Annotated in this window: 91 protein-coding genes, 6 pseudogenes and 1 CRISPR repeat array (2 of these 98 cut by a window edge); of the genes and pseudogenes, 38 read left to right on the top strand and 59 right to left on the bottom strand. The window is 39.0% G+C overall.

Annotated features, from left to right (window positions below; all coding sequences use genetic code 11):
• Window positions 1-162: pseudogene (tnpC, locus tag ACZ5A8_RS08895) on the top strand (IS66 family transposase); it begins 1,296 nt to the left of the window's first position.
• A 410-nt stretch (window positions 163-572) separates the two neighbouring features.
• Here the strand turns inward: tnpC and ACZ5A8_RS08900 are convergent.
• The 5 genes and pseudogenes from ACZ5A8_RS08900 to ACZ5A8_RS08920 all read right to left on the bottom strand — a co-directional run bounded on the left by ACZ5A8_RS08900 (window position 573) and on the right by ACZ5A8_RS08920 (window position 6,191).
• Window positions 573-1,798, bottom strand: a pseudogene (locus ACZ5A8_RS08900) (ABC transporter permease).
• A 35-nt stretch (window positions 1,799-1,833) separates the two neighbouring features.
• A complete protein-coding gene (locus tag ACZ5A8_RS08905; RefSeq protein ID WP_464533418.1) occupies window positions 1,834-3,216 on the bottom strand; it encodes a COG1361 S-layer family protein in 1,383 nt (460 codons plus the stop codon).
• A gap of 2 nt (window positions 3,217-3,218) precedes the next feature.
• Window positions 3,219-4,141 (bottom strand): annotated as a pseudogene (locus tag ACZ5A8_RS08910) (ABC transporter ATP-binding protein).
• Window positions 4,142-4,296: 155 nt separating this feature from the next.
• Window positions 4,297-5,703 (bottom strand): MATE family efflux transporter, encoded by a 1,407-nt coding sequence (locus ACZ5A8_RS08915; protein ID WP_464533419.1) that lies wholly within the window; start codon window positions 5,701-5,703, stop codon window positions 4,297-4,299.
• A 23-nt stretch (window positions 5,704-5,726) separates the two neighbouring features.
• Entirely contained in the window at window positions 5,727-6,191 is a 465-nt protein-coding gene (locus ACZ5A8_RS08920) for a MarR family winged helix-turn-helix transcriptional regulator (RefSeq protein ID WP_464533421.1), read from the bottom strand.
• A 1,187-nt stretch (window positions 6,192-7,378) separates the two neighbouring features.
• Between ACZ5A8_RS08920 and ACZ5A8_RS08925 the strand changes: the two genes are divergently transcribed.
• The 3 genes from ACZ5A8_RS08925 to ACZ5A8_RS08935 all read left to right on the top strand — a co-directional run bounded on the left by ACZ5A8_RS08925 (window position 7,379) and on the right by ACZ5A8_RS08935 (window position 9,833).
• Window positions 7,379-7,645, top strand: coding sequence for a PKD domain-containing protein (locus tag ACZ5A8_RS08925; RefSeq protein WP_464533422.1), 267 nt, complete (start codon window positions 7,379-7,381; stop codon window positions 7,643-7,645).
• Between the two features lie 209 nt (window positions 7,646-7,854).
• Window positions 7,855-8,280, top strand: a complete 426-nt coding sequence (locus ACZ5A8_RS08930) for a VOC family protein (RefSeq protein ID WP_464533424.1) — start codon at window positions 7,855-7,857, stop codon at window positions 8,278-8,280.
• A gap of 332 nt (window positions 8,281-8,612) precedes the next feature.
• On the top strand, window positions 8,613-9,833 hold the full coding sequence (locus tag ACZ5A8_RS08935; RefSeq protein WP_464533425.1) for a PKD domain-containing protein: 1,221 nt from the start codon (window positions 8,613-8,615) through the stop codon (window positions 9,831-9,833).
• Window positions 9,834-9,930: 97 nt separating this feature from the next.
• On the opposite strand, the gene ACZ5A8_RS08940 is transcribed toward ACZ5A8_RS08935, so the two are convergent.
• Window positions 9,931-10,455 (bottom strand): YIP1 family protein, encoded by a 525-nt coding sequence (locus tag ACZ5A8_RS08940; protein ID WP_464533427.1) that lies wholly within the window; start codon window positions 10,453-10,455, stop codon window positions 9,931-9,933.
• Window positions 10,456-10,836: 381 nt separating this feature from the next.
• Here ACZ5A8_RS08940 and ACZ5A8_RS08945 point away from each other — a divergent pair, with 381 nt between their 5' ends.
• A complete protein-coding gene (locus ACZ5A8_RS08945) occupies window positions 10,837-11,058 on the top strand; it encodes a hypothetical protein (RefSeq protein WP_461650506.1) in 222 nt (73 codons plus the stop codon).
• Between the two features lie 416 nt (window positions 11,059-11,474).
• Here ACZ5A8_RS08945 and ACZ5A8_RS08950 read toward each other — a convergent pair whose 3' ends face one another.
• Window positions 11,475-12,293, bottom strand: a complete 819-nt coding sequence (locus ACZ5A8_RS08950; RefSeq protein WP_464533428.1) for a restriction endonuclease — start codon at window positions 12,291-12,293, stop codon at window positions 11,475-11,477.
• A 29-nt stretch (window positions 12,294-12,322) separates the two neighbouring features.
• On the opposite strand from ACZ5A8_RS08950, the gene ACZ5A8_RS08955 reads away from it, so the two are divergent.
• Window positions 12,323-13,951 carry an IS1634 family transposase gene (locus ACZ5A8_RS08955; protein WP_464529695.1) on the top strand — a complete coding sequence of 543 codons (1,629 nt, stop codon included), beginning with the start codon at window positions 12,323-12,325 and terminating at the stop codon, window positions 13,949-13,951.
• 318 nt (window positions 13,952-14,269) lie between these two features.
• Here the strand turns inward: ACZ5A8_RS08955 and ACZ5A8_RS08960 are convergent, their stop codons facing one another.
• The 6 genes from ACZ5A8_RS08960 to ACZ5A8_RS08985 form a co-directional block, all read right to left on the bottom strand.
• Window positions 14,270-14,884, bottom strand: a complete 615-nt coding sequence (locus ACZ5A8_RS08960) for an ABC transporter ATP-binding protein (RefSeq protein WP_464533430.1) — start codon at window positions 14,882-14,884, stop codon at window positions 14,270-14,272.
• Window positions 14,874-15,851, bottom strand: a complete 978-nt coding sequence (locus tag ACZ5A8_RS08965; protein WP_464533431.1) for an oligopeptide/dipeptide ABC transporter ATP-binding protein — start codon at window positions 15,849-15,851, stop codon at window positions 14,874-14,876. The genes ACZ5A8_RS08960 and ACZ5A8_RS08965 overlap by 11 nt, the downstream gene beginning before the upstream one ends.
• A gap of 190 nt (window positions 15,852-16,041) precedes the next feature.
• Entirely contained in the window at window positions 16,042-16,899 is an 858-nt protein-coding gene (locus ACZ5A8_RS08970) for an ABC transporter permease (protein WP_464533433.1), read from the bottom strand.
• Window positions 16,896-17,888: an ABC transporter permease gene (locus ACZ5A8_RS08975; RefSeq protein WP_464533434.1), complete on the bottom strand. Its 993-nt coding sequence runs from the start codon at window positions 17,886-17,888 to the stop codon at window positions 16,896-16,898. The genes ACZ5A8_RS08970 and ACZ5A8_RS08975 overlap by 4 nt, the downstream gene beginning before the upstream one ends.
• A gap of 270 nt (window positions 17,889-18,158) precedes the next feature.
• Window positions 18,159-19,838 (bottom strand): ABC transporter substrate-binding protein, encoded by a 1,680-nt coding sequence (locus tag ACZ5A8_RS08980; protein ID WP_464534074.1) that lies wholly within the window; start codon window positions 19,836-19,838, stop codon window positions 18,159-18,161.
• Between the two features lie 503 nt (window positions 19,839-20,341).
• Window positions 20,342-21,946: an ABC transporter substrate-binding protein gene (locus ACZ5A8_RS08985; RefSeq protein WP_464534075.1), complete on the bottom strand. Its 1,605-nt coding sequence runs from the start codon at window positions 21,944-21,946 to the stop codon at window positions 20,342-20,344.
• A 659-nt stretch (window positions 21,947-22,605) separates the two neighbouring features.
• Between ACZ5A8_RS08985 and ACZ5A8_RS08990 the strand changes: the two genes are divergently transcribed.
• Window positions 22,606-23,382: a YoaP domain-containing protein gene (locus tag ACZ5A8_RS08990; protein WP_464533436.1), complete on the top strand. Its 777-nt coding sequence runs from the start codon at window positions 22,606-22,608 to the stop codon at window positions 23,380-23,382.
• 114 nt (window positions 23,383-23,496) lie between these two features.
• Complete coding sequence (locus ACZ5A8_RS08995) at window positions 23,497-24,120, top strand: class I SAM-dependent methyltransferase (RefSeq protein WP_464533437.1); 624 nt, start codon at window positions 23,497-23,499, stop codon at window positions 24,118-24,120.
• 437 nt (window positions 24,121-24,557) lie between these two features.
• Window positions 24,558-27,137: direct repeats of the CRISPR family, unit length 37 nt; unit sequence ATTCGCGAGCAAGATCCACTAAAACAAGGATTGAAAC.
• Window positions 27,138-27,298: 161 nt separating this feature from the next.
• Here the strand turns inward: ACZ5A8_RS08995 and ACZ5A8_RS09000 are convergent.
• Complete coding sequence (locus ACZ5A8_RS09000; protein ID WP_464533439.1) at window positions 27,299-27,748, bottom strand: stage III sporulation protein AH; 450 nt, start codon at window positions 27,746-27,748, stop codon at window positions 27,299-27,301.
• 426 nt (window positions 27,749-28,174) lie between these two features.
• On the opposite strand from ACZ5A8_RS09000, the gene ACZ5A8_RS09005 reads away from it, so the two are divergent.
• Window positions 28,175-28,654, top strand: coding sequence for a hydrolase (locus tag ACZ5A8_RS09005; protein WP_464533441.1), 480 nt, complete (start codon window positions 28,175-28,177; stop codon window positions 28,652-28,654).
• A 238-nt stretch (window positions 28,655-28,892) separates the two neighbouring features.
• On the opposite strand, the gene ACZ5A8_RS09010 is transcribed toward ACZ5A8_RS09005, so the two are convergent.
• Window positions 28,893-29,087, bottom strand: coding sequence for a hypothetical protein (locus ACZ5A8_RS09010; RefSeq protein ID WP_464533443.1), 195 nt, complete (start codon window positions 29,085-29,087; stop codon window positions 28,893-28,895).
• Between the two features lie 1,030 nt (window positions 29,088-30,117).
• Window positions 30,118-31,377 (bottom strand): tetratricopeptide repeat protein, encoded by a 1,260-nt coding sequence (locus ACZ5A8_RS09015; RefSeq protein WP_464533444.1) that lies wholly within the window; start codon window positions 31,375-31,377, stop codon window positions 30,118-30,120.
• A gap of 599 nt (window positions 31,378-31,976) precedes the next feature.
• Here ACZ5A8_RS09015 and ACZ5A8_RS09020 point away from each other — a divergent pair.
• Together ACZ5A8_RS09020 and ACZ5A8_RS09025 are read left to right on the top strand one after the other, a co-directional pair.
• Window positions 31,977-32,720 carry a class I SAM-dependent methyltransferase gene (locus ACZ5A8_RS09020; protein ID WP_464533446.1) on the top strand — a complete coding sequence of 248 codons (744 nt, stop codon included), beginning with the start codon at window positions 31,977-31,979 and terminating at the stop codon, window positions 32,718-32,720.
• Window positions 32,721-32,932: 212 nt separating this feature from the next.
• Window positions 32,933-33,895, top strand: coding sequence for an MBL fold metallo-hydrolase (locus ACZ5A8_RS09025; RefSeq protein WP_464533448.1), 963 nt, complete (start codon window positions 32,933-32,935; stop codon window positions 33,893-33,895).
• Window positions 33,896-34,669: 774 nt separating this feature from the next.
• On the opposite strand, the gene ACZ5A8_RS09030 is transcribed toward ACZ5A8_RS09025, so the two are convergent.
• The 5 genes from ACZ5A8_RS09030 to ACZ5A8_RS09050 all read right to left on the bottom strand — a co-directional run bounded on the left by ACZ5A8_RS09030 (window position 34,670) and on the right by ACZ5A8_RS09050 (window position 38,607).
• Window positions 34,670-34,897: a hypothetical protein gene (locus tag ACZ5A8_RS09030; protein ID WP_464533450.1), complete on the bottom strand. Its 228-nt coding sequence runs from the start codon at window positions 34,895-34,897 to the stop codon at window positions 34,670-34,672.
• 165 nt (window positions 34,898-35,062) lie between these two features.
• Window positions 35,063-35,698 carry a DUF2284 domain-containing protein gene (locus tag ACZ5A8_RS09035; RefSeq protein ID WP_464533452.1) on the bottom strand — a complete coding sequence of 212 codons (636 nt, stop codon included), beginning with the start codon at window positions 35,696-35,698 and terminating at the stop codon, window positions 35,063-35,065.
• 709 nt (window positions 35,699-36,407) lie between these two features.
• Complete coding sequence (locus tag ACZ5A8_RS09040; RefSeq protein WP_464533454.1) at window positions 36,408-36,905, bottom strand: small multi-drug export protein; 498 nt, start codon at window positions 36,903-36,905, stop codon at window positions 36,408-36,410.
• 430 nt (window positions 36,906-37,335) lie between these two features.
• On the bottom strand, window positions 37,336-37,458 hold the full coding sequence (locus ACZ5A8_RS09045; RefSeq protein WP_464533455.1) for a hypothetical protein: 123 nt from the start codon (window positions 37,456-37,458) through the stop codon (window positions 37,336-37,338).
• Window positions 37,459-37,677: 219 nt separating this feature from the next.
• On the bottom strand, window positions 37,678-38,607 hold the full coding sequence (locus tag ACZ5A8_RS09050) for a formylglycine-generating enzyme family protein (RefSeq protein WP_464533457.1): 930 nt from the start codon (window positions 38,605-38,607) through the stop codon (window positions 37,678-37,680).
• 397 nt (window positions 38,608-39,004) lie between these two features.
• On the opposite strand from ACZ5A8_RS09050, the gene ACZ5A8_RS09055 reads away from it, so the two are divergent.
• Window positions 39,005-39,799, top strand: a complete 795-nt coding sequence (locus ACZ5A8_RS09055; protein ID WP_464533458.1) for a helix-turn-helix transcriptional regulator — start codon at window positions 39,005-39,007, stop codon at window positions 39,797-39,799.
• An 18-nt stretch (window positions 39,800-39,817) separates the two neighbouring features.
• On the opposite strand, the gene ACZ5A8_RS09060 is transcribed toward ACZ5A8_RS09055, so the two are convergent.
• Window positions 39,818-40,663 (bottom strand): DUF429 domain-containing protein, encoded by an 846-nt coding sequence (locus ACZ5A8_RS09060; RefSeq protein ID WP_464533460.1) that lies wholly within the window; start codon window positions 40,661-40,663, stop codon window positions 39,818-39,820.
• A 194-nt stretch (window positions 40,664-40,857) separates the two neighbouring features.
• Here ACZ5A8_RS09060 and ACZ5A8_RS09065 point away from each other — a divergent pair, with 194 nt between their 5' ends.
• Window positions 40,858-41,484: a restriction endonuclease gene (locus ACZ5A8_RS09065; RefSeq protein ID WP_464533461.1), complete on the top strand. Its 627-nt coding sequence runs from the start codon at window positions 40,858-40,860 to the stop codon at window positions 41,482-41,484.
• A gap of 67 nt (window positions 41,485-41,551) precedes the next feature.
• Here the strand turns inward: ACZ5A8_RS09065 and pheT are convergent, their stop codons facing one another.
• On the bottom strand, window positions 41,552-43,180 hold the full coding sequence (gene pheT / locus ACZ5A8_RS09070) for a phenylalanine--tRNA ligase subunit beta (protein ID WP_464533463.1): 1,629 nt from the start codon (window positions 43,178-43,180) through the stop codon (window positions 41,552-41,554).
• A 227-nt stretch (window positions 43,181-43,407) separates the two neighbouring features.
• Here pheT and rnhB point away from each other — a divergent pair, with 227 nt between their 5' ends.
• Window positions 43,408-44,070 carry a ribonuclease HII gene (rnhB, locus tag ACZ5A8_RS09075; protein WP_464534077.1) on the top strand — a complete coding sequence of 221 codons (663 nt, stop codon included), beginning with the start codon at window positions 43,408-43,410 and terminating at the stop codon, window positions 44,068-44,070.
• A 230-nt stretch (window positions 44,071-44,300) separates the two neighbouring features.
• On the opposite strand, the gene ACZ5A8_RS09080 is transcribed toward rnhB, so the two are convergent.
• The gene (locus ACZ5A8_RS09080; RefSeq protein ID WP_464533464.1) at window positions 44,301-45,068 is read right to left on the bottom strand and encodes an MBL fold metallo-hydrolase; all 768 of its coding nucleotides are present in this window, start codon (window positions 45,066-45,068) and stop codon (window positions 44,301-44,303) included.
• Window positions 45,069-45,655: 587 nt separating this feature from the next.
• On the opposite strand from ACZ5A8_RS09080, the gene ACZ5A8_RS09085 reads away from it, so the two are divergent.
• Entirely contained in the window at window positions 45,656-47,284 is a 1,629-nt protein-coding gene (locus tag ACZ5A8_RS09085; RefSeq protein ID WP_464529695.1) for an IS1634 family transposase, read from the top strand.
• 57 nt (window positions 47,285-47,341) lie between these two features.
• On the opposite strand, the gene ACZ5A8_RS09090 is transcribed toward ACZ5A8_RS09085, so the two are convergent.
• Window positions 47,342-48,421, bottom strand: a complete 1,080-nt coding sequence (locus tag ACZ5A8_RS09090) for a right-handed parallel beta-helix repeat-containing protein (protein WP_464533466.1) — start codon at window positions 48,419-48,421, stop codon at window positions 47,342-47,344.
• A 369-nt stretch (window positions 48,422-48,790) separates the two neighbouring features.
• Between ACZ5A8_RS09090 and ACZ5A8_RS09095 the strand changes: the two genes are divergently transcribed.
• Window positions 48,791-48,937, top strand: coding sequence for a hypothetical protein (locus ACZ5A8_RS09095; protein WP_464533468.1), 147 nt, complete (start codon window positions 48,791-48,793; stop codon window positions 48,935-48,937).
• Between the two features lie 99 nt (window positions 48,938-49,036).
• Here ACZ5A8_RS09095 and purQ read toward each other — a convergent pair whose 3' ends face one another.
• Both purQ and purS read right to left on the bottom strand, forming a co-directional pair.
• The gene (purQ, locus tag ACZ5A8_RS09100) at window positions 49,037-49,735 is read right to left on the bottom strand and encodes a phosphoribosylformylglycinamidine synthase subunit PurQ (RefSeq protein ID WP_322225067.1); all 699 of its coding nucleotides are present in this window, start codon (window positions 49,733-49,735) and stop codon (window positions 49,037-49,039) included.
• 88 nt (window positions 49,736-49,823) lie between these two features.
• Window positions 49,824-50,075 carry a phosphoribosylformylglycinamidine synthase subunit PurS gene (purS, locus tag ACZ5A8_RS09105; RefSeq protein ID WP_229389750.1) on the bottom strand — a complete coding sequence of 84 codons (252 nt, stop codon included), beginning with the start codon at window positions 50,073-50,075 and terminating at the stop codon, window positions 49,824-49,826.
• A gap of 1,252 nt (window positions 50,076-51,327) precedes the next feature.
• Here purS and ACZ5A8_RS09110 point away from each other — a divergent pair.
• Together ACZ5A8_RS09110 and ACZ5A8_RS09115 are read left to right on the top strand one after the other, a co-directional pair.
• Entirely contained in the window at window positions 51,328-52,848 is a 1,521-nt protein-coding gene (locus ACZ5A8_RS09110; protein ID WP_464533470.1) for an asparagine synthase-related protein, read from the top strand.
• Window positions 52,849-52,941: 93 nt separating this feature from the next.
• Window positions 52,942-53,730 carry an ATP-binding protein gene (locus ACZ5A8_RS09115; protein ID WP_464534078.1) on the top strand — a complete coding sequence of 263 codons (789 nt, stop codon included), beginning with the start codon at window positions 52,942-52,944 and terminating at the stop codon, window positions 53,728-53,730.
• Window positions 53,731-54,130: 400 nt separating this feature from the next.
• On the opposite strand, the gene ACZ5A8_RS09120 is transcribed toward ACZ5A8_RS09115, so the two are convergent.
• From ACZ5A8_RS09120 to ACZ5A8_RS09135, 4 genes are all read right to left on the bottom strand, one after another.
• Window positions 54,131-55,417 carry a transposase gene (locus ACZ5A8_RS09120; protein ID WP_464529292.1) on the bottom strand — a complete coding sequence of 429 codons (1,287 nt, stop codon included), beginning with the start codon at window positions 55,415-55,417 and terminating at the stop codon, window positions 54,131-54,133.
• A gap of 162 nt (window positions 55,418-55,579) precedes the next feature.
• The gene (locus tag ACZ5A8_RS09125; protein ID WP_464533472.1) at window positions 55,580-56,155 is read right to left on the bottom strand and encodes a tetratricopeptide repeat protein; all 576 of its coding nucleotides are present in this window, start codon (window positions 56,153-56,155) and stop codon (window positions 55,580-55,582) included.
• A 209-nt stretch (window positions 56,156-56,364) separates the two neighbouring features.
• Window positions 56,365-57,660, bottom strand: a complete 1,296-nt coding sequence (locus ACZ5A8_RS09130) for a tetratricopeptide repeat protein (RefSeq protein ID WP_464533474.1) — start codon at window positions 57,658-57,660, stop codon at window positions 56,365-56,367.
• Between the two features lie 24 nt (window positions 57,661-57,684).
• Window positions 57,685-58,188: a PASTA domain-containing protein gene (locus tag ACZ5A8_RS09135; RefSeq protein ID WP_464533476.1), complete on the bottom strand. Its 504-nt coding sequence runs from the start codon at window positions 58,186-58,188 to the stop codon at window positions 57,685-57,687.
• Window positions 58,189-58,701: 513 nt separating this feature from the next.
• Between ACZ5A8_RS09135 and ACZ5A8_RS09140 the strand changes: the two genes are divergently transcribed.
• Complete coding sequence (locus ACZ5A8_RS09140; protein ID WP_464533477.1) at window positions 58,702-59,421, top strand: DUF169 domain-containing protein; 720 nt, start codon at window positions 58,702-58,704, stop codon at window positions 59,419-59,421.
• Between the two features lie 163 nt (window positions 59,422-59,584).
• On the opposite strand, the gene ACZ5A8_RS09145 is transcribed toward ACZ5A8_RS09140, so the two are convergent.
• From ACZ5A8_RS09145 to ACZ5A8_RS09155, 3 genes are all read right to left on the bottom strand, one after another.
• Window positions 59,585-60,973: a tripartite tricarboxylate transporter permease gene (locus ACZ5A8_RS09145; protein ID WP_464533479.1), complete on the bottom strand. Its 1,389-nt coding sequence runs from the start codon at window positions 60,971-60,973 to the stop codon at window positions 59,585-59,587.
• A 1,074-nt stretch (window positions 60,974-62,047) separates the two neighbouring features.
• A complete protein-coding gene (locus ACZ5A8_RS09150; RefSeq protein WP_464533480.1) occupies window positions 62,048-62,434 on the bottom strand; it encodes a hypothetical protein in 387 nt (128 codons plus the stop codon).
• Between the two features lie 187 nt (window positions 62,435-62,621).
• Entirely contained in the window at window positions 62,622-63,356 is a 735-nt protein-coding gene (locus tag ACZ5A8_RS09155) for a pirin family protein (RefSeq protein ID WP_464533482.1), read from the bottom strand.
• Between the two features lie 486 nt (window positions 63,357-63,842).
• On the opposite strand from ACZ5A8_RS09155, the gene ACZ5A8_RS09160 reads away from it, so the two are divergent.
• On the top strand, window positions 63,843-64,751 hold the full coding sequence (locus ACZ5A8_RS09160) for a TIGR00269 family protein (protein WP_464533483.1): 909 nt from the start codon (window positions 63,843-63,845) through the stop codon (window positions 64,749-64,751).
• A gap of 150 nt (window positions 64,752-64,901) precedes the next feature.
• Here ACZ5A8_RS09160 and ACZ5A8_RS09165 read toward each other — a convergent pair whose 3' ends face one another.
• Window positions 64,902-65,678 carry a DUF7847 domain-containing protein gene (locus ACZ5A8_RS09165; RefSeq protein ID WP_464533485.1) on the bottom strand — a complete coding sequence of 259 codons (777 nt, stop codon included), beginning with the start codon at window positions 65,676-65,678 and terminating at the stop codon, window positions 64,902-64,904.
• Window positions 65,679-65,986: 308 nt separating this feature from the next.
• On the opposite strand from ACZ5A8_RS09165, the gene ACZ5A8_RS09170 reads away from it, so the two are divergent.
• On the top strand, window positions 65,987-66,571 hold the full coding sequence (locus ACZ5A8_RS09170) for a hypothetical protein (protein ID WP_464533487.1): 585 nt from the start codon (window positions 65,987-65,989) through the stop codon (window positions 66,569-66,571).
• Window positions 66,572-66,600: 29 nt separating this feature from the next.
• Here the strand turns inward: ACZ5A8_RS09170 and ACZ5A8_RS09175 are convergent, their stop codons facing one another.
• Together ACZ5A8_RS09175 and ACZ5A8_RS09180 are read right to left on the bottom strand one after the other, a co-directional pair.
• The gene (locus ACZ5A8_RS09175) at window positions 66,601-67,308 is read right to left on the bottom strand and encodes a hypothetical protein (protein ID WP_464533489.1); all 708 of its coding nucleotides are present in this window, start codon (window positions 67,306-67,308) and stop codon (window positions 66,601-66,603) included.
• Between the two features lie 19 nt (window positions 67,309-67,327).
• Window positions 67,328-68,770 carry an AAA family ATPase gene (locus ACZ5A8_RS09180; RefSeq protein ID WP_464533490.1) on the bottom strand — a complete coding sequence of 481 codons (1,443 nt, stop codon included), beginning with the start codon at window positions 68,768-68,770 and terminating at the stop codon, window positions 67,328-67,330.
• 272 nt (window positions 68,771-69,042) lie between these two features.
• On the opposite strand from ACZ5A8_RS09180, the gene ACZ5A8_RS09185 reads away from it, so the two are divergent.
• Both ACZ5A8_RS09185 and ACZ5A8_RS09190 read left to right on the top strand, forming a co-directional pair.
• Window positions 69,043-70,329, top strand: coding sequence for a transposase (locus ACZ5A8_RS09185; protein ID WP_464529292.1), 1,287 nt, complete (start codon window positions 69,043-69,045; stop codon window positions 70,327-70,329).
• A 404-nt stretch (window positions 70,330-70,733) separates the two neighbouring features.
• Window positions 70,734-71,416, top strand: a protein-coding gene (locus ACZ5A8_RS09190) for an IS1 family transposase (RefSeq protein ID WP_464533492.1) whose coding sequence is annotated in 2 segments (ribosomal slippage) — window positions 70,734-71,061 and window positions 71,061-71,416 — 684 coding nt in all. Because the reading frame shifts where the segments join, the coding sequence is not laid out codon by codon here.
• 12 nt (window positions 71,417-71,428) lie between these two features.
• Here ACZ5A8_RS09190 and ACZ5A8_RS09195 read toward each other — a convergent pair.
• Entirely contained in the window at window positions 71,429-72,766 is a 1,338-nt protein-coding gene (locus tag ACZ5A8_RS09195; RefSeq protein WP_464533494.1) for a PKD domain-containing protein, read from the bottom strand.
• Between the two features lie 217 nt (window positions 72,767-72,983).
• Window positions 72,984-73,431, bottom strand: a pseudogene (gene tnpA, locus ACZ5A8_RS09200) (IS200/IS605 family transposase).
• 1,458 nt (window positions 73,432-74,889) lie between these two features.
• Between tnpA (ACZ5A8_RS09200) and ACZ5A8_RS09205 the strand changes: the two are divergent.
• The 5 genes from ACZ5A8_RS09205 (at window position 74,890) to ACZ5A8_RS09225 (ending at window position 80,289) form a co-directional block, all read left to right on the top strand.
• Window positions 74,890-75,696, top strand: a complete 807-nt coding sequence (locus ACZ5A8_RS09205) for a hypothetical protein (RefSeq protein ID WP_464533496.1) — start codon at window positions 74,890-74,892, stop codon at window positions 75,694-75,696.
• 206 nt (window positions 75,697-75,902) lie between these two features.
• Entirely contained in the window at window positions 75,903-76,136 is a 234-nt protein-coding gene (locus ACZ5A8_RS09210) for a type II toxin-antitoxin system HicA family toxin (protein ID WP_464534080.1), read from the top strand.
• Between the two features lie 481 nt (window positions 76,137-76,617).
• Complete coding sequence (locus ACZ5A8_RS09215; protein WP_464533498.1) at window positions 76,618-78,801, top strand: amylo-alpha-1,6-glucosidase; 2,184 nt, start codon at window positions 76,618-76,620, stop codon at window positions 78,799-78,801.
• 85 nt (window positions 78,802-78,886) lie between these two features.
• Window positions 78,887-79,165 carry a glutaredoxin family protein gene (locus ACZ5A8_RS09220; protein WP_464533499.1) on the top strand — a complete coding sequence of 93 codons (279 nt, stop codon included), beginning with the start codon at window positions 78,887-78,889 and terminating at the stop codon, window positions 79,163-79,165.
• Window positions 79,166-79,179: 14 nt separating this feature from the next.
• Window positions 79,180-80,289 carry an alkene reductase gene (locus tag ACZ5A8_RS09225; RefSeq protein WP_464533501.1) on the top strand — a complete coding sequence of 370 codons (1,110 nt, stop codon included), beginning with the start codon at window positions 79,180-79,182 and terminating at the stop codon, window positions 80,287-80,289.
• A gap of 286 nt (window positions 80,290-80,575) precedes the next feature.
• Here ACZ5A8_RS09225 and gnd read toward each other — a convergent pair whose 3' ends face one another.
• Window positions 80,576-81,511: a phosphogluconate dehydrogenase (NAD(+)-dependent, decarboxylating) gene (gnd, locus tag ACZ5A8_RS09230; protein WP_464533503.1), complete on the bottom strand. Its 936-nt coding sequence runs from the start codon at window positions 81,509-81,511 to the stop codon at window positions 80,576-80,578.
• Between the two features lie 404 nt (window positions 81,512-81,915).
• On the opposite strand from gnd, the gene ACZ5A8_RS09235 reads away from it, so the two are divergent.
• The 3 genes from ACZ5A8_RS09235 (at window position 81,916) to ACZ5A8_RS09245 (ending at window position 83,163) form a co-directional block, all read left to right on the top strand.
• Complete coding sequence (locus ACZ5A8_RS09235; RefSeq protein WP_464533505.1) at window positions 81,916-82,062, top strand: hypothetical protein; 147 nt, start codon at window positions 81,916-81,918, stop codon at window positions 82,060-82,062.
• Between the two features lie 2 nt (window positions 82,063-82,064).
• On the top strand, window positions 82,065-82,604 hold the full coding sequence (locus tag ACZ5A8_RS09240) for a GNAT family N-acetyltransferase (RefSeq protein WP_464533507.1): 540 nt from the start codon (window positions 82,065-82,067) through the stop codon (window positions 82,602-82,604).
• Between the two features lie 433 nt (window positions 82,605-83,037).
• Window positions 83,038-83,163 carry a hypothetical protein gene (locus ACZ5A8_RS09245; RefSeq protein ID WP_464533509.1) on the top strand — a complete coding sequence of 42 codons (126 nt, stop codon included), beginning with the start codon at window positions 83,038-83,040 and terminating at the stop codon, window positions 83,161-83,163.
• A 41-nt stretch (window positions 83,164-83,204) separates the two neighbouring features.
• Here the strand turns inward: ACZ5A8_RS09245 and ACZ5A8_RS09250 are convergent, their stop codons facing one another.
• The 9 genes from ACZ5A8_RS09250 to ACZ5A8_RS09290 form a co-directional block, all read right to left on the bottom strand.
• Window positions 83,205-84,707 carry a DUF2254 family protein gene (locus ACZ5A8_RS09250; protein ID WP_464533511.1) on the bottom strand — a complete coding sequence of 501 codons (1,503 nt, stop codon included), beginning with the start codon at window positions 84,705-84,707 and terminating at the stop codon, window positions 83,205-83,207.
• Window positions 84,708-85,300: 593 nt separating this feature from the next.
• A complete protein-coding gene (locus tag ACZ5A8_RS09255) occupies window positions 85,301-86,704 on the bottom strand; it encodes a GTP-binding protein (RefSeq protein WP_464533513.1) in 1,404 nt (467 codons plus the stop codon).
• 13 nt (window positions 86,705-86,717) lie between these two features.
• Window positions 86,718-87,749, bottom strand: a complete 1,032-nt coding sequence (locus ACZ5A8_RS09260; RefSeq protein ID WP_464533515.1) for a serine O-acetyltransferase — start codon at window positions 87,747-87,749, stop codon at window positions 86,718-86,720.
• A gap of 1,595 nt (window positions 87,750-89,344) precedes the next feature.
• Entirely contained in the window at window positions 89,345-89,791 is a 447-nt protein-coding gene (tnpA, locus tag ACZ5A8_RS09265) for an IS200/IS605 family transposase (RefSeq protein ID WP_464533516.1), read from the bottom strand.
• Between the two features lie 920 nt (window positions 89,792-90,711).
• The gene (locus tag ACZ5A8_RS09270; RefSeq protein ID WP_464533517.1) at window positions 90,712-90,900 is read right to left on the bottom strand and encodes a hypothetical protein; all 189 of its coding nucleotides are present in this window, start codon (window positions 90,898-90,900) and stop codon (window positions 90,712-90,714) included.
• Between the two features lie 259 nt (window positions 90,901-91,159).
• Complete coding sequence (locus tag ACZ5A8_RS09275; RefSeq protein ID WP_464529292.1) at window positions 91,160-92,446, bottom strand: transposase; 1,287 nt, start codon at window positions 92,444-92,446, stop codon at window positions 91,160-91,162.
• A 91-nt stretch (window positions 92,447-92,537) separates the two neighbouring features.
• Window positions 92,538-94,265, bottom strand: coding sequence for a tetratricopeptide repeat protein (locus ACZ5A8_RS09280; protein ID WP_464529480.1), 1,728 nt, complete (start codon window positions 94,263-94,265; stop codon window positions 92,538-92,540).
• Complete coding sequence (locus ACZ5A8_RS09285) at window positions 94,265-94,690, bottom strand: hypothetical protein (protein WP_464529479.1); 426 nt, start codon at window positions 94,688-94,690, stop codon at window positions 94,265-94,267. Before ACZ5A8_RS09285 ends, ACZ5A8_RS09280 begins: the two co-directional genes overlap by 1 nt.
• Window positions 94,691-94,735: 45 nt before the next feature.
• Window positions 94,736-95,185, bottom strand: a complete 450-nt coding sequence (locus ACZ5A8_RS09290) for a hypothetical protein (protein WP_464529478.1) — start codon at window positions 95,183-95,185, stop codon at window positions 94,736-94,738.
• Between the two features lie 244 nt (window positions 95,186-95,429).
• Here ACZ5A8_RS09290 and ACZ5A8_RS09295 point away from each other — a divergent pair.
• A pseudogene (locus tag ACZ5A8_RS09295) lies at window positions 95,430-96,474 on the top strand (ISAzo13 family transposase).
• Between the two features lie 9 nt (window positions 96,475-96,483).
• Here ACZ5A8_RS09295 and ACZ5A8_RS09300 read toward each other — a convergent pair.
• The 8 genes from ACZ5A8_RS09300 to ACZ5A8_RS09335 form a co-directional block, all read right to left on the bottom strand.
• The gene (locus ACZ5A8_RS09300; RefSeq protein ID WP_464533519.1) at window positions 96,484-96,987 is read right to left on the bottom strand and encodes an NB-ARC domain-containing protein; all 504 of its coding nucleotides are present in this window, start codon (window positions 96,985-96,987) and stop codon (window positions 96,484-96,486) included.
• A gap of 41 nt (window positions 96,988-97,028) precedes the next feature.
• The gene (locus ACZ5A8_RS09305; protein ID WP_464533520.1) at window positions 97,029-97,439 is read right to left on the bottom strand and encodes a hypothetical protein; all 411 of its coding nucleotides are present in this window, start codon (window positions 97,437-97,439) and stop codon (window positions 97,029-97,031) included.
• A gap of 131 nt (window positions 97,440-97,570) precedes the next feature.
• Entirely contained in the window at window positions 97,571-98,563 is a 993-nt protein-coding gene (locus ACZ5A8_RS09310) for an IS701 family transposase (RefSeq protein WP_464531437.1), read from the bottom strand.
• A gap of 447 nt (window positions 98,564-99,010) precedes the next feature.
• Window positions 99,011-99,418: an ester cyclase gene (locus ACZ5A8_RS09315; RefSeq protein ID WP_464533521.1), complete on the bottom strand. Its 408-nt coding sequence runs from the start codon at window positions 99,416-99,418 to the stop codon at window positions 99,011-99,013.
• A gap of 72 nt (window positions 99,419-99,490) precedes the next feature.
• The gene (locus ACZ5A8_RS09320; protein WP_464533522.1) at window positions 99,491-99,835 is read right to left on the bottom strand and encodes a CGGC domain-containing protein; all 345 of its coding nucleotides are present in this window, start codon (window positions 99,833-99,835) and stop codon (window positions 99,491-99,493) included.
• Window positions 99,836-99,865: 30 nt separating this feature from the next.
• Entirely contained in the window at window positions 99,866-100,204 is a 339-nt protein-coding gene (locus tag ACZ5A8_RS09325; RefSeq protein WP_464533524.1) for a cupin domain-containing protein, read from the bottom strand.
• A gap of 1,928 nt (window positions 100,205-102,132) precedes the next feature.
• Window positions 102,133-102,777 carry a tyrosine-type recombinase/integrase gene (locus tag ACZ5A8_RS09330; protein WP_464533525.1) on the bottom strand — a complete coding sequence of 215 codons (645 nt, stop codon included), beginning with the start codon at window positions 102,775-102,777 and terminating at the stop codon, window positions 102,133-102,135.
• Window positions 102,778-103,114: 337 nt separating this feature from the next.
• Entirely contained in the window at window positions 103,115-103,339 is a 225-nt protein-coding gene (locus ACZ5A8_RS09335) for a hypothetical protein (RefSeq protein ID WP_464533526.1), read from the bottom strand.
• 995 nt (window positions 103,340-104,334) lie between these two features.
• Between ACZ5A8_RS09335 and ACZ5A8_RS09340 the strand changes: the two genes are divergently transcribed.
• The 6 genes from ACZ5A8_RS09340 (at window position 104,335) to ACZ5A8_RS09365 (ending at window position 114,836) form a co-directional block, all read left to right on the top strand.
• A complete protein-coding gene (locus tag ACZ5A8_RS09340; protein WP_464533528.1) occupies window positions 104,335-105,063 on the top strand; it encodes an MEDS domain-containing protein in 729 nt (242 codons plus the stop codon).
• Between the two features lie 461 nt (window positions 105,064-105,524).
• Window positions 105,525-106,955: an IS1634 family transposase gene (locus ACZ5A8_RS09345; RefSeq protein WP_464533529.1), complete on the top strand. Its 1,431-nt coding sequence runs from the start codon at window positions 105,525-105,527 to the stop codon at window positions 106,953-106,955.
• Window positions 106,956-107,989: 1,034 nt separating this feature from the next.
• Entirely contained in the window at window positions 107,990-108,142 is a 153-nt protein-coding gene (locus tag ACZ5A8_RS09350) for a hypothetical protein (RefSeq protein WP_464533530.1), read from the top strand.
• A gap of 1,560 nt (window positions 108,143-109,702) precedes the next feature.
• Window positions 109,703-110,101 (top strand): transcriptional regulator protein, encoded by a 399-nt coding sequence (locus ACZ5A8_RS09355; RefSeq protein ID WP_229390650.1) that lies wholly within the window; start codon window positions 109,703-109,705, stop codon window positions 110,099-110,101.
• 809 nt (window positions 110,102-110,910) lie between these two features.
• Window positions 110,911-112,044, top strand: a complete 1,134-nt coding sequence (locus ACZ5A8_RS09360; protein ID WP_464533532.1) for a serine/threonine-protein kinase RIO2 — start codon at window positions 110,911-110,913, stop codon at window positions 112,042-112,044.
• 800 nt (window positions 112,045-112,844) lie between these two features.
• Window positions 112,845-114,836: a DUF460 domain-containing protein gene (locus ACZ5A8_RS09365; RefSeq protein ID WP_464533533.1), complete on the top strand. Its 1,992-nt coding sequence runs from the start codon at window positions 112,845-112,847 to the stop codon at window positions 114,834-114,836.
• A 79-nt stretch (window positions 114,837-114,915) separates the two neighbouring features.
• Here ACZ5A8_RS09365 and ACZ5A8_RS09370 read toward each other — a convergent pair.
• Together ACZ5A8_RS09370 and ACZ5A8_RS09375 are read right to left on the bottom strand one after the other, a co-directional pair.
• Window positions 114,916-115,086: pseudogene (locus ACZ5A8_RS09370) on the bottom strand (tautomerase family protein); the annotation flags it as partial.
• A gap of 227 nt (window positions 115,087-115,313) precedes the next feature.
• Window positions 115,314-115,343, bottom strand: the end of a protein-coding gene (locus tag ACZ5A8_RS09375) for a DUF2148 domain-containing protein (RefSeq protein WP_464534081.1). It continues 45 nt past the right edge of the window; the window shows 30 of its 75 coding nt (coding positions 46-75); the start codon falls outside the window, past its right edge; the stop codon is at window positions 115,314-115,316.

Genomic DNA, 115,343 nt, shown 5'->3' on the forward strand with positions numbered 1-115,343 from the left:
ATGAAATTACAGCAGAAAATATCAGGAACTTTCAGAACTATACAAGGAGCGGAAGCTTTCTGCAGAATTAGAGCTTATATTTCGACCATTAAAAAGAACGATTTACCTGTTATAGAAGGTATTCTCGCGGCGCTCAGCGGAGCACCGCTAACTATACCCTGAGTAGTTACGAATTAATATTAAAAACAAATAATGTATTATATATAAAATCAAAAGGCAGAGGTTCACATTGCAGAACCAATCTTGATAAATACGGCTTCCCTAGAGGATATTTAGCCAGACGAAAATCATTTTTCGGTTTTCAAACCGGAGATGTTATTAAAGCAACAATTCCAAAAGGAAAATACAAGGGTGTTCATATTGGTGCAGTTGCCTGTAGAAAAACAGGGTATTTTGATATAAAAAATAAAGAAGGTGTTAGAATAGCACAAGGAATCAGTCATAAATATTGCAATATTTTGAGTAGAGTTGATGGATATGAATATACCTTAAATGGTCTGGAAGTTGACGGAATTCCTCTCACGCTAAAGCTGTGAGCTTCCTTCCTTATGGATTCGTGATTCCTTCCTAATTCATTCATATCTTAATGCATCTACTGGCTTTAACTTCGAGGCCCTGTACGCAGGTACCACTCCAGAGATCACACCTATCAGAATGCCAGGGCAAGTCCTTCAACCATCAGGTAAGGGCTTACACCTCCTGAAGTCATATCACTTCCCATCATAGATTGGAGACCAGCTGAAACAATCCATCCCAGCATAACTCCAAGAACACCGCCAACAAAACCCACCATTGCAGAGTTAAAAAGGAAAATCATAAGGATATCCCTGTTTTTCGCTCCAATGGCTTTCATAGTTCCTATCTCCTTGGTCTTTTCAAGGACTGAGGTAAACATAGTGTTTGCAATACCCACAGCTCCTACAAGGAGGGAGACGGCTGCGATAGCTCCAAGGAAGAGGGTCATTGAACTCGTCATTTCGGTAACTGATTCTGCCATGGATTTTGAAGCTGTTACGGAAAAGTCTCTGTCATCCTCCCGGATAATGTGCCTTGAAACCATGAGCTTATCCTCGATGTCTTCCATAAGTCCGTTAACAAGATCTTCACTCCTGGCTTTCACAATGATGCCATCATAAACATCTTTTTCTGCGTCATCAATAAGTTCTACTGCCCCATCTATTGGCATGTAGATTTTTGAGTCATCTCCTGCCCCTTTTTCTTCCAAAATTCCAACAACTCTGACTGCTTTACCGTTGATTGTTATTACCTGGTTAATTCCTACATTCCGGTCATAAATTCCACTGGCAATGTCGCTTCCTATGACTGCAACATACTTATCAGCTGGTTCAAGCAATCTCCCGGATTGCGTCTTAAGTGTCGTCGTATATTTCCAGACCTGGGGATCCACACCCGTAATTGAGAGGGTTGCGGTTTCTCCTGCATATTTTGCCTCTTCACTACCGGAAATCTGACCGGTTATGTATTGTATACTGTCCAGACCCTGAAGGGCATCAATATCATCATCTGTCAATTCGGAATCTGTCGATACATCCCCTGCCATCCAGGAAGGACCACGCATGCTGGATGACGCCCTGGCATACCCCGGAGATATGGTTATTTTTGTCAGGTCCATCTCCGCAAGCCTGCTCTGTATGTCTGCCTGCATGGCATCCCCTAAAGAGACAATGCCAATTACAGATCCGACTCCTATAACTATCCCGATAATGGTCAGCCAGCTCCGGAGCTTGCTGTGTACAAGCATGTTCAGGCCCATTTTCAGGTAGGTTGAATTTCTCATTTTGTATCCTTCCGTTCCCTACGGGTGTTGATTTTTCAGTCTCTGGGCGTCTTAAGGCTGTATTTCTGTTCTTCAGGCTTTTTGTCTCCGGACTGTTTTCCGTTTCCTGACTGTTTTTTTCTGCGGTATATGAAAACACCTGCTCCTGCGACTATTATTACCACGAGGTAAGGCAGGTAGGAACCCTGGCTGTTGCTATCTGCTCCGGGCCTGTCTCCAGTGGCCATTGCGGCTGAAGTCATCTCGATTTCGACATCTTTATCAACAGTGATTCTTTCTCCTTTCGCATCCGTATATTCAATCTGAACTTTCAATGGAGAGGTGGCTCCGGATGCGGAGGGCACATTGTCTCCTGAACTGGTTTTTGCTGTACCGGACCCTGATTTTCCACTCTCGCCAGCAGCCTGTGTACTTGCGACATTAAAGGAAGTGATTGTGTAGTCTCCTTTCTCAAGGTTTCCAACGATACTTGAAGAGCTTCCGGTTACCTTGAAATTATTCTGTTTCGGAACCGATACTTTCACGGAATATGCAATGTTGTTGCCGACATTTGCAACTGATAGAGAGATCTCTCCTGCATCACTTTCCGAGAAGGATACATCAAAATCTGTTTCTCCGCCTACGAAAAGCCCTGCTGTGGTTTTGATTGTTTTTTCATTGGACTCAAAGTCTTCGTAACTGAGGGTTAAATTCAGAGTATAGAGTCCCGGATCAGCATTCACATCCGCCATTACCGAGTAAATAATGTCTATAGAGTCTCCGGCTGCCAGGTATTTAATATACTTTGTATTGTCCGAATAAACAGGTAAAATTACGCCTTCAGGGTCTTCCCAGGAGATGACCATGTTTTTCAGAGGGGAGTTTCCGGTGTTTGTGATTATAAATTTAAGAGGCTCTTCTTTTGCAAGGTCAATGTTTGCTTTATCTATGGTCACAATCTGGGCGTATTCTTTGCCTCTTACATCGAGATATATGGTGTTTGTAGTGGTCATCGTGCTTGAGGAGGAACCTGATCCGCTTTTTGAAGTGGTTGTGACTTTCATTTTATACGTGCCTTCGGAAGCATTGGAATCGGTCAGCAGCTTGAACTTCAGGACGCCTGCATCATCATCGTCCTGCCGTGCATTCAGGTAAGACATCGATTTTTCAAGGGATTCCCCTGAAAGCTTTGAGAAAGGATACTCAGGTTCAACTGAAACAGTGATGTCTTTCAGGTCATTTTTTCCTACATTCTGCACGCTGAATGTAAGCTCTACGGCTTCTCCGGGCCGGGCAGCATCAGGGTTCTGGTTGGTCAGGTTTACCTGCACGGATGCGGAATTTATGTTTCCGTTTGATGCGCCAAGGGCTGTTCCAGTCCCAAGGCATATGAATGCTGAAACCAGCAGTAATAACGCGAGTAAAGAAAACTTCTTCATTTTTATTCCACCTTTTCGTTTTTCTTGTGCTCCTCAATTTTCTCGATTTCCCCATCCCTGATGTATACAACCCTTGTTGCATATTTTACCAGTTCCAGGTCATGGGTTACTATAATGATCGTCTTACCTTCTTTTTTGTTCAGTCCGTCCAGAAAGTCCAAGATATAGTCTCCGGTCTTGGTGTCCAGGTTTCCTGTGGGCTCGTCTGCAAGGATTATAGGCGGGTTCACAGCCAGGGGGATCGCGCTATAGCAACCCTTTGCCTCTGTCCGCCTGACAGTTGAGAAGGAAGATTTTTTCTCTTGTCCGAAAGTCCGACTATATCAAGCAGGTATGCTGCTTTTTTCCGGGCTGTCTGTATATCTTCCTCCTGGAATTCCAGAGGCAGTAGTACGTTTTCTTCCGTGCTCAATGTGGGTATGAGGTTGAAACTCTGGAAAATAAAGCCGATCATCTGTCCCCGGATGCGGGCAAGCTCGGATTCAGCAAGTTCTGAGATATCTTCTGAGTTCAGGTAAACAGTGCCTTCCGAGGGTATGTCCAGACAGCCCAGCAGGTTCATAAGTGTGCTTTTACCACTTCCGCTAGGACCCAGCACAACCAGAAACTCACCTTCATAGATCTCCAGATCTATTCCTTTGAGAGCTGCAAACTCGACTTCCCCCATCTGGTAAATTTTCCAGACATCAGTCAGTTTGATGAGCGGCTCTTTATTGTTCAGGGCGATTCCGGTCGCTTCAAAGCCTTTGACAGAACCGGTAGCTGAACTGCTGTACGGGTTTCTTTTTAGATCCTCCTCTGAATCACTTCCCCCGGAACTATTACCTGATTTATCGTAGAAACTCGCTGTTTTTTCGAGTGAATCCATAATTTTTGAAGGATTTAACTTCGTTTTAAATGTCTCTATAATTTCGGTAAGTGCCATAAATTACCTCTAAAAAGCTAATCATATCTGAACTGAATATCTCAGGCTGAAATGAACTTTTTAAGATAGCTTGAGTTTGAGCTTTTTTGGTTCATAGTTTCCTTCTTTTCCATAAACGGTTTTGTGATATGGTTTGAAGATTCCTGAATGAGCTGTCAGATATGTAACACCTTATCTGCCATTTCTGATTCCGCGGTGATTTTTGAGAAACTTTTACGTTCTTTAAAAGTCCTGTATACCCTGAAAAGCATCAGTCCGGAAAGCAAAGATGCCAGAAAATCTGAGGCCGGATAAGCTGCCCAGACTCCATCCAGGCCATAGAAACCGGGAAGAATGACGACAAGCGGGATCAGGAAAAGAATCTGCCTGCTGAGGGAAAGAATGAAAGAGGGCCTTGCTTTCCCCAGGGCCTGGAAAAGTGTCATTGCGACCACGTTCAGACCTATCAAAGGCATTCCCAAGAGCATAATCATTACAGCCTCTTTCCCAACAGCCAGGTATTCCGGGTCGGCACTGAAAAGCCCTAGAATCTGTTCTGTGAAGAGATTTACGACAATAAAGCCAATGAGCCCGAAGGCTGTTGTTGCTATAAGAGCCAGTTTTACGGCTTCGGCTATCCTTCCGAATTGCTTTGCCCCGTAATTGTACCCTACAATTGGCTGCAGGCCAAAGGCCATACCCAGGAGAGGCAGGAAGATGAAGGAATTAATCTTTATTACAGTACCAAAAACAGCAATTGCGACATCTCCTCCATAGCTTGCAAGGGCATTATATACAAAGATCATCATAAGGCTGCTCGAAGCTTGCATAACAAAAGACCCGAACCCTATAGCTCCTATTTCTTTTATGACGCCCAGGTCTGGTCTCAGGTTTCCGGACTTAAAGTGCACAGCTCCTTTTCCTTTAAGGCAGTACTGCAGAAGCCAGCCTGAACTCACTGCCTGGGACATCAAGGTTGCTATTGCAGCTCCCTTCACACCCATCCCGAAGCCGAAGATAAAAAGTGGGTCAAGGAGGATGTTAAGGCCTGCTCCTATCAGCATTGCATTCATGGCAAGGCGGGCATTCCCTTCGGCTCTGACGATGTGCTGGACCGAGACTCCGAAGACAAAGAAAAGCCCTCCTGCAATTATGTATTCAAGATATTCCCTGGCATAGGGCAGGATTCCGGGAGTGGCACCGAAAGTTTCCAGAATAACATCCAGATAAAGAAGGCAGGGGACGGCAATAAGTACGCTGAGTATCAGACTCAGGGAAAAAACATTTCCGAGAGTTCTCTCGGCCTTTTCGATTTCTCTAGCTCCAAGGGCGCGTGAAATAATGGAAGACCCTCCTGTCCCGAGAACAATTCCAAAAGCCATGATTATCATCTGGATTGGAAAAGCTATCGAAAGCCCGCCTATAGCCTGGACACTTTCTACCCCATATGCCCTTCCTACAAAAAGGGTGTCCACAACATTATAGAGAGCCTGCACCAGCATTCCAATGATCACAGGGGTTGAAAGTTTGAACAGGAGCTTTCTTATGCTCTCTTTTCCCAGAAAATCACTTTTTTCTCCCATACACTATACTTCCGTCTCGTTTTTTACTGCACGTCATCCGGCCTGTGACATAGAGGCTTGAATTCAGGATCAAAGAGTTTAAGTGAAGCCTTACGGATTAGTAGCCTGAAAATTTCATTTTCTTCCGGTGTAAAATCCGAAAAAAGGGTGTCAATAAAAGAAACCAGCTTTTCAAGAATCACAACTCTCATTTCCATCCCTTTTTCAGTCAGGTAAACCCTGTAAGCCCGGAGGTCATTTTCGTCCTTTTGCCTGTGCACATAACCTTCTTTTTCCAGGCTCTGGATCGCCCTTGTGCTTGTTGCTTTGCTTACTTTCAGTATTTTCGCAAGAGTTTCTTGAGAGATGCCATCTCTATGGTATAAAATAAATAAAAACTCAAATTGTCCGCTTCCGATCCGGTAAGCTTCGAGTTCCTTTGTCATATATGCCAGGTGACTCCGGTAGATGTGGGCGATCGGGCCGAGAATTTCTCTTGGGTCTTCCATAATTTTTACCTTGCGTTGCATATAAGCTGGGAGGCTTTTTTAAATAAAGCCCATTTGCAAAATAATTGCACGTGAAACTAATCTATACCACATTCCATACAATTATGATGTATATAATAGTTACGCAGGAAACTAAATTAGAGCAGCAATTACCAGGTATCTACTTCCGATTTGGTAGGTTTCAGGTCTTTTAATACACATATGAGGCTTTGGAAGTATAAGAGGTTGGGAAGCATAGTTCGGCTTTCATAATTAGACCCTCATATTTATGAAGCCATGAAGTTTGTTCTAAATAAGAGCTATTTATAGAATAATTGCAGATGAAACTAATATAATAGCAATCTGCAAGAGATATATCCATAAAAAGAGTACGTATGAAACCTAATTCGAATAACAAAGAGCAAGTTTTCATCCGAAACACAAATTATTGAATTGATATATCTAAAAAATACACCGAGCCGATCAATAATAATAATGTTGTAATTAGATCTTGAATGCCTGACAGAGGAATTCAATAAACCATGACATTCAAAGTTTTCAGAAAAAACTGTAAGAAAAAGCCTGAAAAATAGGCTATGTGGAGAGAGTAAGGGGAGGAAGATTTGAGAATTTCTCAGAAAACTCCTGATTAAGAAGATTATTTTATTCTAATATTTCACAATTCACTCTGGAGATAAAACTTTTCCCAAAAACCGTTTTTATACTGATTGGTTTATATTTTTTAGCTGCCTTCATATTATAAATGGAGCTGTGACGAGCAGATCATTGTGTCTGATAATAGATACTTCATAGCTTTTATTAATTTCGAATAGTTTCATTATAACGAGAGTGGAGGCTCGAATATAGCCAGTTACTTGCAGCGACGTAACTGTAACTTTAGTTTGGGGGGAGTAAATGAGAAGTAAATTATTTGTTATATCGATAGCTTTTGCGTTTTTGATTATTATCTGGATAGTTGCATCAGCCTGACGGAAAACACGGCTCACGCAGTCTACCTCAAAGGAAATTTAAATAACAAGCAATGAATCAGGTGAGCCGTGGCCTGCAATATACGGGACAGGATAGTATAGAAGCGTTGGAACCTTAGTGACAGAGTTAAAATTATATTTATACGTGCGTAGCCCACGTTAAAGCCCTGTAGCCTCTTCACTGCAAATGTGACTCCGATTCATATCCACTGGACGGTATTGTTCATAGATACAAGTACAAAAGGAACGCCAGCAAACCGGTACTGGGACTTTGGAGACGGAACCAACTCGACCCGGCAGAATCCGGAGCACACCTACGCTGCTGCAGGATATTACAGGGTAACGCTTACAGTAAACAATGAATATGGAACGGACATGAAGAAGAGTGAAATAAATGTACAAAGTGACTCCCAAACGACCCCCTGCAGATTCAATTTTTTGATTCTTGTGATGATGTTGCTGTATCTCTTTAAAAAGTCAACCTAAAACCGGTGCCGACACGGATATATCTTATACGCTGGAAAAATCCACATTTCCAATAAAGATCCGGCACACTAATATGAGGGATGGCGCGAATAGACATTGTTTGCAGCAAGGTGGTAGCGTATAAACACCGTCGGTTAAGGCAGGGTACGCCAGCGCAGTTTTGACCTGCGAAATTATCTAGCTATAACAATTTTTCAAAAGGTGAGTTCATGCGACAAAAATTAACATTGGTTACTTTAGGAGTAAAGGATTTAAATACTTCTCTTAAGTTTTATCGAGATGGTTTGGGCTGGAAACCTTCTGATGCGAGTCAGGATAGTATTGTTTTCTTCGACTTAGGCGGTGTCGGTTTATCGCTGTATCCTAGAAATTTACTAGCAAAGGATGTAACTACAAGTCCTGAAGGAACAGGTTTTTCAGGTATTACTTTAGCGCATAATGCAAAGAGTATTGAGGAAGTAGATATGGTTCTCCATCAGGCTGAACAAGCAGGTGCACAGATTATTAAGAAAGCTCAGAAGGTCTTTTGGGGTGGTTATAGTGGTTATTTTGCCGATCCGGATGGTTATCTGTGGGAAGTTGCCTGGAATCCTTTTCTGGACTTCGATAAAAAGGATGCTTTAATATTTCCGTAATCATATCGAATAACAGATAGCCTTATGTAAGTTATCAGGCACTATGGACTTGCCCAATGCCTTTAATCTCTTTTTTCAGCCGAATACCCTGCAGCTTGTTGCAGGGATGAAAACTTCCCCCAAAAACTATTTTTATATGGATTGGTTTATATTTTTAGCTGCCTTTGTACTATAAGCGGAACTATGACAAGCAAATCATTGTGTCTGAGAATAGATACTTTATGGCTTTTATTGATTTTGAATAGTTTCATTATAACGGGAGTGGGGGCTCGATATATAATATAGCTTGTTGCTTGCAGCGGGCAGTTATAACTTTAGTTTGGGGGGAATAAATGAGAAGTAAATTCTTTTTGATAGCGTTATTTTTTCAATTTTTAATTATGATCTCCATAGTTGCATCAGCCGGACAGGAAACCCGTCTTGGAATTGGAGTTGGTCCTGATATTTATGGCGACAAAGTTGTGTGGTCGTCAAATGGTACTATTCATCTTTATGATATAACCAATAGAACTGACACCGAACTCAATTCGTCTTCTGCAAGCTATCCTGCTATCTATGGTGATAAAATCGTGTGGCTTGATAATAGCAGTGGAAATCCCAATCTTTGTGTTTATAATATATCAACCGATGGAAAATTCCTGATTACCGAAAATGTGACCGGTGGTGATACCTATATTCGCGGGAGTCAACCAGCTATTTACGGTAATATAATAGTGTGGCAAGAATTTATAGACAACGAAAATCCAGAGAACAGAACGTACAATGTCTATATGTATGACCTGTCTACATTCACCCAGACCCAAATCAGTAACTACGGATGCAGTTATGGGAGTCCTGATATCTACGAGGATAGAATAGTGTGGGCCAACGATAGCGGATTTTTCGGGGAAAGTGGTCCTATCTGGATGTATAATGTTTCCACTGGCAACAAGACAGAAATTGAAGCATGGTACTCATATGGCTGTGTGATATATGGAGACAAATTAGTATCTCATGAATATTGCGCTAATTATTACTGCATTATTGTATATGACCTCTCCACTAACGAAGGAAGTGGTGTTAACTCTCCGTCAGATCCTTTTGATCCTGATATCTATGGTGACAGGGTCGTGTGGCGGGATGAACGCAATTGCATGAGCGATATTTACATGTGCAACCTGTCCACTACCAATGAAACTCGCATTTCCACTAGCGGAAGGGCGTCTGTGCCCGCGATCTATGGGGACAGGATAGTATGGCAGGATAGGCGCACCAATCAAAGTGCTATTCACATGTACGACCTCTCAGCCGAACCCATAAAACCCAATGCATTCTTCACTGCAAACGTAACTTCCGGCGCATCCCCACTAACGGTACTGTTCACTGATACCAGCACAGGAGGAACACCAACAAACTGGTACTGGGACTTTGGAGATGGCATTAATTCAAAACACGCTCAAAATGCAACCCATACATTCCGGAAGGCAGGGGAATATACCGTCAGCTTAACGGTAACGAACGCTGCTGGGAGTGATATCAGAAGCGTGAAAGGGTGTATCACAGTATCAAAATGAAACAAAAAGAGATCAAGCCAAAGGGATTTCGAAACCTGAAGGATTCGAAAATACTGCCGGAAAAGATAAAAGAGCCAGTAACAGCGCAGCAACGGAATTAAACAAAGCCGCTTAAAGAAACCAGCATTACAAAGACAATAACCAGTAAAATGGACAGAAATAGAGCCAGGGCAGACCGCTCCATGCTTATGTCGTGTACAAACCTGCCGCCCACAACATAGAGATATAGCTGGTAAACTCCGAAAATCCCACCTGCAAAAGGAATCCAGAGAAGGGATGAAGCAGCAGAGGCATAGAGCACGAACCTTACAGTACCTTCATAAGTTCCTTTTCCCCCAAGCGTTTTTTGGATAATATGGAATAGCGTTGCGTCGAAAAATAGAGCGATAACGCCTGCTACCGGTGCCATAAGTGCAACTGCAAATACCATCAAAGAACTAAATCCGCTGACATTATAAACTCCGGGATTAAAAAGCAGGTAAAAAAGCGAGTATATGGCAACGTTGACTGCTGCAAAAATGATAGGATCAGTGTATCCTCCGGTCTTTGGCATTTCCCTGTAAAAATGAGATGGGCTTTTCATAACCTCTTTCCAGGTTCCGAGATAATCAAAAGATGCCATAATAAATAATCTTGTAAAGTATTATTTATATTTGACCTGTCAGAGTGTAAACATACCGGGAAATGGAATGACCTTCTCTGAGAAGTTATTGTGGATAGCGGTAGAAAAACTGTAACTTATCTTGATTCATTTTAAATATCCGGACGTCCGGGGGAAATTACAAACAAAATATAGGATCATCAGTACATCTTTTGCCATTCTTCCCTTTTCAAGCTCTATTTCCATTTATTATTTGTTTCTTAATTCTATTTCTCTAGTTATTATATGTCAGAAATAATAATCTCTTTATGATGCTAGGGGACTATTTACCGGTTTCTGGGGTTTCGATTGATGATGGCAGATGCCAGTGAAGTCAGTTCTAAAGAAAAGGGGTAATTAAACATGGGCGAAGAAATGTCAGGGAAAACTCAAATGCATCACGGCTCGATGTCCGAGATCTGGGAACTTCTGACCGAAGAGCAGAAAAGAGAAGTTGCATTAATGAAAATGGACATGAAAATACAATGGCTGGAAATGAAAATAAATAAAATGGAAAAAAAGATCGAGCTAAAGAAAAAATCCATAGACAATATTAAAAAGGTCCAGGGAATGATCAAAAAATAAGAATCAAGGAACCGAGAGCTGTATATTTTCAAAAAGACAGATAATCATCAAAATTTGTAAGCTCTCGATTCCCGGTCCTGATTTTGACTCCAAATTTCTATTCTGAGTGGAATACAGTTGATAGGAATATTTTGGGATTTGTCCGGCGAAATTTTACAAAATATCAACGCAGACAATAGCAGGCCAGCACCCTTTCATTAACGGAAATAAAAGAACTCGAATAGCTACCAGGATAGTGATTTTAAGAAATGAAGGATACGGGCTGACAGTTAATGATAAAACCCTTTTATAGCAGCTGTGGCAATGCCGGAGAGAAATATCTTGCTTGAACAGATCGTGGATTGGGTGAGAGAGAATTCTGTTTTATAAATATTTCTCGAGGCGGTGATTAATAGTATTTATTTCGCAATGAACTCTTAGTCTAATTTTTTGATGAATCCTTTTATAGTCTCGTCACTTCGATAGAGTGAAAATGTATAATTATCTTCTCCAATTTTAAAATTTTCAGAACTTACTCCTTCCACAAAGATTCTACTCTCATCACTATAACGTATTAGTTTTGAAAATGGTATTTTTTTATACTCTATCCATAACTCAAAATCTACAATAAAGCTTTCTAAGTAGTATACTTTGGAGTTCGGTGCTTTAATGCTATATTTATTTGGAATCTTGAATTTTATTTTCTTTATTTTTTTTGGTCCGTTTATTTCAATATCTTCATAAAGCTCAGGTTTTTTATTAATTACCTCTTCACGAAAGATTTCTTCAAAACTATAGCTTTCATCTTTGAATGAGAATATTTTTTCTTTTGACTCCATCTTAAAATTAGTTTCTTCATAGTTTGCGAGTCCCAGACTCGCATTGATAATACAAAAAAGATTGTTACAGATCTCTAAAGAATTTGCCATAAACCATGATTTCACATCATCCTTAGTTATCTCGCTTAAAACACGGGTTTCAATTCCGTAGTGTTCTGCTGATTTTTTAGCGGGCTCTGTAAAATCATTGGATGAAACTGCAATAACCTTATTAACTTTTATATTTGCGCATTTTAACACTAACTGCTCTATCCACGTAACATCTTCTTTAGAATCGCGATCTCGACACTCTACTATTATTGTAAGTGGTAAGTATCCTATATCAACTTTAATGGAGATATCTACTTCACGCCTTTGACCTGTAATTTTGTCTATAAAATCCTGCTTTCGGCAGGTAAACCTATAAATTAATATCATTAATTTTATATCTCTTTCTTGGTTATCCCATGGCAGAGAAAAACAGTAGTAGAAGAGTTGAATCCTCCTTAAAACGTACACGGTTCTTAGGTCACCTAGGTCTTATGGCTGGAGTTTTCCGAGAACTTGAAGTTGACAAACTGATCGATGAGAAACTTCCCAAAGAACGGAATCATAATGTTCCTCACTCAGTCTGCATCCTTGCCATGGTACTCAATGGTCTAGGTTTCATAGGGCAACGTCTGTACCTGTTTCCTGATTTTTTCAAAAACATTTCTACTGAAAGGCTTTTTGGAGACGGTATAACAAAAGAAGACCTGAATCAATATGCTATCGGAGAGACTCTTGACAAAATCGTAAAATATGGCCCTACAAAACTGTTTACGGAAATTACCCTTCACATTATGGCTCGTCTACCTATTCCTGTTCACTGTTTACACTCTGACACTACAAGTGTCAGCGTTTATGGTGATTATGAAGACGAAGAAACTGAGTCTATTGATATTACTTTTGGAATTCCCAAAAACGGAAGATGGGACCTCAAACAATTTGTACTGAGCTTGATTGTTAATCAGCATGGAATACCTCTTTTCATGAACACACATTCAGGAAATGCTTCCGACAAAAACACAATTCTGGATGCAATAACGTCTCTCAAATCAGTTTTAAGACCTGAAAGCAAAGTGTACTATGTCGCTGATAGTTCCTTTTACACAGACAATAATATCCAGAATATCGGAAAATCATTCTGGATCAGTCGTGTTCCTGCAACAATTTCCGAGGCAAAGGAACTGCTAACTGCAAATCTGAACCTGAAAACGCTAAAAAGTGATGAGAGGTACTCTTTTTATCAAACCTTTGTGGAATATGGCGGAGTCAAACAAAAGTGGGTTTTGCTGCTTTCTCACAAGATGAAGGAGAAGAAAGAGAAAACTCTCAGGACGAAACTTGACAAAGAGGTTGAAAAAGCAGAGAAGGCTTTTAAAAAGCTGAAAGGAGAGGACTTCTTCTGCGAAGAGGATGCATCAAAAGCTGCAGAGAAATGGATTAAAGAATTCCCTTCTATTGTTTTTGAAAAAGTTGATTTGAAATCCATTAAAAAACGTGAATCAGGTAAAAGAGGCAGACCTTCTAAAGATGAGGAATTAAAGACTTATTTCAGGATTGATGGAAGCATAAAGGTTAATGATGCTTTTGTTTTGAATGAAATGGAGAAAATGGGACTTTTCATTCTTGCGAGTAATGATATCACTCTTTCTCCGGGAGAGATGCTGAAGTATTACAAAGGACAGGACAATGTAGAAAAAGGATTCCGATTCTTGAAAAGTGATACATTTAGCATATCGAAAGTCTACCTAAAGAATAAAAGCAGAATTGAAGCACTGGCTATGACAATGGTTCTCTGCTTAATGATTTATTCAATTGCAGAATGGAAATTAAGGACAAAATTAGAGGAAGAAAATGAAACGGTTCCAGATCAAAAAGGAAAGCCAACAAAAAGACCTACGATGAGATGGATATTTGTCAATTTCCAGGGAATTACAGAACTTATTTCTCAGAAAGAAGGTGAAGTAAATTCAGAAATACTGAATATGGAGGATCTTCACTGGAAGATATTGGGTCTCATGGGAGAGAAATATGAAAATATCTATCTCTAATTACGTTAACCTGCCGAATGTAGGATAAACTTCTACTTTTCATATTTCTTTTAACTCCTACGTTTCTTTTTTAAAGAGCGTGATTGGACAGAGATCAAAACTCCTGACAACAGATAAATTTATTTTCTAAACTGAAATTAGATGAAATTTACATGACGAGTTTACATAGTACTCCGTGCCAGGCGGTTTTTAAAGAATAAATGTTTAAAATCATGAAGAAATAAAAAAATATTAATATTATCTCACAAAGGAGAAATATTGTAGAATGACAGCTAATCGGTTAACACTATTTATAGCGTCTAAATGAATGACAGCTAATCAGTTAGCACTATTTATAGCATCTAAATAAACGACATTATCGCATAACTTATTAATTAAGTTTTTTTCGTGGCTTACAACCAGTACTCCAATATTCAGTTCTTTGACTATATCCAGGACTATATTCCAGATCTGAGCCTGAGTAATAGCATCTACCATTGTTGTTATTTCGTCAGCTATCAAAAATTTAGTTTCAGGGCTTAAAGATCTTGCAAGGGCAAACCTTTGAAGCTCACCTCCGGAAAGTTCATTGGGCCACCTGTTAAGCCAGCTCTTTTTTATTCCGAACGAATCTAGAATGTCCTGTGGAACAATATGTCCTTCATTTAAAATATCTTTCATTTTCCATTTAGGGTTTACAGCTTTTTCCGGGTGTTGGAAGACAAGCTGGACTGGGTTATATCCCTTCGAAGGAACTTTTTTTCCGTCAATAATTACATTTCCTTTATGGTTATTTTCGTAACCAGCTAGTATTTTACATAAGGTTGATTTGCCACTTCCGCTATCTCCAATCAGCCCCAATACCTCTCCGCGGTCTACGGATATATTCACATTATTTAAAATCAAATTGTTTCTTTTATATCCGAAACTGATATTCTCGCCTTTAAGACACATTATTGCACCTCACCACTCCTCCGTTGACATCTTTAAATTGAGGAATACCTTTAGAGCAAAGGACATTCTTTTTAGAGCACCTTTCGTAAAAGATACATCCGTCAGTAACTTCGTCCTGCATTGGTTGATGGCCTTTGATTGCCTGGAATTTGTTCTGAGGGAGTGCGTTCCAGAGTGCCCGGGTGTATGGGTGCCTTAAATTTTCACCGTTATTTTTAAAATCTTCAACGTTAGCTACTTCTAAAACCGTGCCTGCATAGAAGACTGCGATTTTATCTGATATTTTTAATGCAGCTTCTATATCATGAGTTATAATTATCACTGCACAGCCTTTATTTGCCATATCTTTGAAGTAGCTCAAGGTTTCATTCAAAGTTTTTTCATCCAATCCCGGAGTCGGTTCATCTGCAATTACGAGCTTTGCAGAGCTTATTACGGCGGTTGAAACCAGGACTCTTCTGGTCATCCCTCCTGAGAGCTCATGAGGGAACATCCTTTCAACTTCGGGTTTCAGGCTGTACCTCTGGAAGATTTCCCTCTGGAGCTTCTTCATCAAGCCTTTATTTTCCTCTTCAACGCATCCTATTACCTGGTTGGAAACCCTCATTAAAGGGTCCAGATAGGTAATGGATTGAGGGACCAGGGCTATTTCTTTGCCCCTTATCTCCTCTTTTCTTCCCTGAGTAAGTTCCTTACCGTCATATTCAATCCTACCATTAAGTATTGCATTGGAAGGTAAAATTCCTAATATTGCATGTGCAAGAAGACTTTTTCCAGACCCGCTCGATCCAACGACAGCCAGAATCTTTCCACTATAGGCTTCTATGCTCAGATCAGAGATCACTTTTAACTCGGTTTGCCTGAGCCCTGAAGCATATTGAATGAACGATAATGAGAGGTCTTTTACTTTTAACAGGGCTTCAGTTTTCTTATTTTCTTCAGTGCAGATTTTAGCTTTACTTCTCATATTCCCACCTTTATTTTTTCAGCTCTATTTTCATACTCCCATTTTTTAAATCAGAATTCTAAAACGAAATTCTACTTATGGAATCGAAACATTACATATCCCTGAGCCAATTTCTACTGCAGCATCATGGTTGTCAAGCAAGAATTTTCTTCAACGAACCCATCATAGAATGAGTGAAGTTGAGTATAACTCACTCATGAGCTTTTTTTGGATCTATCAATTTTCCCAGGTTATCTCCTATCATGTCAAACGCCAGGACTACAATTAACAGCGATAGTCCAGGGAAGAACGCAAGCCACCAGTATCCGGCTGAGAGGTACTTCATGGACTCAGATAGGATTATACCGATTGCCGGCTCGTGAGGGGAAAGCCCGAAACCAAGGAATGTTACCGAAGCTTCATGCAGGATAGCGTGCGGGAACATTAGAATCGTGCCAAGCAGTATCTGGGGGATAAGGTGAGGAAAGATGTGTTTTGTTGCTATCCACCATCTGGACTTGCCAAGGTTTCTGGAGATATGAATATATTCCTGAGTTTTTATCTGTTTAATCTCCACTCTTACGACTCTAGTCAGGCCTGTCCAGTGCGAGAATGCAACTCCAATAATTACCCCTGTTGCTCCTCCTCCCATTCCTATGGAAATAAGGATGATTAAAAGGAGGTGAGGGATTGAAAGAAACAGGTCTACTATCCAGGAGACAAAAGAGTCTGCAGTCTTTCCAGCACTTGAGAGCAGGCCCAAAATTACGGCAAGTATAGTGCTAATTGCAGAAGCAAAAGCTCCTATCATTATGCTTAAACCGAGCCCCTTCACGGTTCTTATAAACATATCCCTTCCCATCCAGTCAGTCCCGAAAGGGTGTTCCGTTGAAGGGCTGAGGTTTTTCGAGCTGAAATCGGTCTGTAAGGATTCTTCTCCCAGAGATACGCTGGAAACAACTATTGTAAGCAATAGAAGTGATGTGAGGCCTATCATCAGAAGCGTCTTCTGTCTCAGGTTCAGCCCTCTGAAAACTCCTCTGTTAACCGTTACAACAGCAGTACTCATAATGTTGCCTTCTGCTGCTTTATTCTGGGATCGACAAATTCATAGATAATATCAGCAATCAGGTTTCCGAAAAAGACAAACAGGGCACTGATAATAACTATACCTAAAAGCAGAGGCACATCAGACCTTAGCCCTGCTGCCACTGCAGCCTGTCCTATTCCGGGGTAGGAAAATACCTGTTCGACCAGGACTGCACCTCCAAACAGTTCGCTGAACCCTAAAAATTGCAGGGTGATGGCAGGAAGTGCAACATTTCTTATTCCGTGCCTTAAGACCAGGTCCAGCTCTTTTTCACCCCTTGCCTTTGCAAATAATACATAATCGCTTGACATGACTTCTATTAATTTTTCCCGGGTAAACATTGCAATCTGTGCTACTCCGAGCAAACTCAGGGTAACTGCAGGGAGAATTAAATGCCGTACCTTATCAAATAAAGTCACATTCCCAGCCGTAACCCCTATGGGAACACCCAGACCTATAGGGAACCACCCAAGGTACACTGAAAATACCATTAGCAGGACTAACGCCAGCCAGAATGTCGGAGTAGCGGCCAGAGTATAACAGTAAGTCTTTATTGCTCTATCAATCCATGTTCCTTTCTTTATTCCGGCTATTATCCCCAGAGTGAAACCCAGAATTCCTGAAATCAGCCATGAAACTGCCATAAGGGTAAAAGAAGCTGCAGACCTTTCTTTAATCACGTCAATAACAGGAATCCTGTAAATTAGAGAAACTCCAAAGTCTCCTTTGAGAATATTTCCTGCCCAGTTCAGGAATTTTTCCTGCGGCGGCGTATTAACTCCCCAATATTCTTCGAGTATAGCTTTGTGCTCTGCACTCACTGTCATTTCTCCGATGTAAGCCCTAACAGGATCTATAGGCGAGTACTGAATGAGCATGAAGCTTACAAAACAAACTACAAGCAGAAGACTTACCAACCTGAGTAGTTTTTTCCCTGCAAAGCCCACTATTTTTTCATTGTCCAGCACGTTATTCCCTCACATACAGCTATTATATAACAACTCTATTTCATCTCGAACGTAAATGTTATGAATAATATGATAAATTTTCATACTCAATGATCGAAATAAACTCCTACAGCATATTTTCCAATTATCTCCCAACAAATCCCGGTCCCAGATTAAAAAATAAAATGAGTGATATTTCCAATATCATCTTATTATGATAGTAATATCCCTCACCTTAAGCCGGTCACTGTTTGAAATTAGATCATCCATTTTGAAGTAGGATTATTCACTTTAAGTCGAGCCGGACGCATCTATCCTTGTCCACTCGTAGATATTTCCTAAAATATCTGATCCGGCATTCTTTTCCGGAGTTCCCATATCCACAGTTTCATCCACTGCGTAGACGTAATCCATTGTTACAAGCCACAGCCATGTTGCATCCCCTGCAGGCCCAAAACCGGTATTTCCATCATATGCAGCTAACTGCCAGTTTTTGGTAGCCTGATCCTGGTCTGAAGTTCTCAAAGCTGTTTCCAGATACCCGTCTACAACAGGATTGCTGTAAAGGCCCGGGTTTCTGTATGTATCATCGGCTTCTTTAGTATGGTATTGCAGGTACAGATTAAAAGTATCTATACTGCTGTAGGCGTATAAAACGGCTGAACTGTACTGGTTTGCGTATATTTCATCCCAGTTTGTACCGACAAGATTTATTTTTATACCTAACTTTTTGGCCTGCTCACTTACGGCTACTGAAAGAGCCTGCCTTGTCTGGTCAGATGAAGAGTAATACAGTTTAAATTCTGCTCTGGTCCCATCTTTTTCCCGGATTCCGTCGCCATCTGTGTCCTTCCAGCCTGCATCTTCAAGTATTTTTTTAGCTTCTTCAAGGTTCGAATCATTGATCCTGGCTTCCGGGTTTCCAAAGACTCTCTGATCCACACCTGTATACTCTACATCTCCCTTTCCGTATATTACCCCGTCAAGTATTGCTTTTCTGTCAATTCCCGTGTTTAATGCTTTTCTAATTGCTATGTCTGCTGTTACGTCATTACCTATAGGGTCTCCTGAAAGGCTTTTTTTGCCGGTATCTTTCTGCATGGGGAAAGAAATCCCGAATGCTCTTGATGAAGGAAGTGATGTTAAATCATAACCATTTATGGTTTGATTTGCGTGGGTAATATCGATTTCAGCTATATCTACATCTCCAGACTTTGCAGCTGCAAACGCAGTATCCTTATCCAGGAATAACATGGTTATTTTTTTGAAGTACGGCTTCTGTCCATAGTAATTGTCATTGAGTTCAAATATTGCCTGTTGCCCTTTGTTCCACTGTACCAGTTTATACGGACCTGACCCTATTGGGCTGGCTCCATAGGTTTCTTTTTTATAGGCATGTTCCGGCACAATTCCGACATATCTGAGCCTCCATATGAAACTGGACTGGGGCTCTTTTAATTTGAATTCAACTGCCGTCTCGTTTATTGCCCTGGCGTTTTCAAGGTTGCTCATGTCGAGCTCCGAATTACTTCCTATTGCCGTATTGAATGTAAATGCTACGTCTTCAGCTGTTAACTTCTCTCCGTCTGTGAATTCGACATCATCTCTTACATTTACAGTCCACGTCTTCCCATCAGGACTGACAGAGTAACCTGTAGCAAGGTCATTTATTATATTGTTATCATCAGCTGATTTGAAAAGAGTACTCTGTATTAACGGCTCAAAATTCACATGACCGCATCCCCATCCCAGAAGAGGGTCAAATCCTGTTTCCGGTTCTCCTGTATGTGAATATACATTTACTACCAGTTCGTCGGAAGCCTGGGAAGTCGAGCTGGCTGATGCAGAGCCTGACTCTGAGCCTGGTGCAGAACCAATCTCAGAACTATGCGTCGAACTGGATACGCAACCGGATATAGAAGTGATAATACCAATAACTGCTATAATTACTATTAATGTCCCCACATACATATGTTGCTGGTTTTTCTTGATCGGAATTCCTCCTGATTTATAAGTGACCTGAATACTCTCCACTTAAGTTCGTAGCGATATTCAATGAATCTGTGTTGAAAGAACGGGAGTTTTTTGAATAATAATTTTAATGGAAATCTGTATACGTGTTACTTTTCCTCAGAATAATGTTAAATGATTAAAACCAATTTTTCTATAAGTACTTTGCTATAAATGCGTAATATTTAATCTAAATTTTAGAAAATTTAGTAACACTAAATCTAAATTTCTAATTCTTGCTGAGTTTTTATAGAAGTATTCTATGGATGAAAAATATAATTTTTTGTTATCAAAAATAGGGAGTATTAACAGTCTCCATTTTCAGCTCAATATTAAACGATTTTGATTCTAGTCTACTGGATAAAAAGAGTCTCCCTGAGTGTATCTAATAAATAAAAGGATTTGAGATGTTCACTCAAATCCCTGTTTGGTCTCATTTGCTATTTGGTCTCATCTGTTTGGTCTCATGAATGCTTCCATTCCAGAATATTGCCAAAGATATTTGCACCATGAGGCTGTATTCTGGGAGTTCCGATATCCAGATCTTCGTCCATTATGTAGACGTAATTGATGGTTGCCATCCACATCCAGGGGGCGTCCCCTTTTTCTGAAAATCCCGTTGTCCCATCCCAGGCAGCCAGCTGCCAGTTCTTAATAGCCGTATCCTGATCAGAACTGGTTATGGCTGTTCTCAGGTAGTTGTCCACAACAGAATTATTGTACATTATTACGTTGTTATGGGTTGAAGGATCGTAGCTTTTACTGTAGTATCTTAAGTATATGTCAGTCGGATCCAGCGAACCATAACCCCAGACATTTGGAGTTGAATAGCAAAGGGTGTAAATTTCATCCCAGCTTTTACCCTCGACTTTAATATTTATACCCAGTTTTTTAGCTTCCTCTCCCACCGAAACTGCTAATGCCTGTCTTTCCTGTGCACTGGCAGGATATGTTAACGTAAACTCGGCTTTTAAGCCATTTTTCTCAACAATACCGTCGCCGTCAGTATCTGTCCATCCGCCTTCGGCTAAGATTTTCTTTGCTTCCTCTATATCTCCGTCTTCGAAAATAGCTTCTTTATTGCCCCAGGGTAATTTATCTACACCTGTAAACTCTTCTTTTCCCTGTCCGTTTAAGGCTCCATCGATTAATGCCTGCCTGTCTATTCCGATATTCAGGGCTTTTCTTATTGCAGGGTCAGAAGTTACGTTGTTTCCAATTGTATAGCCGTTTTCAGTTTTCTCGCCATTATTCGGATTCATCGGGAAACTAATTCCACGGGCATCAATAGAATCAAGAGAAACTATTTTCATTCCATCAACTTTCTGTTTGGCGTAAGAAGCCGGAATTTCAGCCAGGTCGACCTGTCCTGCTTTTGCTGCTGCAAAAGCAGAGTCTGATCCCATAAAGAGCATTGTTAACTTTTTGAAGTACGGCTTCTGTCCGTAATAATCCGGATTTGCTTCAAAGATTACCTGCTGCCCTTTATCCCACTGCACAAACTTATATGGGCCCGAGCCTATCGGATTGGATCCGTAGGTTTCAGCATTGTAAGCATGTTCCGGGACAATGCCAACTGCTGTGAGTTTATTGACAAAAGTAGCCTGTGGATCATTTAGCTCGAATTCAACCGTGTAATCATCGGTTGCAATAGCCTCTTCAAGCAAGGATAAATCAGTTCCACCACTGGCGTTTGCTGCCGTATTGAACGTGAAGGCTACATCCTTAGCTGTTAAAGGTGTTCCATCGTGAAATTTAACATCGTTCCTTATTTTGACAGTCCACCTAAGTCCATCATCACTAATTGCATAATCCGTAGCCAGATCATTGATCAGATTTGCCTTACTGTCCCTTTTGAAAAGAGTGCTCTGAACCAGGGGTTCACTGCTTTTGCCCCAGCCTGTAATTGGATTAAAGCCGGCTTCGGGCTCCCCTCCATGAGTCCCTACGGCTGCAACCAGTTCGTCAGATGCGAGGGAATTCAGTTCTTCAGAACCCTGAGATCCCGTTTCTCCGGCAATCTGGGAAGCCTGTTCAACGGATTTGGAATCTGCAGCAGGGCTGGACATAGAGCTGACAACAATGGCAGCTGCTATAATTACGATTAGTGACCCTATGAGCAAATATTGCTGATTTTTCTTAATCAAAACTCCTCCAAAGTTTTTATCCAAATCTGGATTATTTTTACGATGTTTTTTCTTGACTGTAAAGGGTCTGAATATTACTTTTCAATCAAATAATTATAATTAAGTATTACTTTTTGAACTATATTTAAGATAAACTGAAATGAAACATTTTTGTATAAATACTTTCCTAAATGAATGTATTACTGAAATGTATATTTTGGTTATATATGTAACATTAAATGTGAATTTTCGCTCATATGTGTGTTTTTATTGGCTACAGTAATAAACTATTGAAAATGAGCCAAAAATTCGAGAACATTAGACAACCTCAGTATTCACAGATTCAGTACTCACAGATTCAGTACTCACAGATTCAATATTCATAGAGCTCAGGACTCAAAGATCCAAATTTCAGGATTTAAGGGCTTAAAAATGTAAGATTAAAAATCTGAGGACTTGGGATACCAAAATTAAGAATTTCAAACTTAATGTACCAAAATATCAGAAAATGTTAGTTATAGAACAGTATTATATCTTCATATTAGATAGAAAAAGAAATATAGAAAAAAACTACAAAGTTATTAAATCTCTTATGAGGTAACATGACTGATATAGAAATAATAGACCTTGATCCGGAGAATATTGCTGACTATGGGGTTTGTGGATACAAAGATGTGAAAAAGCATATCGAGTTAAGGAGAAAAATAGATTGGTTTAAAGAGTATTACCCGAGAGGACTGAGAATAAAAGTAGTCTTCTCAAGAGAAGGCGGTTACCAGGGCATGATTGAATATATCCCCGGAAAATACGCGCACCGCCCGGTAGATACAGAAGAATATATGTTTATTCATTGCATTTTCGTCGGATTCAAAAACGAGTTTAAAGGAAAAGGCTATGCTTCTTCTTTGATTGAAGAGTGCATTAAAGATGCAAAAGAAGCAAACATGCAAGGTGTTGCAGTTGTTACAAGAAGCGGCTCATTTATGGCCAAAAAAGATATTTTCTTAAAAAAAGGTTTTGTTCTGGTTGATGAGGCTAAACCTGATTTTGAATTACTGGTTTTAAAATTCAACCAGAGAACCGCTGATCCGAAATTTAAAAACATGTCTGTGGACATGAATAAATATGCAGAAGGCTTGACAGTCATCCGTTCAGCCCAGTGCCCATACTCGGTAAAAAATGTGGATGCTATTTTAGGAACTGCAAAGGACAAATTGAAAATAAAGGCTAACCTGATTGACATTAAGAACGCAGATGAAGCTCAACAAACCCCATGTGCTTTCGGGACCTTCTGTATTATTTATAATGGCAAGGTTATCAGTCATCATCCGATCAGTAACACAAGGTTTGAAAATATTATGAAGAAGATGATGAAATAAATAGATGGATATCTGGTGAATACTTGGTAAAATACATCGATGATTGAGACTGAAAAGCAGGCTAACTAGCAAAATATGAAAACATTTTTCGTTTCGTAAAGTACTTTATGGAACATGAAATTCTCTATCATTGAAGCGCATGACAGATCTGCTGATGTCTATGACGACATGAGTGTACTGGTAGAATACCACGGGCATGAAGTGCTTTTTGGTCTGGCTTATGAATATTTATCTCCTGGGGATACTGTCCTTGATATTGGTATTGGCACCGGGCTCAGTTCATACCTGTTTCATAAGGCTGGTCTCAGGGTATACGGGATTGACGGCTCGGAAATAATGCTTGATCTGTGCAGGAAAAAAGGGTTCGCTACGGAACTCAGGTTGTTCGACCTGGCAGCCGAGTGCTGGCCCTATGAAGATGCAAAATTCGATAATGCAATAGCATGTGGAATATTCCATTTTTTTGATAAACTTGACATATTCTTTAAAGAAACAGGCCGAGTTATGAAAAAAGGTGGAACCTTCAGCTTTACCGTCATGGTATCGGAAGAAGATCTTTCACATTATACAGATGCCGGATCAGGTCTCTCAATATATTTTCATAACGATCCCCAGGTTATTGAAATACTAAATAAATACGGCTTCTGTTTGTTGAAATGCATTACATTTTTTATATATAAAGAACCAGACAGAAAGGAAAAGTTAATGTTTAGAGGATATCTCACAAAAAAGGTTTGATCATCCTTTTTAATAATTCCTTCCACAAAAACAGGAAAATCACCCTGCAAGCTCCTGGAAGCCTTTTGCCTGCGTTTACTTCATTTCTTTCATAATTAAGCAGTTTTTGCCGGAAGAAATAGGCCAAACCCAAACCCAAAAACAACCCCGGACTCTGATGCCTTCCTGAAGAATAATCTTCCCGCTATGCCTCCCTACTACCAGGACCAGGATAAAATCTACTTCGCTGTAGATTAAAAAAGAATATGCACAAAAACACCAATCAAAAACAAAAGTTTAATAAAAAGAAAAGCATATGTCCAAATGTTTATAAATTACTAAAAACCCTGTTTTTCTTGTATTTATAAAGGGTTTGATAATTTTCCAGCAAGAATTTTAGCCCCGAAAAAGGGCTTATTTCAGGCATTTTCTGGCCAAATAACGGAAATTTTTGCCCTATTCGCGAGCAAGATCCACTAAAACAAGGATTGAAACTAATCTAATCTATGCTTTTCCTACTTCTTTTTCTCATTCGCGAGCAAGATCCACTAAAACAAGGATTGAAACTAATTTTTCTTTGCATTTTCGGAATGCCACTTCCTATTCGCGAGCAAGATCCACTAAAACAAGGATTGAAACTGATTATGTCTTATGCTTCGGTGCAAATCTTTCGGATTCGCGAGCAAGATCCACTAAAACAAGGATTGAAACAACCAAAGGCTGAAACGTCAAAACCTAAGCCTCTAATTCGCGAGCAAGATCCACTAAAACAAGGATTGAAACTTTGGATCGTTTGTCTTATGCGGTCCTGCTTTATATTCGGTATTCGCGAGCAAGATCCACTAAAACAAGGATTGAAACAAAGCATTAGACGAATGCCTAAAAAGACCATATGTATTCGCGAGCAAGATCCACTAAAACAAGGATTGAAACCTCTCCTGCAATGTGGGATCCGTAGCAGACTCAAAATTCGCGAGCAAGATCCACTAAAACAAGGATTGAAACTTTTGTCTGGGTTGTCCCAGAAGCCGCCAACCGGATTCGCGAGCAAGATCCACTAAAACAAGGATTGAAACGAGTTGAATAATACCCTCCAAGTGTCGGACTATTCATTCGCGAGCAAGATCCACTAAAACAAGGATTGAAACCTATATACTAAGTTACAAGGAAGGCGCAACAAAATGTATTCGCGAGCAAGATCCACTAAAACAAGGATTGAAACTACAGAAAGGCTTTCCTACTGCTGCTTTCACCTGTATTCGCGAGCAAGATCCACTAAAACAAGGATTGAAACTCCACCACTTCCCACCGCCATAAGCGTTTTCGGGGTGATTCGCGAGCAAGATCCACTAAAACAAGGATTGAAACTCTTAATCACGTTTCCGTTTGCTATACTATAGTATATTCGCGAGCAAGATCCACTAAAACAAGGATTGAAACCACTCTACAAGAAAATATAAGAGTTTATCGGGGAGAATTCGCGAGCAAGATCCACTAAAACAAGGATTGAAACCCGATCCTTCCACGACCGAAGGTTTCCAGAGTTCGAATTCGCGAGCAAGATCCACTAAAACAAGGATTGAAACTCCGCTATTTTGATAGAAGAGATATGATAATTTTCTTGATTCGCGAGCAAGATCCACTAAAACAAGGATTGAAACAGGACTCCTGCTCTTTTGTCCTGGTCCTTGTGGTTTATTCGCGAGCAAGATCCACTAAAACAAGGATTGAAACTTTTTGTTTCTTTGGTATCTGTTGGGTGTGCGTCTTATTCGCGAGCAAGATCCACTAAAACAAGGATTGAAACGTGGACTTCCCAAAATGTTCTTTCCGGAGGGAAGCATTCGCGAGCAAGATCCACTAAAACAAGGATTGAAACTTTCAACACTGAGATTTTCTAGCTGCTTTTGTAATTTATTCGCGAGCAAGATCCACTAAAACAAGGATTGAAACTAATCTTTTCCATGAACACCTTCTAACGCTTCTTGTTATTCGCGAGCAAGATCCACTAAAACAAGGATTGAAACCCCCAATAAAATACAACAGAAATTATTAGAACAAATTCGCGAGCAAGATCCACTAAAACAAGGATTGAAACATCGGAAGGGCGGTTGAAACTTCCTCACCCATTCCGGATTCGCGAGCAAGATCCACTAAAACAAGGATTGAAACTATCCTCGTCTCGCAAGTACTTATCTGTTCTAAAATTCGCGAGCAAGATCCACTAAAACAAGGATTGAAACATAAATATCCAAATGTGATAAGAGTGAGGACTACCAATTCGCGAGCAAGATCCACTAAAACAAGGATTGAAACATTTGACTGTTGCGGATTGTGGTGGCGAGGATTTATTCGCGAGCAAGATCCACTAAAACAAGGATTGAAACCAGTTACATCCTGATCTTCTGTAATACATTCAGTATTCGCGAGCAAGATCCACTAAAACAAGGATTGAAACAACGTTTTGTAACAGTGTAACAAATGGTGAAAAGAATTCGCGAGCAAGATCCACTAAAACAAGGATTGAAACGTACTCCCTTGCTCTCTGTAGCTCTCTACTCATGATTCGCGAGCAAGATCCACTAAAACAAGGATTGAAACGATATCCTACACAGATTGGATCTTGCATTCCACGATCTATTCGCGAGCAAGATCCACTAAAACAAGGATTGAAACATCATAGTCACAGGGAAATTCCCCGCAAGTTTCCTCATTCGCGAGCAAGATCCACTAAAACAAGGATTGAAACTCCCTTCTTTTGGATCTTTCCCATTTATTTCGAGTATTCGCGAGCAAGATCCACTAAAACAAGGATTGAAACATTTCTTGCAGGATCTTTTCAGCTTCGACGGGGGTATTCGCGAGCAAGATCCACTAAAACAAGGATTGAAACCATCTACTCTTCTGCGGATCCCGCGGTCCCTGCTCCAATTCGCGAGCAAGATCCACTAAAACAAGGATTGAAACATTTTTTCTGGTATTTTGTAGATATTGCGCGAAAATTCATGAGCAAGATCCACTAAAACAAGGATTGAAACCCCTTCTTTTATTTCTGGGGAATCGTATCTATCAAGTCGAGAAGTAGCTTCCACCAAAACAAGGATTGAATTTAAAGTTCGTCTTCCCCATCGCTCGGAGGCAAAATTCGAAAGCAAGATCTCCGGCGGTAATTCTCAGTAATTTCAAATGGCGATGAGGTCTATTTTATACTTATCTCAAGACCTTTTATGTTCACAATTCTGTCTATTTCAGACATGTCTTCACTAAGAATATGGCTTATTCTTTCATGGGCTATATTTACCAGCCATGGTTTGTCATTTTTATAAAAGCTTAAATCCTCGGGAAAATCATGCTGTACCCATCCATATAATGAATTTAAAACCTTTTTTATTATTTCCCTGGCTTCCGGGTTAGTATGGTAATGATAAACATATGCAGTACTTCCGCACTCCAGTTCTGTACCTGCCCATTTCGATTGCTCTTTCATTTCTTCTAAATGTGGCTTTAGCTTTTCCAATACGGATTTAACGTTACCGTTTAGTTTAATTTCTTTGCGTACAACGAGAATAAATTCGTCACATAAATCAAAAGCAAGGTCTACCAAACTCCTGTAAACATCATTTTTGGGCTCGGAATCAATAATAATCATTAAGTTTCCCCTCCGTATAAATTCATTTATAACATCATACTATGCAAATATGATGAAATCATTAATTATTCAAAAAAGTTTTTTAAATATACAGGGATATTTTGGCAAAAGACAACATCTCTATATAAAATTATTTGGTTATTAAGTACTTAGAGCCTACCCGAAAAGTGGTTACGTGCTGTAACTTTTACATTAGGTAATATGCAAAACCGCAACTGGTACTCTGATATCATAAACCTATTATGGCTTTCCAGCATGCATTACTGACTTTTCGGATAGGCACTTAATTGTTAAGTACTTAACTCTTTATCTTTTATATTTATTTTTGCTCGTTCTTATATTGTATCAAAAAGAAATTCCTCGCTAAAAATCAAAACCAAAACCTAAAATAATCCAAGAGTTAATTATTTGACAGGGTGAAAAATTATGACCAGCGAAATCGAAACTTCGGAATGTTGTCCCAGATTTGATCCCACGCCCTGGGATGGAAAAATCTTTGAATGGAGCAATAAAAAGTTCATCAAGGATGCGGTTACTACACAAATTTACATGCCTCTAAACTTTGGAGAGGTAATAATGAGGATGAACGAGAAAGTGGCCAGGGCTGGTGCGGAAATGCCTGACTGGCTCTGTCTGTCGGACCATACTTCAGAAAGCAATATGGACCTTTATCTGGCTGTTGATAGAGAAGTGGCTGGCGCTGAAAACGTAACATTGAATGGAAAGTTCCTGACCAGAGCCTACGAGGGAAATTTCGAAAACACAGGAGAATGGTGCAAGGACTTTGAAGTCTACGCAAAAGGCCAGGGTTTGGAAATTAAGAAATGGTATATGTGGTACACCACCTGTCCCGCATGTGCTGAAAAGTATGGGAAAAATTACGTTGTTATCGTTGCCGAAGTCTAAAAAAATAGAATGATAATACCGATATTGAGAGTTGTAAGAAATAAGTTGCGGAAAGATTCTTTGCCTGGCAGGTGAGAAACTGCCTTATTGAAAGGGTTCAAAAGACAGAGAATCCTTTCAACTCCCTATAAAAATAGAACTGATTCCCTCCTTAGGAGTCGTCACAGAACAAACTATGCACAGGTTTTAATTGGGTGCCTTGATTTTCAAAATCAATAACACCAATTGAAATTTAACTCTATAAAAAATCTGCCTGGTCTATTTTGTGATAGTTACTTAGTATACTTCTCCTATACCAGTCGAACTCGACAGGTTCTTTGACCAGCATCAAAACTGCCAGCATCAAAACTGCCAGCATCAAAACTGCCAGCATCAAAACTGCCAGCGTCAAAAAAGAAAAAAATCTACTTCCGGAACCTCCTTCATTTTTCACACCCTGCAGCCCCGGGCTTCAAGCTAGACTGAATACTCTGAACCTGCAAAGGGCTATCTCAACACCCCCTGAACCGGAAACAAAAAGGTAAAATTCTTTTTCACTCCCATCTGGTATATTTTGGATACGAAAATCCGGATTGCAAGCTTTCAGGAGTTATTCGATTTATACCGGATCAAACCAGCTATCGAATGTAGCAGAACTCCGGTAAAAGCCATAAAAATCCCTATGAAAATCAGCAGCAACATCAAAATAGCAGACTGGAGATTAAAGTTTCCATCAGGATAAGAAGTTTGTACCTGATTAAAGTGTACATACAACCCACCTGCCACAAGAATAAAACCTGGCAGAGTAAAATAATACAGAGGACTATTGAATTCCATATCGTTAAAAATATTTGACAAAACATTCGGACTATGCCTTAGAGGAATTTCCGCCGAGCGGTTCACTTCATACACTTGAGTAACGTTTTGAAGCGTAAGATCACCTTCCAGTCATTAAATATATTATTTTAAACACATAATATAAACTAATTTTCTGGAACGAACATACTTCAAAATATAAAAATCCATCCAATGAAAATATATATGGATAAAAATTTAATGTATGAGTAAAGACTTAATGTGCGAGTAAAGATTTAAAATGTAAATAGAAATGTGTAATTTGGGGAAGTGTAATTTGGGGGAGATAGAGGAAGATAGAGAACCTTTGTGAACTATCCCCACCTTCTCCCTTCAGAGGCTAGAAAGGAGTATTCTCGCTTTATGAGACAAATATGGGAAAATTTTCCCCTGAAGAAGAGGGATTGTTTTTTAGTTTTGGAAAATAGGGTCGCCACAATAGAAACATGTGATTAAGCATTGACCAGTTAGTCATAAACTAATGGTTAAGCGTCTAACAGTGGTTTATATATACATGGTTAAGAATCTAACCAGTCACTCAAAAACAGATTATAGAAATGGTTAAGAATCCAACCAGTGATTTATATACACATAGTCAGGCATTTAACCAGCTATACAAAATGTGAAAATCACTTCTGCTTTTCTCGTCCTTTCCCAACTTTTTTATCATTCCCCTCTCTTTGGGGTTCTTTCCTTGTCCACTCGTTCTTTTTAGGCCCTTCCTCTCTTTGCTGTTCTTCCTGACCCCACTTTTTCTCAGCCCTTTCTCCTTCTGACTCTTTCCTTGTCCATTCATTCCTCCTGGCTCCCTCTCCTCTCTGTTCTCTCCCCTGCCCCTGGTTTTTCTTCATTATCTCGCTTGTTGGCTCTCTCCTTGTCCATACGCTTCTCCTTACCTCCGGTTTTTCTGCTTTCATTTCTTTGTCTTCTTCATCTTCATAAAGGTCGATTCCGAGTTTGGAGCTTACGGCGTTTCTGGCTTTTCTGGCTTCGACATATTCCGGATTGATCCTTAGGGCTCTTTCAAGAACTTCGAGGGATTCTTCATCCTTACCTAACCCTGAGAGAGCCAGACCTTTGCAGTACCAGGCGTCGGCAGAATCGGGCTTTATTGAGATAGCTTTATTGCAGGGCTCGAGCGCTTTTTTATATTTGCCAAGTTTGACGTGGACCATTGCTTTTCCGATCCAGGTCTTTGCGTTGTCAGGGTTTATTTTAAGGGCGGCATCATAGGCTATCATGGCTTCCACAGATCTGTCCAGGCTATAGAGAGCAAAAGCTTTGCCTTCCCAGGCACGGGCGAGGTTGGGGTTTATTTTGAGGGCGGCTTCGTAGGCCTGTATGGCTTCTTCGTATCTGCCAAGGTCAGCAAGGACAGAGCCTTTTGCGTGCCAGGCGCCTGCAAGCTTCGGATTGGCTGCAAGGGATTTCTCAGAGGCTGTAAGGGCTTTTTCGTGCTGCCCGAGCCTGCAAAGGACTGAGGTTTTAAGGTTCCATGCCTTGTCGCTTTTCGGTTTTATTTCAAGCAGCCTGTCAAAAGCCTGCAGTGCGTCTTCATCCCGGTTTAGCTGAAGGAGTACAAAGCCCCTTTCGTAAAGGTAACCGGGATTTTCAGGCTCGATTTCAAGGGCTTTTTCAATAGCTTTAAGAGAGTCCTTATACATCCTGTGCCTTAGATAGACTGCGGCTTTTCCTGCCCAGGCGGCTGAGTCGTCAGGGTTCTTATTAAGGGTTTTCTCATAGGGCGCAAGTGCTTTATTCAGACGGTCATAGGCTGTGTCACCGGCATTATCAATCCTGCCCGCTCCTGTTCTACCTGTCTTGCCAGTCTTACCCGTTTTACCTGCTCTCTCTGGCCTGCCTGTCTTTTTTTTAAAATTATTTGCCATAGTATCAATCTCGTGTAATTAGGTTTAGAGTGATCTTTTGTAGTGATTTTTTGTAGTGATTTTTTGCAATGAGAATTCGTTACATACCCAACCTCCCCTGGTGGGCGGCAAATTCTCCGAGAGATCTTGTTTCAAACTCCGTTCTCTTATTTCAAACTGATCCTGTTAATCTATTTTAAGTAGTAGGGCACAAAAGTGTTCACCGAAAGGAACAATTCGCCTTCAATGTATAGATTTGACTTTCTCATATCTGCTTTTGTTTAGTTTAAATAGTGTTCATTATAATGATAATATTTGTTGATGAGATGATCATTAAAAGTTAATCGCAGGAATAAATTGAATCCATACCTCAAGGAAAAGCTGAATCGGAGCCCTGCCAGGATATAAAACAGGTAAATTGTTTTTAATGATATCTTACATAAACTGTTATTTTGTCTGTTAGTTTTGTTTCACCCTATTAGTTTTATATGTAGGACTTCAATTAATGTTCTTAAAATGCTCCGCGACCTTTTTTCCTCTTCTATTCCCATGCCTCAAAACCTCCTCTTTTCGAACCAGGCGAGCCCCGTTTCTGGGACGATTCATACATCTCAAAGAGCATGCTCGAAGCCCACCTTGACCAGACACATGACGGAGCAAGCCGGAGAACTGCCGAAATTGAAAAGACGGTTAGCCACCTGACCATTTCAGGCTTCCTGAAAACAGGAGACCGGGTGCTCGATCTTGGCTGCGGGCCAGGCCTGTACAGCAGCAAACTATGCCTGGAAGGTATGAAGGTAACCGGTATTGATCTGTCCCGAAAATCTGTAAATTACGCCCGCACTCAGGCTGAAAAAGAGCAGCTAGATGTTGATTATATCTGCACCGATTTTTTCGATATCAAGTATGAGGGGTCCTTTGATGCTGTGCTTCAGGTCTATGGGGAAATCTGCACGTTTTCTGATGAAAAAAGGGACTTGCTCCTTAATCTTGTCCATAGGGCACTTAAAGACAATGGGATTTTTATCTTTGATGTGTCCACAAGAGCGCTACGCATGCGGGAAGGGCTCAAAAACAGGTGGTACGTTTCCGAAGGTGGGTTCTGGAGACCGGGAAGGCACCTTGTACTGGAAGAAGGATTCGATTACCAGGAAAATGATACCTGGATGAACCAGTATATCGTTGTAGAGGAAAATGGGATGGTAAAGGTTTACAGGCTCTGGATACACGATTATTCTCTCGATACAATAAACCGGGCGCTTGAGCAGAGTGGGTTTAAAGTTGAGCAGGCATGGAACAGCCTTTCTGGAGAGCCTTACACGGAAGACGGAGACTGGATAGCTGTGGCAGCAAGGAAAGTGTAGACGAATTATAAGAAAGGTAAATTAAGAAATATCGGGTTGCTTGAAATAATACAGATATCGGTATAGTACAAACATAGATACAAACAGTACTGATACAAATAATCTCCAGATAATTTTGAAAAACTTATAAAGATTCCCACCCTACAGTCCTGCACAAACCTGTATATAAATAACTAAAAACGGCCAGAAAGACAGAATTGCTGGGTGTATATATGAATGAACTGAATATTCGGGAAGCCGACCGGCTGGAAATAACGGTCCTTATGGATAACTACACGGACATATTTCTGATAGAAAGCACTGATGTATGCAGACGACCTCAGATACCTTTTTTCCCGCAAATGCTTTTTGCCGAACACGGATTTTCGTGCCTGATCAAAGTCCGGGCCGAGAATGAGGAGCACACTGTGTTGATGGATGCAGCAGTTACTCCAGCTTGCCTTTTTAACAACGCAGAGCTTTTGAAGGCTGACCTTGGCAAAATAGAAGCTGTTGCGCTTAGTCATGGGCATCCTGACCACTTTCTCGGGCTTGCAGAGCTTTTGAAATTCGTAAGTAAAGAGCAGAATAAAGAAGTCCCACTTATTCTTCATCCCGATGCCTTTCTTGAACGCCGTTTTAACATTCCTGTAATCGGGCACCCTGTCATATTACCTACACTCGATGAAAGTGCTCTGAAAGAAGCAAGAGCTGATTTAGTAAAGTCCGAAAAAGCTTTTCCGACCGCTAATGGCCTTATCCACACAACCGGAGAGATCGAGCGCAAAATCCCATTCGAAAAAGGATTTCCCTGGGCTGAATCAAAGGTTGACGGAAGCTGGATAACTGACCCCTTTAGGGACGACCAGGGGCTTGTAATAAAACTGAAAGGTAAAGGGCTTGTCGTTATCAGCGGCTGCGCCCATGCAGGAATTATAAATACAGTAGAACATGCAAAGAAAATCACAGGCACAGATAAGGTCCATGCAGTCCTGGGAGGCTTCCACCTGACCGGGCGACTCTTTGACCCTATTATCCAGCCTACAATTGATGAAATGAAAAGGATAGATCCCGATTACATCGTGCCTATGCACTGCACTGGCTGGAAAGCAATAAACCGGTTTGCCGAAGAGATGCCTGCACAATTCATGCTCAATACGGTTGGCACAACTTATGTGTTTGGCGGGAACCTTTAACGCCCGAGTTTCGCTTCCCGAGTTTCGCTTCGGGATCACAGGAAATCGAAGATTTTCTGGGAGTTGCACTGCAAGTGCAACAGCACGAGGTCTGTTTCACTCGCTTCGCTCGTTCAAGCAGACTGATTTATAAAAATAACAGATTTTACTCTCTAATTTCGCTTCGGGATCACAGGAAATCAGAGATTTTCTGGGAGTTGCACTGCAGGTTCAACAGCATGAGGTCCTTTTCGTTCCACGGCGCTTCGCTCAAGAGAACTAACTTATTGTTTATAGCAGTTAGTTTCGTTTAAGAGGGTTAAATTACACCCAAAAAAGCGATGAAATCAGTAGAAAAGGCAAATAATAAAAGCTACTGAAAATCGAAAAAAATTAAAATTTACAGAAAAAAATTGGCAAATGGATTAAAAAAACGATTAGCACACATAGAAGCTATTTTTTCAGTCTTTTTTATCTCTTTTATCTCTTTTTTTTCCTTCTTTCTATTTCTTTCTTTTTCGTTTTTCTTTTTGAGAAGACCCTTAGAAAGACTGGGGGGCATTTATTACTATAGATTAAAAAATGGATTCCGGGTTCAAGGGGAGCGTTTCTCAAGCCATGAAGGGCATTTTTCTATAATACGGTCTTTTCTAAAACATTTCCGGTTAGTAATTATCTATTTATGTGGTTGGCAGCAAGCTGTAGACCAGAGCGGCGCAGGGAGAAATAGCTGAAAGATTTCCGTTCTGGACTCTGTAATAATATCAACCACTAATCCGGAACTATTAATGATTTTCAGTGTCCTAATAACATGGATGCAAAAAATGCAATTATCAGACATACAAAGGTAAAGACAAGAGCAAGGATTGACTTTATTTCTTTCTCTTTTGCCATTTTATAGGGCTTTCCATTCACGTATAACAAATAGAGCAGGGCTGTTGAGACTGGCACAAGCCAGAAAAAGTATTTGATGTCATCATAAGATACCGCCTCAGTTGCAGTCATCATGATTAATGCAATCATTAACCAGCCTATAATAAGATAAATTCTGATGACTGTCTCCTTTTTTACGGAAAGGAGTTTAGAGTTACTGGTGCGGCATTGGTTTTGAGTTCTAGGATACGTCAACTGTACAACACCATAATTTATTATAGAGAGCTTGGTTTAAAACTGTTTCTTTTTCTGGACTTAGTCGATCAGGAGAATGGACATCGGCTCAGGCCGCCCTTTGATAGGAAATATTATTGGCATTTCTGCTTCTGATGCTGTTTTTTTCATATTTATTCCAACGGCATGCTCCGGGATCCTTGCCATATTTGAGTGGATGCAGATTCCTTTTTCCACATTGCACCTCTCACAGAGTCTGCACGAACCGTTAACAAATGCAACTGCAAAAGTAAAACCTTCGTTAAAAGCTGTTTTTTCAAGCTCGAGCATTGAGAGAAGCATTTTTTTGCTGTAGTCAAAATAATCGGACCAGAACTTTCCTGCTTTTTCCCTTGTTTCTTCAGTTCCGGCAGGGTCAAGCCAGGTCTTATAAGGGGCTTTTGCTATCTCTTCATCTGCAATAGCAGGAGACCGGAACTTGACAAGCAGGGCATACCTGTATTCTTTAAGTATTTCTCTAAACTCATCAACAGTAGGGACATGAGGCGGGCAGGTCAGTTTTTTCCCGTACCCTATACATCCTCTGCATTTTAATACCACTCTTTTCTCTACAAAGACCTGATAGGTGGGGATTATCTTTGCGTCAACAGCCTCAAGCTCAAGGGCTTTTTTTACAAGGAACTCAAGTTCTTCGGGGTTTATATCTCGAAATGGCATATCTTCCCTTCCAAAACCGATTTTTTACTCAAAGGTGGCATATAAGTCATTTCATCCTTTCGCTATTTTACCCGAAGGCTGTATACTACTTAACTTTTTTCAAATATTTTTGTTCCTTTTTTATTTCACCCAGGACCTGCTCTGTTTTTCATATTTTTTTACCGAATGTTATTGCTATTTTCGATTCTTTTTCTTATTTTTAAATTCTAGCCTTTTAACAGTAAACACTGTTGATTCTCCGAAAATCCATTTTTTCAGATATGTATGACAATAAAAAATATAATTAATACCAAGTAGCAAGATAATCAACAAAAGTATTAAATATCAGTTAGTAGTATAGATAAATGTCTCTTCCCGACAGACACAAATCTCAAATCGCCTCCTAAATTGTTGAAAGCACCTGAAACTCCTTTTTTGCCCCTGCCTGAGAAAAAAGGGCAGGGGTCAAGGGTGCTAAGCTCAGGAAGAAACTGGCATAAAAGCTAGAAAAAGCATATAAGGAAAAAGTAGATAAGGAAAAATATAGAAAAATAAACTGGCTACAGGCTATTTTTATGTATTCTGTTCTTAATGAAACTTATAATAGAACCTATTTCAGAACCAATTCGCAATTAGATATATACTATAGCAAGTAAAGATGGAATGAGGGTTTGAAATAAGTTAATAGTTAAATTTGAAGTCAAAGCTCCTTCTATATCATCACACGCATCTATCCCAGTACCCACTTCAGATTCTCTATTCCATAATATGAAACAACTGCAATTATTACTGTCCACAATAAAAGGCTAAAGGTCATCCATAACATCACAGGATACTTTTTAGAACCAAGACTAAGGGCTATGAGTGCAGCAAAATGTGTGCCGAGTACTAGAGGCCCCATTATTGCAATCCCTGGCAATCCATAGCTGTGCCACAGCCTGAAGGCTCTTTTTCTTCTTCCCGAAGGAGTTGAGGGATTTTCAACACCATCGCTGCTTGTCTTGAATTTTTTCCAGAAATTATGCAGGGATTGTTGGGCAAAAACCAAAAGAAAAACCGTTGCAAGGTTTCCCGTAAACGCCAAAAAAGAAACTATAGAGGGATTCAGTCCCATAGCAATTCCAGCTGGAATCACTACAACTATCTCTATCCAGGGAGTTGCTGCCAGCAGGAACGTAAAGGTGTAAGCAATTAAACCTGTAGATGTGTATAATGTTCCGATATCCATTATTGGAAGGGATTATTCCTATAGTTCGTATATGAGTATTTTGGTAGTGTCCGTGAGTCACTGAAAACAGTGAGTACAAGAAGTTCTCTGCATTTTACTTTAATGCAGGGATAGTACTCGTTTTTTCAGAATTTATCAATAACTTACGGACACGGCCGGTATTTTGGCTCTGAGAAAATATATTAAATCAGCATTATTAGCCTAAAAAGAGTAGTTTCTACCAATATCTACAGAGATATATGGAAAAATCCAGGCATTGTTCCAATTTAAACAGTTAAATGATATATATTAAAAAATGTTGACTATCATTCTCTTCCCGGAAGCTACTGAATGGTTAAGGAAATCCCTTACATCTTACACAGGCGTGAGCCTTCATACCTTTCTTTTCTTGTGACCGCTACAGGTTGCTGATTCGTGTTTTCTTTTAGTTTCATGAAGCTGCTATCAACACAGTGTCCATTGAGAACTCACTTTCCAAATATGTGAAATCCCGAGGAGATTCGCGATCTTTTCCTGTACTCCCTTCTCTGACCACTTTTTCAATCTTCGCCATACCGCAACACCAGAACCATAACAGGATGGCAGGCCTCTCCATCTGCAACCGTAGACAGGACAAAAAGAATATCATTGGTGACAGTAAGATCATCAGCTCTTTTTCTCCCGACAATTGGTTGATGCAGTAAAAATAACTTTATAAATATCCACTGCTCATCCGAGATCTCTTAAAACCTTCGAATCCTCATACAACTATTGTACATTGGATTGTTGATAATTACAATTCCCTGACTACTCTGAACCCCAGGCTATTGAGTCTCATATTTTGCGCCGCAAAAAGCCGTTCAGCCGACCTGCAGCAGCCGGCATTTCCATTCCAGCCTCCTCCCCTCCTTATTCTTACAGGCACAGATATACCGGTGAAAGGGTTTTCCCATGCACTGCTGTCTGAAGGCGCACCTTTATAGCTGATATGATATTCGTCCTGTACCCATTCCCCTACATTTCCGTACATGTCATAAAGCCCCAAGGGGTTAGGATTTTTAAGACCCACAGGATGAGTTTCGAGCCCTGAATTTTTGAGAAACCAGGCGTATTCCGTAAGTCTGGATTCACAATTGCCGAAGAAATAACTTTCCATACTTCCTGCCCTTGCTGCGTATTCCCACTCAGATTCTGTGGGGAGACGGTAAAACGGGCTTTTTCCGTCAGCATTTTCAAAAGTATTAAGTTTTTGAATAAAGACCTGTGCCTCTTCCCAGGAAACGGTCTCAACGGGGTGCTTTTTCCCTCTAAAGTATGAAGGATTATTTTCCATAACTCCACCCCATTCTTCCTGAGTAACCGGATATTTGCCAAGATAAAAGGATTTTTTTATAGATACTCTGTGTACAGGGCTTTCCCAGAGCTTTCTGCGCTTCTCACGCGACGGAGAACCCATATCAAATTCCCCTGAGGGTATCAGGACAAACTCCATTCCGATTGAATTTCTAATCTGGTCATTTACACTGATTGGACTGTTAATAGAGCCTGCAGCCGAAACTTTAACTGAATTATTATTTAAAATGCTGGCTGAGTTCTCAATAAAATCTCCAGCTAAACCTTCAATTGAGTCTCCATGTAAATCTTCGGTTGAAACTCCAGTTAGATGTTCAGTTAGATTCTCAGTTGGATTTCCAGTTAGATTCTCAGTTAAATTCTCAGACATGGATGCAGATTCTTTTGAGCAGGCACATTTTCTATGAAAGTATATGTTTAAATCCAGCGGCCTCACATCTCCGGTAAGAATAAATATCCTTCAGGTTGTTATTTTCTTTTATATTTTTATTCCTTCCTGTTTGATTTTTTTATTTGTTTTATTTTCTGTTTTTAATTCTCTCATTTCTGGATGGGCTTTTAATTCCACCCTCCGGTTTCAATCATTATATGGAAATTATTCAGTCTACTCAATCATCCCAATTAGTAGATATTTTGGACTATAATTAATCAGAGTATATGTAAATTTGGAGGAAAAATATAAAATATAGGAAGGGCGATTACGTTCAAAAATGAAAAAGTTTTTAGGGCATCATACAGAAGTAACAGAGTAAACTGCAGGTGAGCAGATGAAACAATCACTCATAAATCTCATCCTCTTTTCTGACAGGAGAAAAGATCTTTTACTTCTCCTGAGAGAGGAGCCGAAAGATGTCGACACAATCAAAGAATTGCTCAATGTAGATGCCGGTTCGATCCAGCCCCATATTAAGAAAATGGTAGACGCTAACCTGATCATCGAGGAAAAAAAGGTCTACAGGTTGTCCGAAATAGGAAAAATAATTGTTGAAAATTTAGAGCCTCTCCTGAATGCGATTGAAGTTTTTGAAGCCGACGATGACTACTGGAAGACGCGTGATTTATCTCCGATTCCCGATTTCCTTCTTGAGAGAATCGATGAACTTAGGCACTGTAAACTGCTTGAGCCTGATGTGGAACATCTGCTTGAGACTCCCAAAGTTTTCCTTGAAAACTTCCTGAGTTCAAAAGAGATCCTTACCTTTGTATCCTATTTCCATCCGGAAGCGCCTTCTCTCTATGCAGGCATTGCGGAAAATGACACAAAGCATGTTCTCTGCATGACAGAAAATGTTGTAGACCGTCTATTTTCCAGTTTTCCGGAAGAAGCTGACAGGCTGTCCAAAAGTAAGAATTCAAAAATGTTTGTCTGCCGAAAACCCGCACCTATTCCCTCAATTGTTGTAACTGACAGGTTCCTTGCACTTAAACTTTTTGAAAATGACGGAAAACTGAGAGACCAGATACTGATATCAACTGAAGAAAAAGCCTTAGACTGGGGAAAAGATCTTTTCTGGCACTGCATGCAGATGGCTGAACCGCTGGGAGAAAGGTCAGGTTTTTGAACATTTCCAAAATTTTAGTTAAACCAGCTTTTTTACTCTGCTTGTTTTAACGCTTTTTTTACTCTTATTCGTTTTAACATTTGATTTTGTACTTACACGGCTTCTAATTTCCGTGCACTCGCAGTAAACCATCTGGATTTTCAATCCCTTGATGTCAGTTTCAGGCTTATAGGGCACACACGTAAACCCATAAATGCTTCCCATTTTTGCAGTGAGTGCAGCTGCAAAGGCGTCCAGGATATCGTCTTTTGCAAGATCTTTTCTTCTGTATTTTAAAAGGGCATATCTGAGGACTTCATCTGAAAAAGCACAGAAGCTAGCCAGGACTTCCTTTCTTTCAAGAAAACCCTCAACTTTCTTTTTAGGGTATTTCATAGGAAAGCCTGCAAAAGACTGGAAACAGATTTCCGGCCCGACTTCCCTGACCTTTTCCCTGAAATTTTCGTTTTTAATCAGAAAACTGTCCACATCCCGGATTTTAGGGACTATGTTCCAGGCCTGCTTTGAGATGCGCTTTCCTGTGAGCCTTTCATTGACCTCGCAGGCTTTTTCATAGGTCTCCTCATAAATCACTTCCCTGCACGGCACAGGAAAGATACTCGATTTTCGCGCTTTCAGGACACTACGGGCACCTGTATCCGAAAGCCTCTCTCCGTCACCTCCGGTTTTCAAGCCTATTGGAATGTCGATAAGGACAAGGGGATCTGCCTGTCCATAATCATTTTTGAGAAAATCAACAAAGCATGAGAACTCCGGGAAAAGTTCAATTTTCCATCTGCAACCATTCTCATTCTCTTCTTCAAGAAACACTGCAAACCAGCCAGCTTTGCAGCCGTCAACTCCCACAAAGACCTTTTTGCCCATACCTGTACCTGAGGGTATAAGCTTAAAAGAGTTTTTCTTGCGGAGTCCCGGAGTTACGGGAAACAGTTAATTAGCAAAGAAGATGTACGAATCCTTAGAAGATCAAAGGTCGGAAAAATCATCAGGTCATGTAAAATTGAAAACTGCAGACAATAAGTAAAAATTGCCATAATAATAGGAGTTAGAGATATCTTATGAAACTCTGGTTGATCAAAGCCGCAGGCACTTTAGAAGACGAAGAGATAATTCTGGAAGATGGCGTGATTACCATTGGGGGAGCCGAGTTCCCGGATTTATCCAGTATTAAAAATGAAGAACAGGTAAAGAAACTCATACTCGAGAAATATCCCGGAATGCGGGGAGAGCGTTCCGGAACCTGGGCAGGAGATATCTGCTCTTTCGTTACTAAAATAAAAAAAGGAGATCTTGTGGCGGTTCCTCTCAAAACCAGAAACGAAGTGCTGATCGGAAAGGTTACCGGGGACTATGAATACAGGCAGCTCAGCGACTTTATCAGCCATATTCGGAGGGCCAGGTGGCTCAAAACCTTTCCAAAAGGTGCATTTGAAGAAGAATACGATGTTGACCTCAACTCTCCTGAATCCCTCTTCCTGATAAAAGCAGACCCTGAAAAGCTGTCAGATTTCACCGAAACAAAAAGCTTGGGAGCCCTTGTTGAAGAACTTTCCTTTGCTCTTGAAGATATGGACTTAATGAGAGGAAGGATGCTTGAACTTGTGTACAGGCTGGCTGAAACCGAAGAAATACCTGAAGTCCGGAAAATCGCAGCTGAAATGGAAAAGATGCTGAGAGAAAAGTGAAGGAAAGAAGAGAAGAGTCTCCTCCTAACTAAAATTTTATTTTTATTTTTAGTTTTTGTTTTTACTTTTAACCTATAAGGTCGTTCAAATCAAGCTCAAACCCCACAACGGCATATCCGAGCGCGAAGTTGTTTATTACTTCGGGGTGGAGTTCTCCAAAGACTCCAAGCTTCTTGCCATTAACATATAGGTCCGCCCGCCTGCCTTCGAGAAAAGCCGGGTCTTCGGACTCTTTTACCTCATAAGGAAGCATCATTTCTCTCATAAAAGCGTCCACGACCTCATATACTTCAGTGAAGTTTGCCTGCGGGTGAACCGAGACTGCAGCTATGTGCTGACCGGTTGTTTCGTTGCTTACGACCTCTCCGAACTCGAAGATCTTCTGCGGGAGTTCCCTGTGCTGGTTTAAGGCAAGGATTTCGAGGAGGTTAGGGAGAACGGTTGTCCTGAGCATTGTCTGGTCTTCGCTGATCGGGTGAAGCACGTAGGTAACGTCATCAGTCTTTTGCCTGCGCATGTTCTCAAAGTTGACCTTCTCGCTGGTAAGCGTAAAAGGCATAACCTCATAGTAGCCAAGCCCGACCATTATTTCGTTTACCGAAGCCCGCATCAGGGAAATCGGGTGGGACTTGCCTGCGGTATAAGTCTCAGGAACCCTTACTTTAATATTCTCATAGCCGTAACCTTTGGCAATGTCCTCTACAAGGTCAGAATTGTGCAGGATATCTGCCCTGTAGGTCGGCACTTTTACCTCAACGGTTTCCTTATCAAGGGCACATGCCCCAAAGCGCATCCTTTCAAGCTGTTTTACGATCTCTTCAACTGAGAATTCCATGCCTATCAGGGACTTTACCTCGCCTGTAGTAAGCAGCCTTTCTTTTGGCTCAAGGTCAGGCAGGACAAGTTCTTCTCCCCCCGGGCGGATTACCCTCACAAATTCAATCTGTCCTCCCCTTTCTGCAAGGGCTGTAACAACGATATTCAAAGCAGTGTACACAGCCTCCCCAAGCCCTGTGACATCAATGAAAAGGTCGGTTGTGCTTTCGGTTACGGACGTAAGTGTGCCGTTTATGATGGGCGGGAAAGACAGCACATTGTTATTTGCATCCAGGATGATCGGGTATTTGTCAAAACCTCTGACAAGGTGGGCAAACTTTGTACCTTTCGGGTGCTTTTCCAGAATTTCCGTCATGCTCATCTTTTCAGTATAATCGAGAGGCACGAACTCGAATCCGGGATCCACTGCCATATATCGGAAAGGGGGTCTAACGTTTGACAGGTCATGTACACCTATCGAGACCTTTTTCCTGTTTCTCCCGAGGCCCCAGTGCAGGTCTTCCTGAAGGTCCATAAGGGATTTGATGGAAGAGGATGTGAACTTTACTCCCCTTACAACCGCACACCCGAGGAAAGGCCTGATCTTCAGGATATCCTCGCTGACAGATATGGATACCTTGTAAGGCTTTATCTCATATTCAGGAAGCCCGGTCTCAAGGTCCAGAAAACCTCGCATTGCCCTGGCTGCTCCCTCCACACTGTAAAGGTCAGGCCTGTCAGGGAAGAACTCGATATCAACATAGTCGTCTTCAACCCTTTCGATATCGGCCCCTATCATAGGCACCCGTTTTATGATGGTTTCCTTATCTGTTCCTGTGAGTTTCTCGAGGTCTTCATAATGCAAGGTGATTACTGGCATGGGGATTTCATCTCATCTGTTGCTAGCTAACTTAACCCCAAAAATAATCAACTTTAGATTTAATGCTTTTGTTTCACGGAGCGTTTTAAAGGTTCTGGAGAAAAGATGGAGAAAAGCTACTAAAGAAATCCCTTAAAAGCCCTCTGAAAAACTTCATTATCCCGGAAAAGAGCAAGCTTTAATAAATGAAAAAGCTCTCTTCTCTCAAATCAGGAGGCAGCCAGAAAATGATGATCGCAGGAATTGACGAAGCCGGAAAAGGTCCGGTAATCGGGCCCATGTGCATAGGGGGCGTAAAGATAGAGGATGAAAAAGCCCATATCCTTAAGGTGCTGGGGGTTGCGGATTCCAAGAAGCTGACGCCGAAAAAAAGGGAGCAGCTTGCAGCCCAGATCAAAAAACACGCCGACGGCTTTTTCGTCCTTGAGGTCAGCCCCTCTCAGATAGACGAACTCAGGAAGATAATGAGCATGAACGAGATCATGGTTGTCTGCTTTGCAAAAGTGCTTGAACAGCTGAAACCGGATATCGTGTATGTTGATGCTGCTGACGTAAAAGCCGAACGTTTTGCCGAAAATGTTTGCAGGCAGTACTCAAAAACCTGTCCTGACCATGCAAAGGAAATAAAGATAATTTCCATGCACCAGGCAGATGCTATCTATCCTGTAGTCTCGGCAGCTTCGATCATTGCAAAGGTACGCAGGGACGAGCTTATAGAAGAGCTCAAGAAAGAATGGTGCGCAGATTTTGGCAGCGGCTATCCTTCGGACCCGAAGACAAAGGGATTTCTGTTAAAATGGGGCAAAGAACACTGTGGAGAGTTTCCCAACATTGTTAGACAGTCCTGGCAGACAGTAGAAAACATAAGGGAAGAACTGAAAAAAAGCTGAAGAAAAGCTGAATAAGCCTTCCGAAAGATTTCTAAAACTGCCGGTATCTCCTTTATAAATAGGACCCCGCGTACTCACTGGTTGCGTATTCTGTCGGCTTTTTCCCGAAGAAAATGAAAGAAAGAGAAAAAGAAGGGAAAAGAAGAGGAAGAATAGTTAAAAATATTCAATCTGCAGTCCGACTCCCACTTCCTTAAGCCTGCAAACCTTTGAAAGCTCGATTTTTGAATTTAAGTCTGTACAGTGGAAGGCGTGGACACAGGTCGGGTTAAGTTTTTGAGGTATTCGAGAGTCCCGTACATCCTTTTTTCTGAGGGTTCCAGGAGATGAAAGCCACCTATTATATCAAGGACCCTGCTGTCTCCGCAGACTTCTTTTGCATATTCGGTGATGTTGCAGATCCCGGAATGGGAATAGTCCGTGATGATTACGAGCCCTACCTCTGCCCTGTACACCAGGGCCGTGTCGTCCGGAAGGAAGTCGGGAATTTTGTTCCCCTCGCCATCCTGCATATATCCAACAGCTACCCCTGCCTCAAAGGCGAAGTTCCTGGGGATTTCCCCGAGGAAAACAAGCCTCTTGCTCAGCCAGAGGGGAATGCTTGAGAGCTGCAGCTTGAAGTGTTCGGAAAGCTTTTTGGGAGTGAGCAGGCTTCCGATTTCCCCTATCCCTTCACATTTTTTGCTTTCGAAGGCTAAGGGATGGGCAACAAGGATTGGAGGCTTGCAGGGCAGTCTTTCTATCCCTGCTTCCATGAAAAAGCGGATAAGGGGTTCAAGTCCCCAGCTATGGTCCAGGTGCCCGTGGGAGAGGACCAGGTAATCAAGGTCCGAAAGTGAAAGCCCCATTTTCCAGGCGTTTTTGAGGAAAATATCCGAATACCCGGTATCAAAAAGGACTCTGATGCCCGAATCTTCTAACAGGAAGGACAAACCAGGCTCGGCGAGGAAATACCTGTCAATAAAGGTGTTGTTGTCAACAAGGACCGTGAGTTTCATGAAGAGTTTAATTTGCCTGCAGCCTATAATAATATTATCAAATACTCATAAAACCAGTTAGGGTTGCGTGTTTCACTGCGAATACCCGGTACCCTTTATAAAATTATATATCAAACACATTGGCCCCCGATGTATTTTCCTGAAATCACTCCGATTTTCCCGTCCGGATCAGCTTTTTATTTAAGGCCTGTTTCAAATACTAAGGGGAAAATCAAAACCAAGTTAAGGAATCTACCTGAGCTTAAAACTAAAAAGTTAGAACTTGAAATGAAAAGGAAACAGACTGAAAATGAATGGATATAATAAAAAAGAGAAGGGCTTGGAAATCTAAAAGCCTTACAAAAGGCTTTAACAGAGCCCTTCCATGAATGACGGTTTGGAATTCTCGTCTTTATTTTATAAGTTTCTCACAGCTCTTCATTACCTTTTATATAAATTCCTGATAATTTTTCTGAACCATCTCAAGAGTCAGAGGTACTTAAGGGTATTTATATATATATATTCCCAGCTGTACCTTGTAACCTGCTTTCGGCAGGTAAACCTATAAATTAATATCATTAATTTTATATCTCTTTCTTGGTTATCCCATGGCAGAGAAAAACAGTAGTAGAAGAGTTGAATCCTCCTTAAAACGTACACGGTTCTTAGGTCACCTAGGTCTTATGGCTGGAGTTTTCCGAGAACTTGAAGTTGACAAACTGATCGATGAGAAACTTCCCAAAGAACGGAATCATAATGTTCCTCACTCAGTCTGCATCCTTGCCATGGTACTCAATGGTCTAGGTTTCATAGGGCAACGTCTGTACCTGTTTCCTGATTTTTTCAAAAACATTTCTACTGAAAGGCTTTTTGGAGACGGTATAACAAAAGAAGACCTGAATCAATATGCTATCGGAGAGACTCTTGACAAAATCGTAAAATATGGCCCTACAAAACTGTTTACGGAAATTACCCTTCACATTATGGCTCGTCTACCTATTCCTGTTCACTGTTTACACTCTGACACTACAAGTGTCAGCGTTTATGGTGATTATGAAGACGAAGAAACTGAGTCTATTGATATTACTTTTGGAATTCCCAAAAACGGAAGATGGGACCTCAAACAATTTGTACTGAGCTTGATTGTTAATCAGCATGGAATACCACTTTTCATGAACACACATTCAGGAAATGCTTCCGACAAAAACACAATTCTGGATGCAATAACGTCTCTCAAATCAGTTTTAAGACCTGAAAGCAAAGTGTACTATGTCGCTGATAGTTCCTTTTACACAGACAATAATATCCAGAATATCGGAAAATCATTCTGGATCAGTCGTGTTCCTGCAACAATTTCCGAGGCAAAGGAACTGCTAACTGCAAATCTGAACCTGAAAACGCTAAAAAGTGATGAGAGGTACTCTTTTTATCAAACCTTTGTGGAATATGGCGGAGTCAAACAAAAGTGGGTTTTGCTGCTTTCTCACAAGATGAAGGAGAAGAAAGAGAAAACTCTCAGGACGAAACTTGACAAAGAGGTTGAAAAAGCAGAGAAGGCTTTTAAAAAGCTGAAAGGAGAGGACTTCTTCTGCGAAGAGGATGCATCAAAAGCTGCAGAGAAATGGATTAAAGAATTCCCTTCTATTGTTTTTGAAAAAGTTGATTTGAAATCCATTAAAAAACGTGAATCAGGTAAAAGAGGCAGACCTTCTAAAGATGAGGAATTAAAGACTTATTTCAGGATTGATGGAAGCATAAAGGTTAATGATGCTTTTGTTTTGAATGAAATGGAGAAAATGGGACTTTTCATTCTTGCGAGTAATGATATCACTCTTTCTCCGGGAGAGATGCTGAAGTATTACAAAGGACAGGACAATGTAGAAAAAGGATTCCGATTCTTGAAAAGTGATACATTTAGCATATCGAAAGTCTACCTAAAGAATAAAAGCAGAATTGAAGCACTGGCTATGACAATGGTTCTCTGCTTAATGATTTATTCAATTGCAGAATGGAAATTAAGGACAAAATTAGAGGAAGAAAATGAAACGGTTCCAGATCAAAAAGGAAAGCCAACAAAAAGACCTACGATGAGATGGATATTTGTCAATTTCCAGGGAATTACAGAACTTATTTCTCAGAAAGAAGGTGAAGTAAATTCAGAAATACTGAATATGGAGGATCTTCACTGGAAGATATTGGGTCTCATGGGAGAGAAATATGAAAATATCTATCTCTAATTACGTTAACCTGCCGAATGTAGGTTGTAATACCCCTATATATTTCATATTGAGGCTTTATAAATCTTGAGGCTTTTTATTCGCCATAAATGGCTCATCACCGTTGTTATCCGCGTTTCCTGAATTGTTATCCGAAGAGGATTCATTTACCAGAGGCATGTAATCTATACTTCCGGTAGTCTCATTGATAACATACGGAGTGTCGCCTATACCGTTTCCGTCAGCATCTTGCCCGGTGTAGTCACTCCAGAAATTACCTGCCGAACTGCTATTCCATATATTAATCCCTTCATCTATCACATTAAGGAAATTCGAAAAATCGTTCTGATAGATAGTGTTGTTAGAGGATTCATTAAGGTATACTCCAAATTCATTCAGGTACACGGAGTTATTAACTATAGTATTGTATTCTGCCATCTCTCCAATGATTCCATAGTCGTTTTTCGAAATAAGATTATAGGCAAGTTTATTCCTTCCGGACGTTCCAAGGAGAATCCCTATTCCATTAGCACTTGCCGTATTATTTATAATAGTGTTATTGACAGAATTATTCAGCAAGATGCCCTCGCCGTTTGACGCTAACCAGTTATCTGACAGCTCATTTTCTTCGGATTCGACGAGAACAATCCCACTGTATCCGATGCCTACTAGGTTATTATTAATATAGTTACGCTGAGAACCATTGAGAGCAATGCCCACGTCATTCATTACCAGCGCATTGTTGCTTATTAAGCAGTTTTCCACTCCTTCAAGGTAAATCCCTACTTCATACCAGTCCTCTGCGGAAGGGCCTCCTGCGATATAAAATCCGGATATCGTCACATTACTTGCGTTAACGTAAAAAACATCATCTTCCGGAACTGCACCCAGTACGTATATGCGGTTAACCTGGTCTTCGGAAGTGGAATTTGAGATAATTGAAACCTCTTTATTCACCTCTATGTTTTCCTGGTACACTCCAGGGTTTACAAGAATCGTATCCCCATTCTGTGCATTATTAACAGCTTCCTGGATCGAACTGTAGTTTTCTCCTCCATTGGAATCTACGGTCATAACCGCAGCGCCTGCCGGGATTATGACCATCCCGAGCATAAGAAGGAAAATTGTAAAAGCATTTAGAATTAATTTTCCATTCATAAACCAATACTCCCCTTAATTGATTGAACTATCCATACAGAAAAATAAATACTGTTTTTATAATAACTCGTAAGAATATAATCTGAGGTAATAAAAAGATTTTGAAATATATATTCTGAAAAATAAACCTGAACTATCATATATTCGCCTATCCAAATAGATCCTTCTGAGCCTGAAAAATCGGTTTAATAAAAAACTCATGGATCTTAAGAGCAGGTAAATTCCTATCCTGAAAGCCTGAATGATAATGTTTAAGGAAAATTGAAGGTTAAAGAAAAGAACGAAAGTAACGAAAATAAACTAATATAAAAATAAAAAGAATAAATTGAAAAAAAATAAAAGAAATGTTTTATTAAAAATGAAAAGAGCTTGGAAAGAAGAGAATCAATAAAAGTAATAAAAGTAATAAAAGTAGTAAAAGCAATAAAAGCAGTAAAAGCAGTAAAAGTAACAAAAGCAGTAAAATTAATAAAGTTAACAAAGCTAATAAAGTTAATAAAAAAAATAGAAAATTAGCTCTGTTGATATTAATCAATCCACTTAAAACCGATCTGGTCTGTTAAAACCGATCTGGTAGGCAGAACGCTGGAATTTATTTAAAAAATAAAAAGCGGATTAGAAGTTCTCGGTAATATAATCCGCCATAGACTCAAAAACCCGCCTGCCGTCATCAGAACCAAGGATTGATTCCGAAGCCCTTTCCGGGTGAGGCATGAGTCCGAGAACGTTCTTTGAAGCGTTTACTATTCCTGCGATGTTTTCAAGAGAGCCGTTAGGGTTAGCTTTGTCTGTTGCTCTTCCTTTTTCATCTACATAACGGAAAACAACCTGTTCGTTCTCATCAAGCTCTGCCAGGTTCGGTTCTTCAGCGTAGAACTTGCCTTCCATATGGGCGATGGGCATCCTGATAACCTCTCCTTTCCTGAATTTTGAGGTAAAGGGGGTATTAGCTGTCTCAACCCTGAGATTAGTCCAGTGACACCTGAATTTGGGGTACTCGTTTGTTGTAAGAGCCCCTTCAAGAAGCCGGGCTTCGGTCAGGATTTGGAAACCATTGCAGATCCCGAGGACAGGTTTTCCTTCGGCTGCTATTTTTTTTACGGAATCCATAATAGGGGTTCGGGCTGCAATAGCTCCTGCCCTCAGGTAGTCTCCATAAGAAAAGCCGCCTGGAACAACAACCCCGTCAAAGCCTGTCAGGCTCTCTTCTTTGTACCAGACAGTTTCGGCATCCACACCAACCACGTCTTTAAGGACGTGAAGTACATCCATGTCGCAGTTTGTGCCTCCGAACTGAATAATGGCAATCTTCATCTTTTTCCCTCAATCTTCCTTTTGTATTTTCAAAACGTTTAGCCTTCCGGGTTTTATTCTTAAATCCCTTTATTCTGCAGGGAGTCCCTCAGCTAAGTTCCTTGAGCTTTATAGTGTAGTTGTGGACGATTGGGTTTGCAATAAGCTTCTGGCACATCTCATCAACTTTCTGCTCCGCAACTTCGGCAGACTCTGCTTCGAGCACGATTTCATACAGTTTTGCAGTCTTTACGCTTTCGACTGCATATCCAAGGTGTCCGAGAGCCCTTTTAGCTGTGGTACCTTCAGGGTCAAGCATGCCTGCTTTCTGTTCAATAGTTACTGTTGCCTGGTACTGCATCTTTGTAAGCCTCAATTTTGAATCTTTAAATTAATCAGGCTTTCACCTGTTTTTCAGCATCCCGAATATGGTATCAGGTGAAAGATAAAATGGACTTAAAGGTGAACAAAGTGAACTTAAAGGTAAACAATTTCCGGTCTGCACCATAATAATTACAAGATGCTTAAAAACGTTGCGTATATTACGGGATATAGATAAAAAACTTCCTTTATTGCAGGCAAAGAACTCATGAGAAGTTCTTTAAAGCCAGAGAATCCTTCTTTGCCTGAAGTCTCATCTATATTTATAAAATTACTTATTATAAAAATATTGAACAGAATAGTAAAGTTTTAAATGTATATAAAACGTAATTATAAATTGGGTGAAATGCTGAACTTCAATGAACCGGATAGCTGGGAATGTAAACAGAATAGTCTGGAATAGGACCTGCACCTGACAAGGCAGCTTGTCCTCTGCAAATATGGAGTCCTGAGGGGCAGCAATTGCTGCAGAGCTTACGTACCAAGAAATAACCTGTACGCCACACGCTGCTGCTGTCTCTACTGTGCACACTCCATCTGGATAGGGAATGAAAAAAGCGCAAGGAATCCCTTCGCTGCACTGCAGGGAGACCCTGTGTTCGCTATAGAAGTGCTCCGGGAAGAATCACCCGGATAAAAAGAGCAGACAACGAAAATAGAGAAAGAGAAAGAGGGAAAAAAGAAAGAGAAAGAGGGAAAGATAAAGAGAAAGAGGGAAAGATAAAGAGAGAAACATATCTGATTCAGCGTCAAAGTAAGAAGGCAAAAACGTACTTTCTTTTTTAATTCCAGACCTTAAATCTGTATATTATATTTGTTTATTATACCTGTTTTACCTGATAAAATTCCTCAAGGTTATAATTGAAAAGCGGGTTCTGTTGTCAAGGTAAGTATTTTCAGGTAACAGAGCACCTCTTCGGTACAGGCATAATTGTTTCCAGGCATAATTGTTTCTCTTAACTGCGGTGCTGGTTTACCGGTTGTTTTTCTTACCTGACTGGCCGGCATAGACATGCGGTGCAGGGAGAGAAAAAAGGGAGATTCCCTCTCTGGATTCCGAAATAGATCAACCAATTCTACAGGAGTGACCATATTTTTTAATCAGCGTTTTTTAATCTGCATTGTCAGCATCTTTTTCCAAATCCGTTTGCTTTCCAGAGAGAGTCCTTTTTTCAGAGTTTTATAGATGCACTGCCTGAAGAGGGCAAAATAATAAATACAGGGTGTAGCTCGTGTATACCGGACAGAAAGGGCAGAAAAAAGGTGTAACCATGTGCGGAATAGCGGGAGTATTCGGAAACCCTGAAAGTGATTTAGAAGTAACGAAAATGCTTGCAGCTCTGGGGCACAGGGGACCTGATGCCTGTGGAATCTATACTGCAGGAGACCTGAGCATAGGAAATACCCTGCTTAAAATAACGGGAGATATGCCCCAGCCGCTTACAGGAATAGGAGCCCTCGTACTCAATGGAGAGATATACAATTTTCGCGAGCTTAAATCTGAGATAGGGATAAAAACCGATTCCGATACAGAACTGCTTTTTTCACTTATAGAAACAGGAGTAAGGAAGGGGAACACCCCGATAAACGCTGTATTCTCCGCACTTTCGAAAGTAAACGGCGACTATGCCCTTGCATATGTTTGCGGAAGGGAACTTGTACTTGCGAGGGACCCATCAGGAGTAAAGCCTCTTTTTTATTACTCTGGAGAAAGGATGGAAAAGCCAGAGATAGCCTTTGCCTCCGAAAAAAAAGCCTTTGCCTGTACTGGCAGAAAAGCAAAACCCTTTCCTCAGGGAGGGATTTTGAGTTTCAATATAGAAAACAGGAAAATAGCAGAAAAAGTCGTGGAGAGGTCTATTAAAACAAAACCCCCTGAAGAGAGGATTTCCGTAGAAAAAGAGGCTTTATTTCACCTGAAAGCAGCTCTTGAAAGAGCTGTGGAACTCAGGCTTACCTCGACCGCAGGAATCGCGTTTTCAGGAGGGATTGACAGCACCTTTCTAGCAGCCATTGCAAAGCGCATTGATCCTGATATTTCCCTTTATGCGGTTGGGCTTCCGGATTCTCACGATATTGCCCAGGCAGAGTATGCAGCCCAGGCCATTGGCATGAAGAAAAACCTGAAAGTACATTTCCTTTCACCCAAAGAAATAGAAGCTGCAGTCCCTCAGGTAATTTATGCGACCGAATCCACCGACCCGATGAAGGTTACAATAGGGATTCCTCTTTACATAGTTGCAAAAACTGCAGGAGAAGATGGAAAGCGGGTCCTTCTAACCGGACAGGGCGCAGACGAACTCTTTGGAGGGTACAGCAGACATGAAGGTTTTTTTGATCAGGATCCTGATGTACTTGACAGGGAAATTTACTCTGACCTTGAGAACATCTCAACAATTAACCTCGAAAGAGATGACATGGTTACAATGGCCAATTCCGTGGAACTCAGGGTACCCTTCCTGGATAAATATGTTATAAAAACCGGGCTTGCAGTAAGTCCGGAGCTCAAAATAGTGAAAAAAGACGGTTTATATACGCGAAAATATATCCTCAGGAAAGCGGCAGAAGGTCTGCTCCCTCCGGAAATTCTCTGGAAAGAGAAAAAAGCAATGCAGTATGGGACAGGAGTACAGAAGGTGCTCGACTGGCTTGCCAGGGATTCGGGTTTTTCCAAAAAGCAGGGGAAACATATAGAAAAGTACCTCATGCAAGTTGCTTCGGAAAAAAGATTTGGATTTGTAAATGAGAGGTAAAACTAGACATAAATCAATAAGTATAAACAGTTTGATGCTTATATTCGAGTAAAAAATTATTATGTTTGATTTATAACTAGAATTTCAGGGGGAATTCGAATAAAAATAGCAATTACCGGAAAAGGCGGCGTTGGAAAAACTACGCTTTCAGGCACTCTGGCAAGACTGCTTGCAAGAGACGGATACGAGGTCTTGGCAATAGATGCAGACCCGGATATGAACCTGGCATCTTCCCTGGGGATAGAAAACCCCCCAAAACCCCTCACCGATTTCAAAGACCTTATTCAGGAAAGGGCAGGTACCGAAGGCGGGGCTTTTATTTATAACCCGAAAGTGGACGACATTGCAGGCAAATACGGAGTAATAGGGCCTGATGGCGTAAGGATGCTTGTCATGGGCACTGTGGATAAAGGAGGTAGCGGGTGCATGTGTCCGGCATCAGCTTTCCTCAGGGCTCTTCTCAGGCACCTCATGCTTAAGGAAAAGAGTGCAGTTATCCTGGACATGGAAGCCGGAATAGAGCATCTGGGAAGAGGCACCACGCGCGGAATGGATCTTATGATTGTGGTAGTGGAGCCGGGAGCCAGGTCCCTTGAGACAGCCGAAAGAATCAAAAAGCTTTCTTCCGAAATAGGGATAAAACACATCGCCGCCGTAATTAACAAAGGAGGCGCCGGAAAAGTCAATGATAGGCTTGAGGAGCTTGGTATCCCTGTACTTGGAGAAATTCCTTTTGACCAGCAGTTAATGCAGGCTGATCTGGAAAAAAGGGCTCCTATCGATACAGGCGGCGAAGCTGTTAATGCGATAGTTAAAATCAAAGAAAAACTCATGGAAACTGTTGAGGAGATCAGGAAAGAAGAAGAGGAGAGTAAAAAATAAGAGAGTGAAAAGTAAAGGCCAAAAAAATAGCCTCTACACTCTTTTATCTTTAATTTTTTACCTTTAATTTTTTTTACCTTTAATTTTTTTTACCTTTAATTTTACCTTTAATTTTACCTTTAATTCTACCTTTAATTTTACCTTTAATTCTACCTTTAATTCTACCTTTAATTTATTATCTTTAATTTAGAGTCTTTTTAATTTTTTATGGTTCTTCTCCAATTTTAAAAAAACAATTGAATTTCACCCAAATCCCTTAACATTTTTCCTCATTTTGGAAAAGTCGCTCCACTAATATCTAGATTTTGTACATCAATTTCTTATTTTTGCCATAATTATTCGATAGCTACCGCTGTAAAGCTGCAGATTAAAACTGAAAGTTTCCATTTACTCTTTACTTTTATCCATACTGGAATCTTGCCCTCATTAAGGGTGAGAATCCTTTCCATTTACCAGTACTGAAACACCGTTTGTTGAAATAAGTAAATAAATTGTAACAAAAATTAGTTAGGCCACTATCGGTTTTAAATGATCTTGCTTTGTCTACGATATCACCTATCAAAGAAAATATCTGTTCCATTGTATTATCTGTCTCAGGTGTAAACCCTTTTTTCAAGAAGCTTACATTTTTCTTGAAAATCTCTTCTGCATAAGAAATCGCTTTCTGAGACGCTTTTGAAAGTTCCAGATTAGAGTAGAATTCTCGTATCTTTTGAATACATACAACAGCACTGATGACCGTATCAGAACGTATCAACTGATATATTTCATTGGACACAACCTTATCATTATCTGGAATATCTTCAACAGAGTTGAATTCTTCATAGTATCTCTTGCTAACGTTTTTTAATTGATGAAACACACAAAAGGAGTGAGCTACTTCAGGGAAGACACTCTTTACAGCTCCAATGATTGCTTTATCTTCATCAGAAACAATTTTTTGTATTTTGCCTTCAGGAAATCGGTTTTTTATTCGTCTGAAAAGAGGAATCAGAGCTTCAATCGTTGGTAATCTGTCAGTTACCTCAAAATCCAAAACTACCTTTTCTTTAGTAGCAATAACGTAAACAGATTGATATCGCATTTTTTTCCATTCTTTTTCTGTAAGCTTTCTTCCAATCAACTCTTCAAGTCTCTTTTTCCAGCCTTTTTTGATCCAATCCCCATCAACATACAATGTTTCATCAAAGCCAATCTCTTGATCTAAAAGTTCTTGCTTTGAAAGTTCTGCATGTTTCTGTTCATATAACCATAATGAAGTTGCACAAGGAGCTCTACCACAGAAGGCTGTCAAGCCTTCTGTATATGTTTCTCCAATTTGCCGAGAATTGTGTAGACTGCATCGTCCATCATATCTAACATTCATTTGTTTATCATAATATTCAGAACTGTAATTTGCAGAACCAGGAACACCAATAATCTGATCATGAAAAGGTTTCTTACAAACAGGACAAAACCAGTATGTAACATTGAGAGCTATAGTGCCGTGACTTGATAAAATAAAACGAGTGTAGTGAGAGTTCACATGTAACTTATTGCCACAATCAGCACAATGAGTAGGAGATAATACGGAAAACATAGGATAGTATCGATTTCCAACCAAAACTTTTGGCAAAGGAATCATTATTTTACCGTCAACTACCGTTTTTATCATTGACTTATCTATTGCGACATTTCCTTTTCCCATAAATAGAAAATTTATCTCAATATAATTAAAATTTTATTGTTTTGCATGATTTATGGAGAAAATATGAAGACCAGAAAATAATAAAAAGTCTCTTAATTTATTATCTTTAGTTTTTTTATCTTTAGTTCTTTGTACCCTGTAGCTCTTTTATATTTTTCATACTTAGTTAAAGCCACTGTCCGGGGAATCCGTTAGAGTTCCCTTCTTATAAATAAGCCCCAGAAGCCTCAGCTTTTTCTCCCTGATAAGTACATCAGTGGGGTCTATCTCCAGAGCTCTGTCGTAAGATTCCATAGCCTCTCCGTATCTTCCCAGATTTTCCAGAACAGATCCTTTCTGGTACCAGGAGAAGACATCATCGGAATTGACCTTAAGGACTTCATCATAACACTCTATAGCTTTTTCAAAGTCCTTCAGGTTACTGTAGGCAAAACCCTTAAGACACCTTATTCCCAGATGATCGGGATCGATTTCAAGAGCTCTATTGTAACAGGCAAGAGCTTCCTCAGACTTCCCGAGCCTGTCCAGGACAAAACCCTTCTGGAGCCAGGCATCAAAGTACATAGGGTCCAGATTTAAGGCTTTATCATAGAGACTGAGTTTGTCTTCATAATTATCATTCTCGCCTGCCATTATAAGGAACTGCCTGGGGTCCTCGGTTTCTTTGGATTTTCCTGCCGCTTCCAGCTCCTGTTGTTTTACCGTAGTGCTTTCTGTGGTATTGTTTTCCTCTGCCATTTCGGAACCCTCGGTTTCCAGATAATGATTTATTCGGACCCTTTTAGGGCCATCTCTTGTGCCTGATTCCCTCGTTATGTGTGAAATCAGGGTTGAAACTGATATTGAGCATTTTCGTTTTCAATGAGATATACTTTTTCTGATTCGAATTTTACTGAATACAAATCATGATACCGGCTTATGCAGAAAAAAAGGTTACCGAAAAGAGCTTATAGAGAATCTCTGGCTTTTTGTCGGCTGATTCTCGAAAGGATTTCGACCTTAATTTCAATAGCAGGAACAAAGCCCGGTTTCAGTTCGAGAGCTCTGTTGCAGCTTTGCAGGGCTTCTTCCTGTTTGTTCAGTTCTGAAAGGAAAAGCCCTCTGCCTGCCCAGAGACCGGGATCTTCAGGTGCAAACTGAATAGCCGTATCATATGCTGCCAGAGCCCCCTCAAACCTGCCCATCCTGGAAAACAGGCTGCCGATACATCTCAGGGCTTCCAGGTAATCAGGCCTGATTTTGAGGGCTGAGCTATATGCTTCAAGGGCTTCTTCTTTCTGGTCAAGTGCAGAAAGTACTGAGCCCTTTCCTGCCCAGGCTTCGGCATATTCAGGGTTTCTCCTGAGCACTTTTTCGTAGATTTCAAGCGCTTCTTCAAGCCTGCCAAGCCTGGAAAGAACAACTCCTTTATTGTCCCATGCAATTTCAAAAGCAGGTTCAAGCTCAATTACTCTGTCATAAGCGTCTATTGCCTCTTCAAGCCTGCCCATTTCCGAGAGGATTACACCCCTGTTATACCAGACCCTGAAGTCATCAGGAACTATTTCAAGCACCTGCTCTATAAGCTGCAGGGCAGCTTCAAACCTTCTTGCCTTATAGATAAGTACGGCTTTCTGAAAGAGTGCTGTGGCGTTCTGAGAGTCCTTTTCAAGCATTTGAGTGCAGGCCTGAAGTTCATCGAAGAAAGGGAGGGAAGCATAAAGATCCCTTATAGCCAGAAATAGAGGCAAGATTTCATACTTATTCCCATGAGCTATTAGAGTTTTTGTAGCAGGATTATATAAAAAGGCTGCTAGCTCCTGCTGGCTGTTGTCTTCTTTCAGCGAATTCTCTTTTATTTCTTCATATTCCTCTTCTATTCTTTTGTCTTCTTCTGTCCTTTTACCTTTTTCTTCTGTCTTTTTGTCTTCTACTATCTTTTTATCTTCTTCTATCCTTTTGCCTTCCAGTGTATTTTCCATTTCTTTAAATACCGTTTCCAGTCCTGAGAGAGCAGCAGGATAAAGGGGAGAATTGTTTTCTATATAAAGTACTGACCTCAGATATTTCCCGAGCTTTTTATTATTGCTGCTCCAGAGTACCTTTGAGATGTTCCCGGACTCCCTAAGAAGCTTCTTCAGGCAGAGTCTGAAGGATAATAAATTTTCCGAACGCTCAAGAGTACTGAAAGCTGAAATTGCTGCTCTGGAATGTTCCCTGAGTTTTCTCAGGTAGTCCTCTGTTCTGGAGGGATTAACTTCCATCTTAAAGCCCTTCTTACACTTTTCTTAGCCGCGGTCGGAAAAAGAATCGCATACTGATCTTTTGTCAAGAGGAGGTAAAGACTTGCCTTTAGATGCAACGACAAGCTTTACGGCCGATTTTGCTGGCAGTTTTGTCCCTGGCTTTGGTTCCTGTCTGAGCACATCTCCTACCATAACCCCTACGGGAAGAACCCCTTTCTGTTCAACAACCTCTCCTGCTGAAAGCCCTGCCTTTTCCAAAATTATTCTGGCTTTCTCAAGGGGCTGCCTTATTACATCGGGAACCTCCATATTTCCTTTAGGAGCTCCGTGATCGGCTTTTATTTCCGATTCCTGCAAACCTTCACTTTCTCCAAGCATTTCTTCGAGTAAGTCAATTGCTCCACTAATCCTGAGAAGGGTTTCGCCCAGGATTTTCTTCCTGTTTTCAAGTTCTTCAAGCTTTAATTCAATATCTTTGAGGATTTTCTGTCCTGATTCGTATTCCGCCCTGAGCTCCACTAAACGCTTTTCAAGTTGTACATCCATAGTGCCGTAAACCCCTTTAATCTGTTATTTTTTTATAATAAACGCGAATCTGTCTTCAGTTTTCAATCAGCTTTCAGCTGCAACTTATTATTGACATTACCTATTATTGACATTTACCTATTATTGACATTTACCTATTATTGACACTCATCTATTATTGATATTCATCTTTTGCTTTCTACTTCCCACTTTTTGTTTATAGATTCTCTTTTTTGCCTTCTACTCTTCAATGCGTACTTAACCCTTTTATTTTATTCCATCTACAATTTCAATCCAATACATTTTAAGTTTTATATTTTTGCTTATCAGTAAGGATCTCACGAGAGTAACGTAGTTTAATTCAGCGGTTTAACACATTTCCGGAAAAGGTTACAGAAAAAAGGAAGCTAGAAAAGGATTATTGCTTCTGATTTCTATTTAAGTCTTAAGCTTACACTATCCTTGAAATGCGGATCTATCAGGACCCCAAAGGTAGGATTAATAGGGAGTCATTTCTATGAAGGAGTGATTTGTATGGAAACAGCAAGTACTGAGCAGATTAAGGAAGTAAATGAGTATGGAAAGAAAATAATCGAATTGCTTAAGCTGGAAACTTCACCTGTAGCAGTAGCCCTGGTTAAGAAAGGAGCTGAAATTCCGGCAGGGGTCCAGCGGATTAAAGATGGGATGAAGCACTGCCAGATGATGGATCACGTGCGGAAAACAAAAGAGGAGTTTTATGCAGTTCTTGAAGACCAAACCTGCAAAGGAGGAGCTGCAGCAATGGGACTTGGGCACATGCCTCCTAAACTTGCAAGCGGGGAGTTTTATTATGACAAACTGAAGCATTTCAAGACCCTTGAAGCTTCGAAAAAGACTCTTGAAAGAGTCCCCATGCTTGAAGCAGAATCTACACTTGCAACTCTTTATGCACCTCTTGAAAGTGCAAGCTTCGTGCCCGACGTTGTTGTGATAATCTGTTCCCCTAAACAGATGATGCTTCTGACCCAGGCAGCCCTTTATAAAGAAGGGGGTAGAATTGAAGCCGAATTTGCAGGAAAGCAGAGCCTCTGTTCCGATGCTGTTGCCGAACCCTATCTGACAGGTAAAATGGGAATAACAGTCGGCTGTACGGGCAGCAGGACATATACTGGCATTCAGGAATCAGAACTGACGGTTGGCATTCCTGCAAAATTACTGAAGGACCTTGTAGAAGGGCTCAGAGCGATTGTCGGAAAAGCTCCTGCGCATTGATTAGAAAGGGAAAAAGGCATACTTAAACAGGTCAGCTTTTAAGAAAAGCAGCTTCAGAGATGTATTTCAGAAAGGTATTTTTCAAGAATCGGAATTAGAAGAAAACGACCTTAAAATCTCTGCAACTATCTTTAAAAAGATGTTTTTCTAAAGAAATAAAGGATTACAGGAAATAAAGGATCACAGGCAGTAAAATAACTCCCATTGCATGGGATTTCCTGACTTTCATAAAAGACGGAAGCATGCCTATGGGAGTAGAAATTATAAAAAGGAATAACCCGAAAAGCCCTGTAAAAAGAAATACTGTTATTGCAAGCCCTGCAAGGACGCAGGTACAGAGTTTTGCATAGTCAAGTTTCCGGAGCATATGGTGGGCGTTATTCCCTATCCAGACTGTGGAAAAGTACGAAAACATAGCAGTCAGCAGGATAGCGGCAAAAAAGAGCAGTATTACCTGAAAACCAAGTGACCCGATTCCCAGAATTTCATTCACGGCAGCCATTGCCCCACTGCGGGTCTTTCCTATAACCAGAAGAGCTACCAGCCCGAAAATAGCATTTGAAGTATTTACTCCGGAAACCGAGACAATGAACTCCTTTGAACTTTCCAGAGTCTGACGGTCCGAATAAGGGTCAGAAAAAAGAGAGGATTTTTGTCCTCCGGGCACAGGTTCAGAAGTTTCTTTTTGTATGGACCGCCTGTCGAAGTCCGACTTTACAAAGAGCCCTGCCAGAAGGGCAGCAATAGCAGAAGAAACCCCTGGCAGCCAGGCTACAAGGGAACCTGCGGTACTGCCCGTAAATACTCCCCTCAGGATCCTTTTTCGGGAAAGTTCAAATCTTGAGACGGATTCGGCAGGGATCTCGGAGCTTGTGAGGAGGCTTATGATAAGCTGGGAAGCCCCGAAAAGTCCGCTGAGGAGAGGAAGGAGCACGGAAGCCTGCCCGAAGCTTATGACAGGGATCAGAAGGCTTTCTCTGGAGAAAGCAAAGAGCCCCAGAGCTCCTGTGATTAGAAACAGGAAAAGAGCAAGGAGCTTACATCTGTATTTTGCAAGTGAACCCTGACCCTTTACCTCATCGCTTTTTTCACTCGCAAGCATGATAAATACAATGGTGAGCAGAACCCATGCCATATAGTCCTGAAGGTAAGGATAAATAGCTCCGAAGAAAAGAGAGAAAGGCAGCACAAATAGCATGGATGCAACAACCGAGCCTGCACTTCCGAGGGCAGAGAGGCGTACGGCTTCCGCACCTGCGCCTTCCAGCAAAAGCCTGTGCCCTGGAAGGACTGCAAGTGCCGTATCTCCGTCAGGAGCCCCCAAAAACACAGAGGGAATGATATCGTGAAAAGTATGGGATACGGCATTTGAAAGGATTATAAGGGCAATGTAAAAAGGGGCAATTCCCCTATCAGCTAGAAAGGGTGCAAGAGCCACAAGCGCAAGTGCAAAATTGTTTGTGTGTATACCAGGCAAAAGCCCTGAAAATATTCCTAGAAAGTAACCTGCAAGAACAGACAAAAAGAGCAAGAATAAAGAAACTTCTTCCACTCAGCCAGGACCCCTTAAAATAATTTATTCAAACGTTGATAAACTTTATAGAATATTTTTTACACTTACTATTAATACTTAATCTCTTTACGGTATACAGTTCATTTTTCAGACAGAGGATTTCAAGTCTTAAACCGGTTATATGAAACTAAAAATAATAATTAAAGCAGAGTGAGAGTGAGTCAGGAAAAAAATCAAGAAAAAGATAAAAAAAGAAAAAGAAAGAATATTAAGGATAAATAAATTTTAAGAGAGCAGAAAGAATAAATAGAAAGAGATAAAACATAGAATAAGAAAAAAGAACATAGCAGAAAAGAGAAGAAAAAACAAATCGAAGGATAAAACGAAAGACAGCCGAAAAATTAACTTGAGAAATCCGATCGAGATCTCAATTTAAGAGTATAAGTTTTAAACCTAATATTATAAATAAATTTTCTTTGAAATAATGTCCTTATAATGGATAGATAACTTTCCGGCAGAAAGGTATAAATAGCCGGATTTGCCAGCACAAACAATTTTAGTTTACCGATTCGATAAGCCGCTTGAAAATTTTGAAGGCGCTTTATTACATCAAAGAAAAAGAAAAATCATTTCCACTTATGTTTTATATCTAACAGTTATACTATAACATGTAGTCCTAAATGCTAATATTGAATGGGGTTCATGAGAGCATTTAGCAAAAAACAGCAGATCAGGACAAATGAGGTTCGCCATTCCTCAACCCTGCTCTGAACAAATGGAACCCCGCCCGGATTAGGTGACTATTGAGGTTTTTTGCCATTCCTCGGTCTCCGTTTTCGGGAGAGGTTTCGCAGACGGAAACCGGAAACGAGGTTCGCCATTCCTCACCCGGCGACCGCAGATATCAGAACCAACGGAGAAGTGAGAGGCAAATCCCTCTCTAAAACTATTTTTACCTCTCACTTCAATTCTGTTCTCTAAATTATCTCACGCCGCTCCCTAAAAGATCTCATTTTGTTCTCTAAATTTATTCTCTAAATTTATGTCCTACGATTTTTGCTTCAGACCTTTCCTCATTTTCAGCTTTCGCCTTTCAATCTTATGCCCTTTCTGTCAACCTTCTTTTTGCTTATTTTTATTTCCCTTTCCGATTACTTTTGCCTCTCCTGTCTCTCCCCTGCCTGACTGTTCCTCTTTTTTATCGCTTTCTCTTCCAGGCTGCTCTTTCTTCCTGTCACTTCCTCTTTCGGGTTGTTTCTCTTCTAACCTGTCTTCGTTTTCAGTTATTTCTGTCTCTCCAGCCATCTCATCGCCCGAATGTTCATGTTCCTTCAAACTTCTCTCTCTGATCACCTCTGCCTCTTCGGATTCACCTCTACCTGGCTGACCCTCTATCATATCGCTCCCTCTTCCGGGCTGTTTCTCTTTCTTATCGCTTCCTCTACCAAGTTGATTATGCCTCTTCTCATCCCCTCTTTTCGATCTTTTTGTTTTTTCCAATGATTTTTCCGATCTTTTTATTCTGATATCTTTTTATTATCTATCTCTTTTTATTATCAATCTCTTTTGATTGTCTAACCTCTTTCTGTTTATCTGTATCTTCCTCAAACTAATTTATCCGGGCTCGATTCTTGCCGCTATTCAGAGAGTACTATTATTTGCCTGAAAGAGCTTTTTCCAGCTGCGTTCACCGTTTTGTCTGTATTTCTGCTCCCTGCTGGGGAACATCGATAAGGATAAAATCTGCAGGCATGCCGGAAGAAACAGCCTCCATATGGATTGCCTTTTCAAGGTCGATGCGAGCTTGATCTCCCCGTTCTATCCTCTGGCCATTAACAGAAAGCTCACCGGCAGAAATGTAGATAAAGGTCCGGCGATTCTCCTGTGAATTAAAATGGATAACATGGCCTTTTTCAAGGCTGGCACGGTAAATTGTTGCATCAGCATTTATCTTCAGGGCGTTTTCAAGACCCTGACCTGAAGCAAGGGGGAGTAACCTGTTCATCCACCCCGATGCCTCGAATCTTTTCTGTGAGTACGCAGGCTCAAGGCGGCTTCTCGAGGGCAAAATCCATATCTGGTAAAAGTGCAAAGGTTCCTTTCCCGTGTTCAACTCAGAATGATGTATTCCTGTACCTGCGGTAACACACTGCACCTCTCCTTTTCCAAGGACTCCTCTGTTTCCCATATCATCTTCATGCGTTATCTCCCCTTCAATCACAACCGATATAATTTCCATCTCGGAGTGCGGGTGAGTTGAAAAACCTCTGCCCGGCTGGACAGTATCATCGTTAAAAGCGCGCAGGTTTCCGAACTGGACATTATCCGGATCATAATAATCTGAAAAAGAAAAAAGCATGTAACTCTTTAGCCATCCGGAATCCTCAAGATGCCTGGCTTCTGCCGGAATGATTCTTATCATAAAGAGGCCCCTTTTATATTTCCCCTGTAATTATTTGAATACTTGAATAATAAGTAGGGTTTGACTGCTGAGAAGGATATACCTTTGGAAACATAGTTCAGGAATAAAGTTAAGAAAGCCTTCAGACGAGGGTAAAAAAGTATTCCGGTTTCTTCGAAAGGCACGTAAAAAACCATATATATGAGGGCTCCCTTTCCTAAAGCAGCCTTCTACAATTAAATTATAGTTAAGTTATAGTTAAATTATAGTTAAATTATATATCAGTTAAATTATATATCAGATATATTATATGTCAGTTAAATTATAATTAAGCGGTAGTTAAATTCTAGTAAAATTCTTCATTAAAAGAAAACTTATTTAAAACGCGTATAAATGTTAGTAAACGTCCATAAATGATGCATATAAATGGACTCCGCAGATACGCATTTTCCGTTTTTTCCAGATTATTTATCCAGAGTAGAAAAAAGGATTTCAAAAGGATTTCAAATGACAATTAAATGTAAAAAATGCAACCATGAAGCTATCATTTTTCAAAAATACTCAGGTATGCATCTCTGCAAAAGACACTTTATAGAGGATGTAGAAAGGAAAATCAAGCTGACTATCCGGAAAGATTACAGCATCAGGAAAAATGATGTAATAGCTGTTGCTCTGAGCGGGGGAAAGGACAGCTCAGTTGCTCTCTATATAATGCATAAAATCCTGGGAGATAGACCTGATATTCAGATAGTGGCAGTTTCAGTTGACGAGGGAATACACGGATACCGCCCTCACTCTCTTGAGCTTGCAAAAAAACTTACCGAAACTCTGGGAGTTCGTCATATCATAAGGTCTTTTAGAGATGATCATGGCGTTACAATGGATGAACTGGCTGCAATGGACCGGGAAAAAGGTACATGCAGCTACTGCGGGGTTCTAAGGAAAAGCATCCTTAACAGGGTAGCGCTTGAAATAGGGGCAACGAAATTGGTAACAGGGCACAACCTGGATGATGAAGCCCAGACCATTCTCCTCAACCATTTCAGGGGAGATATGGAGCGCATGGTAAGGCTTGCACCTCCTGTAGCAATTGAAGGGCTCGTAATGCGGGCAAAGCCCCTGCGAAATATTCCTGAAAAGGAAGTAGCACTCTATGCCCTGATAAACTCCCTGCCTGTTGACTTCAGCGAGTGCCCGTATGCAGGGGAAGCTCTTCGAGGAGAAATAAGGGAACTATTAAACGGCTTTGAGACAAACCACCCCGGCACCAAATATTCCCTTCTACGGGGTTTTGACAAACTCGTAGGAGCCCTTGCAAAGGAGCTTCCTCCTGCAAAAGTAGAAAAATGCAGAATCTGCGGGGATACCTGTACTGAAGATATCTGCCAGGCATGTAAACTGCTTGGAAGGGCCTGAAAGCAGAGAGGAAAAGGGAAGCAGAGAGGAAAAGGGAAGTAGAGAGGAAAAGGGAAGCAGAGAGGAAAAGGGAAAGAAAAATAAAGTCAAAAAAAGTGTAAAAATAAGGAAAAGTGCAGGTTTCAGAAGTCTTCCAGTTTCAGGAATCTTTCAAAATCCTGCCGGGTCGGAAAGCAGGTCAGAAGGGTTATAGAGTTCCTTTTCCTCACCTGTAAGGTAGAGGCGCGTCCACAGGACCGCAGTAAGCGGCTGCAGTATGAGAACCGGGACAATGTATGTAATGCCTGAAAGCAGGATGCTCTCAGAGCCCAGAAACTCACCGATAAAACTATTGATGAAAGCAAGCCCGATAGAAATAATCCAGATAAAGAAAACATCCAGCTTATTCTTCAGGAAAAACCTGTAACCTGTTTTCAGAGCTTCAAGAGGCTCAAGTTCATCGATTACAAGGGCATAAGGGGCAAGGGAAAGTACGATATTTATGGCAAGGATATAGATTCCCCATATAAGGATCCCTATAGCGAGCGTGCCCATACCTTCCACAGTTGCCTGCGGATTCTCTATCAGACCGCTCATATCCCCGATTGTAAGGGCTGCAGGCACTATGAATACAATGCCCACAAGAAGCATGACGGCTACAAGCACGCTTGTGAGAAAAAGCCTGAAAGCGTTTTTAGAACCGGACCTGATCATATCCGATAATACGGTATCCCCGGTCTCAGAAGCTTTCTTTGCCATCCCGATTGCCCCTGCTGTGAAAAACGCCTGTAAGAACGTGCCAAGCAGGAAAAAAACAATAGTTACAGCCAGCACGGTTGGAATATTATCCGTGAATCCTTCCCAGATTATGGAGTAAAGCTCCTCAGTAGAAAGAGCTTGAGGGTCAATTACACTCCCCGAACCTGAGGCAAAGAGTAATACGCCCATTATACCGAAGAAAAAAATATAGAGAATCAAATTAACAAAAAAATTCAGGACATATGGAATACAAATATTTAGATTTCTAACCCAGGTCTTGAACCCTCTGTTCACTATTGTTCCAAAATCTTCATGCATGTGACACGACCTTCCAATTCTAAAGGCAGCGGCTCTGCATTCCCTCAACAGCCACGTCCTGACTGACTGCAAAAATGGGGTTCGTCTGCAGGCTCACATATACCATTTTCGCATACATATGCAGAAGATAAATATATAATCTCTTATTTCGGTACAGATAAAAATAGTGACAATCAATAATGAAAGCAACAGGCGATCACATGAAAAAGCTGGAAAACTACAACCCCCATGCAGCCCGGGATAACTCTGCCGACCCCGAAAATTCCACCAATTCCAGAAAGTTTACAATCCCGAATAAACCTGAAACCGATAACATCCGGCAAGAAGTACTTGTCCTGGGACACTGCCTGCTCAACCCCCTTGCAAGAGTAAAAGGAGCAAAGCCAACCACCACTGTTGACCCTAAAGGTGCAAACGTTATTCAGCTCCCCTGCCCCGAGTCGATGTACCTGGGAATAAGACGCAGGGAAGTTACCAAAGACCAGCTCGACCACCCAGCCTACAGGCGCTTCTGCAGGGAAATCTTCACCCCCTTTGCGGATATGCTCGAAGACCTAGCAGCAAACTGCGTAAGCATCAGAATAGTCGGCGTTCCGAAAAGTCCTTCCTGCGGCGTAAAAATAACCAGTGTCGGCGGAGAGCCCGGAAAAGTTAAGGAATTTCACCACAGTCATGCTCCGGGACCGGGGGTGTTTATGGAAGAGATTATAAAAGAGCTTAAAAGACGGGGAGTTAAGTTCGAGATTGATGATGCAGGGAAGTGAAGGGTTTTAAAACAGCAAACTTTAAAGAGTTAAATGGGATCATTATTTTCTCTATTTTCCGAATGAGATTTAATTAACTCATTAACATTTATTCCTACTCCTGCAGCAGTTGGTTGTAAAATGAGAAATCTATTCATATTACTTAGCAAGGTTTTCTTATTCTCTGATTTATTTCCAATTTTATTTGAGTCTCCAGTACCTGAAAACTTACTCGTGTTATTTTCTTCCAAACTATTTTTTAATTTACAAACATGTTCACAATCAACTTCAAACTCTAACAATTTATTCTCATGAATTAAATACTCATCAGTATATTTTTTAGTCGAGACAATGACTCGATAGTCTTCGCACTGGCTAGCAGCATCAATATAGTGAGTTTTTCCTTCGAGTATAGTACCCTTAAATGTTTCTTTATGATCATTTGTAAATGTTTCATTATTATGATGCCAGCAAGATCGTGTAGCTATCATAGTAATAAATTTTCTTTTGAGAGTATTATCATAGGTTTCTATTATTTTTAAGTACTCTTTTTTAATAGGCTCATTTCTAGCAATTGCACATTTAGAGCTTTTAACTTTCTCTAAAACTTCAAGAAAACATTTTGCTTCTCTGATAATTTCTTCATCTTCTTCATAGAGAATTTCTCCACGGAAGTAATGTTTAATACGATCAAAGTTGTTATTCATAGGGCTAAATAAAAGGAATAGTTCAGAATCTATTACAAAATCAGGAATCATGATTGATATACCGATCCTTTTAGTTAGATAGTTTCTTATCATTCAGCATTATATCCAACTGTTCATCAATTTCTCTTATGCTTATATTAACTAAATAGTCCTTTGGAAGTTCAGAATAATCCCCGTTAGAGTCAATTATGATCTCTGTTTTTTCCGAAGAGGCTTTCTTTTCGTTTTGTTCGATATAGTAGATTGCGACTTTTTCGGCTAGCTTTGGTTCCTTCATTATACGGGTTCTTATTCTTTCAATTAAATATTCAGAATGAGTTTCAACTATATACTTAGATTCTTCAATTTTTTTGATTGATTCAACAAAAAGGCTGCCTAGCTCTGCTTGAACTTTAGGATGGAGGTGCGCTTCAGGTTGTTCAATAATTATTAATGTTTTTTCTTTAACTAATAAACTTTGTACAATAATGGGCAATATTTGGGAGGTTCCACAACCAACATCTGCAAAATTTACGCCATACTTTGGATTTGTAATAGGAGTTACTATTCTTAATTCAATAGCTTCTTTGTCACTGCTTATTGAAGGTCTTAGCCCTTTGGCTATATCTAGATCGTTAAATATCTTAGCAACTCTTTTTAACAGGTCAACATTTGAACTAAGAACTTGGACTGCATATTCTCCTTTAAAGCCAACTTTATTTTCCTCTGTAAGTTTATAACTTCGATTCGCAGTATCTCTTAGCGGCTCTATGTATTCAATATTCTTAAATTTGAGTTTAACATTTTCATAAAATTTATTAGATTCCATTTTGATCTCAGAATAGGAATTCAAAATTTTGTAGTAACAATTTTTAATTTCTTCTTCGCTAATGTTTGATGAAGGATATTGTGAAGAATAATCATTGAACACAGATTCAAATAGCGATTTTTTATCTTCTTGTTCAAAATAATCGCCTATTGTATAAAAAAAACTATTTCTACATAACACCGGATCTATACCTTGGAACAGACTTTTATTTTTTGCAGACTTAAAAGCAAATTTCGTTGGTATGAATGATGCATCCATTTTCGTAATATTCGCACTTTTCGTTACGCCTTCAATATTATACTCGAATTCACCATTGTAACATGAAAAATCAGTTGTGATTATTTCACCATCGTAAGATTCTTTGACTGACACGTCAAAATAAGTATTGTCTTCAAATTCAAACCTAAATCTCATCTCTTTTTTTTGAGAACCTTGATGGACAACATCTTCAAATTTGCCAAAATCGATGGTACCATTAAATTGCAGAATCTCGGACCCTTCATCTAAGGTTTGTTTTATCAATTTTATGGCATTTAGAATACTACTTTTCCCTCCGCTATTAGGCCCAACAAGTATAGTCAATGGCTTAATAACAATTTCCAAATCTTTAAAAGCCTTAAAATTCTCGATAGTTACTTTTTTTAACAAACTATTCCTCAGTATTTTGTTTCTTTTATTTTTCTTTTCAAAATTTGTAGAATACATTCTTCTAGGCTTTGATTATCACCAATATAAGTTACTTCCTTTCTTGTGTTAAATCCCGACACAACAATATTTTGCATCTTTGAAGTAGGAACGCAAACTGTACCTAGTAAGTCTTTTACACTATATTCTCTATATGAGCCATCAGGAAGATAGCTTTCAAAGCCTTTTTCCTCTAATTTAGAGACTTTTTATTATTTTCTGGTCTTCATATTTTCTCCATAAATCATGCAAAACAATAAAATTTTAATTATATTGAGATAAATTTTCTATTTATGGGAAAAGGAAATGTCGCAATAGATAAGTCAATGATAAAAACGGTAGTTGACGGTAAAATAATGATTCCTTTGCCAAAAGTTTTGGTTGGAAATCGATACTATCCTATGTTTTCCGTATTATCTCCTACTCATTGTGCTGATTGTGGCAATAAGTTACATGTGAACTCTCACTACACTCGTTTTATTTTATCAAGTCACGGCACTATAGCTCTCAATGTTACATACTGGTTTTGTCCTGTTTGTAAGAAACCTTTTCATGATCAGATTATTGGTGTTCCTGGTTCTGCAAATTACAGTTCTGAATATTATGATAAACAAATGAATGTTAGATATGATGGACGATGCAGTCTACACAATTCTCGGCAAATTGGAGAAACATATACAGAAGGCTTGACAGCCTTCTGTGGTAGAGCTCCTTGTGCAACTTCATTATGGTTATATGAACAGAAACATGCAGAACTTTCAAAGCAAGAACTTTTAGATCAAGAGATTGGCTTTGATGAAACATTGTATGTTGATGGGGATTGGATCAAAAAAGGCTGGAAAAAGAGACTTGAAGAGTTGATTGGAAGAAAGCTTACAGAAAAAGAATGGAAAAAAATGCGATATCAATCTGTTTACGTTATTGCTACTAAAGAAAAGGTAGTTTTGGATTTTGAGGTAACTGACAGATTACCAACGATTGAAGCTCTGATTCCTCTTTTCAGACGAATAAAAAACCGATTTCCTGAAGGCAAAATACAAAAAATTGTTTCTGATGAAGATAAAGCAATCATTGGAGCTGTAAAGAGTGTCTTCCCTGAAGTAGCTCACTCCTTTTGTGTGTTTCATCAATTAAAAAACGTTAGCAAGAGATACTATGAAGAATTCAACTCTGTTGAAGATATTCCAGATAATGATAAGGTTGTGTCCAATGAAATATATCAGTTGATACGTTCTGATACGGTCATCAGTGCTGTTGTATGTATTCAAAAGATACGAGAATTCTACTCTAATCTGGAACTTTCAAAAGCGTCTCAGAAAGCGATTTCTTATGCAGAAGAGATTTTCAAGAAAAATGTAAGCTTCTTGAAAAAAGGGTTTACACCTGAGACAGATAATACAATGGAACAGATATTTTCTTTGATAGGTGATATCGTAGACAAAGCAAGATCATTTAAAACCGATAGTGGCCTAACTAATTTTTGTTACAATTTATTTACTTATTTCAACAAACGGTGTTTCAGTACTGGTAAATGGAAAGGATTCTCACCCTTAATGAGGGCAAGATTCCAGTATGGATAAAAGTAAAGAGTAAATGGAAACTTTCAGTTTTAATCTGCAGCTTTACAGCGGTAGCTATCGAATAATTATGGCAAAAATAAGAAATTGATGTACAAAATCTAGATATTAGTGGAGCGACTTTTCCAAAATGAGGAAAAATGTTAAGGGATTTGGGTGAAATTCAATTGTTTTTTTAAAATTGGAGAAGAACCATAAAAAATTAAAAAGACTCAAAAACAAAGATAATGGTAAAAAAATATTAAGACACGCTCTAAGAAAAGACTGGATTGTGAGAATCCATTTTTCAGAATTACTTAATGATCTCACTACCCTTTAGCCTTCATGTTTCGTTCTTCCCAATTAAGTTTAATTTTAGGCTTTGGTACTTAAATATAGATATATATCATGAGAAACTATAGTTCTGCATGAACTGCCCAAAGTGTAAGAGTTCGAATCATAAAAAGAACGGTATAGTTAGTGGACGTCAACGATACAAATGCTATGATTGTGGATATAACTATTCAGTAGAGATAAAATCAACTGCTAGTTCCACTTCAGTTAAGAGACAGGCTTTGCAACTCTATCTTGAAGGATTAGGATTTCGCTCAATAGGGCGATTTTTAGGGGTAAGTCATGTTTCTGTCCAAAAATGGATAAAGAAATTTGGTCAGGAGGTAGAGGACCTAAAAAGCGAAAATGAGATATCTATTGTTGAACTGGATGAGATGCACACTTACATCGGTAACAAAAAAAATATTGCTGGATCTGGATTGCTGTTGATAGAGTTGGGAAAAAGTTCATCGACTGCTCTTTTGGTAGCAGAGGAACGGAAACTGGACAACTAATCTGGGAAAAATTAGAGAAGAAAAAGATTGGAGAAGTGATGACTGATCACTGGAGGGTATATGCAGAGTTTCTTCCAGAAGCTATTCATACTCAATCCAAAGCAGAAACGTATACAGTCGAAGGATATAATAGCATATTGAGGCACTTTCTGGCAAGGTTGAGAAGAAAGACAAAGTGTTATACTAAGAGTATTGAAATGCTAAAGTACTCTGTCCTTCTATTGATGAAATACAGAAATAAAGAGGCAACTATAGTTAGTTAACAATACCTAATTTTACTTTGTTACTATGACATAATTGGTTTTCTTCTCTGTGCTACTACCTTCTGTATTTTTAACTGTTAATGAGACAGTGTAATTCCCTGGTTTTGTAAATGTATGTTTAGCAGTATAAGCATGTTTCGAGGTAGTTTTGTCTCCAAAATCCCAGTAATAAGATGTTGGTGTACCTCCAGTACTTTTATCAGTGAAATATACTGTTAATGGTGCTTTTCCAGAAGTCATCTCCGCAGTAAATGCAGCTTGTGGTTTTATGGGTTTAGCGGCAAGATCATACATGTATACATCACAATACGAATCACCGGGAGGAGCACTACGATAATCTCCATACACTATTATGTTTCCATAAATAGATGGACTTACTGCTGTTCCACTGGTAGTAATCTGAGTTTTCTTCTTAGTGAAAAGATCATACATATAGATACGTCCCTTGTCAAAATCTTTCCATACTATCCTGTTACCGTTTATAGCAGGCTCGAATGCTGACCCGTCTGTGGTGATCGGAGTTTCCTGCCGAGTTAAGAGATCGTACATGTAGATATTCCCTTTTCCACCTAAATAGTCGTCTGTATTACGCTTGTCTATCCATACTATCCTGTTGTCATATATATCAGGTAGAGATGCTGTTCCACTGGTAGTGATTCGAGTTTCCTTCTTAATGGAAAGATCATACATATAGATATCCGATTTAGTGTAGCTATTACCATTGTTATCTGTATATCTTCCACTACGTCCATATTCCATCCACACTATTTTGTTGCCATAAATTGCAGGGAGTTCTGCATGTCCAATTGTGTTTATCTTCGTTTGTCTGTGAGTTGAAATATCGTACATGTAAATATTGGTGTTATAGGCACTATCCTGATGAGACCACACAATTATATTGCCATAAATATCAGAAATCCTACTTGACACATTACCTGTTATTAGTGAACTTGCAGAAGTTGGAATATCATATACGCAAAGTCCATCGTAACTCCCGTCATATATATCAAAAAAAGACCATACTATTTTATCACCGTATATGGCTGGATCTCCTGTATAATTTGTAGGCATGTTAATCGTGGTGTATTTTCCAGTTTTTACGTCATATACATCAATCTCATGCCAGTATGACCATACTACTTTGTTACCGTAAACAGTAGGAATTCCAGTTGTACTACTAATATCCCATGTGAGTCGAGTTTCTCGTCCGGCTGATGATACTATAGGCAGAATCAAAGTTAGAAACATAGCAATTAAAACTATTGAAATAATCTTACTTCTCATATTTCCTCCCCACTTATATTCCCAAATATTTTCTACTTTCTTTATAATAATATAATCTTTAAACAATTTTGACTTTTCTGTAACAATCTTAACTACTATTTTAATTCTTTATTCATTTAATATATTGATAGAATAACTATCCATTACATAATCATAGCAGCAATGTAAATTCTAATCTCTGTTACTTATAAAAGACATTTATAACTCAAATTAAAAAGCATTAGGATAGCTTCACTTAAGATAACAAATCAAAGTTGCGCCAGCGCTCTGGTTTTAATGGCTATTAAAAATCGAATATTTTCATTTGCTGATATGCTTCTTTTTCTTCCTGGTTTGCCTGGTTTTGAACATAGTTTTTGATAACATCGGAAGTTGTTCCATCTCCTACAGTTCCAATGTAATCTCCATCACTCCAGAATTCACCACCCCAAAGCTATTTTTTGATCTCGGTGTATTCTTTAAAGATTTGTCTTGCTGTAATGCTTTTTATAATTTGCATGACTTTTGAAGGAGAGTATTTTGGCTCAGCACCAACAAAAAGATGGACATGATCACCATCACTACCAATTGCATCAAACTCAAAACAGTATCTTTCACTAATGCCAAAACATGTATTTTTCAAAAATATTATGAGCTCACTTTCTAAAAGAAGTTTTTTGCGATACTTCACACAAAAAAATCATATGGTATCTTATTTTGTAGACACAATGGTCTGCATGTCTTAATTCCATCGACAGTACAAAGGTAATTAAGAATATAAAATCAATTAGTTTACAACGGTTATCGGGGAAGTTTTCCATCCCCGCAGCAAGCTAGCGGGGTATTCGACTGAAATAAATTCCTCATAAAATTTCCCTCCACGCCCGCATGTTCACGAAGTGAGCAGATATCGGCGACCACTGGCAAAAAGGAGAAAAGGAGAATCGGCAGAATGTATACTCGATATATACTTAAGTTTTTTGATTTGTGATGATACAGACACATTATTTATCGGATCAAATAAACCATGACTTTTTTCTTGTTTTAAGTACAGTCTTCTTCTCACACTATTACCGAAACTGAGATTAATCTGACACAAAATCTTTCAACTTGTCTAAGAGCGTGTCTTAAAATTAAATCTGATCCTACAATTGGAATGGGACTTATGCATTTGAACTGAAAAACGGTATATTAAGCCGTTAAATGCCTAAAGTGTAAATTATAACCATGATGTCTAATGTACTTGATTTTATACATAAAACAAATAAGTTCAATGTAAAAATTTACGGTTTGAGTTTAAAATCAACAATGCCCACTATCCAAATGTAGAAATGTTTTGAATTTTAAGACACGCTCTTAGCCAAGCTCCTTACAATATCCCGATGGATAAGTTACAGAAATTTCGATAAATTTCCAGTGGAATCATCTCGGGGACGAGAACCTATCCCATCCCCGTGTTCAATGTAGATAATGTGAATGATTTCAATGACAAAAAAGATGTTTTTAGGCGTAAGGATCCCTTAACGCCCTGTTGACTCGAAATTCCTGCGCTCCTCAATAGTCTCTTCCGGTTCCTATCAAGCTTCTCCTTAGCAAGCTTTGTGACGAGCTAAAGTGGGTTTGACCTCCTCAATGGGTTTCGTCTCGAACACGCCCGCAGCAACAGCCTTTGACCAGATGTCATTTCCCACCCTGGCACAGACGAAGACCGTGGGCCATTATGCATAAAAAGCTTAATCAGTGGATTGAATTTGATATTATTTCTTTATTTTAAGTCCTTCAATTACATAAATTTTCAAAACCTTCAGAATTTTAAAACATATAAAAATATTTATAAGAGTTGGCAAACTCTTTAGAAGAGGAACAATTTTATGATTTTGGGACTAACCAAAAATATGCTCATAGTTCCCGAAGAGTTCACATTACCTAAAATCATTAGTACATACTGGAAACAAATAATCAACAAGGGATGAATTTTAGCCATCTTTGAATAAAAGGATTTTGAGATTTTTTTTCTGACATTCAGGTTTTAAGAAGGGCATATCCTGCTAAATAACATGAAATCGGAGGTTCCTGAGATGAATAAACCCCTTAAAATTTTAACATACTTGTTATTAATACCTACAGGTTTGATTGTGCTTTTTTATGGGAGCTTATTTGTGCTTTTTATGTTAATTGGCAGTTGTGATCAAGCCTATTATTATGGAGATATGGTTGACATCGGACCCATTGATTACAATTCCATTGTCACAAAAGCAGAGAAAGCAGGATATGATCCCAGTGGACTCTATACAAGACTGGACAAAGCATATTTGATAGAACCTGGAAATGTCGAATCGCTTGAGAAGAGGTTTAAAATAGACTACAGGGTATCGAGAGTCGAGCTCTACTACGACTTAAATACGTATCTCGAATTTAAAAAGGATGAGAATAATCAAACGCTTGTAACACTCTATAATTATTCGCATCATGATGACGCCGGTGATGTTACTCCACAGCTGCCTTCCATGTTTCCGGACGACTCCTGGATGCTTAAGATGCTCGGAATGAGTTTAGGACTTAACGAAACTGATTCCGGGGAATTACTTAAAAAGCTAAAGAATAAGGCACCAGACCAGAAAGGGTTTGTGAGTCTGACTATAAATGAAAGTGTGGATTTTCCAGCAGTCTATACCTACCTGAACCAGAGCAGCACAAAAGCTGTCACTGGACCTGATACGTGGAATGGGGACAAATATGAGGACAAATTTTACAGAAATGATAAAAAGATTGGGTACGTAAGGTTTGTTATCCCCGAAACTACCATCACTCGGATGCATAATTCCAATAAGTACAGTATCTATGTGAGCAGTTCGGGACTTGTACGTCCAGATATTTCGATGCCCTCAGGCAGCGCCGGACAAGAAATCTCTGAAGAGGAGTACAGAACAGTGTTCAGGGAAATGTTCGAAAACGTTGGCCTACCTGCCGACAAAGTTGATGAAATCAAATTAAATTACACTCCAAGTATCTGGTGAGACCTTTCCCACTCTCTCCATCTCCGTTTATTAAGGTCGCAGGCACAACAACTGCAAAGAGGAATTTTCTGTCTCAAAAAAATCCTGATAATTTTTTTGAAGAAAGGAAATAAATAGAACTGTACATTGAGAGTCTCGGGACTGAAGACCTACCGCAACAAGTTTCCAAACCTTACCTGATCCTTGTAGAAGTCTCCAATGTCTAAATTACCAGTTATACCGGAAAAGAACTTGTAAATGCATTAGAGAAGGCTGGATTTATTGTTGTGAGACAAAAAAGAAACCACGTATCGCTTCAAGAGATAACTAATGAAGGAACTTACGGGAAAATTGTTCCTTTACATACAAGACTTGCTAAGGGGACACCTCTTGATATCACAGTACCGAACGTTACTCTATATTATAGACTTACTACGACTTTTACAAAACGCCATTTTTGACTTTTCAGAATGCAATTTGGTGGTTTAAATACCCGACAGTTCATCAGGCAAGCTACGAATATTTAAATAAAAATTCCATAATAATTATCTTATTAGCTTTTACCCAGAACTGGTATTAGTGATTCAAGGTTAAATTGTAAGCGTTGCACAATGGGGAGGGTGCCAAGCGCTGAGATAATAACCAGTTCAGTAACCAGTTTAATGATTGCGGGAGCATTGAAGAGGTAAATAACATTCTAAGAATCAGCTGAAAACGTAGCTACTGATTTTGCAGGCTTATGTGGATAGCAAAGATAATTCTTAGGATAGTGGGACTATATGGAAAAAACTTCGATTACGTCAATGACGATAGAGAGGATAACTCTTTGAATATGTGACCAATCTGACCATGTAGTTTTTGTAAGAAGCGACCTGAAGGCAAAGCATGTCCTGAAGGCTGCATTTACTATAAAAAATTGGTATTAGGTTGTGAGGAATTTGCATGCCAGAGCCTTCTGAACGAGAGGGAATCCGCGAAGCGTGGGACATATACAAGAAGCATACCCTATCTAACAGCATTATCAACGAGATGGTCATACGGGACGATGGGCTGACGTTCGTAACGCAAGAGAATGGCGAGATACCTATTATAGAAAATTATGGGTATGGCCTTTATTACCACGATTGCAGGTACCTGAGCGGTTTTCTAATTCGACTCATGGACACGCCTCCAACACAGGTTTTATCCAGCGACGAGAGGGGGTTCAGATCAACTCTTATGGTTACCAACCCCGAACTGAAGGATTGCATGGGTATCACCGTCGCCAAAGAAACGCTTCTTGGCACTCTGGCCACGGTCATACCGGGCTGCATTCGGCAAAGCCATACCATCCGGAACTTCAACACGTTCCCTGTGACCTTAAACCTGACTTTTGAGTTCGACGCAGATTTCGCAGATATGTTCACCATCAGGGGCATCGCCCCACCGACTCCTGCAAAAGTGCTACCAGCCAGGTACGATGGTAAAAACCTTTACTTATCCTATGAGGGGGATGATAAGCTTCGTCGCAACACGATTATCGCATTTGAACCATCGCCCACGAGTGTAGAAGGGAAAGTATGCACCTTCGAGCTGAAGATAGCCCCACACGGGTTGCAGACAGTTAATGTGGAAATCTCCGTAGAGGAGATTAAGCCCGGCCAGGAACCGGAACGGCCAGTGGAAAATCCCGATCAGCGAATGAACCAGATCATGAGGTCCTACGTCGCAGCCCTCGAATGCTGCGACTACATACCGACCAGCAACAACATTTTCAACAGCATTATGGTTCGCTCGCTTGCCGACCTGAACATGATGCGTATGACCCTTAAGGGAGACATGTTTCATTCGGCGGGGATACCCTGGTACGACGCGCTATTCGGGCGGGACAGCATTATCTCGGCACTCCAGCTTTTGCCTTTCGAGGCGGGGCTGGCAAAGAGCACGCTGCTGGTGAACGCAAAATTCCAGAGCAACAGATCAGACGACTGGAGGGACCAGGAGCCCGGTAAAATTCTTCACGAACTGAGGCTGGGCGAGCTGGCTAACCTGAACCTGATCCCACAGACACCGTACTACGGTACTGTCGACGCCACGCCCCTGTTCCTGATCCTCCTGACCGAATACGTGAACTGGACTGGAGACATCGAATTGGTCAAGCAGCTGGAAGGCAATGTTAACCAGGCCCTGAAATGGATCGATGTTCACGCCAACATGGAAGGAAATGGCTTTGCCTACTATGCGGTGAAATCCCCATTGGGCATTTATAACCATGGCTGGAAGGACTCTCCCGACTCGATTAGCCGCTCAGATGGCACGCTGGCGAAACAACCGATCGCCGTTGCCGAAGTACAGGGATACGTATACATGGCGAAAAGGCAACTTGCGCCGCTGCTCAGGCAGCTGGGCCGGGAAAGTGACGCGGCCAGGCTGGAGAAAGAGGCAGGAGAACTGAAAGAGAGATTCAACCGGCAGTTCTGGATGAAAGACAGGCAATTTTTCGCTCAGGCACTGGATGCGGAAGGCATATGTGACGTGATATCATCTAACCCGGCGCAGTGCCTGTGGACAGGAATCATTGATCAAAAATATGTAGAATATCTGGTCGACAGAATTTTCAGAGGCGACATGTTTACCGAATGGGGCATTCGCACACTGTCCTCGAAAGAGCAGCGGTACAATCCGCTAGGGTATCACAACGGCACGGTCTGGCCGCATGACAACGCGATCATTACCATGGGCTTGAGAAAGTATGGGTTCATCAATGAAATGTCCTTATTGTTCACGGGCATGTACGAGGCTGCCAGGGCGTTCGAGGAATACCGTCTGCCGGAGTGCTTCTCTGGGCTGGCCCGCTCGGAGTACCGCATCCCAGTGAAATATCCGGTAGCCTGTAGCCCGCAGGCGTGGGCTTCTGGGACCATGCCATTTATGCTCACAGCCTGCCTGGGCATAGCTCCTGATGCCTTGAACAACCGGCTGATCATCAACAAGCCTCATCTGCCTTCATGGCTGGACAATGTGCAGCTCAATAACGTGACGGTAGGAAACACGCTGACAGATCTGAATTTCAGGCGGATCGAAGGAGAGACGCTGGTCAATGTATCCAAGAAGAGCGGGGATATCAGTGTGGTCATCGAGTATTAATGCTGGGAACTAAAAGATGCCGGGAACTAAATAAAAAAATTGAAGGAAACCGGATTAACAATAGAATTAGGAATTAGGAGATCGTATGGCAAAAGTATCGATTTACACCATAAGCACCTGCCCGATGTGCAGGAAAACAAAGGAATTTTTCCGATCCAGAGACATACCATTCGATTTCATAGATTTCGATCTCGCCAGCGAGAGTGAGCAAAATAAGATAGCGTCCGAGATGATGAAGGGCACCGGCGATATAGGCTTCCCGTTTGTCAGGATAGGCGATGTTGTGGTCATCGGGTTCAATCCGGAGAGGTTTGAGCAGCTTTTGAAATCGGAGAATCTCGAACCAACAACCAGCCAGGCTTAATGGAGACGGTCATCATGGCAGGAAACCAGAACCTTTTTTCACAATATCGGATGGGCGATCTCACGCTGCCAAACCGCATAATTATGGCGCCGCTGACCCGCAACCGTGCAGGGGATGCCGACGCCCCGGTCCCACTGATGGTCACTTATTATGTGCAGCGAGCTTCGGCAGGCATGATTATCTCCGAAGGCTCTCAGGTTAGCCCGCAGGCGGTAGGCTACATACATACACCGGGCATATACTCTGCGGCACAGGTTGCTGGCTGGAAAAAGGTAACAGACGCCGTTCACAGGGCTGGCGGCAGGATTTTCATCCAGCTCTGGCACGTAGGAAGGATCTCTCACCCCGACTTACTGGGTGGCGATCTGCCGGTCGCACCATCCGCGCTACCCGTCGAAGGCTTTGTCCACACACCAGGTGGAAAAAAGCCAATTCCGGTGCCCAGGGCTCTCGAGACTGACGAGGTGCCGGACATCGTCAGGCAGTTCCGACAGGCGGCTGAGAACGCCAGGACCGCTGGCTTCGATGGGGTAGAAATCCATGGCGCTAACACCTACCTGCTGGACCAATTCCTGCGGAGCGGGTCCAATAAGCGAACCGATAAGTACGGCGGCAGCCTTGAGAACCGGGTACGTCTGCCGCTTGAGGTCACGAAAGCCGTCATCGAGATATGGGGCGGCGACCGTGTCGGCTACCGCATCTCTCCGCACAATACCGCTCATTCTATGTCGGACTCCAATCCCAGGGAGACCTTTTCCTATTTCACCAGAGAGCTGAACAAAACGGGCCTGGGATACCTTCATTTAATCGAGTCCATCGGAGGCCGGACGGAGTTCGTGCCACCCGAGGCACGGCTTGGGCCTACCCTGCGCAGAATTTTCGAAAGGACATTCATACTGAACGGCGGCTATGACCTCCAGAGCGGGAACAAAGCCATTGCCAGCGGCGAGGCCGACCTGATCGCCTTCGGAGTGCCGTTCCTGGCCAATCCCGACCTGCCAGAGCGCTTCAGGCAGAATGCGCCGCTGAACGAGCCGGACGTGTCCACCTTCTACAGGGGCGGCGCGAAAGGTTATACGGACTATCCGGCCCTGGTCGTAGATGACGAGGCTCAAACACGGTAATGTAAAGCCTTCGGGGGGCAGGCATATTTGTAGCTTCTATACTAGCTTGAAAAAAATTCTCAGCCTCCGAAGACTTTACAGAACCCCTTCCATTAAAGGTAATCTGGATGGAGCCCCGGCTAGGGTCATATTTGTAAGGGATGATCCTTTTAAGGATGGTCCCACATGGAATAACTCTTCCAATTAATCTGCAGGCTCTGAGGATTTGAGCCCAAATCCTCAGCAAAGGGAGATTTGCTCTTAGATTCGAACCGGTAAGATGCATTTTCCTGTTCACGCTCTTTTCTCAAATGGAATGAATCCTGCTAATCTTTCTCTCCTTTGCGATATATTCGTCCTTTCCAAAGGGATGACACACGAAACCGTGGCGCATTATGGCTACAGCCCTGGCCGCATTGCTGTCCTTATCTCTTGATCTGAACAGCTCTATTACGGACTGGGTAATTATGGAAGCCGGTATTTCTTTTTCGATGGCTTCTTCCACGACCCAGTTGACCTCTCCGGTATCCTCCACATAATCGGGTACTTCTCTAAGCGAAGCGAATTCCTTAAGGCCCTTTTCCATTAGTTCTACCAGCAAGCCTCTTATGACCGAGCCGTTTGACCAGACATAGAAAACATCGGGCAGGTCAAGGTCAAAATCGCTCCTGCACAGAAGTTCAACCCCCTCTCCGATAGCCTGCAGCATTCCAAATTCGATTCCATTATGCACAAGTTTTACGAAGTGCCCGCTTCCGGGAGCTCCCGTATACAGATAACCTCCTTCCACTGCCAGGGCTCTAAGAATGGGTCCGCAAATTTTTACCGCCTCAGGTTTTCCCCCAACCATAAAACATGCCCCATGTCTGGCTCCTTCAACCCCTCCACTGGTCCCACAGTCCACAAAATGAATTCCCTGTTTTGAAATTTCGGCTTCCCTTTGTATGGAATCTTTATAATAAGAGTTCCCTCCGTCCAGGACCACATCTCCTTTGTCAAGGTAAGGTAAAAGCTCTTTTAGCACATTGTCAATCGTCTGGCCTGCTGGCAGGGAAAGGAAAATTACTCTGGGTTTTCTTAGAGAACTTACAAACTCTGCATATTCTTCCACAACTCTTACGCCTTTCCCAGTAAGCTCAGGTTTAGGACCCCTGGCTTTTCCGACAACCTTTATCCCCTTTTCCGTACATTGAAGGGCAATATTTCCCCCAATTTTGCCAAGCCCTATTATTCCAAGTTCCATCTTCAGACCCCTCTTTTCCGTTTAACTATTTTCAAATTTATATGTGAAGATCATTTAGTTACTGTAAAGTCTTCGGGAAATGGATTGGAGATGGGTATACTTATAGTTCTATATTAGCTGAAAAAAATTCTTATTTCCCGAAGCTTTACAGAACCGGGGTCGACTTTCTGGACTGGCTTCAGAGCTTACTGAAAATTTATCGTAGCCCCTGTAGACTACATAGAACCCTGAAAACTTCCCTCCACGCCCGCATGCTCGCGAAGTGAGCAGATATCGGGCGATCACTGGCAGACCTATTACTGCAGTACAGCTATTTCGCCTTATGGTGTCTGAAAAAGAGTCATCAATAGGGATATATAAGTATAATAACAGATTATTAAATCACATAAACAGAGGGAATTATTATGTCGAAACCTATTGAGTTCGGGCTTGTCCTTGAAGGAGAGGACGCAAAAGAATTCATAAAAAATGAAAAGAATCCTGTAGTGACCAATGAAATGGTAGAGATGTTCAAAAAAGCTAGAGAGATATATGATAAAAATAGGTTTTGAGTTTGTCTTCTATTATTCCAAATTCCGAACTTATTATATTTCCTCTGGCTGAAATCAATGACTTTTCTTCTTTTAGTTGTGCAAGTCCTGTATTAAATGATTTTTTGAAAGAAGATGCTTTTAACGATCAGGAAGATTTGATCAGTAAAACGAATCTATGCTTCTGGAAAGATGAACTGGCAGGATATATTACTTTAGCAACGGACACAATCGGAACTAAGGAAATATATGTGTCAGATGGACTCAAGCGCTATAAGTACAGCAAATATCCGGGAATTAAAATTGCACGATTAGCAGTAGACTCGAGATTTGAAAGAAGAGGAGTAGGCACATACTTATTGTTTGCCGGGATAGGTAAAGCGTTATCAATTTGCGACAGTGTAGGTTGCAGATACATTCTTGTAGATTCAAAAAAAGAATCAATCGGCTTCTATGAAACCTACTCTCGGCAGGTCGACATTAAAATCCATTTATTTTTTCTATTGATACGTTTTTTCAGAACTTTTAAACTTCAATTTAAATCAAAAATTATTAAATGTTAACCATAATATAATAAATATGTATTTGGAATAGATTAGATAAATGATAAATCGTGTTAAATATATAGTCCGTATGATACTGTTTTTAAATGAAAATGCAAAAAATAACAATTAAGGATTTTAGATGTTAGGATGTGCTTGCTGCCGAATGTAGGTTATTAAATCTGCGATAGGGGTTCAAACCTACATTCGGCAGCAAGCACATCCTAACATCTAAATATTATTTATTGTTATTTTTATGGATAAAGTAAAAAATCAATTTCAAACGGACTATATATCTAATCCAATTTGCCATTTTTCTAGTTTAGCATAATTATATATTAATGATGTTATGGTTAACGTTTGGTAAATTTTAATTTAAATTTAATTTTAAAAGTTCTGAAAAAAACGATATCAAGAGAAAAATTGAATAGATTTTTATGTCGACCTGCCGAAAGTGGGTTCAAATGCAAAAACTGCTGCATTTCTAGATGCTTGTCGAGGAATGGCTAAGAAGAACGTTAAGGGTAAGGAGAGTAGTGGAGTGTTTGCGCTAAATGGAGAAAAAAGAAAGGGATTTTAGCGAACTACTGAAAGTATATGTTTAATTAGCATTTTCAACAGCTATAGAGGATTGTTATCTTGATCTTGTATACAATTCAATTTTTCTTCTAAACCTGATATATTGTAATCTTTAACATCTTTAGAAATTTCCAGTAAGATTAATCCAACTGTTATCTTTGCATAACTAAAATTCCTTCTCTTAGATTCTTTATAAATGTCGCAAAGAGATTCCAATGCAATGCGAGCAGCAAATTTTGGGGCTGCCTCAATATTGCCATTAACTTCAGCATCAATATGGTGTAGTAATAATTTTACAATTTTTTGAAAAGAACTCGAAGTTTCAATCAACAAATCTTCATTTTTTATTCTTTTAGCAATTTCTTTTATATTGTCAATATATTCTAACACATCATACAAGGTCGTAAAATTCATTTTTTCATTAATCACTTTTTCTCCGATTTTTCCAAAGTATATAACCACTTTCTTAATTTCATAAATCATTCCAAATTCACTTAAGTATTTCACAATATCGTTTAGCGCTCTTTGAGTTTGAGTGACTAAATAGTTCTTTTCTTTATCATCTAATTTGTCAATTCCCTGATCAAAGATGGACATAAGACAATTTAAGATTTGAGATACTAATTCATAGTCTCTATAAAATATTGCAGATATACACATCTCTTCCAAATTTGGAGAAATCTTGGTTATGGAAATCCCTTTTGGCTGCTTATCAATACAAATTTTAACAATTAAATTAAAGTTTTTCAAAACTTCGATAGTAGAGTCTTGGTCACCTTGGAATATAGTATACTTACCTATCTTTTTATGGGAATGGATCAGATTTTCTATCGTCTTATTGTCATCATTGATTTCTATGGAGTTATTAGCTTGTAATGAAGACAGGGAATTTTGAATTTTTATAATTCCATATTTAGCTGTTATAAAGTCGTGACTAGCTAGTGAGTTATATATTATATGTTCAAGTTGATTTATTGGATTGTCGCTTTCTTTGTATTTATTATCTAATTGTTGTTTGAATTTAAAGTCGAATTCGTCAGCTAAAAGTTGAACTATTTTTGAAGGTTTTAACAGATCTAATGTATGGATGGTATATAGAATTAAAATAGAAAAAGCATAAATTGCCAAAATATAAGCAACTTCTATATTAAGATCAAAATGTTTAAACAGAATAACGTGCTCAAATTGTAATAAAACACCTTTTTTAATAGTAGCTATTTGTTTTAATACCCACAAACTGTAAGTTATTATTAAAATATATAGTGTTAATACTAAGTAAAAATCGAAATTGATTTTAGAACTTTTAAAGATTTCAATTGTCCTTATAGAATATGAAGAAGCTGTTTGTTGTACTGCAATTAAACTTAATGTTACCACTAAAGCGAATATCGTAGCTTCACTTTGTATAACAGTACTTAATAAATATCTTGCACTATCTGGATCAATATGTTCACGTCCAATGGATATTGATAAAAAGTGTAAAACGCTTACTATAATGAAAAGGAGGATACTATAATATGTAATGCGTTCTACAAAATATCCCAATATATATATGTTTCTCAACAGATATGACAAAACGTTCTGTAACGTCTTCGTCTGTTTTAGCTGACATGTCATTTTCGAGATGGCAACCACTATTGAAGAATTAAGCAGAATAGTATTAGCAGACGAAGACGTTAAAGAACCTAACAGAATATTCAAAAGAAAAGATAGGCTAATTATTAAAAACGGATATAGATAAGATTCTTTACTTGGAGAAGTTATATTAATAAATAAATATAACAGATACCAAATTGCAGAATACACTATGCAATAGAATACTATTAAAAACCATATTAATTTTGAATCATTAATTGAACTATGAATCTCAATTTTTTCTGTCATAAGTATGATATAATAGTTTTTAATTTGCAAAAATTTTACTTAGTACCCGCCACGAAATAACTTCTTTTTATACTGTACTCAAACATTTTCATATGCGGCTCCATAGATTTCGTTCAGTTTAAATATACTCATTCAAGTTATTTTGTGACTTCCTTCGGGAAGTTATTAAATTGTTTTTAATAGGAAAAATTGTTAATTTACTTTGACTTCAGACTTTCATAAATCTAAATATGCTATAATAAGCTAAAAGATTATTAATTTCCAATTCCTATTAAATGAGCTTCAAAATAAGTCGTTTTATCCACTTCAAATAAGTAGTCTTTAAAAATATAATCATTTTTGTCGTTTAATGGTACTGAGACTGAAAGTTTATTCATAACACCTATTGTCAATAATATTTTATGATCTTTTATAGTTATATTTTTTACTTTGCAAGGCACTGTCTTTCCAAACCAGATTAGCGTAATATCCCTTGAGGGTGCTATACTTTGTAAATCAAAATTTTTTGATATTTGCTCTGTATTTGGTACTTTTTCAACTTCAAATTGAAGAACTTCTACTCTTTTTGTAGACATATTGGCATCATAAATACAAGTTGACGTTTCATAGAATATTTCATCTATATCTAAATATTTTCTATCAGTATTTATATTCTTTAAGCTAATCGAAACAATATCTCCAGGCGTGGCACTATTTACAGGTTCTAGATCTAAATTATATATTTCTGATATATCTGCATAAACATCACTTAATTCTGAATTCAAATATTTAATAGGCGAAATTTTTATTTTAGACGATGTGTTTAATGTACCTTGAATAACTTTTCCTCTAAAAGTTTTTCCAATTGCTGCTGAGCTTTGCTCTTTATAGACACTTATGAATAATTGCTTATTATCCGACCGTGGTAACTTTATCTTTTCATCCATATCTTTAAGTATTTCAATTAGAGTCTGACCTTTAAACCAAGACAAATTATCGTGTTTGTTTAATATATTATAATCAACCTCTTTATTTACATCTATAAAAACTGGTAATGCTATTCCTGAAATTGGTTCAGAAATACTTTCAATATAAGTCACAGCGTTCTCAAATTCTTCTTGCAAAAAGTTAACATCGTCCATTTTAGATATTAATACTATTAGCTTATCTTTATCTCTAAAATTTAGCCAAATACTTAAAGGGGTCAAAGCCTCTTGTAGATCTTTTTGATTGCTAGGTTCTGTCAAGTTTGTCTGAAAATCCTTAACTGTACCTATATCTATCATGAAGATGCCTATATCTGCGAAAGAGATTCCTTTTATATATTCTCTAGGCCTCGTTTTTGTTCTATCACTTGCTGCGGGCGTATCTAAAACATATAGTACATTCTCAAAGCCCTCTAAATTAATTTCGAAAGCATGCATTAACTTAGTCTTAGTCGATCCAGTCTCTGGGTCGGGTCTTTCTCGATCTCGAATTCTTTCCTCATTATATCTATCACTTATATATGCGAATTTGCATGATGAATCATAATTGGCCCCTAGTTTGTTTTTAATATTTTCATTGAATTTTTTTAGATCAAATTTAGTGCCCATTGCATAGTTGTATAAATAACCAGTCAAAGTCGACTTTCCAGACCCCGCTGGACCAAAAATGACAATATTTCTAATATCTTGCATGTTAACATCTCAATTAATTAAGTATAGAATCTAAAACTTGTAAAAAACCAAATGATTTAGTTACACATGTGGTTGATTTATTTCTTAGAAATATATATATATGATCTCTTTTCTCGATAGATACAGTATTATATGGCACTTCTTCATTTAAAGATATTTGCAATTTAATGAAATTAGTTCCTTCTTCGAGTTTTGAAACTTTAATTGTCTGATTATTATCTGGATCAGTGTCTAAGTTATGTATTTGCGAGGTAAGGATCTGTATATTTAAATCTTTTAAATTGGATCCGTATATAGTAAAAATGCCATCAGTATCTGGGACAATACCAAAAATATTTATTTTATCAGGGTCATTTTCTCGTTTATGTTTCAATAATTGAAGTTGATTAACTATTAACACTTCACAATTTGAAGGGACATTTTCGGTTACTACACAATAAGGGCTGATTAAAACATTGTCACCAATTTTCACTGGACCTAAAATTCTAGCGCAACCTCCAATGCATACGTTGTTTCCTATTGTTGGATGCCCTCCGTCTTTAGGATTTATTGGAATTGAACCTAATATCACTCCATGATGGATGTAACATCGCTCTCCCATTTCTACATCCTCGCCAATGACTGTAGATGTCCCATACTCTATAGTTAACTTTTTACCGATCTTGGCCGCAGGATGTATATAAACACTAGTCTCTCTTTTTGAAATCTCAGCTATTCTAAAGGCTCTGTGATGAAATATTGACTCAATCTTTTCATAGTTGTAATTTTTAAAGTTATAGAAAACATTGGCAACTCGATAAGCCATTACAGCTTTGAGTGCTAAATAGGTACCTAATTCGGTCTCTACTTTATCTTTCATTTCGGGATCATTTTCAAAAAATGCCATAAGATCTTCTAAGCTCAATCTTAAACTTTGTTCAAAAATCCATTCAAGATCTACTTGTGATAGACCTAGAGTAAAGAGAATATTTTTTGGCATATGCTCATCAATTATATTACTTATTTCTGTATGTAGCATCTTTATATAGTCTCTATCTGATGACATTTTTGCTCACCCTCGTTGAAGAACTGCAATTAATTGAATGATAACATATTTATCATTATAAATCGAGATTATTAAGGAAAGTATAAACTAATAACAATATATACGTTTCGATAATTATTAAAAATATGTCTTCTAAAAATTGTTCCTTACTTTTTAAATTCAAACTAGTTTTAAGATTTAAATCTATTCCCCTATTTTGGATGATCGTATACGCAATCTTTAAATTCAAATATATTTAGTAGACAATATATTACCCACACTGGATTTATAATGTCTTGATCTACTAATTTTAAACAACAAATTATGGCTCTTCGTCATTCTCTATGGATGTGTGCGACAAGAAAGCTGTATTAAATATTACGGACCAATCTGTCTCCCTTTCCGCTTAAGGTGTCTCTACCGTGGCATGCATTCATGTAACGGGAGGGTGTGAAGCCCACAGGACAACGTGAAAAAAAAATGGAATCCTTGATCTGTTCAATCTACTAGATAAAATGGCGCCATGGGGAAGCTAATGCTGAATCATCGTAAGGATCGTAATGATAGCAAGTAAAAACAGGAGATACATTTGGGCCAAAATGGCATGGGATCCCGCTATTCCTGTTAAACTGCGGAGTGGCAGACAGACGAAGAGATTCCCAATCTGTAGATAGCTCCTAAAGAAATCAAAATGTCTCTGACACGGAACTAGGTAAGCCCTCCTTAATGGGTAGGATTCCGCGAGGGATGACGATAGCATTGAGGGTGGAGGAGTCAGTAAAAAGCGAATACCAATCCGTAATGGTTTGGATAGAGGTTCAAGCTTTGCCTCGATCTGAAAAGATGCAGACTTACTGGTGGTGTCTTCATGTGTGACGGAAACAAACCTACGAATGTGAGATACTCAACGACACCGATATGTGAGAGGTTAACAGACAATTTGTTGTGGGCTGTTATCCAGAATCACAAAATTAGTTGTGGATAATACTGGTGCCTGATGCAGAAAAGATTTGATGACACTAGAGCGGTGTGAGGTGGAAGTCTCAAGCTCCGTTCCTAGGGGAGAAAGAGAAGTAATCCTCCCCACTTACCGACAAACTTCAGCTTAATAGAGATGAATAATTTGACAAATTTTGTTGAAATCGATGCAATTGATAACGATTTCTCCTTAACCGATGACCAATGGAGTAGTTTTATATAATATTTCCCATACAAACAACGAAGAGCCGTACCACGTTTATCGTTACTGCTGCTTTTTCTTCTTTTTTTCCAGTGACCTAGCGGTATTTAAGGCTTTTAGAGCGTGTCTTAAAATTCAACTTGATCTCACAACTAGGATAGGATTAATACGTTTGAATTAAAAACTATAGCATTAAACTGTTAACTACCTATAAAGTGGATTTAATTCATGATGTCTATAGCATTTGATTTTATAAATTCAGCTCACAGGTTTATAGGACAAAGTGATATCCATAGTTAACGTAAATTGTACTCATTATCCATTTGTATAATTGATTTGAATTTTAAGACAGCCTCTTAAATAATCAAAGTTGCGGTGGCGCACCCCGCTGCAAGCAACGGGGTATGTTCGCGCCACCGCTCTGGTTTTACGGTTATTAAAAATCTAATATTTTCATTTGCTGATATTCTTCTTTTTCTTCCTGGTTTCCCTGGTTTTGAACATAGTTTTTTATAACATCGGAAGTTGTTCCGTCTCCTATAGTTCCAATGTAACCTCCATCACTCCAGAATTCACCACCCCATAACTGTTTTTTGATCTCAGGATATTCTTTAAAGATTTGTCTTGCTGTAATACTTTTTATAATTTGCATGACTCTCGAAGGAGAATATTTTGGCTCAGCTCCAACAAAAAGATGGACATGATCACCATCGGTACCAATTGCATCAAACTCAAAACGGTACCTTTCACCAATGCCAAAACATGTATTTTTTAAAAATATGATGAGTTCACTCTTTAAGAGAAGTTTTTTACGGTACTTCACACAAAAAACCATGTGGTATCTTATTTTGTATACACAATGGTTTGCATGTCTTAATTCCATCTACAGTACAAAGGTGATTAAGAATATAAAATCAATTATTTTACAACGGTTGCCAGGGAAGTTTTCCATCCCCGCAGCAAGCTAGCGGGGTATTCGACTGAAATAAACTAAATTTATTAAGAAGGGAAGGCAAGCTTTCCCTCCCGTTTCGGCTTAACTTCCTCCTTCGTCAAATTAGGCAATCAATCTGTACCAAATCTAGAAAGGATTAAGAAAAATACCTCTTTTTGCTACCCTGCCAGCAGGGAAAGACCGGACAAAGAAGCCAGCTTTAGGAAAACCTACAGAGATATACCTAAAGTTCCACCCAGTCTTTACACGCAAAGAACAAGACCAGCCTACCCACAGCACCGCCCAAGCCATGCGACAGGTCTTAGACCCTTAGCACCCGCACCTAATACCAACTGCCCACAGATACCGCCGCGAGCCATACGTAGGTATTAGGTAACCCTTATGCCCACCATTGAGAACTACCCGCCAGCCCGAGCCATACGTTCTCAAACTCTAGAACCCCGATTTTGTACATTAGATCATATATAATAGCCCTATCGAAACCCGTTATTGAAAACAAGTACATACCTAAGGCGACAGGGCATAGTATTTATCAAGTCACCCTGTAGCTAAGACCGGCTCATAGAACAAATACTGATTTTAGAACAGCAGAGATAAAATACTAATATACGGGTATAAGTCTACTTCGTTTTTATTTTGTTTATTAAGGAGATACAAGGATAAAAGTTGACGAAGAGTTAGTTAGAGCGTATATGAAGATATAATACACCTCCGGTTAACAATATGCCTTTTTAAAAATTCCAGTTTCAGTCAATAAAAACCATTTCTGCTATCAAGATAGGACTGGTGAAAGGTAAAAATGAATATAAAGAAAAAAAGAAGGAAATTAAAGCATTCAAAAATATAAATTATAATATTGATGAAGGTGCTGTCTCGAATTTTTCCAGTTCTTTAGCTAAACTACTTGGGAGCTCGCTTAGATCATAATTCTTATCTTCAATTTTATTACGCACAGCCTCAAGGAAGAGGTCAAAGTACTTTTCTTCATTTTGTTCTTTTAACATTATTATGAACTTCATTAACTCATCATTATCCATCTTTTGCATTCGGAAAATTAAATGATAGCAATTTCTAACGTAAATTTTGAGTCTTTTTAATTTTTTATGGTTCTTCTCCAATTTTAAAAAAACAATTGAATTTCACCCAAATCCCTTAACATTTTTCCTCATTTTGGAAAAGTCGCTCCACTAATATCTAGATTTTGTACATCAATTTCTTATTTTTGCCATAATTATTCGATAGCTACCGCTGTAAAGCTGCAGATTAAAACTGAAAGTTTCCATTTACTCTTTACTTTTATCCATACTGGAATCTTGCCCTCATTAAGGGTGAGAATCCTTTCCATTTACCAGTACTGAAACACCGTTTGTTGAAATAAGTAAATAAATTGTAACAAAAATTAGTTAGGCCACTATCGGTTTTAAATGATCTTGCTTTGTCTACGATATCACCTATCAAAGAAAATATCTGTTCCATTGTATTATCTGTCTCAGGTGTAAACCCTTTTTTCAAGAAGCTTACATTTTTCTTGAAAATCTCTTCTGCATAAGAAATCGCTTTCTGAGACGCTTTTGAAAGTTCCAGATTAGAGTAGAATTCTCGTATCTTTTGAATACATACAACAGCACTGATGACCGTATCAGAACGTATCAACTGATATATTTCATTGGACACAACCTTATCATTATCTGGAATATCTTCAACAGAGTTGAATTCTTCATAGTATCTCTTGCTAACGTTTTTTAATTGATGAAACACACAAAAGGAGTGAGCTACTTCAGGGAAGACACTCTTTACAGCTCCAATGATTGCTTTATCTTCATCAGAAACAATTTTTTGTATTTTGCCTTCAGGAAATCGGTTTTTTATTCGTCTGAAAAGAGGAATCAGAGCTTCAATCGTTGGTAATCTGTCAGTTACCTCAAAATCCAAAACTACCTTTTCTTTAGTAGCAATAACGTAAACAGATTGATATCGCATTTTTTTCCATTCTTTTTCTGTAAGCTTTCTTCCAATCAACTCTTCAAGTCTCTTTTTCCAGCCTTTTTTGATCCAATCCCCATCAACATACAATGTTTCATCAAAGCCAATCTCTTGATCTAAAAGTTCTTGCTTTGAAAGTTCTGCATGTTTCTGTTCATATAACCATAATGAAGTTGCACAAGGAGCTCTACCACAGAAGGCTGTCAAGCCTTCTGTATATGTTTCTCCAATTTGCCGAGAATTGTGTAGACTGCATCGTCCATCATATCTAACATTCATTTGTTTATCATAATATTCAGAACTGTAATTTGCAGAACCAGGAACACCAATAATCTGATCATGAAAAGGTTTCTTACAAACAGGACAAAACCAGTATGTAACATTGAGAGCTATAGTGCCGTGACTTGATAAAATAAAACGAGTGTAGTGAGAGTTCACATGTAACTTATTGCCACAATCAGCACAATGAGTAGGAGATAATACGGAAAACATAGGATAGTATCGATTTCCAACCAAAACTTTTGGCAAAGGAATCATTATTTTACCGTCAACTACCGTTTTTATCATTGACTTATCTATTGCGACATTTCCTTTTCCCATAAATAGAAAATTTATCTCAATATAATTAAAATTTTATTGTTTTGCATGATTTATGGAGAAAATATGAAGACCAGAAAATAATAAAAAGTCTCTAAATTTTAGGATTAAACTTCGCAGTTTCTAGAGATTTGAGGTAATATTCGTATTTATTATCCTGTTTCGCTGCAATGTCTCCAAGTAATAAATATACTTTCCTAAGCAATTCATAATTCTGATCTTTTTGGGCATCGAATGCGACTGATTTTGCTCTAATTTCAGCTTCAAATAAATTATTATTCTCATAAAGAGTTCTTGCATATTCGAATATTGTTTTTTGCAATTCAAAGGAAGCACCCAGCTTCATAAGAATTTCTATTGACTTTAGGAAGTGTCTCTCTGACTCCTCCATGTTTCCTTTTTTGGAGGCAATTATTCCAAGACATCTACCAATAGTTGATTCCTGAAAAAGGGCTCCCATACTCTTTGAAAGCTCAAAAGCATTAAGATAGTTTTTTTCTGCTAATTCAAGGCTATTTATTTCTGCTTTCTCTTCAGCTATATATTTACTTAAATACATGTCCCCAAATTTTTCGAAGATGCTAATCTCTTGAGGTCTTGCTCCAACATCTTTAATAATATTCATTGATTCGTTAAGAAAATTTAAGGCATCAATATACCTATCCTCAAGTATTGATAATTCCCCCAAATTTTTAAGCATTGGAGTTGTCAATATAGGGGCAAGTTTTTCTGCTATTTTGAGAGAATCTTCAAGATACTTTTTTGCATTGTCCCAATTACCACTTTTGATGTTTAGTTCGCCAAGACTATTGTAAGAATTTAAAATTCCTTGTTTGTCTCCAAGTTCTTCTCTTATTTTCAAACTTTTTTCATATATTTCCAGTGCTTTATCCCATTTGCCTTTATTTTTATACCACTCAGCAAAGCTATTATAAGAATTTGCAATTCCTTGCTTATCCCCAAGTCCTTCTTTTATTTTTATGCTTTTTTCATACAGTTCCAGTGCTTTATCCCATTCGCCTTTATTATAGTATATGACACCAAGATTATTGTAAGAACCTGAAATTCCTTGTTTATCTCCAAGTTCTTCTTCTATTCTCAAACATTTTTCATATAACTCGAACGCTTTATCCCACTCACCTTTATTTTCATATAAGTTTCCGAGGCTTTTATAAGAACTTGCAATTCCTTTCTTATCTCTAATTTCTTCTTGTATTTTCAAACTTTTTTTGAATAATTCCAGTGCTTTATCCCATTCACCTTTATCACTATATAAAACCCCTAAGCTAACATAAGAATTTGCAATTACTTTCTTATCTCTGAGGTCTTCTCTAATTTTCAAGCTTTTTTCATACAGTTCCAGTGCTTTATCCCATTCGCCTTTATCATGGTGCCAAACGCCAAGATTTTTATAAGAACTTGCAATTCCTTTCTTATCTCTAATTTCTTCCCTTATTTTTAGACTTCTTTCAAAAAAGTTCAGACTCTTATCTAGTTCACCTTTTTTTCCATATGTACTTCCGAAGTTATTGTAAACAATTGCAATTCCTTTCTTATCTTTAAGTTCTTCTTTTATTTTCAAACTTTTTTCGTATAATTCCAGCGCTTTATCCCACTCACCTTTGTCACTATACAAATTTCCGAGGTTAACATAAGAAAGTGAAATTCCTTTCTTATCTCCGAGTTCATCTTGTATCTTCATACTTTTTTCATAAAGTTCGAGAGCCCTATCCCATTCTCCTATATTATGCAATTTAATGGCATTCTCTTGAAAATTTTTTGCTTGTTGTAATCTCCTAGAGTTCACTCTTCGAAATACCATTAAATTTCCCTCTCATGTTCCTTTTTAGCAGATTTAGGCTGTTTATTCCATTCTTCTTTAATAACTTCTTCTTTTGGAGTTAAGTCATTAAGCGCAAGGTTAATTTCTTCCATAAACTGATCGATATCTTTGGGTATAGGTATGATAAGATTTTTCATATCTTCCGGAATATTTATCGCGCCTTCACATTCTGGATAGCCTATAACAGGTAATCCTTTACCCATTACATATCCGAGTTCCCAGGAGCTAACATAATCCGTTATTTCATTAGTATTAACTACATAGATACTACTACCTTCACGTTTATCAATTGTAGATTTGGAAGATAATAAATCATTATGCTTAGATATACATTTTACTAAAGTATTTGATGAAGTAGGTATCCTGTCATTTATATATTCTTGAATATTTGTGTTCTCGAGCAAAAGATTCCTACAGGACAATATTATATAATATGTTCCCATTGCTTTTTACACCAGAATTTCCCTTAAAGTTTTCACATTATTTTTAGAAATACTTTGCAGATAAATTGCATTATTTTTAATTTCAATAAATTCTGCACTTTTTAACAAATCCTTTAAAGCTCTTGGAGTAATATCTGCGAAAGACTGAATATTTTTATCAAGGTCTGATTTCATTTTTAATAGCCTTTGTAAATCAATCCCTTCAAGGTATATGAGACTACCATGATTGTAAACAATTTGGTCTAAAATCTTTGAAGAAGAAATTAATTGTTTTTTACTATTATCAATCCCTATTTTTTCACTCTCATTAACAGCTTCAATAATAGCAATACAAGATAAAAAAAGAGGATAATATAAAGTAGCCTTCTTCTTATTATTTATATCAAAATATCGAAAAATGAGTGAAGATATAGAACCAATTAATCCGGAACCTATGATAATACTTAGGAATAACAAATATATAATTTAAAGTATTTTTATTGTCATATAATATTGATTAAAATCTGTTAGAAATGACAAGGAATTTACTTTAATGCTGCACACAAAATATTCTGAAAAAATTGAAAAACAGATGAAAGCGTTTTATAACACTTTAAATGAGAAAGATCGAAGAAGATATGCAGCCATAGAAGCAATGAAATTAGGACATGGGGGACAAAACTACATAAGTAGTGTTCTAGGCTGTCATTTTCAAACTGTTATGGCTGGAATTAATGAAATCACTAATGGTATAGAAAAACCAGGTAACAGGATTCGAAAGTCTGGCGGAGGAAAAAAGAAAATCATCGATACATTTGAAAATATTGATGAAGTTTTCTTTGACATTCTAAAACATCATACGGCTGGAAGCCCTACGGATAAAGAAATAAAATGGACGAATCTGAGTCTCAAGGGCATTTCAAAGGCTTTTGAAGCAAAAGGCATGAACATAAGTCCACATGTAGTAAAGCAGCTCTTAAAGAAACATGGTTTTGTAAAGAGAAAAATGCAAAAATCTGTCACTATGAAAGACTGTAAAGGCAGAAATGAGCAGTTTGAGAAGATTAACAAGCTCAAAGAAGAGTACGTAAAAAGCGAGAATCCGATAATCAGTATAGACGTAAAAAAAAGAAGTCATCGGTAATTTCTACCGTGACGGTAAAATCTACTGTACCCAGACAGTAAAGGTATATGACCACGATTTCAATACATTTTCAGATGGTTTTGTAATTCCACATGGTATTTATGACCTGAAACGTAACGAAGGATACATCACTTTAGGAACCAGTAAAGATACAAGTGAGTTTTGTTGTGACTGCATTAAATACTGGTGGGAAAAATACGGTAAGGAAAACTATCCTAAGGCAAATAGCATTTTAACCTTAGCAGATGGTGGTGGAAGCAACTCAAGCAGGCATTATATTTTCAAGGAAGATCTGCAAAAGCTGGTAAATGAAATTGGGATTGAAATCAGAATGGCTCACTATCCACCATATACTTCGAAATACAATCCAATAGAACACAGGTTATTCTGTCATGTTACAAGTGCCTGCAAAGGTACTGTTTTCAGCACTATTGATGTTGTTAAAAGCCTTGTTGATAGGACGTATACATGCACAGGATTGAATGTGTTTTCAACCATCAAAAATAAAGTTTATGCTACGGGAAGAAAAGTAAGTGAAAACTTTAAGGAAAAAATGAAAATTGTCTTTGATGATTATTTGGGAAAATGGAATTATACAGCTATTCCAGAAGTTAAAACTTGAAGTTATTTTTCAATCATTCCTTAATTCTTTAAAAAAGAGATTTAGCTTGTCTTCAATTTTGTATTTTTTATCAAGGCCCTCAATATATTTACCAATGATAGTGAAAAAACTACCTATAATTTCATTTATATCAGTTGTTTCATTCACTTTACGCCAGTATATTCCTGAGAATTCTCCCCTTTCTTCTATTCTCTTAACGTACATGCTTGCTATAGTAGATTTACCAGTTCCACAAAACCCCGTAATAGCTAGAGCAGAATTATTTTTTAAAATATTATCTATATTTTCAATATCCTTTTCTCTTCCAAATATTTTATTTGAATCGATTTCCGGTCTAACGCCCTGTGTATAAATCCATGAGCGTTCATATACCCTTGAGCCATCAGAATAATTTATAATGCAATGGTCGAATTGGTTTATATTGTTACCTACAGCGTTTTGACCGGAGATATCTCCCTGTCTGAAGCTTCCACCCACATCTATTGTTGGAACCGATGACTCATCTGCTGTCATGTGAAAAACCTCGAACCAGCAAATCCTTTATCAAGCCGTAATCAGAGTACTATACCGAGTAGACCAGCTACTATCTTTAAAGAACCACATGTTTCTGATATGTTTTTCACGGTTTTTCCGGCATCTTTAAAAGTTTCGATAACATTCTCAACTCTTGTTTTGATGTTGGGTAATCTGGGTTCTTCTTTTCCGGCTTCTTTGAGGGCGGCACTTACATCGCCTTTGACGATCTCCTGCTCTTCGGAAGAAAGATCCAGTTTAACGAATTCTTCCCTAAAAGCAAGGAGGCTTTTCCTAAGCTGTTCAATGTCAATAGCAGGCATGTACTGTACTTGGGATATGTTTTTCCCAATCGCAAACTGCCCATTAATATTGCCAATGTGTACATTTCCATCAGTACTTATTCCGTAAGCTTCATCCCTCATGTCCTTGGAATCACTTTCTTCTGACATTAAGACCTCTCTCAAATTTGAATTAAATTTCTTACCAATTATGGTAGTGTTTAAGGGTTATTTCATTTAACATAGGAGTTACGCAGTTGGCTCTTAGCACATCGTTTTTTCCCACTCCCCGAACATATAAATTAATTTAATGTGTACAGAGGATTATTTAAATATGCTGTCACTGCCACTCTTCTAATTTTCATAGCACTTTCAAACCAGGATATTCCACTTTTGATTCTTTGTAATTCCAGTCTGAGAAAAGCTCTTAATGAGAACATTATATGTGCTCTCTGTGACTCATCCTTTCTTGCCTGACATTTTTCGACACCACAGAACTGCTTAATCCCTCTATGGTATTCCTCAATTTTCCATGACTTCTTTGCCAAATCTTCACGTTTTGATTCATCCATATCCTGCATATCTGTAACCCAGTGTTGCGTGTCTCCATCTTTTGAAACTATCCGAAACACCTTTACAAATCCATATGCTTTTAGGTGAACCACAATTCCTTTTGGAGGAATTTCTACTGTTTCAAGTGGCACATTTCCTTTGTTGTCAGGATTTACCAAACGATTATTTTTTAGCCTTGTAAGGAAATGCCATTCTTTCTTCGTTATTGCTTTAAGGTTTTTCACACTTGCATACCATGTATCAAACAAAACAAATTCGGGATTAAAACCACGTTCTTCGGCTTTGTCAAGCATATCAAGGAAATGATCATTCTTTGTTTTGTCGTCTTCATCGATGTTATAAATTCGAAAATCAACAGGTATAACGGTTGTACCGTCTGTCCAAACTAAGGTAACCAGGCCTATCCCCTTTACAGTATGATGATGTTTTCCACTCCACATACGACGAACAAAAGCCATTTCTTTTGCGTATGGTTTATCTAATGTTGAATCGTCAACAATTAGGTAGCCTTCCTCAAGCTTGACATAATTTTTTACTTCCTCCCATAACGCTTCTGTGTCTGGAGGTTGCCTTTGAAGGCAACGAGTGAAAGCGTCATGAGAAGGAGCATTAGCTACGTTTGGATAACATCTAGCAGCTTCAGTGCAACTAAAAACGTTAGAAGCTGCAATGAGAAAATTAATGTATTCAATGTCGTTACATTTGGGTGGATTTATATCCATAACTCCGTACGTTTTTGGGGAATCAATAAAATATAATTATATTTTAAATGACATTAAGTTGTCGGCATTTCAAGTGCGTAAGTCCTATAACAGTGTAGAATTAGAGTACCCTTGATATAGGGATTTCGAATTAATTCCAAAAATCAAGTTTTGCTGGTGTACCCCATAAGCAACAGAATATTAGGGTCGTCAATTTCAATCATCGATCACATGAAGTTCGGGATATATTGTAATCAAAAATCGGATTTCTATTTTTAGCCATAGGCAAATATCAGGAAGCTTAGTTTACGAGGGCTAGCGCTGATTAGTGTGGTTACTGGATATATACACGTGTTTGGAGTTGGAATAAGGGCAACCACGAGCTAAAAGCCTATTAATTACATTAGAGCAACCATTTTATATTTTTTGGACTCGTTATAGACTCTATTTTTGTCTTCGGTATACAGATTATTTTATGCCTAGTTGTTGCATAAGGCCAAGAAGGTTAGCCTCACCCCACAACTCGATAATCTTACCGTCCTTAATTCGGAAGATCTCTATACCAGTCATGGTTATTGGCTTTCCTGTGGTCGGCAGGCCCATAAAATCGCCTTTATGTATACCATGGGCTGCGAAGCGAGCAGCCACATTATCTCCTTCGGCAATCATATCTTCGATTGTAACATTGAGATGCTCGAAGGCTGCTCTGCACGAGGTAATTACTTCTTTTATTCCATTGATTCCTGGAGATACAGGAAGAGGAACATGAAGAGTGAAATCAGGTGACAGTAACTTGTCAGCAATGCTTAAATTCCCTTTAGAGGGGCCTTCCTCAAAGAATTGTCGAACTATTGCTTTGTTCTCTTCTGTAGACATATTTTCCTCCATTTGTTTTATCTATCATGTTTTTAGTGTTTTCTACTGCTGTCTGTTTGTTGACCTGAGTATTTAGTGGTGGGTTCCTTCCACAACTTTTATGCCCGCATCCTGAATTGTTTTTTTTATACTATCCAGATTGGGACATTTAGGATAGGTGTCTTCCATAAGCATGCAGGAACTGAGGTGTACAACATCCGGATCATGCTTTTTGAGGGCATTTACCAGCCGGTATACCCTCCTGCCTGAACAGCCTCCGCATGTGAAAAAGGCAATCATCTCTGTGTCTTTACTGTAGGGCTCAAAATGTGACTTTCTCTCGTTAAAAGCCTTAAAGCAGCCCACTCCCGGACAGGCTTCCGAGACGATATCACAGCGGACAACTGCTATCTTTATAAGATTCGTTGTTTTTTCCATTACTTTCTCACATAAACTTATTTCTGATTTTTAAAGCAGGCGTGTGGATTCAGTTTGCCTCGGGACTTTAACAACAAGTACCCGAAAGATTCCATCTCCGGGATTCAGAAGGCGGTGAGGAATTTTTGCAGGACTTTCAATTAACATGTCCCTTCTCACTTCCTGTTGTTCATCACCAATCTCAACAATTCCTTTCCCTTCAAGAATATAAAAAAACACGTCAGTGGGGGTGGCGTGTTTTTTTAAGGCTTCTCCGGGCTTTAGTTCAATATGTACTGCCTGAGCATGTTCTGTATCATAAAGAGTCCGAACGCTCACATTGTGAGGATTTGGTTTTTCAGGTGAAGATTTCATCTCAATAACTTTCACACTATTTCCTCTTTTTAACAAATTTTTATTTTTTAAGCTTACTTTGGTAATTTATGCTAGTATTACGTCAACGCTCGCAGATTTAGTGTTTAGAATAGTTATGATTGATTTTGTACGATATTTTGCTGTTGACACAACACTAGTACATAATTGGAGAAATATATCCGTAAAAAATACATTAGAATACTATTTTTCTATATGATAGTGGCTCATATATAGGAGACAGTTTCGATATGGGTACCTTAATAATGAAAACTTAATTTCACAAGCTAGAGCTTGGATTATATCCTCTGGCTAAAGTGCAGCGTTGAAAATCCCTTAATTACATGGCTTCCCGGAAGCTGGGAGATATTAAACTTAGAAGTGGCTAAAAGCTTGGCTGCGAGGCTTAGCGTGGCTTCTAGGTATATGTGTGTGGTTAGGAATTTGACCTAAGCTGCAAAGGACGAAGTATTCGTGACTCCCCATACTCCCAAAGTAGTAAAGGAAAGTTTGCGAGAAATAGGTAAGTTACCAATGCATCTTACCTCATCTCAATAATCAATCCTTTCTACTGCTTTAATAAATTCATATTCAGGGAATTAATGCACAATTCTGGCAAAAGCGATAACAGAAAATTTACAACCTACAAAACTGTCACAGGTCATTTAGTAAGCATACTGGTAATAGCATTCTTTAGCTTCAAGTAAAGTCATCTCCGAGTTTTCAAAAGAAGGTACATATTAGATGCAAATAGATGCAAAGGCCGGAAAACCAGCTCGAATTTCTGAGAAAACATCAAATGTAATTGATTTTTCCTAAAGTGCATAAGCCCTATCTAAAAGATCTATAATTGGCTCGAAATTTTTTACGCCAAATTATTTTTTGCTTGAAAACAATTTTTGATAGAATTTATTTTATATAATTTGTGAAATTACTATGTGCTGGAGTTGGGGAACAGAACTGGGGTATCATCAGAACAGAATCTCCTGGAGGTTGCTGATCCTTCTTCGAATCATCTGCTTGGGGGAGCATAATATTCGAAGAGGCTGTATTGGGGGATATAGTAAATTCAGCACCTCTGGGCTTCTTATTACACTATGCACTCTAAAGATTTATTATCGAACTTAGAATAAAAATTATCGAGTTTAAAATAATAATATATGGGGTTTATTCATGAAACATCTAAAAACATGTCCAAAATGTAATTCTGAACTGAAAATGAACTCAGCTGACAAGACTCAGTATTGTGACATTTGCAACTACTGGACAAAAGCAGGTACTGCAAGACTTGATTCAATAATGATTTTTGCATAAGGCATCGACATAAAGAATCATAAAGTGAGTGGATAAATATGGAATGCGAACTCGAAGAAGTCGAGAGAGACTACGTTGAATTTAGAAAAGAAATGGGAGAGGAATAAACACCTTCCATTTATATTATATTTTACCTTATTAATCTAATTTATTGTCTTTAATTTGATTTACATTGCTCTAACTTTTCAAATCATGTACTGCTTTTGCTTTTATCCAGTAATTAGATTCCAAAATAGATTAATTGTTTATTGGGAATTCATGAGTCGGAATAGATTTGAAAAAATAAGTTTTGAGAGATATTATGGAGATATCCAGCCTTTTTGCAGTATTTCTGTATTTATAGAAAGTAAAAGCGAAATCCAATATCCGATGCAAAAAGTTTAGTTCAGGAATGGATTAGAACCCACAAAATCATTCAATACCAATCTGGCTGTTCCACATGTAAAAATTCCTGGAACAGTCATTCCTGTTTTTAAAAATGTGTTCCTTGACTCTTTGATGATCGAGATAATTAGAGTTCAGGTATAGGCTTTCCATAGGGGGCAATTGTCAGGAAGTCAATATATGATGGCTACACGCCGTTGGCGGGCTCCTAATGCCATCTACGTGGGAAAAGGAGCAAAAAAATTACTTTATTTTGGATGAAACTTTAGCCAGTAAGGTTGGATCTTGTTGTAGGTATGTAAGTAAATCTGACTCTTCCCAGTCTTCCCGTTTAATATTATGTGGAATCCATATAGATGGTCTTTAACATCGCCTATTTTACAATTCTGAATTTCCCCAACTCTTGCTCCCAACTCATAAATAATGGCTACCAATGCTTTATCCCTGATGCCAATACAACACGCAATTATTTTCTCAACTTCTTCCTCACTAAGGATATCTTCGGACTCTAATTTTTTGCCTTCTACTTTAGCAAACCCGAACTTTGCAAGCTCAATTAGCTCTTTATTATTAATGCTTGCACCATATCCTTTCAGGAACCTTTGAAACGTAATTTTGTATTGCATCTTACTTGTAGGACTGGCAGGCTTACCATTTTTCTTTGTCCAATCGTTTATCGCATCTTGAATATCATTAACATCCTTCTTGGTCAACTTATCCAGGTCGGTTTTAGTATGTGTCAATAAAAACCGCAAAAAATGCTCATTGTTGCGAATGGTAGCTTCCTTCAAACCACTACGATTCAGATCCTTTAGATACTCAAGGACAATGCTCTGGTTATGTTCGGAAATATTATTCTCAATACAAAAGTTAACTATATTATGCGTATCCATAGAAATCTACTCCAATTAATAATTATACAACGCATAATATATAATATTGGATAATGTATATTGCTACCTGGATTTTGGAAGGGAAATGATTAAACTGCTGAAGTGAGCAGGAAACAAAAAATTTGTTTCCTTCTTTTTCGTTAATCATTTCTCTTTTTTATACGTAGCCTTTTGTATCTGTTTTTTAGTTTTTGTTTCTTGAATTTCTATCTTTCCGAATCCGTCACCGATCAGTAGATATTTTTTCAGAGCGCCTGAAAATCGAATCGCACCTGTAGAAGTATTTCTACGAATAACGGTCTATCCTGGCATAATTCTTCAACTTATGTTTGTCGGGTTAATAACGGATCGGATTAGAGCCGTACCTTGAACCCTGTTGTTTTTCATCCTCTACTTTTATTTTATGCGACACAGTTGAATCAGCTGGTTTTTCATCTTCTACTTTTATTTTATGCCAGCCACACAAACAGCGATATTCTTTGCAATGCATGATGTGTTTTACAACATGAGCAAGTCCTATTATCGCTAAGATGTAAGCCACGATTTTTATAAATTTGTGCACAGTTTTCACCCCAAGCTACTATTGTATCTTATTGTTTATGAAGATACGCAAACAAGTAGAAAACAGTCATTATACAGCAAATAAGCGTTACTCATTACTACAAAAAAGCAAAGTATCGACAAGACGTAGAAAAAATTGTTTCTATAATTTTTCATAGATACTGCAATTTCTGCCATTCTCTGTTTTTCTAATTTAAAAGTCTTAAATGCTTTTTTTGTCACCGTTTTGTCCTGAAATTAAATTGTCTGACAGTCTGTAAAGGATAGGTATTTGTGACCCACCGGGCCCCTAAACATAAAACGTTTATGTAACTTTTGTTCTAAAGATTTCTTAGATCCCTAATACTTATTAAATCTCTACTGGTTTATTTTTCTAAATTTTGAACCTTCCATTATTTAGTAGTTAAATTATTTGCATGTGCTATTCCTAGAATTGATAGTACAGCATTTCCGTTAAATCCAAATGCCCATTGTTAGTATTATAAGTATTATAATTGTCCAGTGTTTGGAGTATCCCATTTACCACTGTTTGATTTAGTTAATTACAAGTAGCATTTAAATAAAATAAATCAGGATCATTGGATATCTAAACTTGTGGGGTTATTACCATCAATATTAACATTACCTTTTTTACCAGCAGGGTAACAGAAGGACATCCCACACAGAGCCTACATAACTCGGTTTCCCGTCCACTAACTCACGGGAATAGCTACGTTTAAGATATTCCCCACATTTAGGACATAGAGGCTTAGGAGTAGCACCTCTTTGTCCCTGTCTTCGATTTCTGTTAGAAATATCTCTGATACATAAGGGAAGAATTTTATGATTACAGTTTCTTTAAACTAGTTATAATTTAACAATAAAATATTTATAAAAAATAAATATTAAAAAATAGTTATAGGCAAATTTAATGCAACAATTATGGGTAAGAAAGATAACCTGGATATTTCGAGTCAACTCATTTTTATCTTTATAAAATAAAGTTGGAGAGGGATAATGAAAAATGATATCAGAAGTTCTGGCATTGGGATTGTTGGAAATATCCCTTGGGGAACGCATTTTTGCCAGTTCTACAAGACAAAAGAAGATTTGATGGAGATAGTTATTCCTTATTTTAAAACGGGGCTGGAAAATAAAGAATTCTGCTTATGGATTACATCAGACATTATTGAAACGGCAGATGCGAAGAAAGTCCTGAAAGAATTCATTTCTGATATTGATACCTATTTTGAAAAAGGGCAGATTGAAATTATTCCTTTTACTGATTTTTACTCAAAAGAAGGCATTCTCGATAGCCAGAAAGTCTTAAATGACATAATTAATAGAGCAAATCAGGCATTAATCAGCGGTTATAATGGTCTAAGACTGACTGAGAATGTTTGCTCATTCAAAAAAGAGAAGCTAGATAATTTTATTGATTATGAAGAGATGCTTAATTCCGTTATAGACAAATATCCTGTAATCGCTCTATGCACCTATTCCCTCGAAATGTGCAGTTCAATTGACACCGTTGAAATTGCTGCAAATCATGATTTTGTTTTGGCAAAAAAGAAGAATAAATGGGAGCAAATAAGGAACCAAGAGCGGGAAAGGACAAAAGGCGAGCTTCAAAAAGCTAATAGGGAACTCAGCGAAGATAAAGAGCGTCTACAGTTTATTTTGGGTAATTCTCCAGATAATATTTTCCTGCAAGATTTAGACCGGAGTTTATACTTTATAGTATAAAGCCACATCAAGCGACATGATCTACATAGGGTCTAACAAAAAATTAATTATGTTGGGTAACAATTCCAAGCATTTTAATATAAAACCGACAAATATAGAACCAATTAAATAAATCGGTGTGGCACAAAAATAGTTAATTTCCCACTATATGGGGTCTAACACAGGATCTCTGTAACAAGACGCCCTATTATGGTTTCTTTAGTATAATATGGTGAAAATCATATAAGTATCAATCGGTGGGCTAGTTCAATATGTGGCGACGCCAAAATTGAACGAAACAAGTTTGGAACTTAATTAATTTCTTGTTAGACCTACATAATATCCATAGCTGCACCACGATTTTTATGAGATCTTATAAACTCCGGTTAGAATTACGCTATGTATGGGTATCCAAACCTATAGAGCCTGAGTTTGACAGTTAGATAAAAATAAGTGCTCTTTGTTTTGTTTTATTCGGTCCAATGAACATCACAAAACAGAGAGCATTCCCTACAATTCCTAACAAGAATATATGTGTTCCTATCGGATCTATCCTTGCCGTCCAACTCTTTTATGAAAAACTTAATTTCTGTGATATTTTTAGTAAACATAAAAGCAAGGGTCTTGATCTCAATAGTTTACTGATAGGATTATTAAGCTACAAATTAACTGAGAATTTTAGCATCAAAGAAGCTGGCAAATGGTTAAATCAGGAAGAAATTCTTGAGATATTGAATCTTGAAAGGTTTCATGAAAGAGTTCTTTACAGAACTCTTGAACTGTTAGGACGTAACAGAGAGGAGATCCTCTCTGATATTCTGGAGTCTCTATTCTCTGTTTATGATTTTGAACAAACGAATCTAAACCTTGACTGGACAAGTATAGTCCTTTACGGAACTAAATCCAAACTTGGTAAATACGGATATAGCAGAGATCACAGACCTGATAAGCTGCAGATAACCGTTGGAATTAGTGAATTAGCTAACCCTATTAACATACCTATTGGAGTTACGGTGAATAGAGGAAATGTCCTTGATCTGGAGCATTTTTCAGACACTTATAATCAGGTAAAAAGTAGACTTAAAGAAGGCTCTCTTATTGTTTTTGATAAAGGAGCTAATACCATAGATAATATCAATATTATACAGGAAGATGAGATGGAATATCTCACTGCCATGAAACTGAATACAAGTGACGACAAAATAATTGAGAAATTTGATATGGAAAGAGCAGAACTGATAGATTCAAAAAAAGGTATATATGGAATAAAAATCGTTAAGCCTAGCAGCATTAAATATTTCTATTTCTCTGAAGCTCTACAGAAAAGGCAGTTAGAATCAAAGGCAAGAGCTGTTATGAGAAAGTTAAAGGAAGCAAAAGAGATTCAGAAGGCCATCATAAACAACAAAAAGCTTCCTAAGAAATTCAGAGTAAATAATGAGTTGATTGAGATTGATTACTCTTTTAGAACTAAGCTCGAAGAGCTTAGTGACGAGGAAGCTATAGAACTCCTGAAAGCTTCACTGATTAACGGAAGAGAAGGATTTTTTTGTCTGAAATCAAACAGGGATTTGACACTTGAAGATGCATTGAAGATATACCGAAAAAAGGATTCTATTGAGAAAATATTCCATTCATTGAAAAACGAAATCCAGATTAAACCGTTGAGAGTGTGGTCGGATGATAGCATTTATGGAGCTATTATCCTTGGGTTTATCGCTCAATTATTCATATCGCTGATGCGATATGAATTTGAGGAGATTAAACACACGTCTACAAAATTCATTAAAAAAAGCTTGAGGAATTTGACACTTACAATCAAGTTTATGATAAATGGAGTCAAAAACTATATTTTTGCGAATTTTGATCGGATCAATAGCTTGATAGTAGCAAAAAGGAATGGAATTACATAGAATATATAATAAATTTTTATAAATTTAACCGAATTGTCAAGTCCAGTTGGGACAAAAAAGAACGGAAATGTCCAGTATCAATTAGTGGATGCTGTCAAACTTAGGTTATTATTGCTTGAATGTGGCTAAATTGAGGCGAATTTATTGAGAAAAAGGGAAAAATACAGTAGTTTTTAGGGTGTACTGCATTTTCGAGGCTTCCCTGAAGTCTCTTAAATTACTTTTTGAGTCTATCCCAAAAAGTCATTTTTACTCCCATATTGGGAGGTGCCCATAACTGTTTTCCTAATAAGTAGTTTGATTGCTCCTTTCAAAACAAGATTTAAAGAAGTAGGTTTTGAGTTTTGGGATCAGCTCATCATCTGCTACACTGTCACCCATATTCTCAGTTTGAGAGAGATTCAGAATTTGCATATATATTTTTATTCAATTGTTTAGAATCATGTTTGTTTTCTATGTCAGTCTTATTATTCATTTTTTGGGTAACATTACTTTTTATTCTGTTTATCGTGTTCGTTTTTACGGTTACATTCCCCTGTGTAACAGCAGGGAAACAACCAGAGAAATTAGCAGCATATAATGATTACTGGATGATAGAATGCTTTTCAAATTTGTTGAAGTTAGGTGCAGAATACCGCTTTGATTACCATTCCAGATATAAAAGTCCTCAAGGAGCCTTCCTAATACAAATGATCTATCATTATCCAGAGATAGCCCTGGCCTTTTAGATTAGCTTCTAGGTATTTGTGGGTGGTTAGAGTAAAGTTATACTCCTTTGAGATTAACGTGCAAAAATAGCTATGCCTGGTTCTACCTTAGCCTCGTATATGCTCCAGTTTCATAAAAAGTGGTTTCTGCGCAAGTGAACTGGCTGGAATAGATGTTACTATTATCCTTCATTTACAGGAGCAGGAAGGGGTAGAGAAGAGCACGGAGCAGGAAGAGATAATGAAGATAGCTTAAAGATGACATTGTCAGACGACAGGAGCAGCTTAATAGGCTGGTAGAATGAGTTAGAAGATAGAATTGGAGAAATGATGATAAAAAGAAAGAGAGATAAAAGCAATTTGGTAAATGATGGGATAAAATTAATAGTTCAATGCAAATACGGAGGACTTTGTATTAAGCACCCCAGGACTATGGCAGATGTAATTTGTCCAGGATGCGAGAGAGAAATAATAAGATGAAAATAAATTTTTCAGAGCTGAATAAAACCGGCGATCTCTTTTTGGGGATCGAACAAAAAGATAGTAAGATAATTTTATTTGATAGCCTTCTTATCTCCAAGGCTCCCTCACTTATTTTGCTTTTTTGGCTTACTCTCGTATAATGTTTTTAAAATAGCGATACATAAATCAAAGTAGGTTCAATTAGAATTCTGATTTTTCCAGGTTTGAACATAATACAAGAGTACACTCTGTACCGGTATAGAAGCTAACGCAATTGTCCTTCAGTTCAAGCATATCGACACGCTGGTAATACATCTTCTCAGACAATTTATGCTTATCTGTCCATAGAGTATTTAAAAGGAACGAATATTACACTGGCAGGATCCTTATGGATGACAAAATATGCTTGTACTGCACGGAATTGTACTGCATCGAAATATTCTTTTGATTGAATTTTTTGCACTGTTAATCCCTATCTGTCATTAAATTACTTAAATAAATAAATAAATAAATAAATAAATAAATAAAAATAATTTTGGGAAAGACAAATAGCTATAGTGAGAGGTGCAAGTATTTGTTTGTAACCCACCTTAAGCTCGCAGTGCTTATCATAGCCACCTTAAGCTCACAGTGCTTATCATAGATCTTAGTCAAGGCTGCAAAGGGATAATTTAGTTGAGGCCTAATTAAAAAAATGTAAAAAGGTTTGAGGGAGTTGGGTAAAAGTATTAACTTAATTAAGACTTACCAATTCAATTTAGAGCCTGCCTTAAAATTATAATTAAGTTTACAATTGGGATAGGACTTACGCAGTTGGCGAAAAAAGGTAGAATTAAACCGTCAAATGTCTAAAATGTAAATTTAAATCATACTGTTTACTGCATTTGCTTTTATACCTCAAATGCGTAAGTCCTACAGGATAAAGCACTATCCTTAAGGTCAATGTGTACCTGAATTTCGGAAAAATTCACTATTTGAATCTAAAGTTAACGTTATCCATTACTCAATTATAGAAATTGTTTGAATTGTAAGATCGTTTCTTAAGACCTTTTTTGGAAGTTTGATATTATCAGAATGCTTAACTTTCCGAGTTGTTTCTTCTGATAAGTTTCTTGCATTTTTCAATTATACTTTTATTATTTGATACTGATTTTTGGTTAATACTCTTATTATCTGATATTGATTTTTGGTTATTCATTCCATCGCGTTTCATTTGATCATGTTCTCTACGAGATTTAGGTTTCTGAATATTTTTAGACATTGTTAAACACCATAAAAAATGACTCAAATTATTCCTTCCTTTCTGTATCCCTTTTTACCCATAAATGTTACCCTTTAATTTTTAGCGGAATGGCAGTTTGAGAGAGGATACAGAAAGAAATTCATATTATAATAATATCCGGGCTTACGCGATTGACCAAAAAATCAATATTCTTTAAACCTCAAGCTACCAAAAATCGTGTAAATGCATATATTTTGAAAATGTTTATAAGGTATCATCGACTTTAATGAGTACTTATAAAAGCATTCTTAAAGATAACAAATTATCCATAAAACTAGAAATATCTAGGGGTTATCATGAAAGACTCTGAAGTAAAAATGTTGGATGAAAACGACCATATTTTTATTAAAGCATTGAGTGATCTTGGGATGTCAAGAAATGCTGCTACTACTATGGCATATCTTATGACTGTAGACGAAGCTTCATCCCAGAAGATTGAAATAAGTACCGGATTAAGGCAACCTGAAGTCAGTCTTGCAGTGAGGCTAATGCACAACCAGTCCTGGATCAGTGTGCGTTCGGAAAAAAAGCCTGGAAAAGGACGACCGATGAAGATTTATTCTCTTGCGACTCCGGTTGACGAGATCATAAGTTATTACGAAAACAAGATTTATAAAGAGTCTCAGGCAACCATTTCAGCAATTAAGAAGCTAAAAGTGATGAGTAAACAGGTATCTCTCATTCCCTCAAAGTGAAGGATTTCAAATAGGGTTAGCGACGTAGTGGATGCAATCCTTTTTGGGAATTCACTATTATCGTAAAGAACATTTAATATGGACAGCTTGCTTTTTGGTAACTTCGTTTGACTTTTCTATCTGCTCATCCTTAGTATAGCTGGTCCTCCGACAGACAACTCCTTCACGCCTGGCATTCCCTCTCTTAACCTCTATCCTTGTCCCAAACGATAGCCCTGGCCTTTTATTCCAGCTTATAGGTATATGTGCGTGTTAGGTATGTGGAGTACATGCCGGATATTTGCAAGATCGCTCTCCTTCATCGAGCGTGACAAAAACGGTTTAGTATGCGAATACAGTTTTAACAGTTACAAATTCGTAATTTAGAACCCATAAACAAGTCCTTTTGAGCGAGCAAAACAAGCGAAAAGAACCGTATACTATTGAGATTACATCGCAACTCCCAAAAAATCTTCAATTTCCTATGATCCCGAGGCGCAATTCGGGCGAGGCGTAATTTGGAAAGTAAAAGCTATGGTTTTATAAGTTAGTCTGCTTGAAAGAGCGAAGCGAATGAAACAGACCTCGTGCTATTGCACTTGCAGTGCAACTCTCAGGAAATCTCTGATTTCCTGTGATCACGAAGCGAAACTCGGGAAGTAAAAGCTGTTATTTTTATAAATTGGTCTGCTTGAACGAGCGAAGCGAGTGAAACAGACCTCGTGCTCCCGAAGCGAAACTCGGGAAGCGAAACTCGGGTGGCGAAACTAGGGTGGGTCAGAAGAGAGCCATCATTTAAATATCGAGGATGATATGTATAACAGGATAGGATGATCGAAGAAGTGCTAAAGGTTTTTAAGACGCTTGATGCAAAGGATTTCAGGATACTTACAGGCATCGAGACAGGGATGAAACATTTTGAGTGGGTGCCGGTAGAAGAACTTGGTAAATATACAAAAATGCCTTTTGATAAGCTTGAGTACAGGCTGAGGAAGCTTGTGCGTGATAAGCTTGTTGTCAGAACCACCCAGCCTTACGACGGTTTCCAGATTTACTTTGAAGGCTATGATGCCCTTGCTCTCAATGCATTTGTGAAAAGGAAAAGCATCAGCGCCATAGGGGATGAAGTTGGGGTAGGCAAAGAATCCGTCATTTTTGAGGCGATCCGGCAGCCTGAGCTTGCAATTGGGGGACCTATTCCGGTTATAATTAAGTTTCACAGGGAAGGCAGGACCAGCTTTAAGCAAATAAAAAGAGTACGTGACCACCTCGGAGAAAGAGAACATTTTTCCTGGATTTATGCTGCCAGGCTTGCCGCTCAGAGAGAGTACGGGATAATGACCACGCTGTATCCGAAGGTCTCGATCCCGAAACCTTTTGACCAGAACCGGCATGCAATTGTGATGGAGCTTGCAAAAGGCAGCCTTCTTTCAAAAACAAAACTTCTTAACGCTGAATGGTATCTTGATGAGATTCTCAAGCAGGTAAAGATAACCTATTCTCTGGGAATCGTCCACGCCGACTTAAGTGAATATAATATCTTTGTCTCCGAAGAAGGCGTCCAGCTCATTGACTGGCCTCAATATATCACTCTGGACCATCCTCATGCCGACGAAATTCTGGAGAGGGATGTTTCGAATGTACTGGTCCATTTCTACCGAAAATACGACATTAAAATGGAGCTTGAAGAAGTTCTCGAGGAAATTAAAAGTGGAGCAAGCTTAATCGAAGCAACTAAAGAAGAAGCAAGTAGAGACGAAACAGGCAGAGACGAAGAAGATAGCGAAGAGTCAAACGAAGAAGAAACAAACATGGACGAAGCAATTATAGAAGAAACAGGTAAAAAGGAGGAAGGTCTAAATGAAGGGAATGTCAGCGAAGAAAATAAAGATAAAGAAAATTACAGCGAAGAAGAAGCGTTCGGAGAAGAGAGGAATTCAAAGAAACAGATGAATAATAAGTAAACTCAGATTGGATAAATAAAATAATAAACTGAAACCTTTTACTCTTCAGTAGCACATCACTGAGGATTCATAACCCTCCCTCAGTCCAGTTTATTGATTATTCAAAAAATGGATCTCAATGAACTGGAACATTAGAGGCGAAGCTAATTTGACCCATCTGAATCCTATATACTTATTCTGTAACAGTAAACTGTGCAGTAACATTTTTTTAGCGACAAATCGAATCGGTCAGAGACGAGCGGGATAGATATAAAAAGCTCTGTAAAAACCATTTGTTGCTCTTTTTAAATTACCAGCCTATTTAACTGTTTTACCTTATTTGAAATTCTCAAAGTCCCTTTTTTGTTTTTTAATTTTTATATCGAGTTGATCCTGAGACTCAACATACTTTCCTAAATCTCGAATTTGGAATAATCATCGAGCCCTCATAATGCAAATGTCTCTAAAACTCTTATTGATGTAAAAATAAAATTAATTTCTCAATGAGCTCATATAAACATATTTACTCAGTTAAATGTTCCCGATAAAAACGAGGAGAAATCCTATAAAATTTTGGGTAAATCCGTCAACAAATTCTGTTTTCACTTTCATTTGTACTCTGGCATTAATAAAAAGGTTAATTGCAGAAAAAGGATAATTCTAAAATGTATTTTTCTGCTAATTTAAGACCAGTGAATCTTCAATTTCCTAAAGTTCTAAAGATTAACTGATACGAAAAAATAGACTTTATAGATTTAGTTAAGTTTATTTAATAGATGTAGAATCAGTTAAATATATATTCTACAAAAAATAAAATACAGGTGTTCATGCAAAAAAGGATTATCTATGGAATCGATATTGCCCGGGGTTCTCCCAGGGCGAGGGAACTTCCCAGGTATGCCCTTGCCATTCTCAGGGATGGGGAGGTTTCCCATCAGAGTATGCTCCGCCGCCAGAAGATCTTTAATATGATCCAGAGGGACAGGCCGGAGATAATAGCCGTTGACAACATTTTCGAGCTTGCGGCTGACAGAAGCGAGCTCCTTTCTCTTATGGAACGCCTGCCTGACGGCGTTAAACTTGTCCAGGTCACAGGCGGGCTGCACCCGGAACCTCTTGTCAGGATTGCACGCAAGCACGGGTTTTCCTTTGACCCCGAAAACCCCAATGACGAAGCTGAAGCCTGTGCAAGGCTTGCAGATCTCGGGGTCGGGCATGAGGTTTCTCTTTTTGAAGACATTACGAAAATTAAGGTCAGCAGGGCACGTTCTCTCGGGAGGGGAGGCTGGAGCCAGAACCGGTACAGAAGAAAAGTACACGGAGCCGTGCTTCAGAGGAGCAGGGAGATTGAAAACGTCCTAAAGGACCTTTCACGGGAAAAAGGCATCAGGTTCGAAGCTGTAAATGTGAAAGGGTTCGGAGGCTATGTGAGGTCCGAATTTACAGTCTATGCAAAGCGCGGAGAGATTCCAATACACCCTATGGCAAGCAGCGATGCACAGGTAAGTGTGAGAAGTGTCGAACGCGACAAAATTCGCTACGTTCCTCTTAAACCCAGGAACCAGAGGCGTAAATTCACAATAGTCGGGCTCGATCCGGGAACAACTGTAGGCATAGCTATTCTTTCTCTCGACGGGGACCTCCTGTATTTGAAAAGTTTTAGGGGGATAGCTCCTGACGAGGTTGTCAAGCTTATTGCAGAATACGGAAAACCTGCAGTAATTGCAAGTGATGTTACTCCGATGCCGGGCTCGGTTGAAAAAATCAGGAGGAGCTTTAACGCAGTTCCTGCAAGCCCTGGAATCGAGGTATCTGCCGAAGAAAAAATTGCGCTTGGGAAGACTTTTGGCTATTCCAATGACCACGAAAGGGATGCATTGACTGCTGCTCTTCTTACCTACAGAGGTTACAAGAATATCTTTACGCGTATCGAAAAGAAAGCTCCGGAAGATGCGGACCTTGAATTGATAAAGCTTCATGTAATCCGCGGAGACTCAATAGAAGCTGCTGTCGAAAAAGTCCGGGCTGCATCAGGTGCTCCTGAAAAGTCGAAGGCAAAGGCTGCTCCTGAAAAACCCGAGGAAAGGGCAGTTGACGAGTCTCTCCTTAAAGTGAGAGAGACTGTCCAGAGGCAGGGAGAACAGATCCAGAACCTGCAGGATTATGTTGAAGAACTAAAACAGGCCCTTATTGCAAAAGACCGAAAAATTTCAAAGCTTGAATCAAGGTTGAAAGGTTTCAAAAAGGAAGCTTACAGTGAAGTTAGGAAAGCAAAAGAGCTCCAGATTAGAGATAGCACTATAGAGAGCCTGAAAAAAGAACTCAGCAATAAAAACAAAACCGTAAAAGAACTCAGACGCAGAAGCAACAAACTACGCAAAATCCAGAAAATGGAGATCCGAGGTGAAGGCACTCCTGTAAAGGTTATTGCAGCTTTTACGAAGGAATCTATTGCCGAAACACAGGAAAAGTACGGGCTCAAAGCAGGAGACGTAGTTTTTCTGGAAAACCCTAGCGGGGGCGGAGCTGCAACTGCTCAGATCCTTGTGGAAGCCAGAGTTCGGGCTGTAATTATCCCTGAGGATATCTCTCATGTAGCAGAAGAGACCTTCTTTAAAGGAGATGTGCCGGTCATAAGGGATATCCAGCTTGAGAGAGCTGAAGATTTTGCAATGGCAGAGCCAGAAGCCCTGAAAGCTTCAATTGCTGCCTGGGAAAAAGAAGCCGAAATAAAGCGTCACAAAGCCAAAGAGGATAAGCTCGAGAGCCTTTTTGAAGAATATAGAAGTGAACGGCGGAGGGGCCTGGTTTAGGGCTCCTTCCAACAAAACTCATCTGCTTTCTCGTAGTACCCGCTTGCAGAACCCTGCTCTCCTGCAGCCCCAGAGCTTTTCCATCTATCCCCCAGTTTCCATTCTTTACCTCCTGGATCACGACCCAGGTAGCGCTGCGCAGATTCTCTCCCGAAAACGAGACCATAACATCAGTAACAGCTTCAATAATCTTCTTTCTCTCGTCTTCGGAGAACTCCCCTTCAAAAACTTTTATCTCGATAAATGGCATTTCACTTTTCCCCCAATATTTTAGTGTTTGTGCCTTTATTCTCAATTTCTAACGAGTCTCTGGTCAGGTGAAACCCATTCCTATCTCCATCCGCCTTTAAAAAACAAATTTTATTTTTATTTTTGTCTTGTTCCTCTTTTTAATAATTATATATTTAGTTTTATTTAATTATTCTTGCTTATATCTCTATTTTCTCAGAATAAAACCCCTTTTTTCTTTAAGGGTGTTTATCTCCTGTCAAAAATGATACTCTTCCC

Source organism: Methanosarcina subterranea (genome assembly GCF_055385895.1).

What these genes read in the sequence shown, in the direction of transcription:
- ACZ5A8_RS08905 (WP_464533418.1), bottom strand. Translation starts at nt 3,216, where the DNA reads ATGAAGAAGTTTTCTTTACTCGCGTTATTACTGCTGGTTTCAGCATTC.
- ACZ5A8_RS08915 (WP_464533419.1), bottom strand. Translation starts at nt 5,703, where the DNA reads ATGGGAGAAAAAAGTGATTTTCTGGGAAAAGAGAGCATAAGAAAGCTC.
- ACZ5A8_RS08920 (WP_464533421.1), bottom strand. Translation starts at nt 6,191, where the DNA reads ATGGAAGACCCAAGAGAAATTCTCGGCCCGATCGCCCACATCTACCGG.
- ACZ5A8_RS08930 (WP_464533424.1), top strand. Translation starts at nt 7,855, where the DNA reads ATGCGACAAAAATTAACATTGGTTACTTTAGGAGTAAAGGATTTAAAT.
- ACZ5A8_RS08935 (WP_464533425.1), top strand. Translation starts at nt 8,613, where the DNA reads ATGAGAAGTAAATTCTTTTTGATAGCGTTATTTTTTCAATTTTTAATT.
- ACZ5A8_RS08940 (WP_464533427.1), bottom strand. Translation starts at nt 10,455, where the DNA reads ATGGCATCTTTTGATTATCTCGGAACCTGGAAAGAGGTTATGAAAAGC.
- ACZ5A8_RS08945 (WP_461650506.1), top strand. Translation starts at nt 10,837, where the DNA reads ATGGGCGAAGAAATGTCAGGGAAAACTCAAATGCATCACGGCTCGATG.
- ACZ5A8_RS08950 (WP_464533428.1), bottom strand. Translation starts at nt 12,293, where the DNA reads ATGATATTAATTTATAGGTTTACCTGCCGAAAGCAGGATTTTATAGAC.
- ACZ5A8_RS08955 (WP_464529695.1), top strand. Translation starts at nt 12,323, where the DNA reads ATGGCAGAGAAAAACAGTAGTAGAAGAGTTGAATCCTCCTTAAAACGT.
- ACZ5A8_RS08960 (WP_464533430.1), bottom strand. Translation starts at nt 14,884, where the DNA reads ATGTGTCTTAAAGGCGAGAATATCAGTTTCGGATATAAAAGAAACAAT.
- ACZ5A8_RS08965 (WP_464533431.1), bottom strand. Translation starts at nt 15,851, where the DNA reads ATGAGAAGTAAAGCTAAAATCTGCACTGAAGAAAATAAGAAAACTGAA.
- ACZ5A8_RS08970 (WP_464533433.1), bottom strand. Translation starts at nt 16,899, where the DNA reads ATGAGTACTGCTGTTGTAACGGTTAACAGAGGAGTTTTCAGAGGGCTG.
- ACZ5A8_RS08980 (WP_464534074.1), bottom strand. Translation starts at nt 19,838, where the DNA reads ATGTATGTGGGGACATTAATAGTAATTATAGCAGTTATTGGTATTATC.
- ACZ5A8_RS08985 (WP_464534075.1), bottom strand. Translation starts at nt 21,946, where the DNA reads ATGTCCAGCCCTGCTGCAGATTCCAAATCCGTTGAACAGGCTTCCCAG.
- ACZ5A8_RS08990 (WP_464533436.1), top strand. Translation starts at nt 22,606, where the DNA reads ATGACTGATATAGAAATAATAGACCTTGATCCGGAGAATATTGCTGAC.
- ACZ5A8_RS08995 (WP_464533437.1), top strand. Translation starts at nt 23,497, where the DNA reads ATGAAATTCTCTATCATTGAAGCGCATGACAGATCTGCTGATGTCTAT.
- ACZ5A8_RS09000 (WP_464533439.1), bottom strand. Translation starts at nt 27,748, where the DNA reads ATGATTATTATTGATTCCGAGCCCAAAAATGATGTTTACAGGAGTTTG.
- ACZ5A8_RS09005 (WP_464533441.1), top strand. Translation starts at nt 28,175, where the DNA reads ATGACCAGCGAAATCGAAACTTCGGAATGTTGTCCCAGATTTGATCCC.
- ACZ5A8_RS09015 (WP_464533444.1), bottom strand. Translation starts at nt 31,377, where the DNA reads ATGGCAAATAATTTTAAAAAAAAGACAGGCAGGCCAGAGAGAGCAGGT.
- ACZ5A8_RS09020 (WP_464533446.1), top strand. Translation starts at nt 31,977, where the DNA reads ATGCTCGAAGCCCACCTTGACCAGACACATGACGGAGCAAGCCGGAGA.
- ACZ5A8_RS09025 (WP_464533448.1), top strand. Translation starts at nt 32,933, where the DNA reads ATGAATGAACTGAATATTCGGGAAGCCGACCGGCTGGAAATAACGGTC.
- ACZ5A8_RS09030 (WP_464533450.1), bottom strand. Translation starts at nt 34,897, where the DNA reads ATGATTGCATTAATCATGATGACTGCAACTGAGGCGGTATCTTATGAT.
- ACZ5A8_RS09035 (WP_464533452.1), bottom strand. Translation starts at nt 35,698, where the DNA reads ATGCCATTTCGAGATATAAACCCCGAAGAACTTGAGTTCCTTGTAAAA.
- ACZ5A8_RS09040 (WP_464533454.1), bottom strand. Translation starts at nt 36,905, where the DNA reads ATGGATATCGGAACATTATACACATCTACAGGTTTAATTGCTTACACC.
- ACZ5A8_RS09045 (WP_464533455.1), bottom strand. Translation starts at nt 37,458, where the DNA reads ATGGCGAAGATTGAAAAAGTGGTCAGAGAAGGGAGTACAGGAAAAGAT.
- ACZ5A8_RS09050 (WP_464533457.1), bottom strand. Translation starts at nt 38,607, where the DNA reads ATGTCTGAGAATTTAACTGAGAATCTAACTGGAAATCCAACTGAGAAT.
- ACZ5A8_RS09055 (WP_464533458.1), top strand. Translation starts at nt 39,005, where the DNA reads ATGAAACAATCACTCATAAATCTCATCCTCTTTTCTGACAGGAGAAAA.
- ACZ5A8_RS09060 (WP_464533460.1), bottom strand. Translation starts at nt 40,663, where the DNA reads ATGGGCAAAAAGGTCTTTGTGGGAGTTGACGGCTGCAAAGCTGGCTGG.
- ACZ5A8_RS09065 (WP_464533461.1), top strand. Translation starts at nt 40,858, where the DNA reads ATGAAACTCTGGTTGATCAAAGCCGCAGGCACTTTAGAAGACGAAGAG.
- pheT (WP_464533463.1), bottom strand. Translation starts at nt 43,180, where the DNA reads ATGCCAGTAATCACCTTGCATTATGAAGACCTCGAGAAACTCACAGGA.
- rnhB (WP_464534077.1), top strand. Translation starts at nt 43,408, where the DNA reads ATGATGATCGCAGGAATTGACGAAGCCGGAAAAGGTCCGGTAATCGGG.
- ACZ5A8_RS09080 (WP_464533464.1), bottom strand. Translation starts at nt 45,068, where the DNA reads ATGAAACTCACGGTCCTTGTTGACAACAACACCTTTATTGACAGGTAT.
- ACZ5A8_RS09085 (WP_464529695.1), top strand. Translation starts at nt 45,656, where the DNA reads ATGGCAGAGAAAAACAGTAGTAGAAGAGTTGAATCCTCCTTAAAACGT.
- ACZ5A8_RS09090 (WP_464533466.1), bottom strand. Translation starts at nt 48,421, where the DNA reads ATGAATGGAAAATTAATTCTAAATGCTTTTACAATTTTCCTTCTTATG.
- purQ (WP_322225067.1), bottom strand. Translation starts at nt 49,735, where the DNA reads ATGAAGATTGCCATTATTCAGTTCGGAGGCACAAACTGCGACATGGAT.
- purS (WP_229389750.1), bottom strand. Translation starts at nt 50,075, where the DNA reads ATGCAGTACCAGGCAACAGTAACTATTGAACAGAAAGCAGGCATGCTT.
- ACZ5A8_RS09120 (WP_464529292.1), bottom strand. Translation starts at nt 55,417, where the DNA reads ATGGGAAAAGGAAATGTCGCAATAGATAAGTCAATGATAAAAACGGTA.
- ACZ5A8_RS09125 (WP_464533472.1), bottom strand. Translation starts at nt 56,155, where the DNA reads ATGGCAGAGGAAAACAATACCACAGAAAGCACTACGGTAAAACAACAG.
- ACZ5A8_RS09130 (WP_464533474.1), bottom strand. Translation starts at nt 57,660, where the DNA reads ATGGAAGTTAATCCCTCCAGAACAGAGGACTACCTGAGAAAACTCAGG.
- ACZ5A8_RS09135 (WP_464533476.1), bottom strand. Translation starts at nt 58,188, where the DNA reads ATGGATGTACAACTTGAAAAGCGTTTAGTGGAGCTCAGGGCGGAATAC.
- ACZ5A8_RS09140 (WP_464533477.1), top strand. Translation starts at nt 58,702, where the DNA reads ATGGAAACAGCAAGTACTGAGCAGATTAAGGAAGTAAATGAGTATGGA.
- ACZ5A8_RS09155 (WP_464533482.1), bottom strand. Translation starts at nt 63,356, where the DNA reads ATGATAAGAATCATTCCGGCAGAAGCCAGGCATCTTGAGGATTCCGGA.
- ACZ5A8_RS09160 (WP_464533483.1), top strand. Translation starts at nt 63,843, where the DNA reads ATGACAATTAAATGTAAAAAATGCAACCATGAAGCTATCATTTTTCAA.
- ACZ5A8_RS09165 (WP_464533485.1), bottom strand. Translation starts at nt 65,678, where the DNA reads ATGGGCGTATTACTCTTTGCCTCAGGTTCGGGGAGTGTAATTGACCCT.
- ACZ5A8_RS09170 (WP_464533487.1), top strand. Translation starts at nt 65,987, where the DNA reads ATGAAAGCAACAGGCGATCACATGAAAAAGCTGGAAAACTACAACCCC.
- ACZ5A8_RS09175 (WP_464533489.1), bottom strand. Translation starts at nt 67,308, where the DNA reads ATGATTCCTGATTTTGTAATAGATTCTGAACTATTCCTTTTATTTAGC.
- ACZ5A8_RS09180 (WP_464533490.1), bottom strand. Translation starts at nt 68,770, where the DNA reads ATGTATTCTACAAATTTTGAAAAGAAAAATAAAAGAAACAAAATACTG.
- ACZ5A8_RS09185 (WP_464529292.1), top strand. Translation starts at nt 69,043, where the DNA reads ATGGGAAAAGGAAATGTCGCAATAGATAAGTCAATGATAAAAACGGTA.
- ACZ5A8_RS09205 (WP_464533496.1), top strand. Translation starts at nt 74,890, where the DNA reads ATGGTTGACATCGGACCCATTGATTACAATTCCATTGTCACAAAAGCA.
- ACZ5A8_RS09215 (WP_464533498.1), top strand. Translation starts at nt 76,618, where the DNA reads ATGCCAGAGCCTTCTGAACGAGAGGGAATCCGCGAAGCGTGGGACATA.
- ACZ5A8_RS09220 (WP_464533499.1), top strand. Translation starts at nt 78,887, where the DNA reads ATGGCAAAAGTATCGATTTACACCATAAGCACCTGCCCGATGTGCAGG.
- ACZ5A8_RS09225 (WP_464533501.1), top strand. Translation starts at nt 79,180, where the DNA reads ATGGCAGGAAACCAGAACCTTTTTTCACAATATCGGATGGGCGATCTC.
- gnd (WP_464533503.1), bottom strand. Translation starts at nt 81,511, where the DNA reads ATGGAACTTGGAATAATAGGGCTTGGCAAAATTGGGGGAAATATTGCC.
- ACZ5A8_RS09235 (WP_464533505.1), top strand. Translation starts at nt 81,916, where the DNA reads ATGTCGAAACCTATTGAGTTCGGGCTTGTCCTTGAAGGAGAGGACGCA.
- ACZ5A8_RS09255 (WP_464533513.1), bottom strand. Translation starts at nt 86,704, where the DNA reads ATGCAAGATATTAGAAATATTGTCATTTTTGGTCCAGCGGGGTCTGGA.
- ACZ5A8_RS09260 (WP_464533515.1), bottom strand. Translation starts at nt 87,749, where the DNA reads ATGTCATCAGATAGAGACTATATAAAGATGCTACATACAGAAATAAGT.
- tnpA (WP_464533516.1), bottom strand. Translation starts at nt 89,791, where the DNA reads ATGGAATTAAGACATGCAAACCATTGTGTATACAAAATAAGATACCAC.
- ACZ5A8_RS09270 (WP_464533517.1), bottom strand. Translation starts at nt 90,900, where the DNA reads ATGGATAATGATGAGTTAATGAAGTTCATAATAATGTTAAAAGAACAA.
- ACZ5A8_RS09275 (WP_464529292.1), bottom strand. Translation starts at nt 92,446, where the DNA reads ATGGGAAAAGGAAATGTCGCAATAGATAAGTCAATGATAAAAACGGTA.
- ACZ5A8_RS09280 (WP_464529480.1), bottom strand. Translation starts at nt 94,265, where the DNA reads ATGGTATTTCGAAGAGTGAACTCTAGGAGATTACAACAAGCAAAAAAT.
- ACZ5A8_RS09300 (WP_464533519.1), bottom strand. Translation starts at nt 96,987, where the DNA reads ATGACAGCAGATGAGTCATCGGTTCCAACAATAGATGTGGGTGGAAGC.
- ACZ5A8_RS09305 (WP_464533520.1), bottom strand. Translation starts at nt 97,439, where the DNA reads ATGTCAGAAGAAAGTGATTCCAAGGACATGAGGGATGAAGCTTACGGA.
- ACZ5A8_RS09310 (WP_464531437.1), bottom strand. Translation starts at nt 98,563, where the DNA reads ATGGATATAAATCCACCCAAATGTAACGACATTGAATACATTAATTTT.
- ACZ5A8_RS09315 (WP_464533521.1), bottom strand. Translation starts at nt 99,418, where the DNA reads ATGTCTACAGAAGAGAACAAAGCAATAGTTCGACAATTCTTTGAGGAA.
- ACZ5A8_RS09320 (WP_464533522.1), bottom strand. Translation starts at nt 99,835, where the DNA reads ATGGAAAAAACAACGAATCTTATAAAGATAGCAGTTGTCCGCTGTGAT.
- ACZ5A8_RS09330 (WP_464533525.1), bottom strand. Translation starts at nt 102,777, where the DNA reads ATGGATACGCATAATATAGTTAACTTTTGTATTGAGAATAATATTTCC.
- ACZ5A8_RS09340 (WP_464533528.1), top strand. Translation starts at nt 104,335, where the DNA reads ATGAAAAATGATATCAGAAGTTCTGGCATTGGGATTGTTGGAAATATC.
- ACZ5A8_RS09345 (WP_464533529.1), top strand. Translation starts at nt 105,525, where the DNA reads ATGAACATCACAAAACAGAGAGCATTCCCTACAATTCCTAACAAGAAT.
- ACZ5A8_RS09350 (WP_464533530.1), top strand. Translation starts at nt 107,990, where the DNA reads ATGATGATAAAAAGAAAGAGAGATAAAAGCAATTTGGTAAATGATGGG.
- ACZ5A8_RS09355 (WP_229390650.1), top strand. Translation starts at nt 109,703, where the DNA reads ATGAAAGACTCTGAAGTAAAAATGTTGGATGAAAACGACCATATTTTT.
- ACZ5A8_RS09360 (WP_464533532.1), top strand. Translation starts at nt 110,911, where the DNA reads ATGATCGAAGAAGTGCTAAAGGTTTTTAAGACGCTTGATGCAAAGGAT.